At 59.9% G+C, this 115,343-nt stretch carries 85 protein-coding genes (2 of these 85 cut by a window edge); 49 read left to right on the plus strand and 36 right to left on the minus strand.

The genetic code is table 11. From position 1 onward, the window contains the following. From AAEO81_RS12405 to AAEO81_RS12415, 3 genes are all read left to right on the plus strand, one after another. A protein-coding gene (locus tag AAEO81_RS12405; RefSeq protein ID WP_341963902.1) for a lipoprotein-releasing ABC transporter permease subunit crosses the window boundary here: on the plus strand, window positions 1-117 show its final stretch. It extends 1,134 nt beyond the left edge of the window; 117 of the gene's 1,251 nt are visible here — the last part of the coding sequence; its start codon lies off the left edge, out of view; its stop codon occupies window positions 115-117. A 7-nt stretch (window positions 118-124) separates the two neighbouring features. Next, complete coding sequence (gene lolD, locus AAEO81_RS12410; RefSeq protein WP_166595144.1) at window positions 125-808, plus strand: lipoprotein-releasing ABC transporter ATP-binding protein LolD; 684 nt, start codon at window positions 125-127, stop codon at window positions 806-808. A gap of 65 nt (window positions 809-873) precedes the next feature. After that, entirely contained in the window at window positions 874-2,118 is a 1,245-nt protein-coding gene (locus AAEO81_RS12415) for a lipoprotein-releasing ABC transporter permease subunit (RefSeq protein ID WP_341963903.1), read from the plus strand. Window positions 2,119-2,238: 120 nt separating this feature from the next. Here the strand turns inward: AAEO81_RS12415 and AAEO81_RS12420 are convergent, their stop codons facing one another. Both AAEO81_RS12420 and AAEO81_RS12425 read right to left on the minus strand, forming a co-directional pair. Beyond that, window positions 2,239-3,597: a heavy metal sensor histidine kinase gene (locus AAEO81_RS12420; RefSeq protein WP_341963904.1), complete on the minus strand. Its 1,359-nt coding sequence runs from the start codon at window positions 3,595-3,597 to the stop codon at window positions 2,239-2,241. Then, window positions 3,597-4,277: a heavy metal response regulator transcription factor gene (locus tag AAEO81_RS12425; protein ID WP_341963905.1), complete on the minus strand. Its 681-nt coding sequence runs from the start codon at window positions 4,275-4,277 to the stop codon at window positions 3,597-3,599. Before AAEO81_RS12425 ends, AAEO81_RS12420 begins: the two co-directional genes overlap by 1 nt. 160 nt (window positions 4,278-4,437) lie before the next feature. Between AAEO81_RS12425 and AAEO81_RS12430 the strand changes: the two genes are divergently transcribed. Both AAEO81_RS12430 and queF read left to right on the plus strand, forming a co-directional pair. Next, the gene (locus AAEO81_RS12430; RefSeq protein WP_341963906.1) at window positions 4,438-4,944 is read left to right on the plus strand and encodes a cupredoxin family protein; all 507 of its coding nucleotides are present in this window, start codon (window positions 4,438-4,440) and stop codon (window positions 4,942-4,944) included. An 85-nt stretch (window positions 4,945-5,029) separates the two neighbouring features. After that, a complete protein-coding gene (gene queF, locus AAEO81_RS12435) occupies window positions 5,030-5,860 on the plus strand; it encodes an NADPH-dependent 7-cyano-7-deazaguanine reductase QueF (RefSeq protein WP_341963907.1) in 831 nt (276 codons plus the stop codon). A gap of 142 nt (window positions 5,861-6,002) precedes the next feature. Here queF and AAEO81_RS12440 read toward each other — a convergent pair whose 3' ends face one another. Then, complete coding sequence (locus AAEO81_RS12440) at window positions 6,003-6,266, minus strand: DUF4404 family protein (RefSeq protein WP_341963908.1); 264 nt, start codon at window positions 6,264-6,266, stop codon at window positions 6,003-6,005. A gap of 108 nt (window positions 6,267-6,374) precedes the next feature. Then, window positions 6,375-7,010 carry an HAD family phosphatase gene (locus AAEO81_RS12445; RefSeq protein ID WP_341963909.1) on the minus strand — a complete coding sequence of 212 codons (636 nt, stop codon included), beginning with the start codon at window positions 7,008-7,010 and terminating at the stop codon, window positions 6,375-6,377. Between the two features lie 204 nt (window positions 7,011-7,214). Here AAEO81_RS12445 and AAEO81_RS12450 point away from each other — a divergent pair, with 204 nt between their 5' ends. Then, window positions 7,215-7,916 carry a VacJ family lipoprotein gene (locus tag AAEO81_RS12450; protein ID WP_341963910.1) on the plus strand — a complete coding sequence of 234 codons (702 nt, stop codon included), beginning with the start codon at window positions 7,215-7,217 and terminating at the stop codon, window positions 7,914-7,916. 111 nt (window positions 7,917-8,027) lie between these two features. Here AAEO81_RS12450 and AAEO81_RS12455 read toward each other — a convergent pair whose 3' ends face one another. Further along, window positions 8,028-8,327 (minus strand): PilZ domain-containing protein, encoded by a 300-nt coding sequence (locus AAEO81_RS12455; RefSeq protein ID WP_166595153.1) that lies wholly within the window; start codon window positions 8,325-8,327, stop codon window positions 8,028-8,030. A 266-nt stretch (window positions 8,328-8,593) separates the two neighbouring features. On the opposite strand from AAEO81_RS12455, the gene rssB reads away from it, so the two are divergent. Both rssB and rssC read left to right on the plus strand, forming a co-directional pair. After that, on the plus strand, window positions 8,594-9,775 hold the full coding sequence (gene rssB, locus AAEO81_RS12460; RefSeq protein WP_166595154.1) for a two-component system response regulator RssB: 1,182 nt from the start codon (window positions 8,594-8,596) through the stop codon (window positions 9,773-9,775). Further along, window positions 9,775-10,257, plus strand: coding sequence for an anti-sigma factor antagonist RssC (gene rssC, locus AAEO81_RS12465; protein ID WP_341963911.1), 483 nt, complete (start codon window positions 9,775-9,777; stop codon window positions 10,255-10,257). Before rssB ends, rssC begins: the two co-directional genes overlap by 1 nt. Before the next feature lie 297 nt (window positions 10,258-10,554). Here rssC and tal read toward each other — a convergent pair whose 3' ends face one another. Together tal and AAEO81_RS12475 are read right to left on the minus strand one after the other, a co-directional pair. Further along, window positions 10,555-11,481 (minus strand): transaldolase, encoded by a 927-nt coding sequence (gene tal / locus AAEO81_RS12470; protein ID WP_166595155.1) that lies wholly within the window; start codon window positions 11,479-11,481, stop codon window positions 10,555-10,557. A gap of 558 nt (window positions 11,482-12,039) precedes the next feature. Next, window positions 12,040-12,294, minus strand: coding sequence for a glutaredoxin domain-containing protein (locus AAEO81_RS12475; protein WP_341963912.1), 255 nt, complete (start codon window positions 12,292-12,294; stop codon window positions 12,040-12,042). A 400-nt stretch (window positions 12,295-12,694) separates the two neighbouring features. On the opposite strand from AAEO81_RS12475, the gene gcvH reads away from it, so the two are divergent. From gcvH to AAEO81_RS12495, 4 genes are all read left to right on the plus strand, one after another. Continuing rightward, a complete protein-coding gene (gene gcvH, locus AAEO81_RS12480) occupies window positions 12,695-13,075 on the plus strand; it encodes a glycine cleavage system protein GcvH (RefSeq protein WP_341963913.1) in 381 nt (126 codons plus the stop codon). Between the two features lie 554 nt (window positions 13,076-13,629). Further along, a complete protein-coding gene (locus tag AAEO81_RS12485) occupies window positions 13,630-15,321 on the plus strand; it encodes a methyl-accepting chemotaxis protein (RefSeq protein WP_341963914.1) in 1,692 nt (563 codons plus the stop codon). A 306-nt stretch (window positions 15,322-15,627) separates the two neighbouring features. Beyond that, complete coding sequence (locus tag AAEO81_RS12490) at window positions 15,628-16,512, plus strand: LysR family transcriptional regulator (RefSeq protein ID WP_341963915.1); 885 nt, start codon at window positions 15,628-15,630, stop codon at window positions 16,510-16,512. 136 nt (window positions 16,513-16,648) lie between these two features. Further along, on the plus strand, window positions 16,649-17,359 hold the full coding sequence (locus AAEO81_RS12495) for an SDR family oxidoreductase (protein ID WP_341963916.1): 711 nt from the start codon (window positions 16,649-16,651) through the stop codon (window positions 17,357-17,359). A 214-nt stretch (window positions 17,360-17,573) separates the two neighbouring features. Here AAEO81_RS12495 and AAEO81_RS12500 read toward each other — a convergent pair whose 3' ends face one another. The 6 genes from AAEO81_RS12500 to AAEO81_RS12525 form a co-directional block, all read right to left on the minus strand. After that, window positions 17,574-17,789 (minus strand): 4-oxalocrotonate tautomerase family protein, encoded by a 216-nt coding sequence (locus tag AAEO81_RS12500; RefSeq protein WP_341963917.1) that lies wholly within the window; start codon window positions 17,787-17,789, stop codon window positions 17,574-17,576. A 260-nt stretch (window positions 17,790-18,049) separates the two neighbouring features. Further along, window positions 18,050-19,129, minus strand: coding sequence for a methylated-DNA--[protein]-cysteine S-methyltransferase (locus AAEO81_RS12505; protein ID WP_341963918.1), 1,080 nt, complete (start codon window positions 19,127-19,129; stop codon window positions 18,050-18,052). Window positions 19,130-19,316: 187 nt separating this feature from the next. Continuing rightward, complete coding sequence (locus AAEO81_RS12510) at window positions 19,317-20,258, minus strand: AraC family transcriptional regulator (protein ID WP_341963919.1); 942 nt, start codon at window positions 20,256-20,258, stop codon at window positions 19,317-19,319. A 427-nt stretch (window positions 20,259-20,685) separates the two neighbouring features. Continuing rightward, on the minus strand, window positions 20,686-21,222 hold the full coding sequence (locus AAEO81_RS12515) for a carboxymuconolactone decarboxylase family protein (protein WP_341963920.1): 537 nt from the start codon (window positions 21,220-21,222) through the stop codon (window positions 20,686-20,688). A gap of 209 nt (window positions 21,223-21,431) precedes the next feature. After that, window positions 21,432-22,142: an antibiotic biosynthesis monooxygenase gene (locus AAEO81_RS12520; RefSeq protein ID WP_341963921.1), complete on the minus strand. Its 711-nt coding sequence runs from the start codon at window positions 22,140-22,142 to the stop codon at window positions 21,432-21,434. A 240-nt stretch (window positions 22,143-22,382) separates the two neighbouring features. Then, entirely contained in the window at window positions 22,383-23,480 is a 1,098-nt protein-coding gene (locus AAEO81_RS12525; protein ID WP_341963922.1) for an alpha/beta hydrolase, read from the minus strand. Window positions 23,481-23,968: 488 nt separating this feature from the next. Between AAEO81_RS12525 and AAEO81_RS12530 the strand changes: the two genes are divergently transcribed. The 4 genes from AAEO81_RS12530 to AAEO81_RS12545 all read left to right on the plus strand — a co-directional run bounded on the left by AAEO81_RS12530 (window position 23,969) and on the right by AAEO81_RS12545 (window position 27,915). Further along, the gene (locus AAEO81_RS12530) at window positions 23,969-25,084 is read left to right on the plus strand and encodes an alkene reductase (protein WP_341963923.1); all 1,116 of its coding nucleotides are present in this window, start codon (window positions 23,969-23,971) and stop codon (window positions 25,082-25,084) included. 118 nt (window positions 25,085-25,202) lie between these two features. After that, window positions 25,203-25,895, plus strand: coding sequence for a peroxiredoxin-like family protein (locus tag AAEO81_RS12535; RefSeq protein WP_341963924.1), 693 nt, complete (start codon window positions 25,203-25,205; stop codon window positions 25,893-25,895). Between the two features lie 115 nt (window positions 25,896-26,010). Continuing rightward, window positions 26,011-26,928: a LysR family transcriptional regulator gene (locus AAEO81_RS12540; protein ID WP_341963925.1), complete on the plus strand. Its 918-nt coding sequence runs from the start codon at window positions 26,011-26,013 to the stop codon at window positions 26,926-26,928. A 264-nt stretch (window positions 26,929-27,192) separates the two neighbouring features. Beyond that, complete coding sequence (locus tag AAEO81_RS12545) at window positions 27,193-27,915, plus strand: SDR family oxidoreductase (RefSeq protein ID WP_341963926.1); 723 nt, start codon at window positions 27,193-27,195, stop codon at window positions 27,913-27,915. Window positions 27,916-28,042: 127 nt separating this feature from the next. On the opposite strand, the gene AAEO81_RS12550 is transcribed toward AAEO81_RS12545, so the two are convergent. Beyond that, window positions 28,043-28,681 carry a glutathione S-transferase family protein gene (locus AAEO81_RS12550; RefSeq protein WP_341963927.1) on the minus strand — a complete coding sequence of 213 codons (639 nt, stop codon included), beginning with the start codon at window positions 28,679-28,681 and terminating at the stop codon, window positions 28,043-28,045. 451 nt (window positions 28,682-29,132) lie between these two features. On the opposite strand from AAEO81_RS12550, the gene AAEO81_RS12555 reads away from it, so the two are divergent. Then, window positions 29,133-30,062 (plus strand): LysR substrate-binding domain-containing protein, encoded by a 930-nt coding sequence (locus AAEO81_RS12555; protein WP_341963928.1) that lies wholly within the window; start codon window positions 29,133-29,135, stop codon window positions 30,060-30,062. 93 nt (window positions 30,063-30,155) lie between these two features. Continuing rightward, window positions 30,156-30,374, plus strand: a complete 219-nt coding sequence (locus tag AAEO81_RS12560) for a hypothetical protein (protein ID WP_341963929.1) — start codon at window positions 30,156-30,158, stop codon at window positions 30,372-30,374. A 64-nt stretch (window positions 30,375-30,438) separates the two neighbouring features. On the opposite strand, the gene AAEO81_RS12565 is transcribed toward AAEO81_RS12560, so the two are convergent. From AAEO81_RS12565 to AAEO81_RS12590, 6 genes are all read right to left on the minus strand, one after another. After that, window positions 30,439-31,002, minus strand: a complete 564-nt coding sequence (locus AAEO81_RS12565; RefSeq protein WP_341963930.1) for a carboxymuconolactone decarboxylase family protein — start codon at window positions 31,000-31,002, stop codon at window positions 30,439-30,441. Between the two features lie 226 nt (window positions 31,003-31,228). Continuing rightward, complete coding sequence (locus AAEO81_RS12570; protein WP_341963931.1) at window positions 31,229-31,861, minus strand: ABATE domain-containing protein; 633 nt, start codon at window positions 31,859-31,861, stop codon at window positions 31,229-31,231. A 151-nt stretch (window positions 31,862-32,012) separates the two neighbouring features. Next, on the minus strand, window positions 32,013-32,927 hold the full coding sequence (locus AAEO81_RS12575) for a LysR family transcriptional regulator (protein ID WP_341963932.1): 915 nt from the start codon (window positions 32,925-32,927) through the stop codon (window positions 32,013-32,015). Between the two features lie 509 nt (window positions 32,928-33,436). Next, the gene (locus AAEO81_RS12580; protein WP_341963933.1) at window positions 33,437-34,339 is read right to left on the minus strand and encodes an alpha/beta hydrolase; all 903 of its coding nucleotides are present in this window, start codon (window positions 34,337-34,339) and stop codon (window positions 33,437-33,439) included. Between the two features lie 189 nt (window positions 34,340-34,528). Beyond that, window positions 34,529-34,948 carry a nuclear transport factor 2 family protein gene (locus AAEO81_RS12585; RefSeq protein WP_341963934.1) on the minus strand — a complete coding sequence of 140 codons (420 nt, stop codon included), beginning with the start codon at window positions 34,946-34,948 and terminating at the stop codon, window positions 34,529-34,531. 78 nt (window positions 34,949-35,026) lie between these two features. After that, the gene (locus AAEO81_RS12590) at window positions 35,027-35,932 is read right to left on the minus strand and encodes an alpha/beta hydrolase (protein WP_341963935.1); all 906 of its coding nucleotides are present in this window, start codon (window positions 35,930-35,932) and stop codon (window positions 35,027-35,029) included. Window positions 35,933-36,251: 319 nt separating this feature from the next. On the opposite strand from AAEO81_RS12590, the gene AAEO81_RS12595 reads away from it, so the two are divergent. Further along, on the plus strand, window positions 36,252-36,971 hold the full coding sequence (locus AAEO81_RS12595) for an ABATE domain-containing protein (protein ID WP_341963936.1): 720 nt from the start codon (window positions 36,252-36,254) through the stop codon (window positions 36,969-36,971). Window position 36,972: 1 nt separating this feature from the next. Here the strand turns inward: AAEO81_RS12595 and AAEO81_RS12600 are convergent, their stop codons facing one another. Together AAEO81_RS12600 and AAEO81_RS12605 are read right to left on the minus strand one after the other, a co-directional pair. Then, window positions 36,973-38,610: a methyl-accepting chemotaxis protein gene (locus AAEO81_RS12600; RefSeq protein WP_341963937.1), complete on the minus strand. Its 1,638-nt coding sequence runs from the start codon at window positions 38,608-38,610 to the stop codon at window positions 36,973-36,975. A 241-nt stretch (window positions 38,611-38,851) separates the two neighbouring features. Then, window positions 38,852-39,367: a DUF417 family protein gene (locus AAEO81_RS12605; protein ID WP_341963938.1), complete on the minus strand. Its 516-nt coding sequence runs from the start codon at window positions 39,365-39,367 to the stop codon at window positions 38,852-38,854. A gap of 181 nt (window positions 39,368-39,548) precedes the next feature. Between AAEO81_RS12605 and AAEO81_RS12610 the strand changes: the two genes are divergently transcribed. After that, complete coding sequence (locus AAEO81_RS12610) at window positions 39,549-40,388, plus strand: AraC family transcriptional regulator (RefSeq protein ID WP_341963939.1); 840 nt, start codon at window positions 39,549-39,551, stop codon at window positions 40,386-40,388. A 16-nt stretch (window positions 40,389-40,404) separates the two neighbouring features. On the opposite strand, the gene AAEO81_RS12615 is transcribed toward AAEO81_RS12610, so the two are convergent. Continuing rightward, window positions 40,405-41,361 carry a cupin domain-containing protein gene (locus AAEO81_RS12615; RefSeq protein ID WP_341963940.1) on the minus strand — a complete coding sequence of 319 codons (957 nt, stop codon included), beginning with the start codon at window positions 41,359-41,361 and terminating at the stop codon, window positions 40,405-40,407. A gap of 122 nt (window positions 41,362-41,483) precedes the next feature. Between AAEO81_RS12615 and AAEO81_RS12620 the strand changes: the two genes are divergently transcribed. Further along, window positions 41,484-42,029 carry a carboxymuconolactone decarboxylase family protein gene (locus AAEO81_RS12620; RefSeq protein WP_341963941.1) on the plus strand — a complete coding sequence of 182 codons (546 nt, stop codon included), beginning with the start codon at window positions 41,484-41,486 and terminating at the stop codon, window positions 42,027-42,029. A 75-nt stretch (window positions 42,030-42,104) separates the two neighbouring features. On the opposite strand, the gene AAEO81_RS12625 is transcribed toward AAEO81_RS12620, so the two are convergent. Then, window positions 42,105-43,583 carry a serine hydrolase gene (locus AAEO81_RS12625; RefSeq protein ID WP_341963942.1) on the minus strand — a complete coding sequence of 493 codons (1,479 nt, stop codon included), beginning with the start codon at window positions 43,581-43,583 and terminating at the stop codon, window positions 42,105-42,107. Between the two features lie 57 nt (window positions 43,584-43,640). Continuing rightward, entirely contained in the window at window positions 43,641-44,558 is a 918-nt protein-coding gene (locus AAEO81_RS12630) for a LysR substrate-binding domain-containing protein (protein ID WP_341963943.1), read from the minus strand. 444 nt (window positions 44,559-45,002) lie between these two features. On the opposite strand from AAEO81_RS12630, the gene AAEO81_RS12635 reads away from it, so the two are divergent. The 10 genes from AAEO81_RS12635 (at window position 45,003) to AAEO81_RS12680 (ending at window position 56,061) form a co-directional block, all read left to right on the plus strand. Beyond that, window positions 45,003-46,565: an ABC transporter substrate-binding protein gene (locus AAEO81_RS12635; protein WP_341963944.1), complete on the plus strand. Its 1,563-nt coding sequence runs from the start codon at window positions 45,003-45,005 to the stop codon at window positions 46,563-46,565. After that, entirely contained in the window at window positions 46,562-47,503 is a 942-nt protein-coding gene (locus AAEO81_RS12640) for an ABC transporter permease (RefSeq protein ID WP_341963945.1), read from the plus strand. Before AAEO81_RS12635 ends, AAEO81_RS12640 begins: the two co-directional genes overlap by 4 nt. Further along, window positions 47,500-48,378 (plus strand): ABC transporter permease, encoded by an 879-nt coding sequence (locus AAEO81_RS12645; RefSeq protein WP_341963946.1) that lies wholly within the window; start codon window positions 47,500-47,502, stop codon window positions 48,376-48,378. The genes AAEO81_RS12640 and AAEO81_RS12645 overlap by 4 nt, the downstream gene beginning before the upstream one ends. Before the next feature lie 2 nt (window positions 48,379-48,380). Beyond that, window positions 48,381-50,024 carry an ABC transporter ATP-binding protein gene (locus AAEO81_RS12650; protein ID WP_341963947.1) on the plus strand — a complete coding sequence of 548 codons (1,644 nt, stop codon included), beginning with the start codon at window positions 48,381-48,383 and terminating at the stop codon, window positions 50,022-50,024. Between the two features lie 115 nt (window positions 50,025-50,139). Then, a complete protein-coding gene (locus tag AAEO81_RS12655) occupies window positions 50,140-51,393 on the plus strand; it encodes an OprD family porin (RefSeq protein WP_341963948.1) in 1,254 nt (417 codons plus the stop codon). Window positions 51,394-51,547: 154 nt separating this feature from the next. Next, window positions 51,548-52,666 (plus strand): succinylglutamate desuccinylase/aspartoacylase family protein, encoded by a 1,119-nt coding sequence (locus AAEO81_RS12660; protein WP_341963949.1) that lies wholly within the window; start codon window positions 51,548-51,550, stop codon window positions 52,664-52,666. A 34-nt stretch (window positions 52,667-52,700) separates the two neighbouring features. Beyond that, window positions 52,701-53,891 (plus strand): ornithine--oxo-acid transaminase, encoded by a 1,191-nt coding sequence (rocD, locus tag AAEO81_RS12665; protein ID WP_341963950.1) that lies wholly within the window; start codon window positions 52,701-52,703, stop codon window positions 53,889-53,891. Window positions 53,892-54,050: 159 nt separating this feature from the next. Beyond that, a complete protein-coding gene (locus tag AAEO81_RS12670; protein WP_341963951.1) occupies window positions 54,051-54,728 on the plus strand; it encodes a DsbA family protein in 678 nt (225 codons plus the stop codon). A gap of 16 nt (window positions 54,729-54,744) precedes the next feature. Further along, entirely contained in the window at window positions 54,745-55,434 is a 690-nt protein-coding gene (locus AAEO81_RS12675; RefSeq protein WP_341963952.1) for an SDR family NAD(P)-dependent oxidoreductase, read from the plus strand. Window positions 55,435-55,491: 57 nt separating this feature from the next. Beyond that, entirely contained in the window at window positions 55,492-56,061 is a 570-nt protein-coding gene (locus tag AAEO81_RS12680; protein WP_341963953.1) for a TetR/AcrR family transcriptional regulator, read from the plus strand. Between the two features lie 89 nt (window positions 56,062-56,150). On the opposite strand, the gene AAEO81_RS12685 is transcribed toward AAEO81_RS12680, so the two are convergent. The 4 genes from AAEO81_RS12685 to AAEO81_RS12700 form a co-directional block, all read right to left on the minus strand. After that, entirely contained in the window at window positions 56,151-56,411 is a 261-nt protein-coding gene (locus AAEO81_RS12685) for a pentapeptide MXKDX repeat protein (RefSeq protein WP_341963954.1), read from the minus strand. A gap of 44 nt (window positions 56,412-56,455) precedes the next feature. After that, window positions 56,456-57,250: a molybdopterin-dependent oxidoreductase gene (locus tag AAEO81_RS12690; protein WP_341963955.1), complete on the minus strand. Its 795-nt coding sequence runs from the start codon at window positions 57,248-57,250 to the stop codon at window positions 56,456-56,458. 2 nt (window positions 57,251-57,252) lie between these two features. Then, a complete protein-coding gene (locus tag AAEO81_RS12695) occupies window positions 57,253-57,861 on the minus strand; it encodes a cytochrome b/b6 domain-containing protein (RefSeq protein WP_341963956.1) in 609 nt (202 codons plus the stop codon). 270 nt (window positions 57,862-58,131) lie between these two features. Then, a complete protein-coding gene (locus AAEO81_RS12700; protein ID WP_341963957.1) occupies window positions 58,132-59,097 on the minus strand; it encodes a phosphoribosyltransferase in 966 nt (321 codons plus the stop codon). A 646-nt stretch (window positions 59,098-59,743) separates the two neighbouring features. Between AAEO81_RS12700 and dusA the strand changes: the two genes are divergently transcribed. After that, window positions 59,744-60,709, plus strand: a complete 966-nt coding sequence (gene dusA / locus AAEO81_RS12705; protein WP_341963958.1) for a tRNA dihydrouridine(20/20a) synthase DusA — start codon at window positions 59,744-59,746, stop codon at window positions 60,707-60,709. Window positions 60,710-60,783: 74 nt separating this feature from the next. On the opposite strand, the gene AAEO81_RS12710 is transcribed toward dusA, so the two are convergent. The 5 genes from AAEO81_RS12710 to xylA all read right to left on the minus strand — a co-directional run bounded on the left by AAEO81_RS12710 (window position 60,784) and on the right by xylA (window position 66,768). Beyond that, complete coding sequence (locus AAEO81_RS12710) at window positions 60,784-61,227, minus strand: hypothetical protein (RefSeq protein WP_341963959.1); 444 nt, start codon at window positions 61,225-61,227, stop codon at window positions 60,784-60,786. Window positions 61,228-61,378: 151 nt separating this feature from the next. Then, window positions 61,379-62,515 carry a sugar ABC transporter permease gene (locus AAEO81_RS12715; protein ID WP_341963960.1) on the minus strand — a complete coding sequence of 379 codons (1,137 nt, stop codon included), beginning with the start codon at window positions 62,513-62,515 and terminating at the stop codon, window positions 61,379-61,381. Further along, window positions 62,512-64,086, minus strand: a complete 1,575-nt coding sequence (gene xylG / locus AAEO81_RS12720; RefSeq protein ID WP_341963961.1) for a D-xylose ABC transporter ATP-binding protein — start codon at window positions 64,084-64,086, stop codon at window positions 62,512-62,514. The genes AAEO81_RS12715 and xylG overlap by 4 nt, the downstream gene beginning before the upstream one ends. 194 nt (window positions 64,087-64,280) lie before the next feature. Then, complete coding sequence (xylF, locus tag AAEO81_RS12725) at window positions 64,281-65,282, minus strand: D-xylose ABC transporter substrate-binding protein (RefSeq protein ID WP_341963962.1); 1,002 nt, start codon at window positions 65,280-65,282, stop codon at window positions 64,281-64,283. A gap of 169 nt (window positions 65,283-65,451) precedes the next feature. Next, entirely contained in the window at window positions 65,452-66,768 is a 1,317-nt protein-coding gene (gene xylA / locus AAEO81_RS12730; RefSeq protein ID WP_341963963.1) for a xylose isomerase, read from the minus strand. Between the two features lie 164 nt (window positions 66,769-66,932). Here xylA and AAEO81_RS12735 point away from each other — a divergent pair, with 164 nt between their 5' ends. Next, entirely contained in the window at window positions 66,933-68,153 is a 1,221-nt protein-coding gene (locus tag AAEO81_RS12735; RefSeq protein WP_341963964.1) for a DNA-binding transcriptional regulator, read from the plus strand. A gap of 25 nt (window positions 68,154-68,178) precedes the next feature. Continuing rightward, window positions 68,179-69,102 carry a Gfo/Idh/MocA family oxidoreductase gene (locus AAEO81_RS12740; RefSeq protein WP_341963965.1) on the plus strand — a complete coding sequence of 308 codons (924 nt, stop codon included), beginning with the start codon at window positions 68,179-68,181 and terminating at the stop codon, window positions 69,100-69,102. Window positions 69,103-69,245: 143 nt separating this feature from the next. Here AAEO81_RS12740 and AAEO81_RS12745 read toward each other — a convergent pair whose 3' ends face one another. Together AAEO81_RS12745 and AAEO81_RS12750 are read right to left on the minus strand one after the other, a co-directional pair. Further along, complete coding sequence (locus AAEO81_RS12745; protein WP_341963966.1) at window positions 69,246-70,202, minus strand: alpha/beta hydrolase; 957 nt, start codon at window positions 70,200-70,202, stop codon at window positions 69,246-69,248. 480 nt (window positions 70,203-70,682) lie between these two features. Continuing rightward, the gene (locus tag AAEO81_RS12750) at window positions 70,683-72,428 is read right to left on the minus strand and encodes an OPT family oligopeptide transporter (protein ID WP_341963967.1); all 1,746 of its coding nucleotides are present in this window, start codon (window positions 72,426-72,428) and stop codon (window positions 70,683-70,685) included. Window positions 72,429-72,876: 448 nt separating this feature from the next. Here AAEO81_RS12750 and AAEO81_RS12755 point away from each other — a divergent pair, with 448 nt between their 5' ends. From AAEO81_RS12755 to AAEO81_RS12825, 15 genes are all read left to right on the plus strand, one after another. Beyond that, window positions 72,877-73,395 (plus strand): sigma-70 family RNA polymerase sigma factor, encoded by a 519-nt coding sequence (locus AAEO81_RS12755; protein ID WP_341963968.1) that lies wholly within the window; start codon window positions 72,877-72,879, stop codon window positions 73,393-73,395. Between the two features lie 50 nt (window positions 73,396-73,445). Beyond that, complete coding sequence (locus AAEO81_RS12760) at window positions 73,446-75,140, plus strand: multidrug ABC transporter permease/ATP-binding protein (protein ID WP_341963969.1); 1,695 nt, start codon at window positions 73,446-73,448, stop codon at window positions 75,138-75,140. Window positions 75,141-75,298: 158 nt separating this feature from the next. After that, complete coding sequence (locus tag AAEO81_RS12765) at window positions 75,299-76,627, plus strand: lysine N(6)-hydroxylase/L-ornithine N(5)-oxygenase family protein (protein ID WP_341963970.1); 1,329 nt, start codon at window positions 75,299-75,301, stop codon at window positions 76,625-76,627. 120 nt (window positions 76,628-76,747) lie between these two features. Beyond that, the gene (locus AAEO81_RS12770) at window positions 76,748-86,479 is read left to right on the plus strand and encodes an amino acid adenylation domain-containing protein (protein WP_341963971.1); all 9,732 of its coding nucleotides are present in this window, start codon (window positions 76,748-76,750) and stop codon (window positions 86,477-86,479) included. Further along, window positions 86,479-102,648 (plus strand): non-ribosomal peptide synthase/polyketide synthase, encoded by a 16,170-nt coding sequence (locus AAEO81_RS12775; RefSeq protein ID WP_341963972.1) that lies wholly within the window; start codon window positions 86,479-86,481, stop codon window positions 102,646-102,648. The genes AAEO81_RS12770 and AAEO81_RS12775 overlap by 1 nt, the downstream gene beginning before the upstream one ends. After that, window positions 102,641-104,050, plus strand: coding sequence for an aspartate aminotransferase family protein (locus tag AAEO81_RS12780; RefSeq protein ID WP_341963973.1), 1,410 nt, complete (start codon window positions 102,641-102,643; stop codon window positions 104,048-104,050). The genes AAEO81_RS12775 and AAEO81_RS12780 overlap by 8 nt, the downstream gene beginning before the upstream one ends. Window positions 104,051-104,217: 167 nt before the next feature. Continuing rightward, window positions 104,218-106,416: a TonB-dependent siderophore receptor gene (locus AAEO81_RS12785; RefSeq protein ID WP_341963974.1), complete on the plus strand. Its 2,199-nt coding sequence runs from the start codon at window positions 104,218-104,220 to the stop codon at window positions 106,414-106,416. Window positions 106,417-107,615: 1,199 nt separating this feature from the next. Further along, entirely contained in the window at window positions 107,616-107,816 is a 201-nt protein-coding gene (locus AAEO81_RS12790; RefSeq protein WP_081569556.1) for an MbtH family NRPS accessory protein, read from the plus strand. A gap of 42 nt (window positions 107,817-107,858) precedes the next feature. Beyond that, window positions 107,859-108,851, plus strand: a complete 993-nt coding sequence (locus AAEO81_RS12795) for a TauD/TfdA family dioxygenase (RefSeq protein ID WP_341963975.1) — start codon at window positions 107,859-107,861, stop codon at window positions 108,849-108,851. 11 nt (window positions 108,852-108,862) lie between these two features. Further along, window positions 108,863-109,696, plus strand: a complete 834-nt coding sequence (locus AAEO81_RS12800; RefSeq protein ID WP_341963976.1) for a formyltransferase family protein — start codon at window positions 108,863-108,865, stop codon at window positions 109,694-109,696. Between the two features lie 42 nt (window positions 109,697-109,738). Continuing rightward, complete coding sequence (gene fhuF, locus AAEO81_RS12805; protein WP_341963977.1) at window positions 109,739-110,569, plus strand: siderophore-iron reductase FhuF; 831 nt, start codon at window positions 109,739-109,741, stop codon at window positions 110,567-110,569. Between the two features lie 65 nt (window positions 110,570-110,634). Beyond that, window positions 110,635-112,317, plus strand: a complete 1,683-nt coding sequence (locus AAEO81_RS12810) for a methyl-accepting chemotaxis protein (protein ID WP_341963978.1) — start codon at window positions 110,635-110,637, stop codon at window positions 112,315-112,317. 204 nt (window positions 112,318-112,521) lie between these two features. After that, entirely contained in the window at window positions 112,522-113,271 is a 750-nt protein-coding gene (locus AAEO81_RS12815; protein ID WP_341963979.1) for a gluconate 2-dehydrogenase subunit 3 family protein, read from the plus strand. A 2-nt stretch (window positions 113,272-113,273) separates the two neighbouring features. Continuing rightward, complete coding sequence (locus AAEO81_RS12820) at window positions 113,274-115,049, plus strand: GMC family oxidoreductase (protein WP_341963980.1); 1,776 nt, start codon at window positions 113,274-113,276, stop codon at window positions 115,047-115,049. A 12-nt stretch (window positions 115,050-115,061) separates the two neighbouring features. Beyond that, on the plus strand, window positions 115,062-115,343 hold the start of the coding sequence (locus tag AAEO81_RS12825; protein ID WP_341963981.1) for a cytochrome c. It continues 1,080 nt past the right edge of the window; only the first 282 of its 1,362 coding nucleotides appear in the window; the start codon lies at window positions 115,062-115,064; its stop codon lies beyond the right edge, outside the window.

A 115,343-nucleotide genomic window follows, 5' to 3' on the forward strand; every position in this document is an offset into this window, starting at 1 on the left:
ACCAGTGACGTGCTGATGGTATGCGGCGCGGCCCTGGTCCTGAGTTTCCTCGCCACCTTGTATCCCGCCTGGCGTGCCGCGCGCACCCAGCCGGCGGAGGCGCTACGTTATGAGTGAGTCGCGCATGAGTGATAAAGCTGTACTGAGTTGCCGCAACCTGGGCAAATCCTACGAGGAAGGCCCGGAATCCGTGGTCGTGCTGTCGGGCCTGCAACTGGAGTTGCACCCTGGCGAACGCGTGGCGATTGTCGGCAGTTCCGGCTCCGGCAAAAGTACCTTGCTCAACCTGTTGGGCGGCCTGGACACGCCGACCGAGGGCAGCGTATGGCTCGCTGGCGAAGAGCTGTCCGCGTTGAATGAAAAGGCCCGTGGCCTGCTGCGCAACCGGGCACTGGGTTTCGTGTATCAGTTTCACCATTTGCTGCCAGAGTTCACCGCGCTGGAGAACGTCTGCATGCCGCTCCTGATCGGCAAGACCCCGATCCCGGAAGCCCGTCAGCGCGCCACCGCGTTGCTGGAGCGGGTAGGGCTCAAGCACCGCCTGGCGCACAAACCGTCCGAGCTGTCCGGTGGCGAACGCCAGCGGGTGGCCATTGCCCGGGCGCTGGTGAATCAGCCGGGTCTGGTGATGCTCGACGAACCGACCGGCAACCTCGATTCCCACACGGCCCAAGGCATTCAGGACCTGATGCTGGAGCTCAGCACCTCGTCGCGCACCGCGTTTCTGGTGGTGACCCACGACCTGTCGCTGGCTCGCCAGATGGACCGCGTGTGGCGTCTGGAAGAAGGCCGTCTCGTCGAGGCGTGATGCATTGAACCCGACGCCCGCTTCATGGCGTCGGGGTGTTCCTATTTAGCTACGGTGCTCCACGAATGTTCAGACCGTTATCCATCTTCATCGGCACGCGATACACGCGGGCCAAGCGGCGCAACCACTTCATCTCGTTCATTTCGATGACCTCGATGATCGGGCTGGCGTTGGGCGTGCTGGCGATGATCGTCGTGCTGTCCGTGATGAACGGCTTTCAGAAGGAAATGAGCTCGCGGATTCTTGGCATGGTGCCCCACGCGGTCATCGACGGGGTCAAGCCGCTGGACGACTGGAAACCCGCTGCCGACGCCGCGTTGAAAAACCCCCAAGTCACGGCGGCCGTGCCGTTCACGCAAATGGACGGCATGCTGTCGTACAAGGGTTCGATGCAGCCGATCGAGATCAACGGCGTGGACCCGGCGCTGGAATCCCAGGTCTCCATCGTCACCCAGCACATCGTTCAGGGCCGCCTGCAGGACTTGAAGGCTGGCGAGTTTGGCGTGGTCATCGGTGAAATCACGGCGCGGCGCTTCCGCCTGAACGTGGGCGACAAAATCACCCTGATCGTCCCGGAAATCAGCAGCGATCCGGGCGGTATCACCCCGCGCCTGCAACGCCTGACCGTGGTCGGCGTGTTCAAGGTCGGCGCCGAGCTTGACGGCTCCATGGCGCTGGTCAACGTGGCCGATGCCGCGGCGATCCAGCGCTGGCAGCCGAACCAGGTGCAGGGCGTTCGTCTGGCGCTGACCGACCTGTACGCGGCGCCGCAGGTCTCGACCGCCATCGCGGGCAGTCTCGGCGCGGACTACAAGGCCGATGACTGGACCCACACACAGGGCAGTCTGTTCAGCGCGATGAAAATGGAAAAGACCATGATCGGTCTGTTGTTGCTGATGATCGTCGCTGTCGCGGCCTTCAACATCATCGCCACGCTGATCATGGTGGTGAACGACAAGGGCGCCGACATCGCAATCCTGCGCACTATTGGCGCGACGCCTCGTCAGATCATGACCATCTTCATGGTGCAAGGCTCGGTGATCGGCGTGATCGGCACGATCATCGGCGGCGTATTGGGCGTGATCGCCGCGATCAACGTCAGTCAGTTGGTGGGCTGGGTCGAGCGCGTGACCGGCCAGCACATTTTCACCTCGGACGTGTACTTCATCAGCAACCTGCCATCGCAACTGGAAGGCAGTGACGTGGTGATGATCTGTGCGGCGGGGTTGATCCTGAGCTTTCTGGCGACGATCTACCCAGCGTATCGCGCCTCGCAGATTCAGCCGGCCCATGCGTTGCGGTATGAATGATCCGTTGAGTCACATTCTGTAGGAGCGCGCTTGCCCGCGATGGCGGTCTGTCTGCACCGATTCTGTGTCTGACAGATGGTAATCGCGGGCAAGCGCGCTCCTACAGGTGGCGTGTCGATTTCAAACAGGCAATTCAATCAAAAACCGCGTCACACCCTCCTGCGATTCACAGCGGATCGTCCCGCCATGGGCCTTGATGATCGACTGGGTGATCGCCAGCCCCAGGCCCGCATGTTCACTGCTGCCCTCATGACGTGCCGGATCAGCGCGATAAAACCGGTCAAAGAGCCGTGGCAGCACCTCGGCCGGAATGGTCGGGCCCGTGTTTTCAATGCCAATTCGCACGCGCTGGACGGACGATTCCAGTTTCACCGACACCCGACCCTGAACAGGGGTGAAGCGCAGTGCATTGTCCAGCAGGTTGGACAGGGCGCGGCGCAGCATGTGGCGATCGCCTTCCACGACGGCCTCGCCCTCACGGCTCAGCGCCACGTGCGCGTCCTCGGCGACGGGCAGGAAAAACTCCAGCAAGGCATCGACGTCTTCACCCAGCGCCAGACGCTCGCGGTTCGGGTTCAATAACCCATGCTCGGCCTTGGCGAGAAACAGCATGTCGTTGACCATCTGCGCCATCCCTTGCAGCTCCTCCAGATTGCCCAGCAACGCTTCGCGGTACTCCGCCACATCGCGGGGGCGGGTGAGGGTGACCTGCGTGTGGGTCAGCAGATTCGACAGAGGCGTACGCAGTTCATGGGCGATGTCGGCGGAAAATGCAGACAGGCGCTGAAACGCATCATCGAGACGACCCAGCATGGCGTTGAAAGCCTGACTCAGTTCGGCCAGCTCGCTGGGCATCTCGGCGTGCGGCAGGCGTGTCGTCAGCGAACTGGCGGACACGCTGGCCGCGACCTCACTCATTCGACGCAAGGGCCGCAAACCGCTGCGTGCCGCCCAGGCGCCCAGCACGGCAGTGGCCAGTGCTGACAGGCCGACGGTCAGCCAGATCAGGTGTTGCATGCGTTCCAGAAAGTGCTGGTGATGGGTGATGTCCAGCAGCAGGGTCAGTTGCGGCGTGCCTGGCTGATCAGGTTGCAGGGGCACGGTGTAAGCGCGGTAAGCCGTGCCGTTGTCGGTCAGGGTGTGCAGACCTTCATGGGCTGCAGGTGTCGGGATTGAAGGGGAAAGGCTGTCGAACCACAGCGCGCCATCAGGGCTGCGAAGCTGCAAGGCCAGGTCCGGCGAGTGGGCCAGCTCCCTCATCAACGTCGGACGGCGCTGGTTCAGTTGCTCCGCGCTGGTTACATCCTTCAAGGCATCGCGCACGGTTGGCAGTTTGCTGTCCAGCAGTTGCTGATCCAGCTCCATGAAATGGCTTTCACTGGCCTGATTGAACAGCACGCCCGCCGTCAACGACACCACCGCCGTGCAGGCGGCGAACAGCAGGGCCAGTCGGCTGCCCAGGGAAATCCGCCCGAACATCACAGGCTGCGCTCTTCGAGGACGTAACCCATGCCGCGCACGGTGTGGATGAGCTTGTTCGGGTAATCGTCATCGACTTTGAGGCGCAGGCGGCGGATGGCGACTTCGATCACGTTGGTGTCGCTGTCGAAGTTCATGTCCCAGACCTGGGAGGCGATCAGCGATTTGGGCAGCACCTCGCCCTGGCGTCGCAGCATCAGCTCCAGCAGGGCGAACTCCTTGGCAGTCAGGTCGATGCGCTGGCCATTGCGCTCGACGCGACGGCGTAACAGGTCCAGTCGCAGGTCGGCCAGCTGCAGGTGGGTTTCCGGGCTGGCGCTGCCGCCCCGACGCAACAGGCTGCGCACCCGGGCCAGCAGTTCGGAGAAGGCGAAAGGCTTGACCAGATAATCATCCGCGCCCAATTCCAGGCCGCGCACCCGGTCCTCGACGGCGTCGCGGGCGGTCAGGAACAGTACCGGCGTGTCGAGGCCCGCGCTGCGCACGGCCTGCAGGATTTGCCAGCCATCCCGCCCCGGCAGCATGACGTCCAGAATCAGCAGCGCGTAGTCCCCGGTCAGCGCCAGATGCTGGCCGCTGGTGCCGTCGGCGACCAGTTCCGTGGTGAACCCGGCTTCGGACAGGCCTTGGCGCAGGTAGTGGCCGGTTTTCGCTTGATCTTCGATGATCAGTAATTTCATGGGTGATCGGTCGCTTCCAGTGACGCTCATTCGTTGCGCTTTATAACGTGAGCGGGGCGAGCAGGGGCCAAGCTTACAAAGTTGTAATCTTGCGGTCAGCTGATTGCCAGTGGCGGGAGCCTACCTTAAGGTCATCGATTGTCGTTTGCTGGAGATTCCCATGTTCGCTCGTTTTGTCGCTGCCGCCGTATTGCTGGGTGTGAGTCTTTCGTCTCAGGCTTCCCCCGGCGAGCACTTTGATTTTGGTCACCCGGCCAAGGCCGATCAGGCGACCCGCACGGTCGAGCTGACGCTGGGCGACATGTATTTCGAACCCAAGGCCCTCGACGTCAAAGAGGGCGAGACCGTGCACTTCGTGCTGGTGAACAAGGGCCAACTGCTGCACGAGTTCAATCTGGGAGACGCCGCCATGCACGCGGCCCATCAGCAGGAAATGCTCAAGATGGTCGCCAGCGGCATGTTGACGTCGACCGGCATGAAGCATGACATGGCCGGGATGGATCACAGTGCGATGAAGCACGACGATGCCAACAGCGTGCTGGTGGAGCCGGGCAAGACGGCCGAGTTGACGTGGACGTTCGCCAAGGCCACCAACCTGGAATTCGCCTGCAATCTGCCGGGTCACTACCAGGCGGGCATGGTCGGCAAGGTATCGATCGCCGAGTAATCGCTGAAAAAGCGGGACAAAACCTATAAACTCGGCGGTCAGGATTTCACTTCCGCCTTCTTTTTATACGTTTTCAGGTCCCGCCATGCATCCCGCAGCCGAACACTCGCCCTTGGGCAAGTCCAGTGAATACATTGCCACCTACACGCCGTCCCTGCTGTTTCCCATTCCGCGCACCGCCAAGTGGGCCGAGCTGGGGCTGACCGCCGAGACGCTGCCATATCAGGGTGTCGATTTCTGGAATTGCTACGAACTGTCGTGGCTGCTGCCGTCGGGCAAGCCGGTGGTGGCGATTGGCGAGTTCAGCATTCCTGCCGATTCGCCGAACATCATCGAATCCAAATCCTTCAAGCTTTACCTCAACTCGCTGAACCAGACGCCGTTCGCGTCGCAGGCCGAGCTGGTCAGTGTGTTAGAGAGAGATTTGTCGGCCGCCGCTGGCAAGCCCGTGGGTGTGCGCATTCGTTCCCTGAAGGACATCGAAGCCGATGGCATCGTGGCGGTGCCGGGCGTCTGCGTCGACGGTCTGGACGTGAGCATCAACAGCTACGACCGCCCGCAGCCTGAGCTGCTGCGTTGCGACGAGTCGCGGGTGATCGAAGAGGCGCTGCACAGCCACCTGCTGAAATCCAACTGCCCAGTTACCAGCCAGCCGGACTGGGGCAGCGTTGCCGTGGCCTATCGCGGTGCAGCGCTGGATCACGCCAGCTTCCTGGCCTACATCGTCAGCTTTCGCCAGCATTCGGACTTCCATGAGCAGTGCGTCGAACGCATCTTCATGGACCTGAAACGACTGCTGAGACCGGAAAAGCTAACGGTCTCCGCGCGTTATGTGCGCCGTGGCGGGCTGGACATCAACCCGTACCGCAGCACTGAGACGCTGACGCTGGACAACGGGCGGTTGGCGCGGCAATAGCCCGATGTCGGGGCGCTGAACAATGTCCGTGTGGGAGCGAATTCATTCGCGAAAAGGGGTACAGGCGATGGAGATGTATGGGCCGTAGCGCCCCTTCGCCAATGAATTCACTTACAGGTGTTCGTGCATCAGTCGATTCGACTTAAATCCCGATGTTCCCCAACGTCAGCACAATGTTGCGCAACGTGCCGGCGATGGTGGGGTGTTCGACTTCGAAGCGTTCGACTGCCAGGTTCACACCATCGGCCAGATTGTTGTCGGGGGTGGCGTTTTCGACGGCGATCTCGGCCTGGATCTGCGCCATCAGCGTATGCAGGTCTTCGCGTTCTTCTTGGGTCAGCGGCGGGTTCTGCTCCAGTTGCTCGCGCAGTGCATTGAGTTGTACTTCCAGTTCGCGGGCGGGCATAGGGTGCTCCCTTTATGAGTAGTCTCTGCATGGACCTCAGCGCGTCGGCAAAGGTCCTTTGTCGGTAAGACTAATCCACACCGGGCCTTTCTGCATGACCCTGATCAATCAGGGCTTTTCGGCCTTCATGCGGCGCAGGGAAATGTCCGCCAGGCAGGATTCCAGATCGGCCAGATGATCGATCACCGAGTGCGCGCCCGTCGCGTACAGCTCCAGGGTGGCGCGGCCTCGTAGGCGCTCACGCTCCAGGTCGCTCAGGGCGTCCCAATGAGCCGGTGACAGCCCGCACAACGGTCCACAGGACGCGAGGCCCACGGTCCACAGCCCCGCATTGAGCCCAGCAGTCAGCAGACGAGGATCGCCGCTGACCAGCACGCAGCCGTCGAGTTGGGCGACATTCAGGCTCATCAAGGCCTGCCAGCAGGCATCCGGCGCAGGCCAGTGGTTGTTCGGGCTTGGGGTGGGGTGCACCAGACCGGCGAGCGGAGACGCCAGCTGCTCGGTGATCGCGGCGGGGTATTCATCGATCCACGCGCAGGGGATGCCTTGCTGCTTGAGGCTTCTCAAGGCCACCATCGCGCCGGGCGTTGGGTGGGAGAAGGGGGTGGCGTCGTGTGAGTCAAACGATTGGCCATCGCGGCTGCGCAAGGTCCGCACCTGCGCGCCGAAATCGACCAGGCAGCCGCTTAGTCCAAAAAGCACGGCGGTGAACGAAGGGGCGGGCACGGCGACCGGGGCAAGCATGAAATTCCCTCTCAAATGCCCAAGACGCTAAGGGAGTTTCATGACAGTGCGATGACCGAAGGGTGACATTGTGAGCGGATGTTTAAAGATCAGCACATTCCGTCAGTGTTCGGCGACGTAAATAGTGACAGAACGCTTTATACTCTCGCCTTTGGTTGGGGGGCGTAGCGCCCGCTTCATCACTTTTGACTGGGAGTCTTTGCTATGCCCGTGACCGGTGCAGGCTTTATCAATCGTCTGGCTCGAACGTGTTTCTGGGCCGGTCTGGCCCTGGTGCCGATGGCCGCTCAGGCCGCTGAAGATGATCCGTGGGAAGGCGTCAACCGTGCGATCTTCCGTTTCAACGACACTGTCGACACTTACGCGCTGAAGCCCATCGCCCAAGGCTATGACTTCATTACGCCGCAGTTTCTCGAAGACGGCATCCATAACATGTTCAAGAACGTCGGTGAGGTGACCAACTTCGCCAACGATGTCCTGCAAGCCAAGCCTCAGGCTGCTGGCGTGGACACTGCCCGCTTGATCATCAACACCACGTTCGGTCTGCTGGGCTTCTTCGACGTCGGCACCAAGATGGGCCTGCAACGCAACGACGAAGACTTCGGCCAGACCCTGGGCCACTGGGGCGTGGGCAGCGGGCCTTTCGTAATGCTGCCGTTCTTCGGTCCGAGCACCGTGCGTGATGCCTTCGCTAAATACCCTGACACCTACACCCAGCCGTACCGCTACATCGACCACGTGCCGACCCGCAACACGGCGTTTGGCGTGAGCGTGGTGGACACCCGTGCCAGCCTGTTGTCGGCTGAAAAACTGGTCAACGGCGACAAATACATCTTCATCCGTAACGCCTACTTGCAAAACCGCGAGTTCAAGGTCAAGGATGGCAAGGTCGTCGACGATTTTTAATCGCGACTGACTGTTGCGCAGATGCAAAAAAGGCGACTTCCGAGTCGCCTTTTTTTTCGTATTTTTTCGTAATTCTTTTTGCCGAATCTGTGAAGCGGTTCCGTTTTGATATCACTTCATGGTCAAAATGGTCAGCCCCAGTTTCTGCTCGTCACCTTCGACGTCGGCGATCCAGACCACCTCGGTGTCGGCTTCCAGGCCTTTGAGCGCGGCGTGTTCGGACTCGATTCGGACGCTGATCCGGTCACCGACCTTGAACGACCGAGGCGCCTGTATCTGCATGCCGGAGCTGGATAAATCCACGCACACGGCGGGGATGATCTGGCCTGCGTAGATCAGGCTGATGTCCGCGTCGACACGCATGCGGATGTAGTCTCGTTTCTCTGCATAGTCGCGATCGATCTGACCCATGGTGCATCCTTCATTTTTGTTGCTGATTTAGGGGTTCTTATAACTCCGGGCGATTTGAGATGTAAAGACGCCGACCGACCACTGGAGCGAGCTTGAAACGCCCGGCGGATGGGAGTACCGTCTGCGCCTTGAAGGGCACCTCTGACGACTGAAGCGTTTGACCAAAAGTCCGCTGCCACCGTACAGAGAGGCTAGAAGCGAATCCAGTAAGCGGCCTGACAGAATCCGACCGCTTACGCCAACCTGATCTGGCGCCGTTTGCCCACATGCAAAAAACCAGTGCCACGCTGCTGATTATCGATGACGACGAAGTGGTGCGCGCGAGCCTCGCGGCCTACTTGGAAGACAGTGGGTTCAGCGTCTTGCAGGCCAGCAATGGCAAGCAAGGTCTGGAATCCTTCGAGAAAAACACGCCTGATCTCGTGATCTGCGATCTGCGCATGCCTCAAGTTGGAGGCCTGGAGCTGATTCGTCAGGTCACCAGCCTGTCGCCGGACACTCCGGTGATCGTGGTCTCCGGCGCGGGTGTCATGAGCGATGCTGTCGAAGCATTGCGTCTTGGCGCGGCCGACTACCTGATCAAACCGCTGGAAGACCTTGCAGTGCTTGAGCACTCCGTCAAGCGGGCACTGGATCGCGCGCGCCTCCTTCAGGAAAACCAGCTCTACCGTCAGAAGCTTGAGACCGCCAACCGCGAACTCGAAGCCAGCCTGCATCTGCTGCAGGAAGACCAGGATGCCGGTCGCCAGGTTCAGATGAACATGCTGCCGACCAACCCGTGGGCGATTGACTCGTTCGAATTCGAACATGAGATCATCCCGTCGCTGTACCTGTCCGGTGACTTCGTCGATTATTTCCGCGTCGATGAGCGCCGCGTCGCATTCTATCTCGCCGACGTGTCGGGCCATGGTGCGTCATCGGCTTTCATCACCGTGTTGCTGAAATTCATGACCACGCGCCTGTTGTTCGAGTCCAAGCGCGGCGGCACGCTGCCCGAGTTCAAGCCTTCCGAGGTGCTGGGCCACATCAACCGGGGTCTGATCAGCTGCAAGCTGGGCAAGCACGTGACGATGGTGGGCGGTGTGATCGACGAGCAAAGCGGTAAATTGACTTACAGCGTTGGCGGACATTTGCCGTTGCCGGTGCTGTATACGCCGACAGAAACCCGCTACCTTGAAGGGCGCGGCCTGCCGGTGGGGTTGTTCAACGAAGCAACGTATTCGGACCATGTGCTGGACCTGCCGGAGTCCTTTAGTCTGACCCTGCTGTCTGATGGCATTCTGGACCTGTTGCCAGGTGATACACTCAAAGAGAAAGAGGCCAACTTGCCTGAATTGGTGAAGTCGGCGGGCGGCAGCCTGGATGGTCTGCGTCGTAAGTTTGGATTGGCCACGCTCGGGGAGATGCCGGATGATATCGCCTTGTTAGTGTTGAGCAGGAACCTTTAATGAGTACCGGTAGAATCCAGTTTGCCGAGCAAGATGGCACCTTCGTCCTGAAGTTCGTGGGAGAAGTGCGCCTGACCCTCTGTTCGGCGTTGGATGCGACGATTGAGCGGATCTTCACCTCGAGGAATTTTTCGACCGTGGTGATCGATCTGACCGAAACGCGCAGCATTGACAGCACGACCCTCGGCCTGTTGGCCAAGTTGTCGATCCTGTCCCGTCAGAAAGCGGGTCTGTTGCCCACCGTCGTGACCACTCACGAGGACATTACGCGCCTGTTGCAGTCGATGGGCTTCGATCAGGTGTTCAACATCGTCGGTCGTCCAATTCCCCGTCCCGAAGCGCTGAGCGACTTGCCGTCGCAGGATCAGTGCGAAGATGTGGTGAAAGCCAAGGTGCTGGAAGCGCACAAGATTCTGATGGGCTTGAATGACTCCAATCGCGAAGCCTTTCGTGATCTGGTGAATGCGCTCGAACACCAATAAGCGGTTTCGAATGTTCGCTGAGGCCTAAGCGGCCTCACCTCTGTCACCGTGCTGCTACAGGGTTGCACCCACATCGACCCAAGCATCCGATCTCCCTGTAGGAGCGAATTCATTCGCGAAGGGCCGGTGCAGCCAACACATCCCCATCGCCTGACCCATTTTTCGCGAATGAATTCGCTCCTACAGGGGGGCTGCGGTGAGCCGTCCGGTTTGCTGCTAAAAAAACCATTCCAAACCCCAGGCACAAAAAAAGGCGGCACCCAATGGGCGCCGCCTTTTTTACGAGTGGCCGGTGCTTTACGCCTTGGCGCGCAGCAGTGCCTCAAGCTTTTCCTGGTCACGGGCGAACTGACGAATACCCTCGGCCAGTTTCTCGGTGGCCATGGCGTCTTCGTTGGACGCCCAGCGGAATTGGCTTTCGTTCAGGGTCTGACGCGGTTCGCCGCCATTGCCTGGCTTGAGCTTCTGCGTCAGCGTGCCGTTGTCTTCCGAGAGCTTTTGCAGCAGGTCCGGGCTGATGGTCAGGCGGTCGCAGCCGGCCAGTTCTTCGATCTGGCTCAGGTTGCGGAAGCTGGCGCCCATGACCACGGTCTTGTAGTCATTGGCCTTGTAGTAGTTGTAAATGCGGGTCACGGACTTCACGCCCGGGTCTTCCGCACCGACGTAGTCCTTGCCTTCTGCCTTCTTGTACCAATCGTAGATGCGGCCCACGAACGGTGAAATCAGGAACACACCGGCGTCAGCGCAGGCTTGAGCCTGGGCGAAGGAGAACAGCAGGGTCAGGTTGCACTGAATGCCTTTCTTTTCCAGCTGCTCAGCAGCCTTGATACCTTCCCAGGTTGAGGCCAGCTTGATCAGAATGCGGTCGCGACCAATGCCAAATTCTTCATACAAGCCCACCAGACGTTCAGCACGTGCGATACAGGCTTGAGTGTCGAACGAGATTCGGGCGTCGACTTCGGTCGACACGCGGCCCGGCACGACTTTAAGAATTTCACGGCCAATGGCGACGGCAAAACGGTCGCTGGCCAGATTGATGTCATCGTTGCTGCCGCTGAACGCTTCTTTCAGGCGGTCGGCGTTACTGTCGCTCGAGCCAGCTTTCAGCAGCAGGGAAGGGTTGGTGGTGGCGTCCACCGGTTTGAGCTTTTCAATCGCAGCGAAATCGCCGGTATCGGCAACGACGGTGGTGATTTTTTTGAGTTGTTCCAGCTTGGAAGTCATGAGCGTGCTCTGTCCTGTGGGTTTGATGACATTACCCGAGCGCCGCCGGTCACTCAAGGGCGTAAACCGCAACAAACACGCTGACTTAGAGGCCTGCGTTTGCGCAAACAGCAGGTCTGTACACCAGCCACGAACCGGGTTCTCGCAGACGTTTTTTGGTCTGTAGGGTTCATGTTCGTCGGTTCACGAGGAGGGCGGAGACTCGATCCAGACAGGTTGGAGCACGAAGGGCGGCAGTCGTTCCTTGCGCGGGCCTCGATGGAATGGGCATCAGGCGTTATTCGTCCTGATGCCATAGCGAAAGGCTTACACGCTATCCAGCGAAAACGCCCTTCCAAAGCCACACGCCGAGGATTACATTGGATCCATCAACTCGAGCAAAGGAACCGCTTCGGAGATCAAGGATGATCAGCCATTGCGCGGAGCGCTACCGACAGGATGTTGGAATGGCCATGACCTGAAAACAACCCGCTTCGGCGGGTTTTTTTTGCCTTCGAAAAAGCTCAGGGGCTCGGTGGCGTCGACTCGGGTGGCCATCCGGGATCTGATCACTGTGGTTCAGCGTCCCAACAAGGTGTCGAGGTGGCCGCCCCGGTCCAGTGACGCCATGTCATGAAAATCACCAATGTGATGCATCCCGATGAAAATCTGCGGCACGGTGCGCTGCCCGACCTTCGCCATCAGATCGCGCATCTGCTCAGGATCGTCTTCTACGTTAATTTCAAACGTTCGAATGCCCTTTGAGTTCAGGAGCTGCGTGGACTTATGACATGAAGGGCAGACCGTGCCGGTGTAGATGATGACGTCGTTCATGGTGGCTTCACTCCAGAAGTGGCTAGAACAATCGGGTTGATCTGACGCCGCAGTGACGATGTGCAGGCAGGTTCATGATGCAGCAGGAAACGTCATGAATGGCTGCTTTTAAACCGAAAAATGATGCTGATCGTCTAATTCTCCCTGGCCGAGGAATCAGTAACGGGCCAAACCGTCTGCCTTTGCCTCGGAACAGCTCGGCAGGTGTGAGGGCGTTGATCGGGTGATTCGACCGGCCAGCGGCACAGGAGGTTGATGAGGAAGGGAGCCCAGCGTCGAAGCGCACGTTTCTGGAAGCAGAACCAGCGGGAATGGCTACTGTTGAGCTCGACCGGGTGCGCAGCGAGTTGTGCAGACACCTGAGTCGCCATCGTTTACCACATTGCCCTAAGGACGTTTGATGACCAACATTCCGATCTCGTTACGCTATGCAGAAACTCATGAATGGGCTCGACGAGAGTCCGACGGTACGGTGACCGTCGGGGTTTCAGACCACGCACAAGACAGTTTGGGTGAAATCGTGGTGATTGAATTTCCCCTGGTAGGCCATGAGTACAGGGCGGGGGATCCCGTGGCGGTTGTGGAGTCATCGAAGTCTGCGTCTGATGTACACGCCCCTGTTTCGGGTTTTGTGATAGCCATTAACACTGACCTGATTAATCGACCCTCAGACGTGAATGTGCGCCCCTACGAACATTGGCTTTTCAAAATAAATCCCACCGACCTGGATGAGTATTACTTGTTGCTCACGCCTGAAGACTATGCCGTGAAAACAGGCTAACTGCCTCGCTCGATGCAGGGAATCAAGTGTGATGTTTCGCTCTTGATTCTGAGCGTTATTCTTTTTGACGCGCAAAAAAATGAGAGGTAAGCCAGCAACCCTCTCACAAAATAGATGAGTCTTGGGGGCATAAAGCAGGTGTTCAGTCCCGGCTGCACACACCTCGCGATAGGTTCCTGACGATCATCTCCCCATGTTTAGCAACGCTGGCTTTATGGAGTCTCCACCTCAGTCAAGGAGCCCCTCCATGTTAGCAACGGTGACCGAATCGGAATTTCAGAAATATGCGCTTCTTGATCTAACGTATTCCGGGGTAGCAACGGGATTGCTGAGTGTACTTAATGATCAACCGCGTCCAGTTGCCTGCGGGGAGGGGTTGTATTTTTGCAAGTCGCCTTGCGGAGATAGGGGGATCAGGTATTGGAATAGCTCGCCGATAGGTTGCTTGTACTTTCAACTATTACAAGGCCGGCTCGCCGCACTGTTGTATGCGTCCTCGCCGCTGCCACTCTCCGCCAGCCGACTCTGACGACGGCCTCGCCAGGTGACCTACTATGAGTGTTTTGAAAAATATCAAGTTAAAGACCAAGGTGGTGCTTCTCTCCTTGGGGCCCGCTTTTTTTCTTGCCATTGCGTTCAGTGTCGTTTCGATCGCTGTACTTTACCGAGTGGCTCAAGATGAAATTGAGCAGACCAGAAGCTTGCTCATGAAAGAGCGCTCTGTTTCGCTTGAAAATCATGTACAGATGGCGATCTCTTCGGTGAAGTCCATCTACGACGCCTCGGCACCTGGAGACAATGAGGCGAGAGACCGAGCCATCCAGATCCTGCGCAAGCTCTCGTACGACAAGCAAGGTTATTTCTTTGGTTACGACAGGCATAACATCCGGCTGTTTTGGGCCGACAAAGAGGAAGGGATTGGTAACAGTTACAACGATGTGCAGGATGCGAATGGCGTGTATGCCATCCGGGAGTTGAATATTCTGGCGCATGCCGGCAAGCATTACCTTCGCTATAACTGGCCTGTTCCCGGAAGCGAAAAGCCTGTTCCCAAACTCGGGTATTCGGCGTTGTTCGAGAAGTGGGACATGATGATCGGCACCGCCGTCAATCTGGATGATATAGACACGGAGGTCGCCAATATTGAACAGGCGCAATACGCGCGTATCAAGAGCATCATCACCGCGTTGCTGGTGGCCGACGTTATTCTCCTCATTGTCGTGGGTCTGGTCGCAGGCTTGCTGGGCAAGTCGATTATTCATCCTATTGCCCTTATTCAAGCGAACCTCAATGAGATTGCTTCCGGGGACGGGGATCTGACAAAACGGCTTCCCATCACCAGTCGCGATGAGATCGGGGCACTCGCGAACGCTTTCAACTTGTTTGTGGGCCGTATTCACGATTTGGTAAGGCAGATCGCCGAAGCCACTCAGCAATTGGCGGTCCATTCCAGCAGCATGAACGAACAGGCGCATCAATCTGAACGCGCGATGGATCGTCAGCGTCAGGAAACGGATCAGGTCGCTACGGCAGTCCATGAAATGTCGGCCGCCGCCCATGAGATCGCGCGAAGTGCACAGGCTGCCGCGACCGCCGCGAAAGAGACTGATGATGTCGGCGGTTCGGCGCGCAACGTTGTCAATAACGGGATTTCCAGTATCCACGCACTCATTGATGAAGTGCGGGCAACCAGCGATTCGCTCGACAAGCTTCAGGAAGACGCCAACTCGATCGTCAGCGTGCTGGACGTCATACGGTCGATTGCAGAGCAAACGAACCTTCTGGCCCTCAATGCCGCCATTGAAGCCGCGCGAGCAGGGGATGCAGGCCGGGGCTTCGCGGTCGTTGCAGATGAGGTGCGAGCGTTGGCAAGCCGAACGCAGCACAGCACCCGAGAGATTCAAGAGACGATCAGTAAACTCCAATCAGGTACCGGCGACGCGGTGAGTGCGATGCTCCGTTCCAGTGACAAGGGAAAAGTTTCAGGGGTGCAGGCAAACGAGGCCGGAAAGTCGCTGGACACCATGACGGAGCTGGTCGCTTCCATCAACGCCATGACAGCTCAGATTGCCAGCGCGGCCGAGGAACAGACCGCTGTTGCCGAAGAGATCAACCAGAGCATGACCAAAATCGCCCAGTCAGCGGACTCGGTCGCTCAAGACACCCAGAAGGGGGCCGCCACGGCCCGCAGCGTTGCCGACCTTGGCAATCGTCTGGGAGACCTGATCAAGCAGTTCAAGGTCTGACGGTCAGACCGGATACGGCCGACAACCTCGGCCGTATCCGCCTGCCAAGGCGATGGTGATTGCCATCACGATCTTGTCAGGCGCCGACCGGGACCGATGAATGATCGAATCGCATGTTTCTGATAGAGCGCCGGACCCGCACCCGCTAGCCTGCCGGTGTTGAGCTTTTCCCCAGATGATTCATTTTCCACGGATATCAGATCGCCGTTCAGCGTGCGCGGGAACCTCCCGGTGGAACACACCGGGGGCGTTCCACGTTTGCCACCTGACGTGAGCCAAGGGCGGAACGCAATGGGACCAGACTCATTGAATTGGGACGACTTGAGGGTCTTTCTGCACGTTGCGCGCTTCGAAAATCTTTCACGCGCTGCGAAACAATTGAGAGTTGACACGTCCACGGTCAGTAGACGAATCAGCCAGCTCGAATATACGTTGGGGTTCAGCGTATTCGAGCGCAGTACAGGCGGTGTCAGCCTGAACGAACAGGGCAGGAGGCTGCTCTCTCGGGTGGAGGTCATGGGCGCGGGATTCGCCGATCTGCTCGATGAGCTCGCAGAAGGCACTAACGCGCATTCGGGTCTGGTACGCGTTGGAACGATGGAAGGCCTCGCCTCACTCTACCTGACGCGACACTTGCTGAAGATACAAAAGCGCCACCCCAACATTACCCTGGAGTTAGTGACTTCGACGCAACAACTCCAAGTGACACGGCGCGAAGCAGATATCTTCCTCGGTTTTTTTAAACCGACAGGCGAGGGCTTTGACAGTGAGCGACTCGGTAGCTTCAACGTGCACATGTATGCGTCGGAGCGGTATTTGCTTGAGCGGGATCTGCCGACGCTGGAGACTTTAAACACCCATCATTTCGTCAGCTACATTGATGAGCTGATTCAAATCGATGCCGTTCGGTGGTTAACCGAAGTCCTGAACAACCCGCTTGTGAAATTTCATTCAAACAGCATGATCGCGCAACTGTTCGCGGCAGCGGCGGGCGTTGGCATCGTCATGCTTCCTGAGTTTGTGGAAGCGCAAAAGTTTGGGCTGGTTAGAGTGTTGGAGCAAGAGGTGGTGATCAGTCGAGAACTGTGGTTGAGCGTGCATCGAGAATTGCGATACACCGCACGTATAAAAGCGGTGACAGAGTTTCTTCGTGAGTTGTTCACACGCGGCGGCGCTGTTTATGCCCATTGAGTATCGGCCTTTGGACCTCACGTCGGGCAGGGCTCACCACGCCTGATCAGAGCGTTTCATGTATTCAAGCCCTTTCTGCACAGGTTTCAAACAAAACGTTGATAGCGACTCCACGCTTTATTGTTGAGGAAGAAAAATGAGCAAGGTCAAGAAGGTTGTCGTGGTGACAGGCGGGTCTCAAGGCATAGGGGCGGGCGTGGTTGATGCATTCCGCCAACAAGGTCATCAGGTTATCGCCACATCCCGGTCAATTATGCCGTCTGAAGACGCGGATTTCGTCACCGTGCCGGGCGACATTGCCGATCCCGATACCGCGAAGCGCGTCATTGATAAGGCAATCGCGCACTTTGGGCGAGTCGATACCCTGATCAACAATGCCGGTGTCTTTGTCGCCAAGCCCTTTACGAGCTACACCTACGACGATTTTTCCCGGATGTCCGGAATAAACGTAAACGGTTTTTTTTATATCACTCAGTTGGCAATCGCACAGATGGAAAAGCAGGGAAGTGGGCATGTGGTCAACATCACGACCACGCTGGCCGAACAGGCTGTCCAGGGCGTCCCTTCCGTATTGGCATCACTGACCAAGGGTGGCCTCAATGCCGCAACCAAATCGTTGGCCATCGAATATGCGTCCAGGGGCATTCGCGTCAATGCGGTTTCACCAGGGGTCATAAAAACGCCCATGCACAGTCGGGATAAGTATGAAGCGTTGGGAAAACTGCACCCCGTTGGGCGCATAGGGGAGATTGATGACATCGTCCAGGCCATTCTTTATTTAGATAACGCTCCCTTTGTGACGGGAGAAATTCTCCATGTCGACGGTGGCAGAAGTGCAGGCCATTGATAGACAGCCGTCGCGCCGGTCTTTGATCCCTGTGCGTGTGTACCCAGTGACTTCAATTCGCAGCGTGGTATTTCTACGCACTAACGGCCGTGCTTACACGCATGGCCGTCTTCGTTGGCGATCCGCTTGAGGTGGCCTGGGATGATGCAACCACGGCCACCATGTTAACGGTGATTGATCCGTCGTTGAGCAGTGAGAAACCCCACGTCCCCGCTTACTTGGCCTGTTTGGCTTGCTCTTTTCTTATTTCTGTCATGGTCGTGCCTTGCCATCCCCAGTTATCGGTCTCCACTTCATCAATCACCACGAAGGTAGAAAGTGAGGGTTTGCCGAGGACCCGCTCAAGCAACTCGGTAGTGCCGGCGATCAACGCTTTTTTTTGTTCGGCAGTGACGCCTTCTTTTGTGACCCGGATATTGACGTATGGCATTGTTGTTTTCCTTAGAGAGCAATGTTAGTGATAAACCGCGTGTAATTTATCATGCCGGAACAACGCGTTGATCTATCAGCGGCCGACGTGCCGGTGGTAGTCACACTGAAGTCGTAAAGAGACCGGTGTCCAAGATCAGTTGATCGAAAGGCCTATATAAGTTTGGAATAAGTGGGCGAAAGGTCCTGCCCCGATCGCATCGCTTCAAGGCTTAGGCAGCGTCGCTTTAATCGAGGATAAATACCCTGAATAACAGGAGATCATCGCTTGAGCGAGGCTTCCAGCCTCAGGAGTTCGCTTTTTCGTTCCAGGCCCCACGGGTAGGCCGCGTATCGGCCATCTTTGCGGAGAACTCGATGACAGGGTATGACCACTGCAAGAGGATTCGCACGGCAGGCTTGCTCCACTGCACGAACCGATTTAGGCGCACCTATTGTGTTTGCGAGTTCTATGTAACTGACCGTGGAGCCTGGCGGAACCTGACGCAGCGCGTGCCACACTTTCTTCTGAAAGGCCGTGCCGCGAATATCTAACGCCAGCTCCACTTCGATACCCGGTGCTTCAATGAAGCTCACCACGCAATCAATCAAGTCTTTGGACTCGTCAAAGTTGGCAATCCGTTGTGCGTGTGGGAATTGACGCCGGAAATCACCGAGCACGGCCTGGCAACTGTCTCCCAATGAGATGGCAGTTATACCTTTGGGGCTGCGTGCCACTAATAAAAAACCCAGTGCACAGGCACTCATGGCGAACTGAATGCTGTCGTCGCCCTTATCAAGAGGTGCGTGGCCTGTGGACTGTCCCGATGCGGTCACAACGGCCATCGAGTGCCGCTGATTTGAAGGGGCTCTCAGCAGAGGGTCATCTGGCGTGCTGCTGCATTCTTGCGAGCGGGGCGTTTGAACTCGACGTGCATGACACGCCATTGCAAACGCTCGGGGTGATAATCCCGTCGCAGCCTTGAAGATGCGATGAAAATGAAAGGGGCTGACATTCAGTTGCTGCGCAAGGTTCGTTAGCGTCGTGGTTTCAATGGCGTCTTCAAGAATTCGGCACGCTGTCGCGACTAACTGCGCACGATGCTCGGCGACCATTATTTGATCCGCCGCTCGTTTACCCAGACGATACCCTGCAGCCTCGGCGTCTGCGGGTGAGTCGAAAAATTCGATGTTCTTCAGTAATGGAAGTTTGGAAGGCGTACTGGGCTGGCAGTAGAGGCCAGTGGTTTTTACACCATAAACAAACGAGCCGTCGGCCGATGCGTCTCGGCTGAGTACTGCGATCCATCGCGGGTCTTCCGCCTCTCGGCGGTTATCGACAGGGGAGGGCACTTTGCTCATATCAAATCCTCAGTGATACCGCTATCCATCCTTGGGCAGGACGCTGGCGGGCATGTGGATCATGCTGACGTCAAGCATTACTTAACGTGGAAACAGATTATTCCAAGAAAGTGCGGTTCCTCTTGAAAATAGCCACTGAGGTTCAGGCCTGTTCGTGCCATTTATCGACAGGCGTACACCGCTGTTTTTAAAAATACAGTTCTCGATATTGCCCTGGGGTGATGCCCACACATTGCTTGAAGGCCGTTGTGAAGTGTGATTGTGAGCTGAATCCACATTCATGGGATATCTGGGCCAAACTGGTATTTGTCTCCGCAAGTAAATATTCGGAACGACGCAGCCTTCTTTCAAGTATGTACGTGTGGGGCGATTGACCGGTGCGGGCTTTAAATGTTCGCGTGAAATGAAACTGGCTCTGCGAGGCGATGCTGGCAAGCTCACCCACGTGAAGGGTGGAGGACAGTTTTTGCTCGATGTATCGAGAGACTTTCGCAAAACGGGGCTCGGACAACCTGAGTTTGGGCGACTGTTTATCCAATGCAAAACTCCCAGGCCTGCGTGTCTTCAGCATCATCGCAATGATGAAGCGTGCAATGGCAGGGCAGTGGTAACCGCTTCTCACCAGGCTCGCATGTATCCCGGCGACACTGGCTATTTTCTCGCTAAGTCGATTCGCCAGGCTTACGAAGTCTGCTTCTTGCCCGTAGTGATAAAACAGTGACAACGGGCAAGGTTTGGGTAGGCCCAATGACTCATGGATGGCCAAAAAAAGAGCGTTATCTAATGTGATCTCTATGAAGGTGTTGGCTGCAGACCACGTGGCGCGACGTCGATTGCCAGGGCCGGTCAGGATAAAACTCGTTCCACGCGTAATAGGCACTCGCCTTGTTTCGTTGCACATCTCCAGGCAGAGCTCACCGTATTCGGACAGAAAAATAACCAGTACAGTCTGTCCTTCTCTTTCGTAGTAGCTGCACGCGTTCTCATTATGTACGGTGCGTGCACTCACCACGACATAAGAAGAGTCGCTGGCACGCGGGTTGACCGTACGAGTCTTGGGGCGATAAGCAGGGGGCGCTTTGAACCCGCGGTGAGTGCTCGGCGCTTTGGTAGGGATATAAATGTCCATATCAAGACTGAGCTGGTTGTTTGAGTACGTACGCCAGTGTTATGTAAGGGCGCGGTGCATGGAGGAATGCGCTATCACTGAAGGCCCCATAAGATGGCGGCAAGCCGTTTTCAAGGAGCCAGGAAGTATCATGGGTAATCACTGAAAAAGCGGATGGCGATGTCAAGGTGTGGCGGGTCTGTGATTTCATATTCATCTCCAAGCTGTGCAGTAACCCCCTCGATCCATGATCTTTATGTCAGTCGACTCGTTCCGTTGAGGCGTCAGTTTATGTGCGAGACGAAGATGTACCGAAAAATGATGCCAATAATATTCGGTCATGTGCGTGTCGGCAGAATCACTGATGACGATGCAGACTAGACCAGCACGCGCCATATCGATTACACAATCCTGCGCTCTTTCAGGTTGCGCCATTGAAGAAATCTATTTAATCGGTTTGCGGGTAATCCAATTTCGTATCATTCACCCGGTTGACCAAGTCGATGAAGGTGGTTGACGCGATCGCCAGCATGACCTCAATGATGTTTTGTTCCGAATAGCCTGCCTGTAAGGCCGCATCCAGAATATCTGCCTTGACCAGCCCTTTGGAACTCACCAGATGCCTTACGAATGTAAGCAGCGCGTCCAGTTTTGGAATACCTGTCTCGTGCTCCGCTTTGATTGCCTTCACCGCCGATGTAGACAGGCCCGAAAATTTGGCGAGAAAAGCATGGGCAGTGATGCCGTAGTTGCACCCCGAATTTGTACTAACGACCAGCCGGACCGCCTGTATTTCGGACTTGGTCAAGGTGCTGCATTCCACCACTTCGTCTAGGTTCAGCGCTGCGGCCAACCCGTTTGGGCTATGTGTGCCAATGGTCAAATAGCAATTAGGGATCATGCCGGCAGTCTGTTTAAGTGCGCGAAAAATTTCCGCAGAGTGCCCTGTTGCGTCTGTCGGGTTGATTGTGAACAAGCGAGACATCTAACACCTCATGATGGCGCATTGGCTGCTGATAAAAGAGTGGCGCAGTAGGCCGTCTGTACCGATGTGTCTTAGATCAGGGTTGTCCCTCCATGGGTAATGGTCGCCCATTATTCCATGCCGAACTAGGTGTCGAGGGCGGATAAGATTAATGCGGTCTGTGCATTAATGGGGTTGGGCCTTATTTCGGAGGCAGCCGTTGAACAGTGTTACTGCCGTTTGGGCAAGTCCCATTCAATGGATGAGGGGTCGGAAAGCATCGCGTCTGGAAAGTATTGCGGTGACTCGCGTCGATCAAACTTTCCGTAGTCACGAATTATTCTAACCCGTTGAACTCTGGCTCCCTCAGGCAAAACGGTTTCGTACTCGAATTTCTTTGCGTCAGCTTCATCGCCCCACAGGATGATGAACAGTAGCCTTCCCGGTTCATCCACTGATTCGAATAGCTTCCACTCAACCAATCCGGGTGCGTTGATGTCCAGGCCCATCCAGCCGGCAATTGCGGCAGTGGCATTGCGCACCGTCAGATGAGGAGGAAGGCTCGCATGAATCTGGGTGAACGTAGTTCCTCGGCCTACTTCGGTTTCGTCCAGGCGTTGCTCTTGGATTTTGTAACCCTGTGGAGGTTGTGTATCCCGGGTTATTTGGCCCACACGCACACGGTAGTCATCAAACCAACGCTGGCGTCCTGTTGACTGCGCTGTGAAATGCAGGGGGTGCGTTCTCCACCGGACCAAGGACTTCTCGTCACCCCAGGTCGAAAGAACTAACGTGCCGTTTGTGCTGTTCAGCGCTCGGAAACACGTGTGCCCTATATAGCCCTCGATGTTTCGGAGCGCCACGGATAAACGTTTGATATCGGTCAGGTAAGCCCGTTTATTGAGTTCGTCGGAAAACGTTTCAAACGAAACAGAAAACATCGTGTTCACCGCCAAGTTAAGAGGTTGAGGCTGACAGCGCGGGCACCCGTGAGGATTGTTATTTAACACGGTAGTGCGATCCTCAAGCCGTAGTTGTTTATCCGCGCGTCCGCGCCAGCGTGACTGACGAGCGCAACACTAGCTGATTGACGGCGGGTGCGATTTCAAAAACGTGCGATCCTCCCCGGCTGCCGCGCGGGTCTGGAGCGAATGCTTGAGGTTCGCGCCGACACGCAGCCCTTATTCTTTTCTGGCGTCGAAGAAGAGGTCATTTTTGACGCGTATCGGGCTGGTGTAAGTGGCATCAGCCACTAAAGACCTGTCCATGAAGTCCCTAATAAAGCCTGCCGTTTCTCGGGCGTGCGTTTCCAGCACAAACCGCCCGGTGTCGAGCAGCCTGACTTCAGAGTGAGGCATATTGCGCACATAGGCCTCTACGCCGAAGAGACTGAAGAACGTATCATGACGTCCCCAGATAATAAGCAAAGGGGGCCGCTTATCACTGAGGTACTTTTGCACCGTCGGGTAATCCGTCAGCAGGTTTTTATAGTCCCTTATCAGGTCTAACTGGATGTCCCTCGCCCGGGGTAGCGACAAATAGTAATTATCCAGGTTGTAACCGTCGGGTGGAAGTTGTCCCGATTCGGTGTCCGCGCCGTAATGTTGCTTTCTGATATTTTCCGGCAGTAACGACGTCGCACATACTTCACGGTTATGCGCGGTGGGGCTCTCCCAGTACGCCTGCCAAGGGGATAACGAAGCGCCCAGGCCCTCTTTATAAAGGTTGCCGTTTTGACCGATGAGGGTGTTCACCTTATCGGGGTACATCATGGCCAGTTTAAAAGCGATTGAACAGCCGTAGTCGAAACCATAAATGGACAGTTTGTCGAGTTTCAGCGCGCTGATAAAATCAGCCATGGTATTGACGATGTTTTCATAGCTGTATGTATAGTCGTCGGCACTCAATGGCCGTGAATTACCGAAGCCGGGCAGGTCGGGGGCAATCAGGTGGTACCTCGTGGCGAGGAGTGGAAACAGATTGCGGAACATGTGGCTGGCTGACGGAAATCCGTGCAAAAGCAAAATCGTCGGGCCATTCCGGGGCCCGACCTCCCGATAAAATATATCGACACTGCCGATCCGTCGGGTGCAAAACGCTACCCTGAGTGACTCGTCAAATGGGAGGCGCGGCACCACCGGCACATAATGTTGGTTCAGTTCCCGTGCGGAGGTAAGGCTGTAGCCCGCCGCGCCGACCGCGCACGCCGTTGATGCAATTAAAAAAGTTCGCCGATTGAATGCGCTGGCGTTTCCGTAAGTCGGGCTTTCTTCATTCATTGTGATATCCCACACTTTGGCATGGCAGATAATTAATCGCTAAACCTAAGCCGGCTTGCTGGGGCCGATGAAAAAACGAATAAGGGTGCCGATGCATCCACCTCTCAACTTAGGGTCAAGTCACGGATACGTTGGGAATGGCAGCGCGTTTACTCAGCTGCGCGAAGAGTAGTTTTTTCCCCTGACACGGGTATTGCAAAAACTTGCGATCTCGATTCGAGGACAGGCGCACATTTCTGTAATCCGCTTGCAGGCCGACGGCTCACGTTGGCATTCCTGCACGGAATTTGTCATATCACCCTCAGCCGTCTACTTGGCCGTCCCTCTCCCTGAGAGCATTTCTCCCAACTTCACGAAGCCATCAGGCGCCCCGTCGGAAGGCTTCGCTTGTCCGCGATGGGGTCGCCGGTCTGTTGAACCGCCTGCACGGGTTTTTCAGGCTTCACCCATCTGAATGTATTGATCCTTGCCCACCTTTGGAGATTTCGATGAGCGACATACTGTTCACCAAGACGCACGTTGGCCCTTACGAATTAGAGCATCGAGTGGCGTTGGCACCCTTGACCCGGATGAGATCGGAACCCGGTGATACCCCCGGTGATTTGATGGTCGAATACTATTCCCAGCGTGCCACGGCTGGCGGGTTGATCGTCGCTGAAGCCACATCGGTATCGACGACCGGCATTGCTTATGCCAATGCGCCAGGCGTGTATGCCGATGCGCAAGTCGATGGATGGAGGCGTGTAGTGGATGCGGTGCACGCCAAGGGCGGGCGGATTTTCCTGCAGCTTTGGCACGCCGGGCGGCAGGCACACCCGGACAACACGAAGGGTGTGCATCCGGTCGCGCCCTCCGAGCTGGCATCCGAGGAAAAAGCCGTCACTCGGGACGCCCAAGGTCAGTTCGTCGAGTCGGATTTACTCGTGCCCCGAGCGCTGGAGTTGCACGAGATTCCCTTGATCATTGAAGAGTTTCGACTCGGCGCACTCCGCGCCAAGGCCGCAGGTTTTGATGGGGTTGAGCTGCACGCTGCCAATGGCTATCTGCCTGATCAATTCCTTCAGGACGGTACGAATAAACGTACCGACGAATACGGCGGCTCTATCAGCAATCGTGCGCGTTTCTTGATCGAGGCGGTCGAGGCACTGGTCTCCGTTTGGGGAGGAAACAGAGTGGCGGTCCGCATTTCGCCCAGCGGGCAGTTCGGCACAATGTTCGACAGTGACCCCTCGGCCACTTTCGGTTATGTGGCCGAGCAACTGAATAGATTCAATCTTGCCTATCTTCACGTCATTGAGCCCCGCATCAAGGGGGTGGTGGAAATCGAAGACAATGCCCCGGCGACTGCGTCCAAAAACCTGCGAACTATTTTTCATGGGCCCATCGTTGCCGCCGGTGGTTTTGATCGTGAGTCAGCCATTGCGATTCTGGAGGAAGGTGACGCCGATATTGTTGCGTTTGGACGCCACTACATTTCGAATCCTGATTTGCCCGAACGCCTGCGTCACAACTTTCCGTTGACGCCTTATGACCGCAGCACCTTTTACGGTGGGGACCATAAAGGCTACAGCGACTATCCGGTGTATGCGCATCTGGACAGCTGAGCCGTCGAATGATGTTTCTCAACGGGCTGGCTGGCGCAGAGACCGTCCGCGAATGTCGGCCCCCCATGGTCATTGTCGCTATCAACTACAGTCGGTGAACACTGTGTCATTACAATCAATGTTGGATATTTTCAAACAGGAACTCCAAGCCGGAGAGCCCTCTCCGCGCAGTAAGGCGGACATCACAGCGCTGATCGAAGAAGCCACTAACAGGTTGGTGGCATCAGGGGCGGGCAAGCACGCCTTGAAGGTAGGGGATCGCGCACCCGATTTCGAATTGAGTGATGCCGATTGCAATCCCATCAGGTCGTCGGATTTATTGGCCCGGGGAGCGCTGGTGTTGCAGTTCCATCGAGGGGCATGGTGCCCCTATTGCAATTTCGAGCTTCAGTCTCTCCAGAGCTTCGTGCCCTTGTTCCGAAACCTCAGGGCAAACGTGGTGGCGATTTCGCCACAAACGCCTACCACCAGTCGAAAGTCGATTCAGGAAAACGCGGTGACGTTTCCTATCCTCAGTGACTTGAAAAACGTGGTCGCGGGCCAGTTCGGTTTGAATCAGGCAATCCCCGAGTACCTCCATGAGCTCTACCACATGCTGGATGTCTCACCGTTTGCCGAAGTGGGATCGCACAGCAATGTCCTGCCTATACCCGCGCGCTATGTCATCGCCGAAGACGGTGTGATCGTCCACGCTGACATCAATCCGGGATACACACAGCGGATCGAGTTACTGGACCTGCTGCCAGCTCTGTGTCAGGCGGCCACGCGCTCTCGACTTGCGCCCTGGCAGAATTCCCCCGTTGCCGGTTAGCCTGTTTGAGCTTTCACCCTCTGGGCGGCGAGCATGAAAGCCATCGCGTGATGCTGTCGTGGATGGATAGAATCGCCGCTCATTATTCACCCGACCCGTTTTCCGAGGAGTCAACATGGATCGCATGGCCGCGATGCAGGCGTTCATTTACGTTGTCGAAACAGGTTCGTTTTCTTCCGCTGCCCGTCGCCTTGGGATTGGTCAACCTGCCGTCTCGAAGATCATTGCCCAGTTGGAGCAGAATCTGTCTGTCCGATTGCTGATCCGCTCCACCCGTGGTCTCACACCCACGGAGGCCGGGAGGGCTTTTTACGAAGGGTCCAAGCGATCTGTCGATGAGGCCAATGAGGCAGAAGTTGCGGCGCGGGGGGCCGGGGCTGGCCTCTCGGGCAGACTGAGGGTGTGTGCTGCCGTTACCTTTGCAAGTCTGCACGTCCTGCCGCATTTGGGCACTTTTCTGGAGCAGAACCCGGCGCTCGAAATAGACATTGTTCTGGATGATCGTAACGTTGACCTCGTTGAAGAAGGCATCGATGTCGCGCTTCGCATGGGCGTTCTGGCCGACTCGGCACTCACTGCACGGAAGATTGCAGAAGGCCGCCGTCGCATCATGGCCACGCCGTCTTATCTGCAACGTGTCGGAGTGCCCGAGTCGCCCGCCGAGCTGATACATCACCAGGCGATCGTGTATAGCCAGGCCGGGGGTGGAAGCAGCTGGACGCTGAAGAAAGAGGGTGAAGACCAGGTGATTGACGTGAATGGGCGTGTGCGCGTTTCTGCCGCTCAAGGTGTCAGGGCGGCGGTGCTCGCTGATCTGGGGATCGCAATGGCGTCCGAATGGATGTTTCTTCCTGAATTGGAAAATGGTTCTGTGGTGACTGTGCTCGACGATTGGCGGTTGCCGGACATCGATCTCTGGGCCGTTTTCCCGGCAGGGCGTTTAGTGAGTTCTAAAACACGAGCGTTCGTTGATTTCGTGACCAGCCTGATGCTGGGTCATCCTTCGGCCAATCAGCGTGGGCTCGATGGCTAGCGCAATCGGGCATTGGCCGCCCCGTGGCGTCATTCTGAAAGGGAATATTTCTTATGCTCCCTGCCTCTCTACTCCGTCAGGATGTTTTAGCCGAATCTCTCATTGCGGCAACCACGCTGTGACCCGTTCAAACGAAGCGCGGCATGCCATGCCAGCGCCACTTGAGCCGTTCACATCAAATCTGTTGTTCGCTATCAGCGATTAATGACGTGTGAGGACCGGCATCTGTGTGGCGGTCTTTCTTTCGGAGGCGGTGCGATGTCCATGACCAAACGAACATTTCTTATTACCGGTGCGAGCAAGGGAATCGGTCGCGCGTTATCTGACCGCTTGAGTGCTGCCGGGCATCACGTGGTCGGCATCGCGCGCAGTGCGGATGACCCTTCTTTTCCGGGTGAGCTCGTTGCATTGGATTTAGGCGATCGGGATCGTACCGCTGAAGTCCTCAAACAGTTGACCGAGCGGTATGTGTTCGACGGTTTGGTCAACAATGTGGGGTTGGTGAAGCCACAGCTGCTGGGGGAGGTGGACCTGGACGATTTCAACGACGTGATCGCGCTGAACCTGCGCTCGGCGCTGCAGGCTGTCCAGGCGATTCTGCCGCAGATGAGGGCGAATGGTTGGGGGCGCGTGGTGAACATCGCGAGCCTGACGGTATTGGGGGTCACCCATAGAACGTCCTACGCGGCGGCCAAGGCGGGACTTGTCAGCTTCACGCGGTCCTGGGCTCTGGAGCTGGCGAAAACCGGGATTACAGTCAACTGTGTGGCGCCAGGTCCCACTGAAACGGTGCTGTTTCGAGAAAACAACCCTATCGGCAGTGAGGGCGAGCAACGCTATCTGTCGACCGTGCCCGTGGGGCGTTTCGGTCAGGCGGATGAAATTGCCGCGGCCATCGCCTTCCTGCTGTCTGAGGACAGCGGTTTCATCACCGGGCAGTCGCTCTTTGTCGATGGAGGCGCTTCAATCGGCAAAGCTTCGATGTAAGTGAGGGGAGGCATGCAGGCTGTCTCCCCCGGCGTCGCATCGCGGATCCCCGACACTCCCCATTTCTCGCCGAAACGGGGAGTGTTGCCATGGCTCAACATAATGGGTCAGTTAAGCCTATGCCACTTCACGTTGCGGGGATTAACGCCTCCGCTTTCGCTATCGCTTTTACAATGGCTGGACGCTCTGACAGAGTCTGATACCAGCGGGCGACGTTCGGGCTGCTGCTGAAATCAATCCCGGCGAACTCACGACGCCACAGCCAGCCGAAATGCGCAATGTCTGCGATCGTATACTCCGAGCCAGCAACAAACGGGCTGTTTGCCAGCACGCCTTCCAGAAGGGCCAGGTTACGTTTCGCTTCTGTGTGAAACCGATCAATTGCCACCTGGATCGGCTCACCTGGCAGTCTCAGAAAAAAACCCGATTGACCAAATGCGGGGCCCAAGCCCGATCCGTGAAAGAACAATTGCTCGAACACGCGCGCGCGTTTTTGTGCGTTGAGTGGCAGTAACTGACCTTCTCGCTCTGCCAGGTGCACGAGAATCGCCGCAGACTCGGTGAGGGTGAACGGATGGTGTGGATCGACGGCGTCATCAATCAACACAGGCACCTTTCCATTGGGGTTTATGGAAAGAAAGTCGGCAGATTTCTGTTCCCCTTTCCTGACGTTTACTGATTTCACTTGATACTCAAGACCGAGCTCTTCAAGAGCGATGAGCACCTTGATGCTATTAGGCGTCGCAAAAGCATGAACGATTAACATCGATGATTTCCTGTGAGGTCCGTGAAAGCCTCGACTCTGCCTGACGCCAGGGTGAAGCGGCAGGCCGCTGACCGACATATCTTTTATTCTGATAAGGCATAACGCGAACTTCCCGTCGCTTACACCGCTTCCATTTGCGTGCCTTCGGGTCTTGCATCCAAACGCCCAAAACAGCTGCCCGCTGACCTGAGAATGGGCGTTGCGCTCTACAGTCGCTCGCCGTCCGAACAGCCCGATCAAGCGCGGCTTTTCAAGATCCTGCGCTTCGAAAAAGTAACCAGAATCCTCGACTATAGTAGGGTTAGCCGATGGTCAGGCACGTTGAGTCATGCCTGTTACCCCAAGAATGAAATGCTGGAAAAGCATCATCTCGTGCGTCAAAGGCGTGGGCGACGCGCGGGCATGGGCGACACGAACGCCTGTATTCGGCAATGACGATTGGAGGGGAGAATTGGACAGATTGATCGCGATGCAGACGTTTGTGTGTGTGGTTGAAACAGGTTCTTTTACGGCTGCGGCCCGCCGACTCAAGATTGGGCAACCGGCGGTTTCCAAAGCGGTTGCTCAATTGGAATCACAGATGTCGGTCCGATTGCTGCTGAGGTCCACACGAGGCCTGATGCCCACAGAAGCCGGGGCAGCGTTTTATGAAGGCGCCAGGCGAGCCGTGCAGGAGGCCGACCTCGCCGAGCTGGCTGCGCGAGGTGTGGGTGCAGGCTTCACCGGCCGTCTGCGGGTGTGTGCCGCCGGTACGTTCGCGAGCCTTCATGTCTTGCCGTACATGGGGCCGTTCATGAGGCAGCACCCCGACTTGAAAGTCGAATTCGTGCTGGATGACCGGCACATCGACCTGGTTGAAGAGGGCATCGACGTCGCCCTGAGAATGGGCAGGCTTTGCGACTCCTCGGCAACTGCAAAAAAGATCGGCCAGGCGAGACGCTTGCTGGTGGCGACCCCGCGCTATCTGGACGCGTTCGGGTGCCCGTGGGGGCCTGACGAAGTTGCTTCACATCGTTCGATCGTCTATTCCCAGCCAGGGGGTGGAGATGTCTGGACAGTGCGGCAACGGGGAGTTGAGGCATCCATCGTTCTGAGCGGGCCTTTGTACAGCACTGCTGCTCAGGGTGTCAGGGCCGCCGTTCTTGCACACATGGGCCTGGCCGTTGGGTCAGAGTGGATGTTCGCGCCGGAGCTCGAATCCGGAGAAGTCAGGCAAGTGCTTCAAGACTGGGAGTTGCCTGGCATTGACCTTTGGGCGGTGTTCCCCACGGGGCGGTTGGCGAACGCGAGAACGCGCGCATTTATCGAGTACGCTTCACACCTTCTGGAGCCGCGTAGCCACTGCCGCGAAACACGCTCGTATGAGTTCGCCAGTGCCTGAGGATCGCTGCACTTATGGAGGCGTGCGCCAAGTATTAGTGGGAGGGTGCTTGAAAACAGAGTGACACTCAAAGAAGCCTGTGCGGAGCATGATATGCATAACAAGACAGAGAGTGTGTACAGTCAAACCCTGGTCGCGGTGTTTGAGGCTGCGCTCGCGCTGGGCATCGATACCCAGATGTTGGCACTTCAAACCAAGTTGGAAATCAACGGATATGACGAGTGGCTTCCGTTGGATTTACGTCATAACGCTTCACGCATCATTGATGAGTCTGTCGCCGTGGCGAAAATCCTCTTTGTGAATAAATCCTGATCGAGGGATGATTGGAGCTACCGCGATAAGTCCCTGGGTTGATCAGGGACTTATTCATTTTTCCTTATCGAGTGGCCGCGGGTTTGGTCCACTCATTTCCTGCCATGAAGGCATCCAGTTCGGTATGCACAATATGGTTTGTGTAGTTACTCATGACTTTAGTGGCGACGCCCAGTACAACTTCAAGGACATTTTTGCGCGTGTAACCGGCCGCCAGGAACGCGTCAACCGCCGCATCGCCCGCAAACCCGCGTTCCCGAACCACGAGGGCCGTGAACTGACGCAATGCCTCTAGACGAGCATCCGGGATAGCAGTGCCGGCCCGCAGCGCTTCGATGACTGCGGCTTCCATTCCGATCATCTTCGCGAGGGTGGTATGGCCAGCCATACAGTAGTGGCAGTTATTCTCAAAGTTGGAGGTCAAGTAGACCACTTGTTGTTCCTGAGCGGTCAGTGAACTCTTGGAAAACAAATCCCACAACGCGGAATAGCCCGCCAACAGTTCTGGAGATTCAGCCATGTTCGATTGCAGATTGGGCACGAATCCGAAGGCGCCTTTAACCGCTTTCAAAACAGGTTTCGAGGCGTCCGGTGCGTTATCCAGTGTGTAAGTAGTGAAGGTGGTCATTGCAGTGCCTGCTCAATGTGGTGGGTAAGTGAGGCCATACTGCGCCACATTGATTAGTCAGAGAACGCAGGTGCGAAGCATAGTCGTTATGCCTGGATGGAATAGAGGTGTTGCGCCGCTGCTCACCCGTATGACTGTTCGGCTCCCTGTAACTTCTTACTGCAAAGGCGTGATACGTCGCGCCAATGACTCCTGGCATTAACGGGTTGAGCGGCGTTGGCAGGCGCTATTCGCTCGTAGTGCCTTTTTTGCGCTCACGATGGGCTGCAGCCTTCGCTCGATTACCGCAGACCGCCATGCTGCACCAACGCCTTTTCTTGCCGCGCGTGTGATCGACGAACGTCAGCGTGCAAGCCGCCCCTTCACAATGCTTGATGTCCGTAAAATCTTCAGAACAGATAAAGTTTGCCAGTATTTCAGCGACAGGCAGGAGCAATGCGTTAGGGGTCGGCCAGCGTCTAACCAGTTGAGCCTGGAATGGCTGGGTCGCTTCTGGGGCCAGGCTCACTTGCATGAATTGATCATCTCTTTCGAGCAGACGATTCAGTGCCGTGAGATCGCCGAATGCCTCAGCCCCTAGAGGCTGGCCTCGATATTTCGAGACAAAATCACGAAACCAGTCTCTCAGTGTCCTGGCTTGGGCTGCGATCGTGTCGAGTTCTCCAGGCATCGCCCGAGCCTGGATGTGTGCGAGCACTTTTGGCTCGACCCAGCCCGTTTGGGCAAGCCAGTCGACCCAGCCTGCCCCGTCTTCAAGCCAATCTACATGCCTGCCGCCCGGACTGGCGACGGAATTCAGGAAATCCAGAGCCGGCGCGTCCGCCACGAACATCGCTGGGCCCCGCAGAGAATCGGACATGGATACATCACCCTGGCTTCGAATTTGTCAGCAAGGGTAACCATTCACCTGTACCTTGACAAGTTACGCCTGGAGTAACCTTCTGGCATATATTGGTCGGGTTATGCCGGTTAACGCGTTTTGCTCCAGAGGCGATCCTTGAACAGTCAATCTAATGAGAGGCGTCCAAGTCATGGGCGGTGTGAAATACGTTCTGGGTAATGAAGTGCTCAACGAACGCTTTTGCAGCGGGCTTGGCCGCGGCGCCTCCCGGGAATATTGCGTATACCGTCACGGTTGCCAGCGACCAGTCGCTGAGCACCTCAACGAGTGTTCCGTCCGCCCGCTCTTTCTTGCAGGCCCAGCAACTGGTCATCGCGATCCCCAGGCCATGTATCGCCGCGCTCATCGCTACGTCGTTGATGTTCACTGCAATCTTGGGTTCGATGCGTACCGTCTGCTGGTTGCCGTCTTTTTCAAAACTCCAGGAGCCCGCGGTAAGACCCGGCGGCCCACCGATCATCGTGTGATGCAGCAGGTCGCGGGGAGACTTGGGGAGTCCGTGTGCTTTAACGTAGTCGGGGGAGGCCACTAACATGCGGCGGGCGGCACCCACGACCCGGGTGGTCGCTGTCGAATCGGCCAACGGCCCGCACCGAATCGCGACATCAACACCGTCTTTAATCAAATCCTGTCGTGCATCGTCCAGCACCAGGTTTACGCAAAGAGAAGGGTGTTGCTCTCGAAAATTCGACAACATCGGCACCACTTCGCGCAACGCCATGCCCGAGGTAAGACCGATTCGCAGCGTTCCGCAGAGCTCACCGTTGCCTTTGACCGCTTGATTGGCATCCTCGAACTGCACGATGAGAGGCTCGATACGCTGCAGGTATTCATGACCCGCTTCGGTGAGTTCGACGGCGCGCGTGGTTCGAATAAAAAGCTTGGCGCCGATGTCGTGCTCCAGTGACGCAATGATGCGCGAAACAGATGATTGTGCTAACCCGACTTCTTTGGCAGCCACCGAAAAACTTTTGTGCCGTGCGACACACAAGAAGAGCTTATAGGTGAGTAGGAATGTATTCATGCCACTGACGTCATATCTTGCCGCTCGATTGGACTGATCTATAAGGCTACCGCTGTAGCCTTATAGCACCGTTGTGCCTGCCGGGTGTTTAAGAGCGGCAATATTTATTCCCCTCAGGCATGACTGACGCTCTCAGACTCATACTAAGTTGTCTAAAAGCGAACGGAATTTGCCATATTGTGGCTAACCTGTCAAAAGCATTTCATCGGGTTGTTTTAAATGGTAGAAGTGCATGAATATTTATAATGTAACCCGGTAAGGCTTTTTATTTAGGTTATTCCTGCCGGGGTTGGCAGGTGCGGGCGCCGTCAGGCCTGAATGACTGCATCAGACGGCTTTAATAAGTAGGCTTGGATAAGTAACGGTACGAAGTATCAAGGGCGACACGGTGAGTACGCCTGTCAGCGAAGGCGGCAGAGCATGAAGGCAGCGCCGCGTTAAAGGGCTTGGTCTGACCGGATTGGCCTCTCAACGCAGCGCCGCGAATAAAACAGCGAGAAAAGGATTTATCAGTTAATGAGTAATTCTTCGGGGGCCGCACCAAACACTTCAATAATACGGTTTGCGATGTGCTCGGCATGGGTTTCCAAAGCAAAGTGTCCGGTGTCCAGCAGTTCAACGATTGCGTTTGGATTATCTCGTTTGAATGCCTCTGCTCCCGGAGGGATGAAGAAAGGATCGTTCTTTCCCCAAATGGCAAGGATGGGCAGCTTTGACGTTCTAAAGTATTCCTGGAAGGCAGGGTAGAGCGTCAAGTTATTTGCATAGTCCAGGAAAAGATCGAGCTGGATGTCTTTATTTCCGGGGCGGTCCATCAGTAAGGCATCGAGGGTATAAGACTCAGGCGCGATGGATTCAAGGGCATGGACACCGTGTTCGTACTGCCATTTGGTTCCGGCCAGGTGCAAAATCGCGTCAGCGATAGCGTTCCTGTTCTCGGCAGACGGCGTTTCCCAATACGCCCGGATGGGCGCCCAGGCGTCCCCCAGTCCTTCAAGATAAGCATTGCCGTTTTGTGTGACCAGACCGGTCACCCGTTCCGGATGCTTCAATGCCAGCCTCAGGCCTGTGGGGGCGCCATAGTCGAACACGTACATTGCGTAGCTTTCCAGACCTACTGCATTCACGAACTCGCCGAGGGTATGCGCCAGTGCGTCGAATGTGTAGGTGTAGTTCCTTTCAGCGGGTACCTCGGTGAAACCAAAGCCTGGCAGATCCGGCGCAATAATATGAAAGTTATCCGCCAGCAATGGAATCAAGTTGCGGAACTGGTGGGATGAACTGGGAAAACCGTGAAGCAACAGCAGGGTCGGGAAAGACGGCTCACCCGCTTCCCGATAAAAAACACGCACGCCGTCGGCGTCAGCGAATTTATAGTGAGTGGTGGTGATGTTGCTGCTTGGAAAATGCATGGGTTTTACTCCTTTGACCGTGGGTGGAGTGGGTCCGAACGGGCAGCCTCCAGCGCGCTGGAAAGTTGCCCGTCCATGGTGGGTATATCGTTGATCGTTCCGTCGGGGCGTAAACGTATTGCTCGCACGGGGGCTTGAAACAAATACACTTTCTTCGCCCATCAGGCGCGGTACGTGCCTTGCGAGGTGTTAGTGCATGGCCTCAAGCACCTTCGCGGTATCCGTGTACATCACAAAACTTGAAAGTTTGCCGTCTGTGACGTTCCAAAGATGCGCAAACGGTGCAGACATGTATTTGCCTGTCGCTTTGTAAGTGCCGGAATAAACCCCGAACGACACCACCCGTGATCCCTGCACAATGAAATCGTCGGCGGTGGCTGCAAAGTCTGTCCAGTCGGTGGCCAATCGCTTGAGCAAATTATCCAGTACGGCCTGAGGGCCGACCCACGTTCCGCTGTAATAAGGAAAGCGCTCAGCTTCTGTCCATTGCACCTGGTCATGAAGGAGGCTGAGTACGGCCGGCACATCCCCGCGTCCCAAGGCGTTATAAAAACCACGCACTGTTTCTGAGGGGCTAACGTCGTTATCTGCGCTCTGAATATTTGACATGTCATCCTCCAACTGAAAGGGCTCAATGCCCTGCATCACGTTTATCCCGCGGCTGTCTCCACGCACACCTGTGACGCCTTACTTGAGTGTGCGGTGAAGGAAGTGTTTGACCAGGCGAGAGATTTCTTCAGGGTCGTCCTGGATCGCAAAGTGGCCCGCGTCAAGAATGTGCGCCTCGGCTTTCGGGACGTCACGTTGAAAGGCAGCCACCTCATCCACCTGGAATGAGGGGTCGTACTTGCCCCACAGGATCAAGGTTCGAGGCTGATGTTCCCGCAACCAGGCGCCCCATGCAGGGTAACTGGCGACGTTAGTGCGGTAGTCGTAGAAGAGGTCCGTCTGAATATCGGCCTGCCCTGGTCGTGACAGAAAACCGAACTCGTCCACCCAGCGATCAGGATCGACCGACTCAGGGTTGGGGTTGGAGCCGATATGGCGTTGCTTTGTTGTCGCCAGTGAAAGGAATGCCCCGCGTAGCGCCTGCTCGTTTGCTGCGCGATTGGCCCAGAATTCGCGACGCTTGACCCACAGTGGGCCAAGTCCTTCCTCATGAGACACGGCGTTCTGAACGATGATTGCCTGGACGCGCTCCGGATGAGCGACGGCGAGGCGCATGCCGATTGGACCGCCGTAGTCCTGCATGACAAGCACGTAACGTTTCAGGCCGAGCGTCTCAGTGAAGTGCTCCACGATGGTGGCGAGATGATCGAACGTGTATTGGAAGGCGCTTGCGCTGGGGGCGTCGCTGTGACCGAAGCCTGGGTAATCCGGCGCAATGACGTGGTATTGAGTCGACAGGCTTCTCAATAAAGGCTCGTACATTCGTGACGACGATGGAAATCCATGCAGCATCAGCAGTGTAGGCGCGTTACTTGGACCGGATTCACGGTAAAAGATCGAGAGTCCGTCCACCTGCACCGTGCGGTAGTGGACGGGGTTTGTTTCCGCGTTGGTTGCTGCATGGCTGGAGTCACTGAGGGACATGGCTGCAATCACCCCTAGGGCGCAAAGAAAGGTATGAAAGACAGAGCGGAGCGTGGACCGCTGTCGCGTTGGTTTTGCATGAAACAAGGATAGAACGCGTGGGCTAAACCCATGTGGGCGACGGTGTGAGCGGTACGGTTCACACCCATTCGCAAGGACTGGAACGGAAAGGACAGGATTGGCATGCATCATGGGTTCCTCTTGGCTTGGTAACCTCTAAATTTGTGTCAGTGAGGTTATCTTCTGGTTGAGTAACTTGTCAAATGCATTTGGTGAGGTTATATTTTCCACCCATATGTACAGCATTAAGGGCAGGGTGATGGTTATTCCGCAAAATACGACGACGGACAGCGCAACTGCTGATATCCGTTATGACGGTCCTGTAGAGGTTACGTCTTGGGCCGTGGCCCCCGTGCTTGCGGAGTCCACTGCCCTGGATTTTCTGAACACCTCCCTGTACTCCACCGGGCGGCAGATTGATTGGCTCGGAAGTGGCGCGGCTCTGGTTGACTGGTTGCAACAAGTCCAGTTGTTGAGTGAGCAGGAGGCGCTTGAAGTGCGTCGAATGGCTCGCCTGGAAGAGCTTGATACGGTGGCTGCGGGAGCGAGGCAGCTCAGGGACTGGTTTCGCTCCTTTGTCCTTCGATATCACGGACAAGCTCTGACGGGTGACGCGCTTCATGACTTGGCTCCAATCAATGATCTGTTGCGCGCCGATGCGCTTCATCTTCAGATTCACGTTCGCCCCCCACCCTCAGATGTCGGCTCGACGGTCAGTCCGTTGCACGGTGTCTGGAAACGGCGCGAGATCTCTTCTGGCGCGTTGATGTACGTGTTGGGCGAGGCGGTGGCACATGCCATCGCCTCGCTGAGCTTTGCGAATATCAAGTACTGCCAGGGCCGCAACTGTTCGCTGGTATTCCTCGATAAAACATCTCGCCTTTCTCGACGCTGGTGCAGCATGGCCACGTGCGGCAATCGAGCAAAGCAGGCCTCCCATCGCAAAAAACAGCAAAAAAACCCGCCTCACGCGTCGTGACTCATAACTTGAACTTGCTCACCATGGCGTTGAGATTTGCGGCGATGGTCATGAGTTTTTGGCTCGACGCTGTGGTTTGATTCGCCCCGACGGCGGTTCTTTCCGAGAGCGTCTGGATGTTCACCAGATTACGGTCGACTTCCCGGGCGACTTGCGCCTGTTCTTCTGACGCGGAGGCAATCACCAGATTGCGCTCGTTGATCCTGGAGACACCTTGGGTGATGGCTTCTAAAGCAGATCCGGCAAGGCGGGCCTGATCTTGCGTATTGGCTGCCACGGTCAGGGTTTTGTTCATCGCCTGCACGGCGCTCTCGGCATCGTTTTTTGCCGATCCGATCATGTGTTCGATTTCAACGGTGGAGGCCTGAGTCCGGTGCGCCAACGCTCGGACTTCGTCCGCGACCACCGCGAAGCCGCGGCCCTGTTCCCCGGCGCGCGCCGCCTCGATTGCCGCATTCAGGGCGAGTAAATTGGTCTGCTCGGCGATGCTTCTGATCACGTCCAGCACGGAGCTGATGTCCCGCACACGCTTTGCCAGTTCCGCCACCACCAGGGTGGACGCTTCAATGTCGCTCAACATCGTATTGATACCTGCAACGGTGGATTCGACCTGATTGCGTCCTTCCTCAGCTTTTCCCGTCGCGTCACGGGAAGCATCAGAGGTCGAGACTGCGTTGCGCGCCACTTCCTCAACCGCCGCCGTCATTTGGCTGACCGCAGTAGCGGCCTGTTGAATCTCGCCGTTTTGTCGGGACAGGCTTTGAGTGCTTTCATCGGTGACCAAATTCAGTTCTCCTGCGGCCAGACCGAGCTGTTCTGCCGCCCTGGTGATATCCGTTAACGTGGACTTCAAGCTCGATTGCATATTGCCCAGCGCGTTCAGTAGCTGACCGGCTTCATCCGAACGGTCTGTTTCAATGCGCTGAGCCAGATCACCGGCGGCGATCCTTTCTGCGTTCGAAACCGCCTCTGAAAGGGGGCGAGTGATCATGCGAGTCATCATCAACCCGATACCTATCGCCGCTAAAAAGGCGATGGCGATTCCGACCCCGAGCTGAACATAAACGCTGTTTTTCAACGCAATGGCACGGGCGGATGCATCGCGAATCTCGTCGTTATTTGCGGTGACCAAGCTTCGGAGATTGTCACGCAATCCCCTGTATGCGATCAGGTTGCCCGAGTTGATCTGAGCATCCGACTGGTCGAGGTTATTTGCATCGGCGAGGGCAATGACGTTGTTGGAGGAGGCCACATAGTCTGGCCAGATGATGCGTAACTGGGCCAGCTCCGTTTCCGCCAGGGATTGATTCAGGCGTTGATAGGTGCCGAGTGCGGATTCAGCGCTCGCCAGTGTGTTGGCAAGTTCCGTGTGTATTTTTTCAAGGTCGGTAGAAGGGGCATTGGTTTTTTTTGCCGCCAACAGACGATAAAGCGTTCGGTTATGCGCCGTCACGCTACTGAGTACTTCCGATGCGGAGGCGATGGCAACCAGATTGGTGTTAAAGGCGGTGGACAATGCACGGGCGAGCGTGCCACTTCCGAGTATCCCGATCACCCCGACGGACAGAGTAATGAAGGCGCACAGTAAGAAAGCGCTCAAAAGTTTTACGGAGAATCGGAGGTGTGTAAGAACGAGCATCGGGCATCCTATCGAGTGCTGTTTTCAATGGGCGGTGGGCATAAGTTGTTATCGTGCAGGGCGTCGCTCAAGCGGGTGACCGAAAGTTCGCTGATGGCACTAAGTCCTCTGTCAGGACTTTAGCTGGCTGAGGGGGGAATTTGTTTCGAAAACGTGCGCTCATGGCGAGCGTTGTCGGCCAAAAGGCCCTCTGCGATGTCGAGGGCCCAAGGCGTCGTGGGTGCATCATGCTTCAGGGTCGTTAGCCCCTCTCTTTCTCGAGCGCGGTGAGTGAAGTGCCCGCAACGAAGATAGAGGCGGCCAGCAAACCCAGGTCTTTCAGCAGGAACTGACCAGGCACTACGGAGATGGCAGGGAAGCCCAGCGACGGTTCAAAGACCCCCGGTGTCGTCAGCATGAACGACAACGTTGTGATAAAGAGGCCTGCCGACAAAACTCCGCCAAGGATGGACAGTTTGGGAGAGAGGAGTCGCCCGGCGATCAGTACGCCAACGGAAATCTCCAGCACGCCGAGAAAGTTTGAAAAGCCCTGAATGCTCATGAAACTGTACATCCACGAGAGCAAAGGACTGTTGCTGACAAAACCGTGAATGCCGTTCGCTTCATACCCTGAAAACTTCATGCCGCCAAACCAGAGGTAGATAACGGTCATGGCGAAATAGATCGCGCCTACACCAAATTTTGTCACCTTGTCGCCGAGACCTTTCTTGAAAATACTTTCAGTGTTAAAGCCAGTTCCTGTTGTGGAAGTGTTCATTTTTTCTTCACCTTTAGTTGAGTTAGTTGGCCCGCTCAGCGTAGTCCAGGCGGGCATTACTTCATTTCATAAACGTGCGATGTTTAACGTTGAGTACGGTGCCATAGTGCAACGAAAGTGGTTCGTATCGGAGGCAATGAGTCGATGATATGCTGCAGATCGTCCAAACCGGAGAAAGCCCATGGATCGACTGTCAACGCTGTTAACGTTGTTTGGGGTGCGCGCCAACCTGTTCTACAGCGGCGAGCTATGCGGTGTGAGCGTGTTCGATGGGGCTGACCAACGAGGGCACATTCATCTTCTGCAGGCTGGAGCAATCAGGCTTGCGCTTCCGGGCCGTCCTGATCAGGTGTTCAGTGAGCCCACGCTGATCTTTGTGCCTCGGCCAAGCAAGCATCAATTGGTGAGCGGAGAGGCAGGCGGTGCCGTGCTGCAATGTGCATCACTAGAGTTTGCCGGGGGCGTGAACAACCCCCTGGCCGCGTCGTTACCTGACCTCATTGTTCTGCCGCTGGCGCAACTGCCAATGCTCGCCGATCTCATCAAGTGGCTGTTCAATGAGGCCGCGGCTGATCACTGTGGTAGGCACGCGGCACTGGATCGGCTGTTTGAGCTGGTCGTCATTCAGCTCTTGCGATACCTGCTCGACCATCAAGCGCTCAAGTCAGGAATGATGGCCGGGCTGGCCGACGCACGTCTGGCCAAATCTCTCGTGAAGGTGCATGACCAGCCCCACCACCCCTGGTCCATTTCCGAATTGGCTGCCGAGTCCAACATGTCGCGTGCCAGCTACGCGGCTCACTTCAAAGAGGTCGTGGGTCAGACGCCCGCCGAATACGTGTTGAGCTGGCGTATCAGTCTGGCTCAAAAGCTGCTGCGTGAAGGCCGGCCCATCGCGTTGATTGCCGACCAGGTGGGCTACGAAAGTCCCTCGGCATTGGCAAGGGCTTTCAGGCGCAGAACGGGCCTGAATCCGCGTGACTGGACGAAGGCCTCGACCACCGAGGCGCAGGGCGGCTGAGCCTGCCGGGCGAGGCTCAGGTGAGCGTGGTCTGGTATTTGCGCCATTGTGCTGGGCTCATGCCTACATGCAGTTTGAAGGTTTTTTGAAATGCCGATATCGATTGGTAGCCCACGCGCTCGGCGACTGATTCCGTAGAGTTCGACGGGTTCTTCAGTTCGTTGATCGCCAGGGTCATTCGGACATCTGTGAGCAACTCACTCGTCGTGCAGCCGATGCGCTCTTTAAAGTGTCGGGCCAGTGTTGCGCGAGACATGTTGCACAGCTCGGCCAGGTTTTCGAGCGTCCACGGATGCGCGGGCTCACGCATGATGCCGTTGAGGGCGGGCGCCAGGCGAGGGTGACCTGCCATTGCCAGAAGACCGAACGATGCGTTTTCGTTCTCGCCTGCCAGGCGCAACGCCAAGGTAAAAAGAGCCGCAGACAATGCGCCCAGCATGGCGTGTGCACCCAACGTCGGGCTTGCCGACTCATGACGCATCAAATCAATGAGGTTGGTCAGCTGCCGGGCGGTTGAGGGCGGCTGATCAGGGTCGGCGTCATGGTTTGCCCGCACGATCAATCGTGGGGGAAGGTATGAGCGCAGGAGTCTGTCATAAGGCGGTTTCACGATGAAACGGCCGCATAGCATGTCCAGACGCTCACCCGTTTCGGTGTTCTCGCTGACGACGAAATTCAATTCCTGTTTGAAACTCGCCACCCCCGGAGAGTGGGCGCTGCCATCGTGAAGGACATGCGCCGACCCATCGGCAAAAAGAATGATGTCGCCCTCGTGCAGTCGTTCTGCCGGGGCGTCTCCTTGCGCATCCACAATCGCCGATCCTTTGAGCACGATGTGATACGGCATCTCCCCCGGTGGCGAAGGCTCGTAGGTGATCTGCCAGGGCGCACCGTAAAAGCACCGGGTGTCCAGGCGTCCGGATACAGGAAGCATGGCGAGCAGCTGACTCAGCCAGTCTAAAGGTGGGGACATGGAGGGCATCCGTTGAATGAGACGATAAAGGTCATTAGTGAGCTTATTCGATCTTACGCGTATCGCTAAGTTTTCTTAAAGTAACCCCACACCCATTAACGATCCACCCTTGGAGAAACAACATGAGCCGCATTCAAATCCCTGCAATCGAAACCGCAACTGGCGCAACCGCTGAACTGTACGGCAACATCAAAAAAGCGGTAGGCATGGTTCCGAACACCTACGCTGCAATCGGTGCTCTGGCCCCGGCTGGTCTGGGTGCCATCCTTGGCGCTGACGGCGCGTTGGCTGGCGGTACGCTGAGCAAGCAGGATCAGGAAGTCATCAAACTGCTGGTGAGCAACCTGACAGGTTGTGACTACTGCGAAACCGCACATTTCATGCTCGCCAAAATGACCGGCCTGACCGTTGAGGTTTTGCAAAATGTGCGTGCCGGTCGCCCGACCGGTGATGCGAAGCGTGATGCCCTGATCGCCTTTGTCACCCTGTTGGTGAAAACCTCCGGAACCGTGAGCGAGCAGGCTTTTGCCGCGATCAAAGCCGCCGGTTACACCGATGTTCAGTTGGCGGAAATCAGCCTCGCCATCTCGATCATCATGTTCACCAACCTGTTCAACCGTGTGAACGACACTGCGATTGACTTCCCTGCGATCCCTGCAGCGGTCTGAGTCTTCTCTGCTGTGGACGAGGCGTAAGCTGTCCGTCCACTGTCAACAGAAACGGCGCCTGATGGCGCCGTTTGTCTATCTGCGCTGACGCTTGCCCCGAAGTGCGGGGTGCCGCAACCGTCCACTGTTAACGTTCGTGTTGCGCTCATAGCGAAGCGTGTCTTCCGTGAAGGTGCACACCACGGTGTCGCGAAACGCACAGCCGGGGTATATCCATTGCAGCTGCAAGGTGGCGTCATCCATCCAGCACCCGCCGGCAATCACCTCGGCATTGTCGAGTGCGTATCCATGATGAAGATCCTGGCCGGGCATGCTGGTGGTGCCGTGATGCCATCGATCAATGCCTGCCACGACAACGTGCTCACCCGTGGCGTCATGCACCACGACTTCGATGGTGTCGTTCTCGAATGCAAAGCCGAGGGTTCGGACACCCAGTTCGTTATCGTCGATTTCAAAGTAGAGCGTCGCAGGCGATTGCAGGCGGCCCCTGGCTTGAGAGGTCAGCACCGGCACACGGCCCATGGCTTCCAGCCGACGGGTCAGACGTTGATCGGCCGCAACTGCCGGTTGGCACACTCCGGTCAGGGCTTCGGGAAAGTGACGCTCGATGTGGGGACGGATCTGCGCCGAGTTTTTCATGGCGCCCACCAGCACCAGTGTGGCGCCGTGTTGCGCGTAGACGATCGACATCTGCACGAACACCCCGACCGCGCAGTAGGCATCCTTGGGCTTTATTGCCCAGTGATACCCGTACTGGCTGTCACTGCCACCTTGCGGTTGCGTCGCGCGGTCGATCCAGTCCTCCGGCAGGATGCGCTGTCCTTCCCACATTCCTCGCTGGGCATGAAGCATGCCCAGCTTGAGCATGGCCGAAGGGGGCGCCGTCAGGCCGTTGCCGCCGGGGTTAATCCCGTCCGGCCCGACTTCCCAATGGTCATCATGGATGCCCAACGGCATAAACAGGCGAGGTCGCAGGTATTGATGCAGGGTCAGGCCTGTGAGTCGGGTGATGATCGCCGAGAGCATGTAGCTGGCCGCACTGGTGTAGACATAATGTTCGCCCGGCTCATAAACCAACGGAATCTTGAAAAACTCGGCAATCCAGCTGGTCTGGATCTGACGCCACACGGCCCCGGACGTATTGGACGCGTGACCCGTGCGCATGGTCAGCAGGTGCTCCACCGTCATGCGCGAGAGCCTGTCGTGGACATCGGCGGGCAGATGTTCGGGAAAAAAAGAGACGACCTTGTCGCTCAATTGCATCAGGCCTTCGCTGACCGCAAAGCCGATGGCGCACGCAGTGAAGCTTTTCGCGACCGAGTGCAGGACGCGGGGTTTCTCGGCAGAGTAGGGCCATTTCCACCCTTCGGCGATCACGCTGCCGTGACGTTGCAGTATGAGCCCATGAAGGTCCAGCCCGGCGTCTTCGACGTCGTCCAGAAAACTGACGATCCGGTCGGGGTCGACGCCAAGCTGACTGGGCGAACCGCGTTGCAACGCTTCGAATCTCGACGAAGGAGGGACGGCTGGGGGCGGATCGGCGCAAACAGGCATGGAAGTGTCCGACAAGTGAAGGAATGGGAGGACCACAACGGTAAAAAGGGGAGGGCATCAGGCCGTCGGGCGGTGAATCAGCCGGGAGTATGAGATCAACATACTGGTCAGCTCCTGAGTGATCGGGGTGAACGGCGATGCGCGACGACTGATCAGGCACACGTTCCTAGAGGCCAGCGGTTCGCGGATCGGGATGGCGATCAAGGACGATGAGAACAGTTTCATGCTGGGCAGCATGCGCGGCTCGATGGTCAGATAGTCCGATTCAGAGACAATGTGCAGCGTCTCCAGCAACGAGTCTGCGGTGATGGCGATCTTGGGAGGCGGCAGGCGCTCGGCCTTGAACAGTTCGATCAAGCGGTTTTCCGCACCGCCGACCACGCCTGCGGGCCGGACACTGATCCACTGGCAATCCGTCAGTTCTCGCACGGTACGCGCGTCCGCGTGAGGGTGTCCCTTGCGCGCGATGATGCTGGCCTCGGAGCTGTACAGGCGCTCGATGGCCAGGTCGATGTCGCTCACGTTGGAAGCCAATGGGCACATGGCGAAATCGAGCCGCCCATCCCGAATCTTCTCGATCAGGCCTTTCGCCGCGCCACTGGCGACGTGCACCTGCACCTTGGGAAATCGTTGGGTGAAGCTGCTGAATACCGGCATCAATAATTCCGCCAGCGGCTCTGACGTCACACCTAGCGCGATCTGGCCCTCCGGCTCTCCTTTCCACTGCTGGACGTCTTGCAGGGCGCGGTCGCAGTCGAGGGTAATTGACCGGGCCCGGATCAGAAAGCTATCACCCGCCGGCGTAAGGTTGATGCCTTGGTTGGTGCGAGCGAGCAATGTCACACCCAGCTCTTTTTCCAGGCTTTGAATGGATTGCGTCAACGTGCTCTGCGCCACCCCGAGTTGCCGGGCTGCGGCCCTGAAGCTGCCTTTGTCCACAACGGAACAGAACGCGCGTAGATGTACCAGTGTCATGTGGCTCATTCCTGTCAGACCAGGCTTGGATGGGGAGAGCTTATCTGATCGATTGCGCGAAAAGCCTATCGGTTTAAGTGATCGCGATCGCAATAACCGATCGTAACGATGATGTGCGCTCTTCTGAAACCCTTGATGTAGAGGGGGTGATTCGACGTTTCGTTGTAAAAGGGCTTGAGTGGCCGGAATAACCGAACGCGATCATTCGGTACGTTCTTCTCAACGTCCTCGCGGTGCTCTTAAGATCGGTCAAGGCTGATGTAACGAGCCTGTGACGCTGTGTCGTTCCCAAAGAACGACTCAAGAACAAAAACGACACGACAGCGATGCCTCACTGCGAGATCAGAGGGTTGAGGCACTAAAACAAGAAATCATGATGCGTTCGGACGAACCTCGTCCTTGAGATCTGCCAACGTCCGAACGGTTACCAAAGGGTCTTCGATGATGAACAAAGCGTTATTTCTGGCGAGCGGACTGTCGGCGCTGATGTCCGGCAGTGCCTGGGCGGACAATTCCCTGACCGTTGCCCTGAATGCTGATATTCGCAGTACAGAGCCAGGGGTCAACCGCGACACCAATTCCGATGCCGTCATGCTTCATCTCACGGAAGGGTTGGTGGCGTTTCGCGAGGATGCGACTGTCGGGCCGCTGCTGGCCGAGCGTGTGCAAGTGTCAGAGGATGGTCTTCGTTACACGTTCCATCTGCGCCAAGGTGTGAAGTTTCAGAACGGCGCAACGCTCACGGCGGCAGATGTCGTCTGGACCTGGCGGCGCTATCTTGATCCGAAAACCCAATGGCGCTGTCTCGGGGCTTTCGACGGGCACACGGGCGCTAAAGTCGTGGACATTTCTGCTCCTGATCCTCTCACCGTCACCTTCACGCTGGATCAACCCAACGGTCTGTTCTTGGCGAGCACTGCGCTTCCCGAGTGCGGCGCCAGCGGGATTCTGCACCCCGATTCCGTGGTCGATGGCGTGTGGAAGGCCCCGATCGGTACAGGCCCGTTCAAGCTGGGTGAGTGGAAGCCCGCCCAGTCGATCGAGCTGGTGCGGTTCAACGACTACACGCCGCGCAGTGAGGCCGGTCCTGATGGCTACACGGGAAACAAGACGGCCAGGCTTGATCGGATCAAGCTGATGGTGATCCCGGACCCTGCGGCGGCGAAGGCGGCGCTGCTCTCGCGAAACGTCGACATGCTGATAGACGTCACCCCGATTGACGCTGATGAGTTGGCGCAAGTGAAGGGCGTGAAGATTGCCTCCAGCGGCACGATGTCCGTGAGCGCGCTGTTGTTCCAGACACGTGACCCTTTGCTCAAGGATGTGCGGCTGCGCCAGGCCATCGCCTACTCGCTGGACACCTCCCAGATCGTCGCGGCGCTGACCGAGAACAGGTCCAGGGCGAATCCGTCGATGGTCGCTCTGGGCAGCAAGTACCATCAGGCCGCTGAAGACCAGGGATACGGGTACGACCCCGTCAAGGCCCGACGGCTGTTGGCGGAGGCCGGCTACAAAGGGCAACCGATCAAATTACTCGTCAACAAACGCTACCCCAGCATTTTTGACATGGGCGTATTCGTCCAGGCAATGGCCAGGGAAAGCGGCATTAATCTGGAGCTGGAAACCCTGGAGTGGGGTACGCAGCTGGAGCGCTATCAGAGCGGCAACTACCAGATCATGGCGTTCCCTTACTCCGAGCGCCTGGACCCTGCACTGAGCTTTGATTCCGTGAGCGGAAACAAAGACAAGGAGCCGAGAAAGGTGTGGGATAACCCGCAGGCACTTCAACTGTTGGCCGAGGTCACCCGTGAAGCGGACCCTGACAAACGCCAGGCGCTTTTCGATCAACTCCACGCGCTGATGATCAAAGACGTTCCGCTGATCGCGATGTACAACGGTAATTCGATTGCCGCGCATCGTGATTACGTCCAGGGGGTAAAACCCTGGCCGGTGTCCAAGCCACGGTTCTGGACCGTTGAGCTGCAAGCCGGGAGGCCGGGAGCATGATGCGTTTTGTTATCCAGCGTTTGGCAATGGCCCTGCCCACGCTGTTCCTGATTTCGTTGATGGTGTTTGCCATCATCCGCCTGGTGCCGGGAGACCCTGCGCTGCTGATGCTCGGTGATATGGCTGACGCTCACAGTCTGGCGGTGACCCGCGAAGCGTTGGGCCTCGACCGGCCCATGGCGCTGCAATTCCTGATCTGGCTGAAGGCTGTTCTGAGTGGTGATCTGGGAATGTCCATCACCACCAGTCAACCCGTTCTGCCGCTGATCCTGGACCGCTTCAGTGTGAGCGCCAGTATTGTCCTCGTTTCGGTCCTGGTGGCGGCAATGGTCGCCGTCCCGCTGGGGCTGCTGGCTGCCTGGAAGCAAAATAGCCCGTTGGACTTCGGCGTCGTGGCCGGCGCGACGCTGCTGCTGTCCATCCCCGGTTTCTGGCTGGGATTGCTCCTGCTTTATGCCTTCGGCATCAAGCTGGGCTGGCTGCCGGTGGTGGGGTATGTCTCGTTCAGTGAGGCGCCCTGGCAGGCGCTGAGTTACATCGTGCTCCCCATCGTGACGCTGACGCTGGTGGAATTTGGCGCGATCACGCGCATGGCGAGGGCCAGTGCCATTGAAGTCCTGCGACTGGAATACATCACTCACGCCCGGGCCAAAGGCTTGTCTGAGGGCGCCGTGCTTTGGCGGCATGCCTTGCGAAACGCCTTCGCGCCAACGTTGACCCTGATCGGTTTGATTCTGGGCAACCTGCTCAGCGGTATTGCGGTACTTGAAACCGTTTTCACGCTGCCCGGCATCGGTCGCCTCATGGTCGACGCCATTTATGCACGGGACTATCCCGTTCTGCAGGGATGCCTGTTGCTGGTGACGTTTGTGTATGTGCTCGTCAACCTGCTCGTCGACCTGCTGTATCCGCTCTTCGATCCAAGGGTCAAGCTATGAACAAGCCTCTTACAAAAGACGCGGTGTTGAGGGTTCCGCCCGTTTGCGCCGCTCGACGCAGCCGGCGCCTGCTGCCACTGAACGGCATCATTGGCACCACGTTGCTGGTGCTCCTGTTGATGACCGCGTTGGTGGGGTTGGTGTGGACTCCCTCGGACCCTCTGGCCTTGAACCTGCTGGCGCGTCTGAAGGCGCCATCCGTGCAGCACTGGCTTGGCACGGATGAATACGGCCGTGATGTCCTCAGTCGCCTCATGATCGGTGCGCACACCAGCCTGTGGATCAGCGCCCTCACGGTCACTCTGGCGGTCATCGCGGGAACGTTCCTGGGCCTGATCGCGGGCTTCTTCCGGGGATGGTTCGACCGCATCCTGATGATGATCAACGATGCACTGCTGGCATTCCCCGGAATTCTTCTGGCGCTTGGGATCATGGCGATCATTGGCCCGAGTCTCTACGGAATCGTGTTTGCGCTGAGTCTTGCCTACACCCCGTCCGTGGTGAGGGTGGTGCGTGGCACCGCCTTGTCGCTGCGGGAAAAAGAGTTCGTCGAAGCGTCTCGGGTCATTGGCAACTCGGAGCTGTACACGATGTTCCGTCACGTCGCGCCGAACTGTGTCGCGCCCATCTGCGTGCTGGCGACGAGCATGTTCGGGTGGGCCATCCTCGCCGAAAGCTCTCTCAGTTTTCTGGGGCTTGGCGTGCCGCCTCCGGCTGCGACCTGGGGCAACATGCTCGCGGCCAGTCGTCCCTACATCGCCACGGCGAGCTGGCTCGGGGTGTTTCCGGGGGTGTGCATCGCCTTGTCGCTGTTGGCTTTCAATCTTTCCGGCGATGCGTTGCGCGATCGTCTCGACCCACGGATGAGGAAGTGAGCATGACGTCATCCCATGTTTTGTTGGCAGTGGAAAACCTTCAGATTCGAGTGGGCCTGGATGGACATCTGGCGGTCGATGACCTCAGTTTTACCGTCGCCCCGGGGGAGATCGTCGCCCTGGTGGGAGAGTCCGGCAGTGGCAAGACGATGGCGGCCCGCGCCGCCATTGGCTTGCTGCCACCGCCGTTGGAACAGGTCGGCGGCGCCGTGCGTTTCGAAGGGCGAGACCTTGCGGGACTGCGACCTGAACAGCTTCGCCAGATCAGAGGCGCGAAGATCGGCATGGTGTTCCAGGAACCGATGGTCTCCCTCAATCCGTCGCTGACCATCGGCCAGCAGATGGCTGAAGGCCTGCGATTGCACACCGACCTCAATGAGGAAGACATTCGGCTGCGCAGTCTGAAGATGCTGGAGCACATTGGCATTGCTGACGCCGAGAGATGCCTTCGTGCCTATCCGCATGAGTTCTCGGGTGGTATGCGTCAACGCATCATGCTCGCGTCGGTCATGCTGCTGCGCCCCGCGTTGCTGATCGCCGATGAACCGACGACGGCACTGGACTGCCTCGCGCAGCTTGACGTGCTCAAGTTGATGCTGGGGCTGGCGCGGGAAGAGGGCACCGCCATTTTGTTCATCAGTCATGACCTGTCGCTCGTGGCGCGCTATGCGCACAAAGTCGTGGTGATGCGTAACGGCAAGGCGATCGAGCAGGGCACGACTGAACGGATTCTGTTATCGCCGCAGGCGGAATACACCCGGCAGCTGCTTGAGGCATTGCCGCGGCGCGGTGTGCTGGTGCCACTGCCGCCCAGCGAGCGTCCAGTGCTGGAAGTCGAAGGCGTCAGCATCGAGCACCCCGGACCACGCAGTTTCTGGGGCCGTGCCGCGCACAAACGTGTGGTGCACGGCGCCAGTCTGTCCATCGCCCCTGGCGAAACCCTCGCCTTGGTGGGGGGCAGTGGCTCAGGCAAAACAACGTTGGGGCGGGCTGTGGTCGGCCTCGTCAAACCCCGGGAAGGTGCGATCCGGTTTCAAGGGGTCGATATCCTTCAAGCCGCCAATCGCGAGCATCGTCTTCAGTGCCAGATGATCTTTCAGGACCCTTATTCGTCACTCGACCCACGCATGAAAATCGGCGAGATCCTCGCCGAGCCCTTGCGTCACGAACCGTCACTCGACGCAGCGGAAAAACGCGAGCGGGTGCGCAAGACCCTCATTGATGTGGGCCTGACGGAGCAGTTCGTTGATCGTTTTCCCCATCAGCTCTCTGGCGGTCAGCGGCAGCGAGTGGCCATTGGCAGGGCGCTCGTCAGGCACCCCCGACTGGTCATTGCCGACGAGCCTATTTCTGCCCTGGACATGACCATTCAAAAACAGATTCTGGAACTGTTCGAAAGGCTGCAGGCGCAGTACGGCTTTGCCTGCCTGTTCATCTCCCACGACCTGGCGGCGGTTGAAAGAATCGCTCACCGCGTCGCCGTCATGAGTGAGGGCAAGCTGGTGGAAATGGGGTCCCGAGAAGAGATATTCGATCACCCTCGGCATCCCTACACGCGCAAGCTGCTGGCCGCTGCCAGTCCGCTGGAAAAACTTGAAAGCGGTGGCTACCGCATAAGACCCGGACCTGTCGCCATCGCCCTGTAAGCACACCTGACCGTTTCACCGCTCGCGCGAATCCGACATTTGCGCGAAGGGCGAAGCCATGCCTGAAAAACAAGAAAAACATGTAATCACCCACATTCTGCCAGGAGCTAACAACATGAAAAAATCCCTGACTCGACTCGTGACCGGCGTCGGCGTCGTGGGCACAGGCCTCGTGCCAGCTTTCGCCCAGGCCGAGTTTTTGAAGGACAGTACAGCAACGCTGGACATGAAGAACTACTACTTCAACCGGGACTATCGGGAAGAATCCGCTCAGTCCATGCGCAATGAATGGGCGCAAGGGTTCATCCTGGATGTGAAGTCCGGTTTCACCGAGGGGACGGTGGGTTTCGGGCTCGATGCGGTAGGTATGCTGGGTGTCAAGCTGGACTCCAGCCCTGACCGTTCGGGAACGGGCCTGCTGGATCGGGGCAGCGACAAGCGCGCCGATGACGAGTACTCCAAGCTCGGTGTCACCGGCAAAGTCCGCCTGGCCAAAAGTGAGCTTCGATTGGGGTATCTGGTGCCCGATCTGCCGACGCTGCAACCCAACACCAGCCGGTTGTTCCCTCAGTCATTCAGCGGAACTCAACTGGTCTCCAGCGACATCAAGAACCTGACGTTGACGCTTGGCCAGCTCGATCAGGCCAAAGACCGGGACTCCACCGACTATCAGGACATGCACCTGACCTCACAAAGCAAGGCCTACAAGAGCACCGCGGCCAGCGACCAGTTCCGCTTCGACGGAGGTGACTACAAGCTCACGCCCAACACGACGCTGACCTATCACTATGCGCAGCTGGAAGGCCTCTACAACCAGCAATTCGTCGGTGTGAAAAACAGCTTCGGGCTGGGGCCCGGGGTGGTCAAGACCGACGTCAGGTATTTTGCAGCGGACGAGGACGGCGCAGCGCTGGCGGGCAAAGTCGATAACCGAGCCTTGAGTACGCGAATGATGTGGAACTGGAACGGCCACAGCATCGGCGGCGGCTACCAGAAACAAATGGGCAGCACACCCTTCACGTACGTGGACGGGACCGTGACGTACCTGTTTACCGAGTACCAGTTGGTCAACTTTTCGCAGACCAAGGAACGCGCCTGGCACGGCCGTTATGACTATGACTTCGCGGCCCTGGGTGTGCCCGGCCTGAAGTTCTCCGCACGTTACGCGAAGGGGGATCAGGCAGAAATCATCGGGTTCAACGGCGAAGGGCGTGAATGGGAGCGCGACATGGACATCTCCTACGTGATTCAGGGCGGCCCTTTCAAGAACGTGTCCTTCCGCTGGCGCAACGCTCAGAACAACGGCAACTACTACAACGACACCAATGAGAACCGAGTGATCATCGGGTACACCCTCGCGCTCTGGTAACCCGTGTGCCGCAGGAGGTTGGCGAGGTGGAGATGCACCTTGCCGATCGTTTTGGCCTATCAGGATAGCCGGGGCCGCCCTTACTGCCATTCAGGACGGCTCGCTAAGATTTCTCTCAGCGTCCGTCCTTTTCAAACGTCGAGAATTTTACCTTATGGAACATCGCGCACACCCTTTGGTGATGGCTACTCCGGGCTGCCACAGGCAAATCGACAGCGAGCACTACGGGCCAGTTGGCCAGGGTCGCAAGGTCTACATCCAGGCGGCGCTGCACGCCGATGAAATTCCCGCCATGCTTGTTGCGACACGCTTGCGCAAACACCTCATCGAGCTGGAAAAAGCCAACCGCCTCCAGCATGAAATCGTGCTGGTGGCCGTGGCCAACCCGGCTGGTCTGGGGCAATTCATCATGGGGGCATCGAGCGGTCGTTTCGAGTTGGGAAGTGGTCGGAATTACAACCGAAACTTTCCGGTGCCTCACCGTGAGATTGCTCAGAGCGTCGAAGGCGCTCTGACCCATGACGCATCTGCCAACCTCACCCTCATTCGCAACGCCTGGCTGAAGAGCCTGAGCGAATGGCAGCCGGCTGACGAGTATGCGTCGATCCAGCGCACGCTCATGTTGCTGGCTCACGACGCGGACATCGTGCTGGACCTTCATTGCTCCCGCGAAGCCGCCATGCACCTGTACACCGGCGAGGATGTCTGGGAAGAGGTCGAGCCTCTGTCGCGCTACCTGGGTGCGGAAGTTTCGCTGCTGGCCAATGACTCTCAAGGTTATTCGTTCGACGAGGCTTTGTGCCTGCTCTGGAGTCACTTGCGCAGCCATTTTGGTGCGAGGTTTCCGATCCCCAACGGTAGCGTGGCGGTGACCATCGAGCACCGTGGCCAGCGGGATGTTTCCTATGAAATAGCGGAGCAGGACGCGACTGCGATCCTCGATTACCTCGTGCACCGTGGCGCGATAGCAGGCGTTGCGAACCCCCTCCCACCATTGCGTAATCCCGCGACTCCCTTGGCCGGAAGCGAGCAGTTTTACGCCCCGTCGGCCGGCATTCTGGTGCACCGCGTCCCGGCAGGCAGGCGTGTCCAGGCCGGGGATGAGCTGTTCGACATCGTCGATCCCCTGACGGGAGACGTGCTCACCCTCACCAGCAAAACGTCCGGCGTTCTGTATATGCGCCGGGAGATCAGATTCGTCAGGCCCGGCGATCCGTTGGGGCGGGTATCGGGCGCTGTGCCTATACGCACCGGGAAACTCCTCGGTGCATGAGTGCCTTTCGGGGTCATTTATTCAGGAAATCAAGATGAATGCTGTCACGATGATCGAGCGCGAAAAACGCTTCTGCGCTCACAATTATTCGCCATTGCCGGTTGTGCTTGTCAGAGGGGAAGGGGTGTGGGCAATCGGGAGCGACGGGACGCGCTACCTGGACATGATGTCGGCCTATTCCGCCGTCAGCCACGGGCATGTCCACCCACGTATTCGAAGTGCCGCCGTCGCGCAGATCGACAAGTTGAGCGTGATTTCTCGCGCCTTCTACAGCCAACCGCTGGGCGAATTCCTCGAAGCGCTGTGCCGGATCACCGGATTCGACGGCGCGCTTCCAATGAACAGCGGCGCCGAGGCGGTTGAGACGGCTATCAAGGCCGCGCGCCGCTGGGGCTATCGGGTGAAGGGCATTGCGCCCGATCAGGCCGAGATCGTGGTGGCCGACAGTAACTTTCATGGGCGCACATCCACCATTGTCGGATTCTCCAGCGAGCCTGCATACAGGGCTGATTTCGGGCCTTTCTGTGGGGGCTTCAAGCAGGCGGGCTTCGGTGATATCGAAAGCTTTCGGCAGGTGATCAACGCCAATACCTGCGCCGTATTGATCGAGCCCATTCAAGGCGAAGCGGGTATTCGCGTCCCTCCGGCCGGGTTCCTGCGGGAACTTCGGGCCCTCTGCGATCAGACCGGCACGCTGTTGATCCTCGACGAAATTCAATCGGGTCTGGGGCGTACGGGGAAATGGTTCGCCTTTGAGCACGAGGAGATTCGGCCCGATGCCGTGATCCTGGGCAAGGCACTGGGTGGCGGAATCATGCCGGTCTCCGCCTTCGTCGCAAGGCGTGAGCTGATCGACCAGTTCAATCCGGGCAGCCACGGGTCAACGTTTGGCGGTAACCCGCTGGCCGCCGCCGTTGGCCTGGAGGCACTCAAGGTGCTGGAAGAGGAGGGCCTGATTGAAAACAGCGCACGTCAGGGCGAATACCTTAAACAACGTTTGAACACTTTCAAGTGTCCAGCGATTCGAGAGGTGCGTGGTCGAGGTTTGTGGATCGGTATCGAGTTGGATCGTCCCGCGAAACCTTACTGCGAAGCGCTGCTTCAGGAAGGGGTGCTGACGCGTGAAACCCATGAAAATGTATTGCGGATTGCACCTCCGTTGTCGATCACGCGTGATGAGCTGGAATGGGGGCTGGAGCGAATCATCAAGGTGCTGGGGTCCTGAATCCTGATGTCTCCCGGTTTGCCGGGCTCACGTGAAACAACCCACCGATGTGAATCGTTTTCTGTGCCTTTTTCGGGTCTTCCTGACCTTCATTTTCGCTTCTTTCCAGGAGTCTGCCTCGCTGGGAGGGCCCGCAAATAAGGGAATTCGTCTATCAGGATGCTAATTGACATCCTGATTGCGAGCGGATTAGCATGGCCGCTCAACGTCGATACCTCCCAAAAAAAGGACAGATCCATGCAGGTTCAATTCGTCTTCGATTACAGAAGTCCCTATTCGTATCTGGCTAACGCTCGTTTGACCGAACTTGAGCACGGTGTTGAATACCTCCCGGTCGACGTTCTGGCGGTCATGAAGAAGGTCAATAACCAGCCTTCCCCGGCATGCCCTGTAAAAGCCAAATACGCCATGGAGGATGCGGCGCGATGGGCGAAGGTGTATGACGTGCCGTTGAAACCCAACATGGACCTTTTCAAAGCGCTGCGCACCGCCGATGTGGACGGTTCCCTGTTTTCCAGGGCAGGCCTTGCCGCACTCAAGACCGGTGTGTTTGAAGCGTTTCACACCGGGCTTTTCCACGCGGTGTGGGCGGGAGAGGATGATTTGGTGAGTGTCGAGGGGCGCAGTGCGTTTCTGAAGAAGCTTGGGCTGGACGTTGATGTGTGGTCGGTCGCGGACACCGCTGATATTCGCGAGCAAATCGAAGCGCACAATGAGTCATCAGCTCATCGTGGCGTTTTTGGCGTCCCGTCCTTCGTTTGCGCCGACGAGCTGTTTTTCGGCAATGATCGGCTGAATTTTGTCATCGCCAAGCTCAACGCCGCCAAGGAGGCTTGATATGGGCGATAGAAAAGTGGCAATCGTCACCGGCGTCGGACCTGGCACCGGCACCGCAATCGTTCGCCAGCTCGCTGACGCAGGTTTTCAGGTGGCAATGATCGCCCGCAATGCAGAGCGGTTGAGCGCTCTTGCCCATGAGCGGCCGGACGCTCACGCGTTTCCCGCCGACGTCTCGAATCCTGATGCACTCGATAGCGCACTGGATGCGATACGCGAGCGGCTGGGAGACGCGGACGTTCTCGTCCATAACGCGGTGGGAGGCGCATTCGGCAACTTTTTGGACATTGATCCGGCGGTTTTGCAGCAAAACTTCCAGACCAACGTCATGGCATTGCTGCACTTGGCCAGAAAGCTCGCGCCTGCGATGGTCAAGAAAGGCACGGGGGCGATTGTCGTGACAGGCAATACGTCAGCGATACGCGGCAAGAGTCAGTTTGCGGCCTTCGCGCCGACCAAGGCGGCACAACGCATTCTGGCGGAGTCGATCGCCCGAGAGCTTGGCCCACAGGGTGTTCATGTAGCGTATTTGCTCATTGATGCCGTTATTGATCTTGAGTGGACCCGTAAAATGCAGCCTTCGGCTCCCGATGAGTTTTTCATCAAGCCGGCGGACATCGCGGCTGAGATTCTTCACATCATTCACCAACCACGCAGCGCATGGTCGTTCAATGTCGAACTGCGACCCTTCGGCGAGAAGTGGTGAGATAATGAATGGGCTGGGGCGTGCGCTTCAGCCTATTTCAATGAGGGACTGGTGTTTATGGGGCACTCGCAGGCGGGCAAAAAACTCACTCATGACCGGATCGTGAGCATTGCGGCACGTCGTTTTCGAGAACACGGAATCGATGGGTTGAGTATCAATGATTTGATGAAAGAGGCCGGGCTTACGCACGGTGGTTTTTATAAGCATTTTGAGTCCCGCGAACAACTGGTCGCCGAAGCCCTCGCCGCCGCATTTGCCGGGTACGACAGTCCGGAAAGAGCGTCTCCAGTTACACTGGAGGCGCTCGTCGCCGAATATTTGAGCCCCACGCATCGCGATGCGATCGGCTTTGGCTGCGCGGTGAGTGCGTTGGTCAACGACGTGGGGCGCGTGCAAGGCGAGGCGCGTGATCTTTACACCTCCAAGCTTCGCTCCAATGTCGATCAGATTGCGGCGCTGTTGGTCGCCGACAAGGAATCCGACTCAAAGCGTCGAGATGCAATCGTGGCGTTCAGTACCATGGTGGGCGCACTGGGTCTGGCAAGAGCCGTTTCTGATTCTGATCTTTCGAGCGAAATTCTCGAAGTCGCCCGTGAATCATTGCTTCACACGTTATCCGCGAAGTAACACACCCGGTTGCCTCGCCATACACTTCCAACACTCGGGATGATCAAGACTGCCGGGCGTGAGCGCGGCAGCCAGGATGACATAGCGGATTACTGCTGTTTCTTCATCGCGTCTTTTGATGCGCCATCTTTAGACATCGCGTCCCCACTGGCTCCGTCTTTGCCCATGGCGTCGTGCTGGGCGCCTTGCTTGGACATTGCATCTTTACTCATCGTGTCGTGCGCCATACTGCTTTCTTTCGACGTGCCGTCCTTGCTCATGTTGTCTTTAGACATAGTGTCGGCGGCATACGCACCACCCAGGGCCAGCATCAACGAGCCCGCGAACACAGTTGCAATTAGCTTTTTCATGTTTATCTCTCTTGCGTGGTTGATTACGAGGGTGAAATTGGCGATCAACTGCCGCCAAACCAGTTATAACCCTGGTCTTCCCAGTAGCCGCCCGGGAAAGTATTGGTTATTTCAATGGAAACGATATGTTTGGGGTTTTTGTATCCCAGTTTGGTCGGGATACGCACTTTGATGGGGTAACCATATTCAGGGGGTAGAACCTGATCGTCCCAGCTCAGGGCCAACAGCGTCTGGGGATGTAACGCGGACGCCATATCAATGCTGGTGTAATAGTCATCAGCACATTTGAAGCTGACGTATTGCGCCTTGGTGTCCGCCCCCACCCCTTTGAGGAAGTCGCTGAACCGGACACCTCCCCACCGCCCGATGGCACTCCACCCCTCCACACAGATATGTCGGGTGGTTTGGAACACTTGGGCCATGTTATGAAGTTCTGCGAGTGTCCACGGTTTTTTATTGCTTACCAGGCCCCGGACTTCAAGGCGATAATCATCCCCGCGGACTGCCGGGATACGGTCTTCTCCATAAAAAGCGTTAAACGGAAAGGGACGTGTAATGTCGGACTCGGCATATTCAGGAACCAGTAATTGTCCGTTAAACAGCCAGCCTTGAACACGGTCGTTAAATCTTGAGATTTGCGTCAGCACTTTTTCGGCGACTTCGCTGTCATCCAGGCTGCACCCCGTTAACATTAACGCGCCACCCAGTGTGAGCCCCTGCCTCAAGAAACGTCGGCGTCCTGCATCTCCCAGTTTTCGAGTGAGAAGTTGTTCCGCGTCACTCACCAGTTGTCGGGCATCGCTGTCTGTGATCGCCCGATGTTTGTTGTCCCGAGTCATGATCAGCGTCCTCGTACAATGGTCAGGAAAGTTTTCGGTACAAGCATCACCATGACGAGATGCACGACGATGAATGCCGCGATGAACGCCATCAGATAGAAATGTATGAAGCGCGCGGAGTCGTACCCTCCCAGGAGGCTACGCAAGAAGGGGAACTGAACGGATTTCCACAACACCAACCCTGAAATAATCAGTCCACCCGCCGCCAGCACCATTGAAACGTAGGCGAATTTCTGCACCATGTTGTAATGCCGCGCATCGGTATGCGTCAGCCGACCGTGTAATGCCGCCTTCAAGTCCCGAATAAGATCACCAACTCCCAATGGCAAAAAGCGCACCTTGAATCGGCCGCTGCACAGGTTGATGAGCAAGTAAAGGATTCCGTTCAGCGCAAATACCCACATGGCTGCAAAGTGCCATTGCAACGCGCCACCTAGCCATCCACCCAATGTGATGCTTTTGGGAAAGCTGAAACTGAATAAGGGGGAAGCATCATAAATTCGCCAGCCACTCATGAGCATGACTACGATGGCCAACGCATTAGTCCAGTGGCAGAGGCGCAGCCATAAAGGATGAATGAGCTCTCGCATTAATGGCGATGAAGTCTTCATGTTCACGTCCGTTTATTGTCGTCGGGAAGCGGGAAAGTTTGAGTATGCCGAATCACCCTGTGATCGAATAGCGCTAAAGTTTAAATATTTCGTGACAGTCTCCTTATCAATAAGGCTGATGCTTGAGTTATCCGGAATCGATGCTGTGCATGGCAGGATTTTGAAATAGACACGGTCGATCATGCGGACTGCAAAGTGCCGATAGTGCTGTGCAAAAAATACAGGGTGCCCACCGGCGGAACTTGGCTATAAGTGGTTGGCGTTTGTTATTTATCCCGGTCCATGCAAACTGAATTCCTCACAGTCGCTCGCTCCAATCAGGGTCGCCTGACTCACCGACGCGTCCCACCAGATCACCCGAAGCAAAGGAGCGGCGGATGCGATGTAAACCGCTTGTACCGGATTGCTTTCCACGAAATGCGTGCACGCCATGCGCACCGCAGCGTCAGCTTTATGGCTCGCCACCTGGCTGGGGCTGTCGTCGTGTGCGCTCGGGTCTCTCATGACCAGTTCGATGCCGCCGAACCCATTCTTATCCAGCCATGCCTGCGTGCGTTGACGGTCCATGTGTGGGCGGCCAGTGATGATCGCTTTGACACTCTGCTTCAGCGGAGCCTTTTTGAAGGCGGGGAGCGCGTCGCGCTCATCCAGGGCCCGCTCCAGATCCGCGCGGTAGGCTCCCGGGTCAATGTCCCTGAGAAGGACACCGTCAAGGTCGATGGCATAGGCATCGTACTGATGATCCGGGGCCATTGCCGCCGTGCGACCCCCTCCGGTTTCGTCCCAATGCTTTCGGTAATTCAGCGTGTAAGCCTGGCGTTCCCATGGGAAAACAAGCGTGTAGCCCCGCCCGTCGATGGAGTAATCCGGGGTGATGACACTCTTGTCGTCGAATCCGGCGGTCAGGGTTTTGATTCGCGCGCCCAGAATTTCGAGGTACCCTAAACAATCCGAGAGCGTATGGCCGACGCCCGATATGTCCTCGCACAGCAACACTTTACTACCGGGGGTAGGGACGGGGAGCGCCGAGTCCCACACGGCCAGGCGTTGGCCTCGGTCATACCTCAAGAAGGTCACCGGGATGCCCGCGGCATGGGACACCATGAGTGCCAACGGAGCGCCTCCGCGCAGGATGCCGATAACACAGACGAACTCTTCTTTAATCAGTCTGGATTGGATTGATGCAATCCACCGATCAATGTGTTCATAAGTAAGGGCCAGGACAGGCTTGTCCACATGCATATCTCCGCTTAAACATCGAATGAATCAAAAATGTATTCCCGTGCGTGATTTCGGCGCCGTCGTTAAAGAAGGCGCTGTTTATCCGTTATTTGCATGAGTCAGTGGATGTTCCAATGCCCGGCGCCAATGCACCCAATAAGGGGCGCATCTTCCGGTAAGGCGATAAACAGGATAGGGGTGCTTTCGCGCCGACGCCAAGTATTAATATATATTTTTGAATGCCTGTAACCCGCGCACGTTTGTTGACGAATGATCTATTTACGCAAAAAAACAGGCTGGTTGATTGGGATGAATGTGAAACACCTTGGTTAGGCGCGGGATAACAGTTATTCGTTATCGGTATTAATAAGAGCCGTCATGAAGTCTGAAACAAAGGGATGATCGAATCGCGCTCATAGGCCGATCACGTTTCTTTGCGCTCATACTCTTTTCTCCACATGCTCGATACACGCGTGCTCATGCGGTTCCGACGGCTTGCGGTTACCGTCTGGCCGGACACCGCGCCAGGTTGTATGTCGTTCGCTATTCATCGATATAATGGCCGGCCGTCGAGCGCACAGACCCCGCGATCTCGGCGCCCGACGGTTTAATGCATGGTTCGTTGAGTGGATCACCTCTCAAGCGCTTGAAAAAAGGGTATATGAATAGATTATTTTCCGTGGCGCCGATGATGGACTGGACGGATCGCCATTGCCGGTTCTTCCTGCGTCTGCTCTCCAAAAACGCGCTGCTCTACACCGAGATGGTCACCACCGGCGCGCTGCTGCATGGCGACAGCGAACGTTTCCTGCGCCACGATCAGAGCGAGCATCCGCTGGCGCTGCAACTGGGGGGCAGCAACCCGGCTGATTTGGCGGCTAGTGCGCGTCTGGCCCAGACGGCGGGTTACGACGAGGTGAACCTCAACGTCGGTTGCCCGAGCGACCGGGTGCAGAACAACATGATCGGTGCGGTGTTGATGGGCCATCCGCAACTGGTCGCCGATTGCGTGAAGGCCATGCGCGACGCGGTCTCGATACCGGTGACGGTCAAGCACCGCATCGGCATCAATGGGCGGGACAGCTACGCGCAACTTTGTGAGTTCGTAGGCACTGTGCGCGACGCCGGGTGCACCAGTTTTACTGTCCACGCCCGCATCGCGATTCTCGAAGGCCTGTCGCCCAAGGAAAACCGCGACATCCCGCCGTTGCGCTACGACGTGGTGGCTCAGCTGAAACAGGATTTCCCCGACCTTGAGATCATTCTCAACGGCGGCATCAAAACCCTGGAAGACTGCCGGGAACACCTCAAAACCTTCGACGGCGTGATGCTGGGCCGCGAGGCTTATCACAACCCCTACCTGCTGGCCGAAGTGGACCGCGAGCTGTTTGGCGGTGACGCGCCGCCGATCACCCGCGCCGAAGCCCTGGCGCAACTACGGCCTTACGTCGAAGCCCATTTGCGCGACGGCGGCTCGATGCATCACATCACCCGTCACGTGCTGGGCCTGGGCACCGGCTTCCCCGGCGCGCGCAAATTCCGTCAACTGTTGTCAGTGGACATTCACAAGACCGACGACCCGCTGGGCTTGCTGGACAAGGCCGGGGCGTTGCTGGAAGGGCGCTAGTCGCTCACGCCGAGAATGCCGGTCGGGCCTGTCCATCATCGGACCGACTTTTCCGACCGGCATTGCGCTGAGGGCTATTTCGCCGCCCGGTCCAGATAATCGCAAAAATGCTTCTTCGCCTCATCCTCGGGGGTGTACAGCCCTGCCTGTGTGACAAAGGTCATGGTCACTTTCGAGCCGCTGCCTGACTTTTCCACCAGCGCATTCAGCGGCGCGACCTTGCTGGCCCCGACCTGCTGGTAGACATTGATGATGCCGCTTTCAGGGTTAGAGACTTTCATCTGAAAGCCTTCGGTGGTCAGGATGTTATTGACGTTCTTGAAGGCTCTTTTGTAAGGCGTATCGGGCAGGTAGCCGTAGGTGCTGAAGCTCTTGCCGACGAGGATGTTGCCGTCGGTGCGGAAGTTGTCGAGGCACTGACGGCCTGTCGGGTTGGATGCGCAACCCTGCAAGGCCGCGGCGGCGAGCAGGGTGAGGGTGATGCGTTTTGCCACAATCATGACGAACGGCTGTGTCATGCCATTTGCTCCGTACTTCCTGTCTGGAATGGTCTGCGCCCGAGGTGTCCGAGGCGCACATCAGTGGGGGCCTGTGAGGCGTCTTGCGACACGCATCCTACAAGTTTTCAGGTGCTTGAGCGATGCGTGAAGCCGGTATTCGCGCCCGCCGCTAGCGCCTCCCGGTGCGCGTGCTGACATCGACCCACACCGCCAGTACCAGAATGCTGCCCTTGACGATCATCTGCCAGTAGCTGTCCACGTCGAGCATCGACATGCCGTTGTCCAGGCTGGTGATCACCAGAGCCCCCAGCAGCGCGCCATACACCGTGCCCGATCCGCCACGCATGGAGGTGCCGCCAATGAAGCAGGCGGCGATGGCGTCCAGTTCGCCCATGTTGCCCGCCGACGGTGAGCCTGCGGCCAGTCGCGCCGTGTTGACCAGCCCGGCAAGGGCACACATCACGCCCATGATGCCGAAGATCCACAGCTTCACCGCCTGCACGTTGATGCCGGACAGGCGCGTGGCTTCCATGTTGCTGCCCACCGAATAAATGCGGCGACCGAACACGGTCTGGCTGGTGACGTAGCTGAACACGCCGAGCAATACCAACAGCAGCAGGACCGGGACCGGAATACCGTCGTAGCTGTTGAGGGTGTAGACGAAACCGGCGAGGACCGCGCCAATGGCGAGCACGCGCAGAATGTCTCGCACCAACGCGTGAGCCGCGAGGCCGTGCAGCGCGCGGTTGCGACGCTGGCGCCAGGTGAGGAACAGCGTCAGGGCAAACAGCAAAACGCCCAGCACGACGCCCACTAACGGCGGCAGATAACCCTGGCCGACATACACCAGCTGTGGCGACACCGGAGCAATGGTGGTCCCGCCCGTGATCCCCAGCAAAATCCCGCGAAACGCCAGCATGCCGCCCAGACCGACAATAAAGGACGGGATGCGCAGGTAAGCGGTCATGCAGCCGTTCGCCAGCCCGATGGCCAGGCCGCACAATGCGACGACGCCCAGGTTCAGGATCAGCGGCACGTGATAGACCACGTCGAGAATCGCCGCAACGCCCCCCAGCAAACCCAGCAACGAACCGACCGACAGGTCGATTTCCCCGCTGATGATCACCAGCACCATGCCGCAGGCAAGAATGCCGGTGATGGACATTTGCCGCAGCAGATTGGAGAGGTTGCGCGGGGTTATAAAGCCGCCTTCGGTTTGCCAACTGAAGAACAGCCAGATCACCGCGATGGCGATGACCAGCGCGAGCATCTTGTAGCGGGTGAACAGGTGTTTGAGCTGATTCATGTACGCGTTTCCCTCGCATCACGGGGCTGATCGTTATTGTGATTGGCGCCAGTGGGGTGCAGGGCCGCCGCCAGCACCTGCTCTTGGGTCAGGCCCTGATTGATGAAGTCGCTACGCAACTGGCCTTCGCCGATCACCAGCACGCGGTCCGACACGCCCAGGACTTCAGCCAGCTCCGACGACACCATGATGATCGATACGCCACGGGCGGCCAGGGCGCCCATCAGCTTGTAAATCTCGTACTTGGCGCCGACATCGACGCCTCGGGTGGGCTCGTCGAGGATCAGCACGCGGGGTTGGGTCAGCAGCATTTTCGCCAGCACCGCCTTTTGCTGATTGCCACCGGAGAGGCTGGTGATCGGCAGAAACGGGCTTGCGGTCTTGAGGTGCATGCGCGCGATTTCTTTGTCGATGCTGCCCAGCTCGGCTTCGGCGTCGATGCGGGTCAGGCGCGAAAAGCTGTCGAGTACGGCAAGGGTGATGTTCTGGCCGACCCCCAGGTCGGGAATGATGCCTTGGCGTTTGCGGTCTTCAGGGACCATGCACAGCCCGGCGCGAATGGATTTCAGCGGCGTGCGCGTGTCGACGGGTTTGCCCTCCAGCCAGACCTCTGCTTCGTAGCGACCGGGGTAGGCACCGAACAACGCTGACACGAGCTCGGTCCTGCCTGCACCCACCAGCCCGGCGATGCCGAGGATTTCCCCGCGCCGAAGGGAGAACGAGACGTCGTCGACGCGTTTGCGTTTCGGATTGTCGACGTCGTAACAAGTGACATGGCGTGCTTCGAAAACCACTTCGCCGACGTCGTGGGGCTCGGTGGGGTAGAGGTTGCTCATTTCGCGGCCAACCATCTGAGTGATGATCCTGGCGATGTCCATGTCGGCCATGGCCGTGGTCGCGATGTGTTTGCCGTCGCGAATCACCGAAATGGTGTCACAGACCGCCGCCACCTCATCGAGCTTGTGAGAGATGTAGACGCAAGCCACGCCCTTGGCCTTGAGGTCACGAATGATGTCCAGCAGCACCTCGATTTCCGAGCGGGTCAGGGCTGAAGAGGGCTCGTCGAGGATCAGCAAGCGGGCCTGCTTGTTCAGCGCTTTGGCGATTTCCACCAGTTGCTGATGCCCGCCGCCGTATTGCGACACCGGCAACGAGACGTTCATGTCCGGCACCTTGAGCTCGCGCATCAGCGCTTCCGCGCGGTGGATCATGGCGGGATAGTTCATGCGCCCGCCGGGCAGGGTCAGCTCGTGGCCCATGAAAATGTTTTCCGCCACCGAAAGGTCGGGGACGAGGGTCAGTTCCTGATGGATGATGACGATCCCGGCGGCCTCGGTTTCGCTGATGGACTGCGCTTTCAAGGGCTGGCCGTCCCAGACGATTTCCCCCTCCCAAGTGCCGTAGGGGTAGACCGCTGACAGCACTTTCATCAGCGTCGATTTGCCCGCGCCGTTTTCACCACACAGGCCGACGCATTCACCGGGGCGCACCGTGATGTCGATGCCATTGAGGGCTTTGACACCGCCAAAGGTTTTGACGATGCCGTTCATTTGCAGCAGGTAGTCGGACATTGCGGGGTCTCACACAAAAGCCAGAGGCGGGTGCAACGCTGCCGGTTTGCGCAATACCTTGTGGGACCGAATTCATTCGGGAAGCGTCGTATCAGGCGATACATCCGTGCCGAATGTACCGGCCCCTCCCGAATGAATTCGGTCCCACAGGTTGCGCGTCACGGCAGCCGATCGGGTCTGTTCAACGCGATCCGTTATTTCCCCGCTATCTGATCCTTCGTGTAGAACCCGTCCTTCTCCAGCACGTCGATGTTGTCCTTGGTCAATGGCGTCGGCGTCAGCAGGATGGTGTCGACCTTTTTGGTGCCGTTGTCATATTGCGAACTGAAGGCCGGTTTTTCGTTGCGCGCCAGTTGCACGGAGAGCTTGGCGGCTTCCGAAGCGATGAGTTTGAGCGGCTTGTACACGGTCATGGTCTGGGTGCCGTCGATCACCCGTTTGACGGCCGCCAGGTCGGCGTCCTGGCCAGAGATCGGCACCTTGCCGGCGAGTTTCTGCGCCGCCAGGGCCTGGATCGCGCCACCGGCCGTGGCGTCGTTGGAGGCGACGATGCCGTCGATCTTGTTGCTGTTCTTGGTCAGGGCGTTTTCGACGATGCTCAAGGCTTCGGTCGGGTTCCATTCCTTGACCCACTGCTGGCCGACAATCTTGATGTCGCCCTTGTCGATGGCCGGTTGCAGCACTTTCATCTGGCCTTCGCGCAGCACTTTGGCGTTGTTGTCGGTGGGCGCGCCGCCGAGCAGGAAATAATTGCCTTTGGGCTGCGCCTTCAAGACCCCTGAAGCCTGCATTTCGCCGACTTTTTCGTTATCGAAGGAGATGTAGGCGTCGATGTCGGCGTTGAGAATCAGCCGGTCATACGACACAACCTTGATCCCCGCCTTCTTCGCTTCGGCCACGGCGTTTGTGAGCACGGTGGCATTGAACGGCACGATGACGATCACGTCGACGCCACGAGAGATCAGGTTTTCGATCTGGGAAATCTGCTTCTGCTCGTTGGCGTCCGCCGATTGCACGAACACCTTGGCGTCCATTTTTTCGGCCGCCGCGACGAAGTAGTCACGGTCCCGGGACCAGCGTTCGAGGCGCAGGTCGTCGATGGAAAAGCCGATTTTCGGATGAGCCGCATCCGCCATGACCGGCAGACTGAGCAAGGCGAGCGCAGAGGCGAGCAAGGTGCGTTTCAGGTTCTTCATTGTGGTGCGTCCTTTTATTGTTGTTTAGAGGCACTTCATGAGCGTGTCGCGGAGGAAACTGTAGAGACTTCAGTGGCGACGTGATGCAGAGAATTGTCGCGAGTTTGTCACCACGTTTTGGTTGGAACTCGCCGGCACCTCCCACCGATTCAATTCCCGGTGAATGCCGTCAGCGGTAGATAAACCGGTTCACAACGCCTTCGAGCATCTCCTGTCGGCCGCTGACGGCTTGGGGGTTCAGGTCATGTTCCAGCGCATGTCGGGCGAGGGATTCGAGGCTGAATTCGCCTGTCTGCACGGCGCGACCGAACGGCTGGTCCCACCCGGCATAACGCTGGGTCTTGAACTGCTGCAGGACATCGTTTTCCACCATCGCGGCGGCGCGTTCGAGGGACAGGGCGAGCACATCCATCGCGGCCACATGGCCATAGAACAGGTCAACGTCATCAAGGCTCTGGCGACGCACCTTCGAATCGAAATTGAAGCCGCCATTCTGGAAGCCGCCCGCCTTGAGGATCTCGTAGGTGGCGAGGGTCAGCTCTTCGACGCTGTTGGGGAACTGGTCGGTGTCCCAGCCGTTCTGGGGGTCGCCACGATTGGCGTCGATGCTGCCGAAAATACCGAGGGACGCCGCCGTGGCGATTTCGTGGTGAAAGCTGTGCCCGGCGAGGGTCGCGTGGTTGGCTTCGATGTTGACCTTGATCTCCTTCTCCAGGCCGAACTGCTGCAGAAAACCGAAGACCGTGGCGCTGTCGTAATCGTACTGGTGCTTGGTCGGCTCCTGGGGTTTGGGCTCGATCAGCAAGTCGCCCTTGAAGCCAATGGCGTGCTTGTGCTCGACCACCATGGCCATGAAACGTCCGAGCTGTTCGCGCTCGCGCTTGAGGTCGGTGTTGAGCAGGGTTTCATAGCCTTCGCGACCGCCCCAGAGCACGTAGTTCGAACCGTTGAGGCGCTGCGTGGCGTTCATCGCGTTGAACACTTGGGCGGCAGCGAAGGCGAACACCTCAGGGTCCGGATTGCTCGCAGCGCCTGCTGCAAAGCGCGGATTGCTGAAGCAGTTCGCGGTGCCCCACAGCAGTTTCAGGCCGGTGCGAGCCTGGTGGCGTTCGAGCTCATCGACCATCTGGGCGAAGTTGCGGGTGTATTCCTTGAGGCTCGCGCCTTCGGGGGCGACATCGGTGTCGTGGAAACTGTAGTAGTCGATGCCCAGCTTGGAGAAGAACTCGAACGCCGCGTCGGCCTTGAAGCGCGCTACCTCCATGGCATCCCCCGTCTTGATCCAGGGGCGCTTGAACGTGCCGACGCCGAACATGTCGGCTCCCGGCCAGACGAAGGTGTGCCAGTAACAAGCCGCCATGCGCAGGTGCTCACGCATCGGCTTGCCGAGGACCCGCTTGTTGGCGTCGTAATGGCGAAAGGCAAGGGGGGATTCGCTGTGCGGGCCTTCGTAGCGAATGGTGTCGATTTCGGGGAAGCAGGGCATCGAAGTATTTCCTTATTGTTCTTGGCGTTGCCCCGATACTAGCAACGGCCTTGGGCCTTCCGATTACGAAAATCACCAACTCGGTGTTCGATTTTGAGTATTGAGATTCCCTCTCGGCAGGCCTAGTCTGTGCCGACCTGTTTGGCAGGCCCGGGAGAACAACAATGAAAACCGTCCCGCCCGTGCACCGTATCGCGCTGTTGTTCAACGGCGGCAAAATCTATGATCGCGGCATCATCACCGGCATTGGCGATTACCTCAGCAGCACGCGCGCGTCCTGGGACCTGTTCCTTGAGGAGGATTTCCTCTGCCGTTTGAAAGGCATCGAGCGCTGGCAAGGCGACGGGATCATTGCCGATTTCGACGACCCGCTGATTGGCGAAGCGCTGGCGCACAGCAAGCTGCCGGTGGTGGCGGTGGGTGGCTCCTACGCGGACCCCGACGCCTACCCGAAAAACATTCCTTACGTGGCCACCGACAACGTCGGCCTGATCAAAATGGCGTACGAGCACCTGATCGAAGCGGGGCTGACCCGATTCGCCTGCTTCAGCCTGCCTGAGGCGCAGAGCAATCGCTGGGCCCAGGAGCGGGAAAACGCTTTTCGCAGCCTGCTCAAGCGCGACGGCCTGCGCGGTGAGGTCTATCGCGGCTTGAGCACCAGTGCGCCGTTGTGGGACAGCGCGGTGGAGCAGCAGATCGCCTGGCTGCAACGCCTGCCCAAGCCCATCGGCATCATTGCCGTCAGCGACGCCCGTGCCCGGCAGTTGCTTCAGGCGTGCCTGACCGCGGGCATCGCGGTGCCGGAGCAAGTGGCGCTGATCGGCATCGACAACGACCCACTGACCCGCACCCTGACCCGCGTGCCATTGAGCTCGGTGATTCAGGGCACGCAAAGCATGGGGCGAATGGCGGCGCACATGCTGCACCAGATGCTCCACGGCATGCCGTCCACGACCCATCAGATTCTCGTGCCGCCCGAGGCGATCAACGTCCAGGCATCGAGCCTTCATCAGCCGCTGGGCAATCCGTATGTGATGCAGGCGCTGCATTTCATCCGGCAGTACGCCTGCCAAGGCATCAAGACGGCCCAGGTCTCGGGCTATGTCGGTATCTCCCGGTCGTCACTGGAAGCGCATTTCCGCAAGGAACGCAGCTGCACCGTGCACGACGAGATCCTCGGGTTCAAGCTCGCGGCGGCGGCTTCACGGCTACAGAACAGTGATTCGGCCATTGCCGACATTGCCCAGCACTGCGGCTTCAAATCCGCGCAATACCTGCACACGGTGTTTCGCCGCGAGTTCGGCTGCACGCCTCGGGAATACCAGCAAAGCGCCGTTCATTCATTCGATTCTCATACGCGTTCTGCGGAGCGCGTCTTTACATGACACGTCACGATCACAGGAGTCATCGATGCATCCGATTCGTTTAGGGCTGGTGGGTTACGGCAAGATCGCACAGGACCAGCACGTGCCGGCGATCCGCGCCAACCCGCAATTCGAACTGGTAGCGGTGGCAACGTTGGGGCCGCACTGTCCGGGTGTCGAGAACTTCGGGTCGCTGTCCGAATTGCTGGCCAGCGACGTTCAGGTGGACGCGATTGCCTTCTGCACGCCGCCCCAAGGGCGGTTCGCGCTGGTCGACGAAGCGCTGAAAGCGGGCAAGCATGTGCTGGTGGAAAAGCCGCCGTGCTCGACGTTGGGCGAGGCGTTTGCGCTGATCGACCACGTCGAACGGGCCGGGGTGAGCGGTTTGTTCGCCTGGCATTCACGCTTTGCGCCAGGCGTGGCCACTGCCAAGGCGTGGCTTGCAGGCACGACGCTGAACGAGGTGCGCATCGAGTGGAAAGAGCAGGTGCGCAAATGGCACCCCGGTCAGGCGTGGATCTGGCAGGCGGGCGGGCTGGGCGTCTTCGATCCGGGGATCAACGCCTTGTCCATCGTCACTGACTTGCTGCCGGGGGCGCTGTTCGTCGAGTCCGCCGCGCTGAGCGTGCCGAGCAACTGTCAGTCCCCCATCGCCGCGTCGTTGACTATCCGCGACGGGCACGTGCCGGTGAAGGCGGCGTTCGATTTCGACCACAGCGTGAATGAGCTGTGGCGCATTGAGTTGCACAGCGATGACGGCGTGTTGCGTCTGGATTCGGGCGGGGCTGAGGTCAGCCTCAATGGCGTGGCGCAGGCCGTGTCGGAAGAAGGCGAGTACCCCGCGATGTACCGGCATTTCGCGCAATTGATCGCCGACGGGCGCAGTGACCTCGACCTGCAGCCGTTGCGGATTGTGGCCGACAGTTTCTTTGTGGGCAGCAAGGAGACGGTTGCGGCATTTTATGAGTAAAACCCGCTCGCTTTGACGGCACGGATCACCTCTGTGGGAGCGAATTCATTCGCGAAAAAGGGTTCAGGCGATAGAGATGTATCGCCTCTACGCACGCTTCGCGAATGAATTCGCTCCCACAGGGAGGGCAACGCTGCACGGCCTCAATTCAACACAAAATCATTCTTCATCCGCAGCGTCCGGCTCGGAATGGAGTTGCGGTCAATCCCGCCCTGAAGCGTGTAGGCCAGATCGTCGTACCAGTTCGCGTCTTCCAGGTACCACGAATGTGACACCAGGCCGTCGATCACTTTGAACTTGCGGTTTTTCACAGCGAGATAGCGAGGACCGCAATCGACGTCCAGCGCTTTGTCGTCGGCGGGAGTGTCCTCGGGCATGCCGACCCGGCCGACCCGCGAACGGGTGTCGATGTTTTTGGCATTCGAAACGGCCAGCGCTTCGTCATAACCGCTGAAATAGTTCGTCAGCCGCCCGCAATGGCTGAACGTCGGGATCATGTCCGAGTTGCCCAGCGCGAAGCACGATGAAGAAATGTCGGCGCCAAACAGCACCATCTGGCCGATGCGCCAGTCGTTGGCCAGCCCCGAATCACGCATTTTGTCCACCGACCGAAAGGCTTCGCGCACCACAAACGCACCCATGGAGTGGGCCATCACGTGGACGTTGATCGGGCACTCGGGCAGCGAGAAGGTCATGAACGGCACGATGCCGCGCTTGACCAGCAGCGCGGCGGAGTCTTGCGCCTTGCCGCGATCTGCCAGGTACAGCAGGGTTTTGCTTTCTGATGGCCAATCAAACCCCACCACCATGCACGGGTAGTTGCGGGCGCGCAGCTCGCGTTCGATCAGCCGTTGTCGGGTCAGTGCTTCTTTTGAGGGGGTGTTGTAGCCATGCACGAAGAACACCACGTCCAGCGCCGTGCCTTTTGCAGGGGCGGCCTGTTCGAGAATCGCGGTCATCCACTGCTTGGCCGAATTGATGCTGTGAATGGGCGACGGCTCGGCCGCATCGGGCGGCACTTTCAGGTAGGTGCCTGGGCCAACGTCTGTGCCGAAAGCACCGTTGGCTTTGCTGCGGGTACTCAGAATGAAGCTGTCCATGGAGAAGAGTCCTTGCTGTCCGATTGACGGAGCGATCCGATTGACGGATTGGCCATTCTGAGCAGCGACCGAGGGGCGCCCGCACGAGCGGCGCAGGCCTGGGTTCAGGGCGCGGTAATGCGGATCGGCGAGTGCTCGACAACCCAAGAGGTGTAGCGTTGGATAGACGACTTGTCCAACCCGATCAGGCAGGACGACGGGCAGCGGGCATCACGGGTGCAGGAGGGGCACCGCGTGAAGGGTCAGAAATGACCGACGCCCGCGAGCGCGATGGAGAAGGAAACGATCAGCATCAGCAGAATGGACATGTTGATGGACATGGGTGAAATCCTTGTTCAGTTTGGTCAATGCCGCCATGATCCCGATCTGCGCGCAAAAAATGAACGGCGTTCGTGTGGATGTTCGCTATCGATACAATCAATACTCCGGGGCTTAGAAACGCGGCTTGCGGGTGTCTCAGGTCCGATACATGCCCGGGTTCTACAGGTTTTTGAACATCTCCCAGAACGACGCCCCGACGCCGGTCATGCTCTCGCCCGCGATCAACCCGGCGGCCACGGTGATCGCAAACCGTTCGGTGAGGCTCGGCCAGCGACGGCTCACGGCCCAAGTCAGCACCGCGCCCAGCCCCATCATAAGAGACGTCGAAGCTGGCAGGACGAACGCCAGGCCCAGAGCTGCCGAACTGGGAAGCCAGCGCGCCAGGCGCTGAGGCAGCAGGGTGTCAAACGCGCCCAGCAGCACGCCCACGAACCCGCCGACGAAGATCGCCCAGCGAATCTGCGGCGTCAGCGACCCCAGGCCATGGGTCAGGGTTTCGGCCACGGCTTTCCAGGTGGCGACAGCAGGGGCGGGCCATTGCTCGGTGAGCAGCATGTGCTGGGGATCGGGAATCAGCGCGAGGTACACCAGCACGCCGACCACACTGCCGATGAAGATGCCGATGCATTGGGCGACGACCTGTTTTTTCGGGGTCGCGCCGATGGCCAGGCCCACCTTGAAGTCGTTCATCAAGTCCGTCGATTGCCCGGCCGCGCCCCCCGCCGTGTTGGCGCTCATCAGGTTGATGGGCACCTGGCCCGGCGCCACCAGGCCGAACGTCAATTGCGACAGCTTGCCGATGGCGCCGATGGGTGCGATACCCGTGGCGCCGACCACCCGCGCGGCCACCACGGCCAGACAGATCGCCAGCGGAATGCTCAATAACGCCATCCACACATCAATGCCAAACAGCGCGACTTGCAGACCGACGACCAGCGCAATCGACAGCACCAGGCCAACGGCGGGGCCGGGAGAGAAGGGCGCACGGGCGCTTTTTTCTTTGGGGATTTGGTCCGTTTTGGGGGCAATGAACAGGCGGATGCCCAACGCCGTCAGCGTCGAGCACACCATCAGGCTGACCCCCGGCCACAGCAGCCATTCGACGAGCTTGGCGAACTGCGGACCTGTGGCGTCGGGCGCCAGCATCACCCAGCCGTGATCGATCAGCCATGGCGACAATCCGCCCCAAGCCAGCAACGCGCCAATCAGCAGGCTCACGCCGACGCGAATGCCGATGATCCCGCCGAAACCGATCAGCAGCAGTGAAGGGTCGAGGGTGAAGGTCAACCGCTCCAGTTGCGCAGTGGGCCCCCAGCGCGGAATTGCCCAGACGAAGCCGTCGATCCACTTCACCAGTCCCGACAGTAACGCCGCGCTGAACAACACTTTGATGCGGGTCACCGCCTCCTGCCCGTGACGATAAATGTGCTGCAGGGTTTCCAGCGTCGCCATGCCTTCGGGAAACTTCAGGCCGTTGTCGTTGAGCAGGGTGGGGCGCAAATACCACGCGATCCAGATGCCGAGAAAGCTGACCGAAAACACCCACGCCATCATCGGCACGGGGTCCAGTTGCTGGCCGGTCAGCAGCGTGTAGGCGGGGATCGGCGCCACCAGCCCGCCCGAGATGATCGACGCAGCGGCCGAGGCAACCGTCTGGTTGATGTTGCTCTCATGGAGGGTCCACGGCGGCTGCCGGTGATTGCGACGGGCGAGGCTTTGCCAGATCCCGAAACCTACCAGCAGCGCGATGATCGACATATTGAACGACCAGCCGATTTTCAGTCCGGCGTAAACGTTCGAAGGCGTCAGCAGAATGCCCAATACAGCGCCGGTCAGCACAGCACGCGGGCTCAGCTCGCGCTCGATGCGGAGGGCAGAAGGGGGCGTCGTGGCGTATTGGCCCATGGAACGTCCTGTGGTCGGTGTCAGGACTAGTGAGCGTCGTGGGGTGGGAAAGGTTCAGCGGAGGGGGAATCTGTGATGTATCGACGGTCCGGTTGCTAATGCGACACAGGTCGCAAGTCCACTGTGAAATGTGTCGCCATTGACACATTTTTTGGACCCTACGAAACACGCTGATGCACCCGATCGTCAGTGATCAACAAGCTGCTTCGTCCAGTTAAAACCCTTTAAATCAGAGGGTTACGGAGAGTTTGCCAGTATTTCGCCGCCATTCGTCAGACAACAAAACGACCACATCCTTATAACGAAAGTTTCACCAATCGGTAAAATTTCTTACGTTGCAATGAGAATCGTTTGCGTTATCCTTCGCGTCTCTTTGACACCAGGGATGCCAGACAAGATGGGTTTTCAACCTGCAATGAGCCAGCCCACAAGGCTTCGCTCCTCCTGTGTGGGCCGGTCTTTTGTCCCGATCGATCCTCGTCTCGACGCGCTGATCGGCACCTACAACACCCATCGCGAAGGGCTGTTGCGACTGGCTGCCAAATTCCTCGGTTGCCGCGCCCGCGCTGAAGACGTGGTGCAGGACGCCTTCGTGAAAATGCTCGAAAGCGACCTGTCGTCCATCGAGCCTGCCCGCTACATGTTCCGCGTGGTGCGCAACCTGGCCATCGACCGCCTGCGTCGTCAGCGGCTTGAACGCAACCATGGCGCTGAAACCGAGCTGGACGAGTCTCCACGTTTCGAGGTCTCGCCCGAGCGTGTGCTGGCGGGGCGCGAGTCGCTTAACCAACTGGTCGGCGCCCTCAACGAACTGCCCAAGCGCATGCGCATCGTCTTCAACCTCAGCCAGATTCAGGGCTACACCCAGCGCGATGTGGCCAAGGTGATCGGCACCTCGCCGACGATGGTCAACTTCCTGCTGCGCGACACCCTGTCCCATTGCCGCGCCCGGCTGGGCGAGCTTTAGCCGCCGACGTTTCGCCCTTTGTTTTCTGCTTCCACTGCCCGGAGTCATCCATGAAATTAGTTCGTCTGGTCTTCCAGCAATACCGTTGGCCACTCGCGATGGTGTTGCTGTTGAGCATCAGCAGCGGCCTGTTGAGCGTGGGTGTGATCGCCTTCGTCAACCAGCGCATGATCAGCACCCACGACGGTCTGGGCACCGCGTTGTGGCAGTTCGGCCTGATGCTGGTCTTGCTTTTGGCGCTGGCCTCCGGGGCGTCGCTGTCGCTGACCGCGCTCGGCCATCGCTTCGTCTACGGCCTGCGCCGGGTGATGGTCAAGCGCTTGCTGGACACCAACATCGAGCGCATCGAAGCCATCGGCGGGGCGAAAATCTTCGCCAGCTTGTCCAGCGATATTCGCGCCGTGACCATGGCCTTCGTGCAGTTGCCAGACTTGATCTACGGCACCGTGCTCAGCGTTGCCGCGTTCAGTTACCTGGCCTGGCTGTCGCCGTCGCTGTTCATCACCACGCTGTGCTGGATGGCGTTTACCCTCGGCGTCGGCTGGCTGCTGGTGGGCAAACTCAACGCCCACATCCGCGCGCTGCGTGAGTCCGAAGACAAGCTGTACCAGAGCTATCAAGGCGTGATTGACGGGCGCAAGGAACTGACCCTCAACCGCGACCGCGCGCGTCGTCTGTACGAAGAAACCTTCGACGCCGCCGCCTTGCGCTATCGCGAGCATTTCACCCTCGCGGACCGCTACCACGGCCTGGCCAGCAACTGGGCAAACATCATGGTGCTCGGCACCATCGGCCTGGCGTTTTACCTGGCCAACGACCTGGGCTGGGCGCCGACCGAAGTGGCCGCGACCTACGCGCTGACCGTGCTGTTCATGCGCACGCCGCTGGTGCTGGCCGTCGCCGCGATCCCGGCGCAAATCTCTGGCCGCGTGGCGCTGGACAAGGTCGAATCCCTGGCGCTGGCCGAGCATCACGACAGCTTTGAGGTCGCGCCGAGCCACATTGTCGGCCATTGGCAGACCCTCGAACTGCGCGACGTCGAGTACCACTACCCGGCGCAGGGCGACGAGCCCGGCTTCGATGTGGGGCCGGTCAACCTGACCCTGCGCCGTGGCGAAACGGTGTTCCTGATGGGCGGCAATGGCAGCGGAAAATCCAGCCTGGCGCGTTTACTCAGCGGCCTGTATCGCCCCTCGGCAGGCGCGATTCTGATCGACGGCCAGGTGATCGGCGCGAACGACTGGCTCGCCTATCGGCACCTGTTCGCCAGCGTGTTCACCGACTTTCACCTGTTCTCGCAACTGCTGGGTGCCGACGGCGAAAACGCTGCTGTCGAGCACATCGATCACTGGCTCGACTACCTGCACATGAAGCACAAGGTGCAGATCGGCGACGGCCATCTGCTCGACACGCGCTTCTCCCAGGGGCAGCGCAAACGTCTGGCGCTGCTGCTGGCGGTGCTGGAGAAGCGCGACATTCTCTTGCTCGACGAGTGGGCCGCCGACCAGGACCCGTTGTTCCGCCGCTTCTTCTACCGCGAGCTGTTGCCCATGTTCAAGCAGGCCGGGATCACGGTGTTTGCCATCAGCCACGACGACCAGTATTTCGACCTCGCGGACCGTCTGGTGAAGATGGAATCCGGGCAGCTCAGCGAATTGCAGGGCGATCGCCGTGACAACGCCAGCCGTGACGCCGTGGAAGAAATCGGCGGCGCGTATCCGCTGAAAACCGTAAAGGCTTTGTAAGTTTTTCACCACCGAAGACTAAACAGCCGAAAGGCTCAGGCGTCTTTAATGATAATCAGTCCTATTCATCATTGATGCGCGTGAACTGCCCCCAACTGCTTGTGGCAATACCTTTGCAGCTGGATCTCATCGCGCATCGCGCCTAACGAGAGGGAAGCATGGAACTCGTCTACGACTACATCGGCATTGGTTTCGGCCCGTCGAACCTGGCTTTGGCGATCGCCACCCAGGAGCATGCACTGCGCAACGGTCTGGCGCCCCAGGTGTGTTTCCTCGAAAAGAAGCCCGCGTTCAACTGGCACGAAGGCATGCTGATTGACGGCTCGACGATGCAGATTTCCTTCCTCAAAGACTTGGTGACGCTGCGCAACCCCGCCAGCCGTTTCACCTTCGTCAATTACCTCAAGGAGCGGGGGCGGCTGCAGGATTTCATCAACCTCAAGACGTTCTTTCCAACCCGCGAGGAATACACCGATTACCTGAGCTGGGCGGCCTCGCACTTCAATGAACAGGCTCATTACGGCGAAGAAGTGATCTCGGTCGAGCCGCATTTTCTGGACGGCCGCTTCGTCGCCGTGGACGTGCTGTCCCGTGGGCCGGGCGGTGGCGTTTCCCGCCGTCGCGCACGCAATCTGGTGTTCGGCATCGGCGGCATTCCCCAAGCACCGGCGGCGTTCGACGGCTTGACCGACCCGCGCATCCTGCATTCGGCGGGCTATCGCGGCGGCATCGAAAAACTGCTGACCAACCGCCCTGGCCCTGTGCGCGTGGCCGTGGTCGGCGGCGGTCAGAGTGCGGCAGAAATCTTCGAAGATCTGGCCAGTCGCTTTGACAATGTCGAGGCCAGCCTTGTGATTCGCGGCAGCGCCTTGAAGCCCTCCGACGATAGCCCCTTCGTCAACCAGATCTTCAACCCGTCGTTCACCGACACGATTTTCAACCACAGCGAAGAACGTCGCGACGCGTTGTTCACTGAGTTCCGCAACACCAACTATTCGGTGGTCGACACCGACCTGATCGAGACCATCTTCCAGCGCATGTACCAGCAGAAGGTGCGCGGCGAGCAGCGTCATCGCTTGCTCACCAACCGCGAAGTGGCCCACGCCGAAGTCAGCGCGGCAGGCATCGACCTGTTCCTGCGCGATGCGCCCCATGACCAGATGCACAGCGAATCCTTCGACGTCGTGGTGCTGGCGACCGGTTACCGTCGCGACTATCACCTTGAGCTGCTGGCCGGTGTGCAAGCGTACATCCAGGGCTCGAACGTTGACCGCAATTATCGTCTGCCACTGAGCGCGGGCAGTGAAGCGGGCATCTTCCTGCAAGGTTGCTGCGAAGACAGCCATGGCCTGAGCGACACGCTGTTGTCGGTGCTGGCCGTGCGTTCCCAGGAAGTGGTGGAGTCGATCTTCGCCGACTACGAGCAGCCCTGCTCAGCCCGCCCGGCGCACCCCCACGAGCGGGTGGCGCTGAAGCTGGCGCGCTGATGTAGCGCCCGTCGCCCAACGGTGGCCGTTCGCGGCCACCTCATCCTTTTTCACAACGTTGCGGGAGGCCTGACCGGGCCTTCCGTGGGTTGAGCCTTGCCGAAACAAACAGGTGAAAGCATGACATCCATACGAGATCAGGCCGCGCATTTTCCCGAACTGGTGGGCTTGTATGCGCAGCGCCAGCCGGACCGGATTGCCCTTCGACACATCGTCCATGAAGACCAGGCGCCGCTGCTGACCACCTATGCCGAGCTGGACCGCCAGGCCCGCGCGGTGGCCGGTGTGTTGCAGCATCAGTTGGGGGCGCAGGGCGGTGAACGCTGCGTGCTGATCCTGCCCACCGGCGCCGATTACGCGGCGGCCTTTCTCGGTTGCCTGTACGCGAAAGTCATCGCCGTGCCCGCGTTCGCGCCGGAGTACAACCGCCAGACGCACCTGGACCGGCTGACCGGCATCCTTCAGGACGCGGCGCCGGGCGTGGTTTTGGGCCGTCGTGAAGACCTCGACAAATTCCAACACCTGTTGCAACCGTTCATGCCCGCGGGCGGACGCTTCATCGCCATTGAAGACATCGACGGTGGGCAAGGCACGTTCCAGCCCTCGTTGATCGACACTTCGTCGCTCGCCTTTTTGCAATACACCTCGGGGTCCACCAGCGCACCGAAAGGCGTGATGGTCTCCCACAACAACCTCATGGCCAACGAAGTCGCCATGGCCCGGCACTTCGTCACCGACGCCTCCACCGAAAGCTGGGTGAGCTGGCTGCCGCTCTACCACGACATGGGCCTGATGTGCGGCCTGCTGCTGCCGCTGTACTACGGCGGCACCCTGACGCTGATGTCGCCGAATTATTTCCTTGGCCGTCCGGCGCGCTGGCTGGAAGTGATGAGCGAATACAACGGCACCTTCTCCGGCGGCCCGGATTTCGCGTATCGCTTGTGCGTCGAGCGGGTCAAACCGAGCGCGGTGAAGGGCCTCAAGCTGGATAACTGGAGCCTGGCGTTTTCCGGCTCCGAGCCGATTCGCATCGCCACGCTGGACGCCTTCAGCGAGCACTTCGCGGCCGCCGGTTTCGACCGCCGCGCCCTGACCCCAAGTTATGGCCTCGCCGAAGCGACGTTGTTCGTCAGCGCTGCCCACCGTGCCGTGCCCTTCGGCATCAAGCGGTTCGACGGCAGTCAGCTCGCTGCGGGTGATGCCGACGAAGCGCTGTTCGCCCACCAGAACGCGACGAGTCGTTTGCCCGGTTGCGGCTGGTGCAGCGACGACCATGGGCTGCGCATTGTCGACCCCGCCAGTCAGGCCGTTTTGCCGGAGGGGCAGGTCGGCGAAATCTGGATCGGCGGCCCCAGCGTTGCCGAAGGCTACTGGCAGAACCCCGAGGCCACCGCGCAGACTTTTGTGCAGGAGGGCGGCCAGCGCTGGCTTCGCAGCGGCGACCTTGGCATCGCCAGTGGCGGCGAGCTGTTCATCACCGGTCGTCTCAAGGATCTGATCATCCTCAACGGCCAGAACCTTTACCCGCAGGACATCGAACAGTCACTGGAAAAAAGCGTCGAGCTGCTGCGTCGCGGACGCATCGCCGCGTTCCCGGTCACCGATGAGCAGGGCGCGGAAGGCGTCGGCCTGGCGCTGGAAATCAGCCGCAACGTGCGCCGCCTGATGCAGCCGCAGATGATCTGCGACGCCGTGCGCGATGCCGTGTCGGAACTGTTTCTCGTGGCACCAAAGGTCATCGTGCTGCTGGAACCCGGCGCCTTGCCGCGCACCACCAGCGGCAAATTGCAACGCTCCGCCTGCCGCGTCGGCTGGCAGAACGGCAGCCTCGACAGCTTCGCGGTCTGGCAGGACGGTCGTCTGCTGGACGTCGAGGGCGAGCCGGTGGATGACGTCTCGCTGTTGCCCGAAGTGGTCGCCGCATGGCAGGAAGTGCTGGGCAAGGATGACCTGAAAGCGGCCGACCATTTCTTCGCCCGTGGCGGCGATTCGGTCGGCGTGGTGCAGGTGCTGTCGCGCCTCAACGGCGAGCTGGGCCTGAAGCTGGAGCCCGCGCACCTGTTCGAACACCCGACCCTCGGCGCGTTCAGCGCCCATGTCGCCAGCCAGAACCGCAGCGCCGAACGTGCGCCCGCCGTGCCACGCGTTTCCCGCGATACCGCGCCTGAGCAGTCGTTCGCCCAGCAACGTTTGTGGTTCCTCGCGCAATTGGAACCGGACAGCAGCGCCTATCACCTGTGTGGTCAATTGAGCCTGAGCGGCGCCATCGACGACGTCGCCTTGCAACGCAGTTTCGATGACCTGGTGGCGCGTCACGAAAGCCTGCGCACCACCTTCGCCATCAATGCCAACGAAGTGCTGGTGCAGCGCATCCACGCTGCCCAGCCGGTGGTCATCGAGCCGCACGATTTGAGCCTGCACGCGCAACCCCTCGAAGCCCTGGGCGAACTGGCCAAGGCTGCCGTCGAGCACCCGATGGACTTGCAGACCGGACCGTTGTGGCGCGTGCTCAACGTGCAGCTGGCCCCCGGTCAGCAGCAACTGGTGCTGGTGCTGCATCACATCATCGCTGACGGCTGGTCAGTGCAGGTCATCCTCAAGGACTTCGCAGCGCTCTACAGCGCCCATGCGTCAGGGCAGATTCCAGCGCTGGCGCCGCTGCCGATTCAATACGCCGACTTTGCCGCCTGGCAACGCCAGCGTCTGGCCGGGGGCGAAGGCGAGCGGCAACTGGCCTACTGGCGCGAGCGTCTGGGGGACACCCAGCCGGTGCTCACCTTGCCAGCGGACCGTCCACGCCCTGCGCAACAAAGTCACCGTGGCGCCCGCTATGCCCTCGCGTTCGACAGTGCGCTGAGCCAGGGCTTGCGCGACCTTGCCAGCGCTCACGGCGCGACGCTGTTCATGGTCATGCTCGCGGCCTACAAAAGCCTGTTGCAGCGCTACAGCAGCCAGACCGACCTGCGCGTCGGCGTGCCCGTGGCAGGGCGGACCTGCACCGAAGCCGAGGGCCTGATCGGGCTGTTCGTCAACACGCTGGTGCTGCGCACCGACGTCTCGCCGCTGCACTCGTTCAGCACGTTGATCGACGCAGTCAAACACACCGCGTTGGGTGCCCAGAACCATCAGGATTTGCCGTTCGACCAACTGGTGGAAGCGCTGGGCGTGTCCCGCAGCCTCAGCCACAACCCGCTGTGCCAAGTGAAATTCACCCAGCAATTCCCGCTGCCGCAGAACCTGGAAATGGGCGGCATGCGCATGGACGTCAACCAGCTGGATGACTTCTCCGCGCACTTTGACCTGGGGCTGGACATCACCGACAGCGCCGAGGGTATCCAGGCGGTTTTCACCTACGCCTGCGACCTGTTCGACGAACCGCGCATCGCTGGTTTTGCCGCCGATTTGCTGCGCCTCTGCGCGCAAGTCGTGGCAGACCCCAACGCGCGACTGGCAGACCTGAAGGTTTCTGCTGTGCCGTCGCGGCTGATCGCGGAGTCCGTGTCATTCCCTGCCACCAACGTGCTGACGCTGTGGAATGCCAGTGTCAGCGCGCAGCCTCAAACGCTAGCATTGCAGGGTGAAGATCACGGCATCGATTTCGCCACTGCCGACGCTGACGCCAATCGACTCGCCCAGCACCTGCGCGCTTCCGGTGTGGGCGCGGAAAGTCGCGTCGGCCTGCTGCTGGAACGCTCGGTGGAGTTCGTCGTCGGTGTGCTGGCGATCCTCAAGACCGGCGCCGCCTACGTGCCGCTGGACCCGAAATGGCCGACCGAGCGCCAGGCGTTCGTGTTGGCTGACAGCGGCGCTCGTTGGCTGATCCGCGATGGAGCGCCCCCTGCGGATTTCAGCGGTGAGGTCATCGGCGTTGAGGCGACTGCTGCATGGCGTACACAATCCGCGACGGCGCTGAGTCTGCCGCTGCACCCTGAGCAAGCCGCGTACCTGATCTACACCTCCGGCACCAGCGGAACCCCGAAGGGCGTGGTCATCAGCCACGGCGCGCTGGCCGATTACGTGCAGGGCCTGCTGTCGCGTCTGTCATTGGACGCTGATGCGAGCATGGCCATGGTCTCCACCGTGGGCGCCGACCTCGGTCACACCGTGCTGTTCGGCGCCCTGTGTTCGGCGCGCACGCTGCACTTGATCAGCCCGGAACGCACCACTGACGCCGACCGCTTTGCCGCGTACATGGCGGCCAATAAAGTGGGGGTGCTGAAAATCGTGCCGACCCATTTGAGCGGCCTGCTGCAAGCAGCCAATCCTGCCGACGTGCTGCCGGAGCAGGCGTTGATTCTCGGCGGCGATGCCTTGCCGTGGGAGCTGGTGGCGCAGGTCAAACGCTTGAAACCGGCGTGCCGTGTCATCAACCACTACGGCCCGACTGAAACCACGGTCGGCGTGCTGAGTAACGAACTGGCCGACATCCAGAATACAAGCGACAGCGCCCCCATTGGCCGTCCGCTGCCCAACGCCACTGCGCTGATTCTCAACGAGCATCTAGAACCGGTGGTGCAAGGCGACATCGGCGAGCTGTACGTCGGCGGACCGGGCCTGGCGCGGGGGTATCACGACCGACCGGCCATGACCGCCGCCGTGTTCATTCCCGACCCGAGCGGCCATGGCCGTCGCCTATACCGCAGCGGCGACCGGGCGCGACTGTTGGCCAACGGGCAGATTCAATTCCTCGGGCGCGCCGACGATCAGGTCAAGGTCCGTGGCTACCGCGTGGCCTTGGGTGAAATCGCCCAGCGCCTGCGTCAGCTGGACGGCCTGCGCGATGCCCACGTGCGGGTCAACGACCGGGGCCAATTGATCGCCTATGCCTTGATCGCCAAGGGTGCGCACGTCGACGGCGAAGCCCTGCGTGCTCAGTTGTCCGAATGCTTACCGGATTACATGGTGCCGAGCCACGTGCTGACGCTGGAAGCCTTCCCGATCACGGCCAACGGCAAGCTCGATCACGCCGCGCTGCCTTCGCCGCAGACGGTGTCCCAGACTTTCGAAGCCCCCCACGATGGCGTCGAAGCCACGTTGGCCGCACTGTGGGAAAAAGCGCTCAACGTTGAGGCGGTTGGCCGTCACGATAACTTCTTCACCCTCGGCGGCGACTCGATTCTCAGCCTGCAAATCATCGCCCGCGCCCGCCGCCAGGGCATTCGCCTGACGCCCAAGCAACTGTTCGAAAAACAGACCATCGCCGAGCTGGCCCAAGTGGCGGTGCTGGCCGACGCCAAACCGGTCGCTGCCCCCGTGTCTGCGCCGATAATGCCCCGTGATTTCGCGCTGACCCCGATTCAGGCGCGTTTCTTTGCCTTGCCCGTTGCGCAGCGTTCCCACTGGAACCAGTCACTGTTGCTGAACCTGCCGAACGCACTGGACGTTAGCGTCTTGCAGCAAGCGTTGGCCGTGCTGTTGGTGCACCACGACAGCCTGCGCCTGAGCTTCCATCAGGGCGGCGACGGCCAATGGCAGCAGCGTTATCGCGAGACCGAAACCGCCGAGCGATTGCTATGGACCTGCGAACTGAGCCGCGAAGAAGACCTCGCGTCCCTCAGCGACGAAGCCCAGCGCAGTTTCAACATTGAGACCGGTCCGCTGCTGCGCGTGGTCCATGCGCGCTTGCCGTCGGGTGAGGGGCGGCTGCTGATCGCCATCCATCACCTGGCGGTGGACGGCGTGTCGTGGCGCGTGCTGCTGGAAGACCTGCAACACGCCTACAGCCGCTTGTTGGCGGGGCAATCGGTCGCGCTGGCCGAGAAAACCGCGAGCTTCCAACGCTGGTCGCAGTCCTTGCACGATTTGGCGCGCAGCCCCGAACTGGCCGCGCAATTGCCCCATTGGCAGGGGCTGTCAGCGGCCGACGCCTGCCTGCCGGGCGACACCTCGGTTCACGGCCTGATCGGCGCGGGTGACACGGTCAGTCTGACCCTCGATGCACAGGACACCCGCCGCCTGCTCAGCGAAGCCCCGGCGGCGTATCGCACCCGCATCGACGACCTGCTGTTGGCGGCGCTGTCTCAAGCGTTGTGGCAGTGGAGCGGGCGTCGGCGTCATGTCATCAGCCTCGAAGGCCATGGCCGTGAAGACGTCTTTGAAAACGGCAACGCGCTGGACCTGAGCCGCAGCGTCGGCTGGTTCACCAGCCTGTACCCGGTCGCGCTGGAGGCGGATGACGACGCCATTGCCACGCTCAAATCGGTCAAGGAAGCGGTGCGTGCCGTGCCGGAAAAAGGCCTTGGTTACGGCGTCCTTAAATACCTCGCCGGTGCCGATTTGCCGGAGCTGGTGGGGCAGGGCGTGACCTTCAATTACCTCGGTCGTTTTGACGACAGTTTTGCTGATTCCGGGGACGCGCTGTTCTCGCTGTCGAGCCAAACCCTCCAACACCTGCGCGATCCGCAAGGCCCACTGGCCAACGCTTTGGCCATCGACGGTCAGGTGCGCGGCGGCCAGTTACACCTGGACTGGACCTTCAGTCGCGAGCGTTTCAGTCGCGAAACCATCGAGCAACTGGTGGCGCTGTACCGCGATCAACTGGTGCAACTGATCGCCCATTGCAGCGACGAACACAACGCCGGCCTGACTCCATCGGACTTCCCCTTGGCGGGACTCACCCAGACGCAACTGGACACCCTAGCGATTCCAGCGCGAGAGATCGAAGACATCCTGCCACTGGCCCCGATGCAGCAAGGGATTTTGCTGCACAGCCTGTTGGAACGGGGCAACGGCATCTACCTGATGCAAGACCAATACGCCGTCGGCAGCGAGGTGGATTTCGAGGCCTTCAAACACGCGTGGCAGCAGGTGGTGCAGCGCCACCCGGCCTTGCGCACGGCGTTCCACGGGCTGGAAAGCGGCGTGCAGCGTCAGGTAGTGATGCGCCGCGTGCCATCGCCTGCGCAACTGATCGACCTCAGCCATTTGTCCCGCGCTGCCGCCGAGGCCGAGCTGGAAGCGGTGCTGAGCGCCGAGCGCGAACAGGGTTTCGATTTCGCCAAGGCGCCGCTGCTGCGTTTGCGTCTGGTGAAGTTCGGCGCGGCGGATTTCCGCATCGTCCAGAGCCACCACCACGCGCTGATCGATGCCTGGTGCCGGGGTTTGATGCTCACCGAGTTTTTCGCCCACTACCGCGCGTTTCTTGAAGGGCGCCACGTCAGCTTGCCTGCCGCTCGCCCGTATCGGGATTTCCTGGCCTGGCTCGCCGAGCAGGACGAAGCGGTCAGCCGCGATTACTGGCGCGAGGCGCTGGCCGCGTTCACCGACGTTCCGCCACTGCCGTACCGTCACAGTCCTCACGGTGAGCCGCAGATGCGCGACGTGACCTTGGCCCTCGGCAACGCGCAGACCGCCAGACTGGCGGATCAGGCCCGCCAGCATCGCCTGACCGCCAACACCTTCGTGCAGGCCGCGTGGGCTTTGCTGCTGATGCGTCACAGTGACCGCGACGAGGTGGTGTTCGGCGTCACCGTGGCCGGACGTCCGACCGACCTGGAAGGTATCGAAGGCGCGCTGGGGCTGTTCATCAACACGTTGCCATTGCGCATTCGGCGTCCGGGTCTGGGCGCCTCGGCGCTGGACCTGCTCAACGCGTTGCAGGCGCAAAACGCCGAGATGCGTCAACACGAACATTTGTCGCTGGCCGACATTCAGTTGCTGGCGGACACCCCTCGCGGCCAGCCGTTGTTCGACAGCCTGTTCGTCTTTGAAAACGTTCCGTTGGGCGCCGAGGTTCAGCAGGCCGTGAACGAATACCGCATCCAACCGCTCGCCAACCGCACTCACACCAACTACCCGTTGACCGTGGTGCTGTTGCCCGGCGAGTCCCTGCAATTGCAGCTGACTTACGACACTCGCCACTTCAACGATGGCGACATGAACACGCTGGTCGGCCACTTCCGTCGCCTGCTCGCACAGCTGATCGACAACCCGCAACAGACCCTCAGCCAATTGCAGGTGCTGGAACAGGCCGAGCGCGAGCAACTGCTGGAACAGGGCCAAGGCGCGGTGCAAAAACATTGGTACGGCATCAGCTACCTGGAGCGTTTCGAGTCGCGGGTTCAGGCCCATCCGACCCGGGAAGTGGCGCGCTGCGAAGGCGAGAGCCTGAGCTACGACGCGCTCAATCGCAGCGCCAACCGCATCGGTCACGGCCTGATCGCAGCGGGTGTGCAGGGCGATGATGTGGTGGCGCTGTTCGCCCCCCGTGGCCTGCCGTTGCTCAGCATGATCATCGGCGCGTTCAAGGCCGGTGGCGCGTACCTGGCACTGGACGATCGTCATCCGGCCGGACGCAGTGCGCGCATGCTGGTGAGCAGCGCCGCGCCGGTGTTGCTGACGCCCCGTGACTGTCTGACTCAGGTCGAGGCGATGCTGGGGCTGATGGAAACCCCGCCACGCCTGCTGATCCTCGAAGACCTGCTGGCCAACGACCGCGACGACAATCCCGGCCGCTACGCCAGCGCCGAGCAGCTCGCCTACGTGATCTACACCTCCGGCTCCACCGGCGAGCCGAAAGGGGTGATGGTCAACCAGCGCGGCATGCTCAACAACCAGATGTCGAAGTTGCCGTACCTGCGTCTGGGCGAGGGCGATGTGATTGCTCAAACCGCTGCCACCGGGTTCGACATTTCGGTCTGGCAATTCCTCACCGCGCCGCTGTTCGGCGGTCGCGTGGAAATCCTGCCGGACGCCGTGGTGCATGACCCGCAACGGCTGCTGGAAGAAGTGGTGGCCAATCAAGTCAGCGTGTTGGAGTGCGTGCCTGCGGTGATCGACGGCATGCTCGCCGTTGCGCCGCACAAGCTTGACGCCTTGCGTTGGCTGATCCCCACCGGCGAGGCGCTGACCGTGGACCTGGCGACCCGCTGGTTCAATCGCTACCCGAACGTGCCGCTGGTCAACGCCTATGGCCCGGCCGAATGCGCCGACGACGTGGCGCTGCACACCCTCACCGGCGCGCCTGCTGCCAAGGCCAACATGCCCATCGGTCGCCCCACCGACAACAACCGCTTGTATGTGCTGGATTCCAGTCTGCAACTGGCGGCACCGGGCGTGGTGGGCGAGCTGTACATCGGCGGTGTCGGCGTCGGTCGCGGTTATGCGGCGCGCCCTGGCCTCACCGCCGAGCGCTTTCTGCCCGATCCGTTTGGTGAACCGGGGGCGCGTCTGTACCGCAGCGGCGACCTGGCGCGCTGGAACGCCGAGGGCGCGCTGGAATACGTGGGTCGTGCCGACTTCCAGGTGAAGATTCGCGGCCAGCGCATTGAGCTGGGGGAAATCGAAAACGTCCTGTTGGCCCAGCCGTCGGTGCGCGACGCCGTGGTCAGCGCGCAACCCACGCCCCACGGCCCGCAACTGGTGGCCTACGTGGTCGCCGAAGCCGAGCAGGCATTGTCCGCCGACGTGCTGAAAACCGCGCTGGCGCAAGCGCTGCCCGCGTTTATGGTCCCGGCCCACGTGATGCTGCTGGCGCGTCTGCCGCGCAACGCCAACGGCAAGCTCGACCGCAAGGCCCTGCCAGCGCCGACCGTGCAGGAACGCCATTTCGAAGCGCCACAAGGCGAGCGCGAGGAAGTCCTCGCCGAACTCTGGCAGGGCTTGCTGAAAATCGAGCGGGTGGGGCGCGACGACAACTTCTTTGAATTGGGTGGGCACTCGCTGCTGGCAACGCGTCTGTTGTCACGCATCCGCGAGCGCCTCGGGGTGAGCATTCCGCTGGCGCAGGCCTTCGAAGCCACCACCGTCGCCGCGCAGGCGGCCCTGATTGACACCTTGCAGGGGCAGACCCTGACGCTCGACCGGCTCGATGCCCTGGACGAGTTCATGAATGAGCTGGAGGAAAGCAACTGATGTCGCAACCGAGCATGACTTCGCAAAGCAAGCTGCTGGCCCTCGCCACCCGCTTTCTCAGCCTCAACGCCGCGCAGCGTCGGGTGTTTCTCAGCAAGCTGCGCGAGCAGGGGCTGGATGCGTCGGCCTTGCCGATTCCGGCGGGCGTGGCGGGGGAGCGCAGCCCGACGTCGTTCTCCCAGCAGCGGTTGTGGTTCCTCGAACAGCTGGAACCCGGCAACAGCACCTATCACTTGCCGGGTGCCTTGCGCCTGAAAGGCACGCTGAACGTGGCCGCCGTGCAGTCCGCGTTTGCCCGCGTGGCCCAGCGGCATGCCAGCCTGCGCACGGTGTTCGGCACCGCTGAAGACGGCACGCCGGAACAGGTAGTTCAGGCGTCCCAGCCGATGCCGTTCGAACAGCTTCACGCCGCCGATGAGGGTGAACTGCAAACGCTGGCCGATGCCTTCGCCCGGCGCCCGTTCGACCTCACCGAAGGCCCGTTGTGGCGGGTGGCGCTGGTCACGTTGAGCGATGACGAACACGTGCTGCTGGTCTGCCTGCACCACATCATCGCTGACGGCGGGTCGATTCAGGTGTTGCTGCTGGACTTCGTTCAGGCCTACCGCGCGTCTCTCGAAGGTGACGACAACGCCCTTGAGCCGTTGCCCTTGAGCTATGCCGACGTCGCGCTGTGGCAGCGCGCCTGCCTGGACGCGGGCGAGGCGGATCGTCAGCTCGATTACTGGAAACAGCAGCTCGGCGATGAGCCTCCGGTGCTGGAACTGCCCGCCGACCGCCCGCGTCCGGCGCGCCAGAGCTTTCGCGGCGCACGCCTGCCGCTCAGCTTTGACGCAGCGCTCTCGGCACGGATGCGCGAAGTGGCGAAACAGCGCGGCGTGACCCTGTTCACCGTGATGCTCGCCGCGTATCAGGTCCTGCTGCACCGCTTGAGCGGGCAGAACGATCTGCGCATCGGCGTGCCGATTGCCGGGCGTCAGCGCGCTGAAACCGAGGGGCTGATCGGCTTCTTCGTCAACACCCAGATCCTCCGTGGCGAGGTCACGGCCGACGCCACGTTCAACCAGATCATCGACAACGTTCGCCTGGCCTCCCAAGGCGCGCAGGCCAATCAGGACTTGCCATTCGAACAACTCGTGGACGCGCTGGCGCCCGAGCGCAGCCTGAGCCACAACCCGCTGTTTCAGGTGCTGTACAACCATCAGCAACGCCAGGACGACGCGCTGCAGTTGATGCCCGGCCTGAACGCAACCTTGATGCCGCTGGACAGCGGCAGCGCGCAGTTCGACCTGGCGTTGCACACGTGGGAAAACGCGGCGGGTGAGCTGGCGGGTAACTGGAATTACGCGACGGATCTGTTTGATCACGGCAGTGTCGAGCGACTGCATCAGCGGTTTGTGCAGCTGCTAGAGGCGTTGCTGGAGCGGCCTGAGGCGGCGATTGGTGATGTTGAACTGCTGGATGCTCAGGACCGTGCGCAGCTGACTGCGGTGAACGATACGGCGCGGGATTGGGGTGTTGAATCGTGGATCGTGCATCGTCAGTTCGAGCGTTTGGCGCGGTTGCATCCTGAGCGTGAAGCGTTGCGCTGTGGGGAGCAGGTACTGACGTATCAGCAGCTGGATCAGCGCGCCAATCAGCTTGCCCATTACCTGCGCGGGCAGGGCGTAGGGCGTGAATCGCTGGTCGGCGTGGCGGCGTTGCGTTCGGTGGAAATGGATGTTGCGCTGTATGCGGTGGTGAAGGCGGGCGCTGCCTATGTGCCGCTGGACCCTGAGTACCCGGTGGATCGCCTGCGTTACATGCTGGAAGACGCCGGGATTGGCTTGTTGCTGAGCCACGATGCGGTGATCGATAACCTGCCTGCCGTGGAAGGTTTGCAGGTGCTGAATCTGAATCGTCTGGCTCTCGACCATCAACCAGTAACAGCGCCTGTTGTGGAGATTCACCCCGAGCAACTCGCCTACATGATTTACACCTCCGGCTCGACCGGAAAGCCGAAGGGCGCGGGCAACACCCATGCCGCGCTGTTCAATCGTCTGGCGTGGATGCAGGACGCCTACGGTTTGGACGCCTCCGACGCCGTGCTGCAAAAAACACCCTTCAGCTTCGACGTCTCGGTGTGGGAGTTCTTCTGGCCGCTGATGGTCGGTGCGCGGCTGGTCATGGCGCAACCCGGCGATCATCGCGACCCTGCGCTGCTCACTGCTTTGATCGAAAAGCAAAACATCACAACACTGCACTTCGTCCCGTCGATGCTAGCCGCGTTCATGGCCCAGGACGATCTATCGGGTTGCGCTTCGCTGAAACGCATCGTTTGTTCCGGCGAAGCCCTGCCTGCCGATCTGGCGCGGGAAACTCTTCAACGCCTGCCCAATGCGGGCCTGTTCAACCTCTACGGCCCAACCGAAGCGGCCATCGACGTGACGCACTGGACTTGCGTGAACGAGCCGGGCGCTTCGGTGCCGATTGGCCGTCCGATTGCCAACTTGCAAATCCACATCCTCGACAGCCGCCTCAACCCGCAACCCATCGGCGTGCCGGGCGAGCTGTATATCGGCGGCGCTGGCCTGGCTCGCGGCTATCACCAACGCCCTGGCCTGACCGCCGAGCGTTTCGTCGCCAGCCCGTTCGGCGACGGCGAGCGTCTTTACCGCACCGGCGACCTGGCGCGCTGGCGTGCGGACGGGGCTGTCGAGTATCTGGGCCGTCTCGACCACCAGATCAAACTGCGTGGCCTGCGGGTCGAGATTGGCGAGATTGAAGCCGCGTTGCTGGACCATCCGGCGATCAGCGAAGCGGTCGTCGTGGCCCGCCAGTTCGCCACCGGTACGCAACTCGTGGGCTACCTCGTTGCACAAGCGTTCGATGAAGAACACCTGCGCACCCAACTGAAAAAACGCCTGCCGGACTACATGGTCCCGGCGCACCTTGTCACGCTGGAAAAATTCCCGCTCTCGGCCAACGGCAAACTGGACCGAAAGGCCCTGCCCGAACCGCAACTGCAACAACGAACCTTCGAAGCCCCACTGGAAGGCGTCGAAAGCGAACTGGCGGCGCTGTGGCAGGACCTGCTCGGCGTTCAGCAGGTCGGCCGTCAGGACAATTTCTTTGCCTTGGGCGGCGATTCGATCCTCAGCCTGCAAATCATCTCCCGCGCCAAGAAGCGCGGCATTCAGCTGTCGCCCCGGCAGATGTTTGAGCGCCAGACCATCGCCGAACTGGCCCAGGTCGCGCAGGTGGTGAATCGTGATGAGGCCGCCGCGTTGGCGCGCATCGCGTACAACCGCGACATTCCGCTCACGCCGATCCAGCATTGGTTTTTCGAGCAACCAATGCGCCAGCGCAGCCACTGGAACCAGTCGCTGCTGCTGACCCCGACCGAAGCGCTGGAGACCCCGGCGCTGGCCCAGGCCCTGCAAGCACTGATCAGTCATCACGACGCCCTGCGCATGAGCTTCACGCAACAGGACAACGGCCACTGGCAGCAACGCTATCGCGTTGAAGAGAACGCTGAGGGCCTGCTGTGGCAGCGCGAAGTCAGCGCTGATCAACTGACTCACGCCTGTGACGAAGCCCAGGCCAGCCTCAACCTCAAGGACGGCCCACTGCTGCGCGCCGTGCATTTCAAACTGGCCGAAGGCGGCGAGCGCCTGCTGCTGGTGGTGCATCACCTGGTGGTGGACGGGGTGTCCTGGCGCCTGCTGCTGGAAGACTTGGACAACTCCTACACCCAGGCCCAGGCGGGGTTGGACATCGATCTGGGGGAGAAGGGCCTGCCGTTCCAGCGCTGGGCCAACCGCTTGCTGGACTTTGCCTACAGCGACGCCGTGCTGGCCGAGGCCGACTATTGGCGCAACCTGCCACCGGCGCCGCCACTGCCGTGCGCCAACCCTCAAGGCAAGGCGCAGCAAAGCGTCGTGCAGCAGCAACACTTGCAACTGGACGCCGCCCGAACCCACGCGCTGCTCAATGAAGCGCCAGCGGCCTATCGCACGCAGATCAACGACCTGCTGCTGACCGCACTGACCCGCGCCCTGCAACGCTGGAGCGGCGAACCCCGTGCCTTGATCGCGCTGGAAGGCCACGGCCGCGAAGACCTGTTCGAGGGCGTCGATCCCTCGCGCACCGTGGGTTGGTTCACCAGCCTGTACCCGGTCAGCCTGCACGCCCACGACAGCCTCGATGCGGCGCTGAAACACACCAAGGAAACCCTGCGTGCCGTGCCCCACGGCGGCCTCGGCTACGGCCTGCTGCGTCACCTGCGTGGTGAAGCGTTGCCGTCGCTGGAAGGCTGCGTGCTGTTCAACTACATGGGTCGCGTGCAAAACAGCAGCGGCCTGTTCACTCTGGCCCACGAAAGCAGCGGCGCCCAACGGGCCGCCGACGCGCCGTCGGCCTGCGAGCTGTCCCTCGACGCGCAAGTGCGCGACGGCCAGTTCAGCCTGACGTGCAGCTACAGCGGCGAACGTCACGACAGCGCCTCGATTCAGCGCCTGCTCGACGCCTACGCCGTGACGTTGAACGAAGTGATCGAGCACTGCCGCGCTCACTCGGCCGTGACCCCGTCGGACTTCCCGGCGCTGGCGTTGGTGTTGACCCAGGCGCAGCTGGACGCACTACCGGTCGCACCCCGCGACATCGAACAGCTGTACCCGCTGACGCCGATGCAGCAGGGCCTGTTGTTTCACAGCGAACTCAGTGCCGTGCAGTCCGGCGACGATGCGCGAGACCTGTACATCAACCAAGTGGCGCTGGACGTCGATCACCTGCCGCTGGCCCGCTTCACATCGGCATGGGCGGCGGCGGTGCAGCGTCACCCGATCCTGCGCGCCTCGTTCCTGCGCCTGAGTGGCAGCCAGCAACCGGTCCAGCTGATTCGTCGCGACGCCGTGCTGGCAGTGCGTGAACTTGACCTGCGCCGCAGCCCCGGATCGCTGTCCGATGTACTGGCCGCCGAGCGTGAAACCCCGTTCGACCTGCACCAAGCGCCGTTGATGCGCGTGCTGCTGGTGCGCCAGAGCGACACGCTGTGGAAACTGGTGTGGACGTTCCACCACATTCTGCTCGATGGCTGGAGCAGCGCGGCAGTGCTGGGCGAGGTGATTCAAGCGGCGATGTCCGACACCTCGCCCCTGCCGGCCGGGCATTACGGCGATTACGTCGAGTGGCTGCTGAGCCGCGACGCCGAGCGTAGCGCGCAATTCTGGCAGACCCATCTGACTGGTTTCGAACAACCGACCCTGATGGCGACGGCCCTGACCGCGCCGACGTCGGCCAACGGGGAACCGCTGCCGACCCAGGTGCGGGTCACGTCGATGGACCTGAACAGCGAGCTGCTCAACAGCGCCGCACGCCGTCAGCGCGTCACCGCCAACACCCTGATTCAAGCGGTTTGGGTGCTGCTGTTGCAGCGCTACACCGGGCAGAAGCGCGTGGCCTTCGGCGCCACCGTATCAGGGCGTTCGGCCCAGGTCCCGGGTATCGAGCGCATGCTGGGTCTGTTCATCAACACCCTGCCGCTGGTGCAGGCGCCGGAGGCACAGCAGAAGGTTGGCGACTGGCTCAACGACCTGCAAGCGCACAACCTTGAGCTGCGCGAACACGAACACACGCCGCTGTTCGAGGCCCAGCGCTTCGCCGGGCATGCCGGGCGCGACCTGTTCGACAGCCTGGTGGTGTTCGAGAACTACCCGGTGGACGCCGTGCTGCGCGGCAAGCAGGCAGGCGGCGTGAACATTGGGACCGTCGAACTCAGCGACAAAACCCACTACCCGCTGAGCCTCGCGGTGGTGGCGGGCGAGCGTGCGCACATTCACGTCAACTACCACAGCAACGTGTTCAGCGCCGAACAGATCGACCGCCTGTGCGGCCACTTCCAGGCGCTGCTGGACGGCATCTGTCGCTTCCCCGAGGCGCGCATCGGCGACCTGTCGATGCTCACCGAGCGCGATGTCAGCGAAATGCACGCCTGGAACACGCCGCCGTTCTCGCCGTATGTGGATCGCCCGATTCATGAGCTGATCGCCGACCACGCCCGCTTGCGTCCTGACAGCATCGCGCTGGTCCACGGCGAGCAGCGCCTGACCTTTGCTGAATTCGACCGCCGCGCCAATCAGCTGGCCCACGCCCTGCGCGCTCGCGGCATCGGCACCGAAGTGCGGGTGGCAATTGCCATGGAACGTGGAGTCGATTTGTGGGTGTCATTCATGGCGGTGCTGAAGGCAGGCGGCGCGTACATCCCGCTGGACCCGGATTACCCGACCGAACGCCTGCGCTACATGCTGGAAGACGGCGGCGTGAAGCTGCTGATCTCCCACGATGCGGCACTCAATCGCGTGCCGGTGGGCGACGTACCGTTGCTCAATCTGGATCAACTCGATGTTTCGGCTGAGCCAGAAACGGCGCCAAACATCACGATTCACCCGCAACAATTGGCGTACCTGATTTACACCTCAGGCTCGACCGGCAAACCGAAAGGCGCAGCCATCGCCCACGCCGACATTTCGATGCACATCCAGACCATTGGTGAGCGTTACCGCTTCACCGCCGAGGACCGCAAATTCCACTTCCTGTCGATCAGCTTTGACGGCGCCCACGAAGGCTGGATGATGCCGATGTGTTACGGGGCTCGGGTCGTGTTGCGCGATCAGGAACTGTGGAGCGTCGAACAGACCTACGACACGCTGATTCGCGAAGGCATCACCGTGGCCTCGTTCCCGCCGAGTTATCTGCGTCAACTCTCCGACTGGGCCGGTTTGCAGGGCAAGGGGCCGGGCGTGAAAACCTACTGCTTCGCCGGTGAGGCGTTCAGCCGTGAAATGCTCCACGACGTGATTCGCAATTTGCAGCCGCTGTGGATCATCAACGGCTACGGCCCGACGGAAACCGTGGTTACGCCGACGTTGTGGCTGGCGTCTTCAGAGACCGCCGATTTCACCACGGCCTATGCGCCAATCGGCGACTTGGTCGGTGACCGTCAGGGTTACGTGATGGACGCGGATTTGAACCCGCTGCCCCAAGGCATCGCCGGTGAGCTGTATCTGGGCGGCGCTGTCGCACGGGGGTATCTGGACCGTCCGGGTGCCACGGCTGAACGCTTTCTGCCGCACCCGTTCCGCGCCGGTGAACGCATTTACCGCAGCGGCGACCGCGTGCGTCTGAACAGCGAAGGCCTGCTGGAGTACCTGGGCCGCATCGATCACCAGATCAAGATTCGCGGTTTCCGCATCGAAGCCGGTGAAATCGAAGCCGCGTTGAAGGGCTGCGAGGGTGTGCGTGAGGCGCTGGTCATCGTCCGCGATGGGGCAAGCGGCAAACAGCTGCTCGGCTATGTTGGCGGTGATGTGGCCGGCAACGACCTGAACGACGAGCGGATCAAGCAGCAACTCAAGGTGACCCTGCCTGAGTACATGATTCCGGCGCACATCATCGTCATGGCGCGCCTGCCGCAACTGCCCAACGGCAAGCTCGACCGCAACGCGCTGCCGGACCCGCAGGTCAGTTCCAGCGACTATCAGGCGCCGCAGGGCCCGCTGGAACAGCAGCTCGCCGCGTCCTGGCAATCGCTGCTGGGCCTCGAAGCCGTCGGTCGCAACGATCACTTCTTCGAACTCGGTGGCCACTCACTGCTGGCGATGCAGCTGATTTCGCGCCTGCGTCATGAACACGACCTGAGTGTGCCGCTGCGGGCGTTGTTCGACGCGCCGCGTCTGGCGGATTTCGCCCTGCGCATCGCGCAACGGGAACAGCCGGACACGCAATTGGCGCTGACCTCGCGTCATGCGACCCGTGCCGTGCAGTCCTTCTCGCAACAGCGGCTGTGGTTCCTCGACCAACTGCAACCGGGCGGCCACGCCTACAACCTGCCGGGGGCCGTGCGCCTGCGTGGCGACCTGAACGAGGACGCATTGCAGTCGGCGTTCGATGGGCTGGCGGCACGTCATGAAGTGCTGCGCACCCGGTTCGTCGCGGGCGACGGCGTGCCGCTGCAGCAGATCGAACCGGCGAGTGCGGTGCAGATCGAACGTCTGGACATCCGCCACGAGGCCGATGTCGAAACCGCATTCAACAAACTGGCGCAGACCTTCGTCAAACGCCCCTTTGACCTTTCGCACAGCCCGGTCTGGCGTCTGGCGCTGGTGCGGGTCGCCGCGGATGAACAGCGTCTGCTGCTGTGCCTGCACCACATGATCTCTGACGGTTGGTCGGTTCGCGTGCTGTTGCAGGAATTCAGCGAGCTGTACCGTGCTGCGCTGGAAAACCGTTCGCCAGATCTGGCGCCGTTGCCCGTGCAATACGCCGACTTTGCGGTCTGGCAACGCGAGTGGCTGGCAGCGGGTGAGGGCGAGCGCCAACTGGCGTACTGGACACAGCAGCTGGGTGACGAGCACCCGGTGCTGGAATTGCCCACCGACCGGCCGCGTCCGGCGCAGCAAAGTTATCAGGGTGATCGCCTGCTGTTCGGCTTCGATGCCGCGTTCAGCCAGCGACTGCGCACGTTCGCCAAGGCTGAGGGCGTCACGCCGTTCATGGCGATTCTGTCGGCCTATCAAGTGCTGTTGCACCGTCTGAGCGGGCAGAACGACCTGCGCATCGGCGTACCGATTGCCGGGCGTTCGCGGCTGGAGGTGGAAGGGATGATCGGCTTCTTCGTCAGCACCCAGGTGCTGCGTGCCGAAGTGTCTGCCGAACTGACGTTCCACGACGTGCTGGCGCAGGCCAAGGCGACGACCCTCGACGCCCAGGCCCATCAGGACCTGCCGTTCGAGCAACTGGTGGAAGCGCTGCAACCGGACCGCAGCCTGAGCCACAACCCGCTGTTCCAGGTCGCGTACGACCATCAGCAACGGGACTTCGAACTGCTCGCCGGCCTGCCGGGGCTGTCCGCCGAGGTGCTGCCGCTGGACGATGGCAGCAGCCAGTTCGACCTGGCGCTGAACACCTGGGAGGACGTGGACGGTTCGTTGGGTGGGTCGTGGAATTACGCAACGGACCTGTTTGATCACGGCAGCGTCGAGCGTTTGCATCAGCGTTTTGTGCAGCTGTTTGAGGGGTTGCTGGAGCGGCCTGAGGCGGCGATTGGCGACTTTGGATTGCTGGATGCGCATGACCGTACGCAGCTGATTCAGGCCAATGACACGGCGCGGGATTGGGCTGACGAATCGTGGGTTGTGCATCGTGAATTCGAGCGTTTGGCGCAGTTGCACCCTGAACGTGAAGCGTTGCGGTGTGGGGACCAGGTGTTGACCTACGCACAGCTAGATCAGCGCGCCAACCAGCTTGCCCATTACCTGCGCGGGCAGGGCGTAGGGCGGGAATCGCTGGTGGGCGTGGCAGCGTTGCGCTCGGTGGAAATGGTGGTCGCGTTGTACGCGGTGGTGAAGGCGGGCGCTGCGTATGTGCCGCTGGACCCTGAGTACCCGGTGGATCGTTTGCGTTACATGCTGGAAGACGCCGGGATTGGCTTGTTGCTGAGCCATGATCTTGTGATTGATGACCTGCCGGTTGTTGACGGTTTGCAGGTGCTGAATCTGGATCAGCTTGATGTGACTCAACAGCCGATCACTGCGCCGGTAGTGGAGATTCACTCCGAGCAGCTGGCGTACATGATTTACACCTCCGGCTCGACCGGAAAGCCGAAGGGCGCGGGCAACACCCATGCCGCGCTGTTCAATCGTCTGGCGTGGATGCAGGACGCATACGGCTTGGACGCCTCCGACGCCGTGTTGCAAAAAACGCCATTCAGCTTTGACGTCTCGGTGTGGGAGTTCTTCTGGCCGCTGATGGTCGGTGCGCGGCTGGTCATGGCGCAACCGGGCGATCATCGTGATCCTGCCTTGCTCACGGCTTTGATCGGAAAACACACGATCACCACGCTGCACTTCGTCCCGTCGATGCTCGCTGCGTTCATGGCCCAAGACGACCTGTCTGGCTGCAAATCACTGAAACGCATCGTCTGTTCCGGCGAAGCCCTGCCTGCCGATCTGGCGCGGGAAACCCTGCAACGTCTGCCGAATGCGGGGCTGTTCAACCTCTATGGCCCGACCGAAGCGGCCATCGACGTGACGCACTGGACTTGCGTGAACGAGCCGGGCGCTTCGGTGCCGATTGGCCGTCCGATTGCCAACCTGCACATTCACATCCTCGACAGCCGCCTGAATCCGCAACCCATCGGCGTGCCGGGCGAGCTGTACATCGGCGGCGCTGGCCTGGCTCGGGGTTATCACCAACGTCCCGGCCTCACCGCCGAACGCTTCGTCGCCAGCCCGTTCGGCAACGGCGAGCGGCTGTACCGCACCGGCGACCTGGCGCGCTGGCGAGCGGACGGCACGGTTGAATACCTCGGCCGTCTCGACCACCAGATCAAACTGCGCGGCCTGCGGGTGGAAATCGGCGAGATCGAAGCGGCGTTGCTGGACCATCCGGCGATCAGCGAAGCCGTCGTCGTCGCCCGTCAACTTGCCACCGGCACGCAGCTTGTGGGCTATCTCGTAGCAGACGTGTTCGACGAAGAACAGCTGCGCACCCAGCTGAAACAACGCCTGCCGGACTACATGGTCCCGGCCCATCTGGTCACGCTGGAAAAATTCCCGCTGTCCGCCAACGGCAAGCTCGACCGCAAGGCCCTGCCCGAACCGCAACGGCAACAACGAACCTTCGAAGCCCCGCTGGACGGCGTCGAAACCGAACTGGCGGCGCTGTGGCAAGACCTCCTCGGCATCCCGCGCATCGGTCGCCAAGACAATTTCTTTGAACTCGGCGGGCATTCATTGCTGGCCATCCAGTTGGTGGCGCAGATCCGGCGCGACCTTAAGCTGGAGCTGCCGTTGCGGGCGCTGTTCGAGTCGCCGGTGCTGGCCGATCTCGCGCAGTTCCTCAACACCCGCGCCGAGCAAGCGGCCATGCCCGCGTTGTTGCCCCGGGTCGAGCGTGAGTTCGCGCCGCAGTCGTTCGCGCAACAGCGGCTGTGGTTCCTCGCGCAACTGGAGCCGGAGAGCGCCGCGTACAACCTGCCGTGCGTGCTCAATCTGAGCGGCACGCTGAAGGTCGACGCCTTGCAACGCAGCTTCAATGGGCTGGCGGCCCGTCACGAAAGCCTGCGCACCTGCTTCGTGCCGGGTGAGCAGGGCGTGCCGCTGCAGCGCATTCTGCCGGTCGGTCCCGTGCAGATCGCCCGCCATGACCTGCGGGACAGCGTGCAACCGGAGGCCGATTTCGCCGAGCTGGCCCAGGCCTTCATGAACCAACCGTTCAATCTCGACGCCGATGTCGCGCCCTGGCGTGTAGGGCTGGCGCGGGTGGCCGACGATCAATGGCGCCTTATGCTGTGCATGCACCACATCATCTCCGATGGCTGGTCGGTCCAGGTCATGCTCGACGACTTCGCGCAGCTGTACCGCGCGTTCTCCGAAGGCGTCGAGGCGCAATTGCCGAGCCTGACGATTCAATACGCCGACTACGCCGCCTGGCAGCGGGACTGCCTGAGCGGTCGTGAGCGTGAGCGGCAATTGAACTGGTGGCGCGAGGCGTTGGGCGACGAGCAGCCGGTGCTGGAATTGCCGTCTGACCGTTCCCGCCCTGTCGAACGCGACGGCAAGGGTGGGCGCCACGCCTTCGTCTTGCCGCAAGACCTGGCCGACCGGCTGCGGCGCACGGCCAAGGCGCAGGACGCCACGCTGTTCATGCTGTTCCTGGCCTCGTTCGACACGTTGTTGTATCGCCTCAGCGGCCAGCGCGACCTGCGCATCGGCGTGCCGGTGGCGGGGCGTGCTGACCTGCAAACCCAAGGCCTGATCGGCTTCTTCGTCAACACCCTGGTGCTGCGAGCGCAGGTCAGCGGCGATCAGCCGTTCACGGAACTGCTTGCCCAAGTGAAAGACAACTTGTTGGGCGCCCATGCCCATCAGGACCTGCCGTTCGAGCAACTGGTGGAAGCGCTGCAACCGGCGCGCAGCCTGAGCGTCAACCCGCTGTTTCAGGTGAGCTACAACCACCAGCAACAGCCGGACCTGTCGCGCCTGCAATTCGATGGCCTGAGCATTGAAGCGCAACAGTGGGACATCAAAGGTGCGCAGTTCGACCTGGTGCTCGGCACCTTTGAACATCAGGACGGCCTCATCAGCGGCTATCTCGACTACGCCACCGACCTGTTCGACGCCTCCACCGTGGCGCGTCTTTACGACCAACTGCTGACCGTGCTGAACGCCGTCTGCGCCGCGCCGGGCACCGCCATCGGCGATCTGCCGTTGCTGAGCGAAGCCGACCTCGCGGCGCTGGATCAATGGAACACGCCGCCGTTCTCGCCATACGTGGATCGCCCGATTCATGAGCTGATTTCCGATCACGCCCGCTTGCGTCCTGACAGCATCGCGCTGGTCCACGGCGAACAACGCCTGACCTTTGCTGAATTCGACCGCCGAGCCAACCAGCTCGCACACGCCCTGCGTGCGCGAGGCATTGGCACCGAAGTGCGGTTGGCAATTGCCATGGAGCGTGGGGTCGATTTGTGGGTGTCGTTCATGGCGGTGCTGAAGGCGGGTGGAGCGTACATTCCGCTCGACCCGGATTACCCGACCGAACGGCTGCGTTACATGCTCGAAGACGGTGGCGTGAAACTGCTGATCTCCCACGATGCGGCGCTGGACCGCGTGCCGGTGGGCGACGTGCCGTTGCTCAATCTGGATCAGCTCGATGTTTCGGCTGAGCCAGAAACGGCGCCAGACGTCACGATTCATCCGCAGCAATTGGCGTACCTGATTTACACCTCAGGCTCAACCGGCAAACCGAAGGGCGCGGCCATCGCCCACGCCGACATTTCCATGCACATCCAGACCATCGGCGAGCGCTACCGCTTCACCGCCGAAGACCGGAAATTCCACTTTCTGTCGATCAGCTTCGACGGCGCTCATGAAGGCTGGATGATGCCGATGTGTTACGGCGCTCGTGTTGTCCTGCGCGACCAGGAGTTGTGGAGTGTGGAGCAGACCTACGACACGCTGATCCGAGAAGGCATCACCGTGGCCTCGTTCCCGCCCAGCTACCTGCGTCAGCTGTCGGATTGGGCCGGGCTGCAAGGCAAAGGACCGGGGGTGAAAACCTACTGCTTCGCCGGTGAAGCGTTCAGTCGCGAAATGCTCCATGACGTGATTCGTAACCTCCAGCCGCTGTGGATCATCAACGGCTATGGCCCGACCGAAACGGTGGTCACGCCGACGCTTTGGCTGGCCTCTTCGGAGGCTGCCGATTTCACCACGGCCTACGCGCCAATCGGCGACTTGGTCGGTGACCGTCAGGGTTACGTGATGGACGCAGATTTGAACCCGCTGCCTCAAGGCATTGCGGGCGAGCTGTATCTCGGCGGCGCCGTGGCGCGGGGCTATCTGGACCGTCCGGGCGCCACCGCTGAACGCTTCCTGCCGCACCCGTTCCGCGCCGGTGAACGCATCTACCGCAGCGGCGACCGCGTGCGTCTGAACAGCGAAGGCCTGCTGGAGTATCTGGGCCGCATCGATCACCAGATCAAGATTCGCGGTTTCCGCATCGAAGCCGGTGAAATCGAAGCCGCGTTGAAGGGCTGCGAGGGTGTGCGTGAGGCGCTGGTCATCGTGCGCGATGGCGCGAGTGGCAAACAGCTTTTGGGCTATGTCGGCGGCGATGTGCTCGGCAACGACCTCAGCGAAGACAGCCTCAAGCAGCAACTGGGCCGCACGCTGCCGGAATACATGGTGCCCGCTCACATCGTGATCATGGAACGTCTGCCGCAGCTGCCCAACGGCAAGCTCGACCGCAACGCGCTGCCGAATCCGCAGATCAGCAGCCACGCCTTCGAAGCGCCTCAAGGCGAGCGCGAAACGCAATTGGCGCAGGTCTGGCAGCAGCTGCTGCGCATCGACACCGTCAGCCGTCAGGACAGTTTCTTCGAGTTGGGCGGCGATTCTATTCAGTCGCTGGCGGTGATCACCCGCTTGCGTCGGCTCGGCCTGAAACTGGTGCCCAAGGACGTGTTCAGCCACCCACGGCTGAAAGACCTGGCCCTGCGCCTGACAGCGGTTGAAGTCAGCGCTGAAGTGATCGTCGATGAAACGCCAATCGGTGAACTGCCGTTGACGCCGATTCAGGCGCATTTCTTTGAACAGCCGATGGCCAATCGCGGGCACTTCAATCAGGCGCTGCTGCTGGAGGTTCAGCGCCCGGTGGAGGCGTCGGTGCTGGATCGTGCGTTGGAGGCCGTGCTGCGCCACCATGACGGGCTGAACCTGCGCTTCACGCGGCGCGACGACGGAACCTGGCAACAGGCGTATCGCCAGACCCCGGCCAGCGACAGCCTGTGGGTGCGCGACGTGGCCGATGACGCTGCATTGACGGCGTTGTGTCAGGAGGCGCAACGCAGCCTCGATCTGGAAAACGGACCGCTGTTGCGACTGGTACTGGCGCAAACAGGTCAACGACAACGCCTGTTGCTGGTGGCCCATCACCTGGTGGTCGATGGCGTGTCCTGGCGTGTGCTGCTGGAAGACCTGTCCCGGGCCTACGCGCAGCTGGCGTCGGACACCGCCGTCAATCTCGGTCCGAAATCCAGCAGCTATCAGCGCTGGGCGCAGCATCTGGTGCAGGCGGCGCAGGCCCCTGAACGCCAGGCCGAAGCCGCGTCGTGGGCCGCGCAAACAGAGCAGGGCGAGAGCGCCTGGCCGGTGGACCATGCTGAAGGTCGCGCCACCCAGCAAGACCTTGAACAGACCGAACTGCTATTGGACGCCGAGCTGACCCGTCGCCTGCTGCGCAACGCCCCAGCGGCGCTGGAGGCGCGGGTGGATGAAATCCTGCTGGCCGCATTGGCTCAGGCCCTTGGCGGCTGGACCGGTCAACACGAGCACCTCATCGCGCTGGAAGGCCATGGCCGTGAAGCGCTCAGCGAAGGCCTGGACGTCGGCCGCACCGTGGGTTGGTTCACCAGCCTGTTCCCGGTGCGGGTCGAAGCCGCGAGTGACATTCGGCAGACCGTCGAACAGGTGCGCGCCGTTGTGCGAGGGCTGCCGGACAAAGGCGTCGGTTTCGGTCTGCTGCGTTACCTGGGCAGCGAGCCCGTGCGTCAACGACTGGCCGCGTTGCCGGAGCCGAAGGTGGTGTTCAACTACCTCGGCCAGTTCGATCAGGACCTGGGGGATGGCCGTTTCGCGCCGTCGAAGGTGCCTGCTGGTGACCTGATCGACCCGGCGACGCCGCTCAACCGCGAGCTGGAAATCAACGGTCAGGTCTTCGCCGGGCAGTTGGGGCTGACCTTCCGCTTCAGCAGTCAGCGTTATGAGCGTCAGACCATCGAGCGGCTGCAAGCGGCCTATCGCGCCGCGCTGGTGGAGTTGCTGGAGGGCCTGCCGATCAAAGAGGCCTCGCCAGTCGCTCAGGCCCAGGCGACGAGCAACTCTGGCACGCCGAACCCGCTGATCCGCCTGAGCAGCGGCGCCAGCGACAAGCCCGCCGTGTTCTGCGTGCACCCGGTCAGCGGCACGGTGGTGGGTTATTACGCGCTGGCGCGGCGTCTTTCGGCGCAGTGGGACGTGTGGGGGATTCAGAACCGTCAGGTGCTGGACGGCCAGTGGCGCGACACGGCCATCGAACAAATGGCCCGCGACTACGTCAAGGCGTTGCTGGAGCAGCAGCCCTCCGGGACGTATCGCCTGATCGGCTGGTCCATGGGCGGCACGATGGTGCTGGAAATGGCCCGTCTGCTGACCCGTCTGGGCAAGCGCGTGGAATTCGTCGGCCTGATCGACGGCTACGTGCCGGGCGCCGGGCAGCCGCGTCCACCGCTCCCTGAAACGGCGCCTCAGTCCCTGACTGACGGCGAGGCCGAAGGCGACGAACACTGGCAGCAGTTGCTCGGCGTCGAGCGGCACATGCGCCAGTTGGCCAACCAATGCCGGGACATCCCCGCCCTCCGCGTGCCGGTGTACGCCTGGTGGGCCGAGCGGTCTCCGGAAAACAACGAAAACGCACCGGCTCTTCTGGAGCAGGGCATGGGTGGACGCATGCAGGTTTCGGCCTGGATCGATGCCGACCACCTCTCGATTGTCCGTGATCAGTCGTTCATTACCCAATTGGCCGAGTCCCTCGCGCAGGTCAACGAGCGCCCTCAGTCCCACGATTTCCAGGAGCAGGAATATGCATAGCCCACACAACGTGACGTCCATTGGCGAGCTGAGCCCCGAGGCGGCACTGATTAACGCCGATTATCGGTTCGCGCCCACGCCGCGACTGGAGCGGCAGGCGGCCGTGGAATCCAACGCCCGCAGCTACCCGCGCCGCATTCCGCTGGAGCTCAAGCGCGCCCAGGGCATTCACGTGCAGGACAGCGAAGGGCGCTGGTTCATCGATTGCCTCGCCGGTGCGGGCACCCTCGCATTGGGCCACAACCACCCCGAGGTGGTGCAGTCGATGCGCAACTTGCTCGACGGTCAGCGCCCGCTGCATACCCTCGACCTGATGACCGAGGCCAAGGATGAATTCATCCGCGAGCTGTACGCCTTGCTGCCACCCGAATTCGCCAAGGACGCGCGCATTCAATTCTGCGGCCCGGCAGGCACCGACGCGGTCGAGGCGGCGCTGAAACTGGTGCGCACCGCCACCGGGCGCAGCAACCTGATGGCCTTCCACGGCGCTTACCACGGCATGACCCAGGGCGCGTTGGGCCTGATGGGCAACCTGGGGCCGAAGGCGTATCTGGACGGCATGGCCTCGAACGCGCAGTTCTTGCCGTTCCCCTACGACTACCGCTGCCCGTTCGGCGTGGGCGGTGAGGCGGGGGAACGCATCGGCCTGCATTACATCGAGAACCAGCTGACCGACCCGGAAAGCGGTGTGCTGCCACCGGCCGGGATGATCCTCGAAACCCTGCAAGGGGAGGGTGGGGTGGTGCCGACGTCTGCTCACTGGTTGCGCGAGATTCGCCGCATCACCCACGACGCCGGGGTGCCGCTGATCCTCGACGAAATCCAGTGCGGCGTGGCGCGGACCGGCAAGCCGTTTGCCTTCCAGCACGCCGGCATCGTCCCGGACGTGTTGGTCCTGTCCAAAGCCATCGGCGGCAGTCAACCGATGGCGGTGGTGGTCTACAACAAGGCGCTGGATGTCTGGAAACCGGGCTCTCACGCCGGAACGTTCCGTGGCAACCAGCTGGCCATGGTCGCCGGTTCCACTACCCTGCGCATCGTGCGCGAACAGCAACTGGACCAGCACGCGGCGGCCATGGGCGAACGCTTGAGCAGCCATCTGCGTGCCCTGCAAAAAGACTATCCGCAGATGGGCGACGTGCGCGGCATGGGCCTGATGCTCGGCGTGGAAATGGTCGATACCGCAGGGCGTCCGGACGTGCTCGGGCGTTTCCCCCACAGCGGTGAATTGGCGTCGAAGATTCAGCGCCAGTGCCTGCAACGGGGGCTGATCATCGAAGTCGGCGGCCGTCACTCCAGCGTCATCCGTTTTCTGCCGCCGCTGATCGTCACCGCAACGCAGATCGACCAGATCGCCGACATCTTCAGCGCCGCCGTTTCGGCCGCCGTCCACACCCGTTAGACCCACCCCTGTATCCGCGAAGTGACAAGGGACTGCGCTTCGCATTTGATAATGAATAGCAATGGCAATGAGAACGTTTCTCTGTTACATTTTCACGCTTTTTTGACATATGCAGTCAAAATTTGGGGCCAGAGGCCCCGTGTTTCTTCAAGGGAGGGGGAGTTCGGATGGTCAGCAACAACAAAAATCAATTCAAGGTGAAAGCCTTGGCAGCGCTGGTTGCAACAGTCGCGTGCCACGGTCTGGCATGGGCCGACGATGCCCCTGCGAAACCGGCGAAAGGCTCCACCATTCAACTGCAGAATTCGGTGGTTTCAGGTGAAGCCCCAGTGGCTGAAACCGACGTCGGTTATCAGGCGAAAAACAGCACGGCGGGCACCAAGACCAGCACGCCATTATCGGAAACGCCGCGTTCTGTATCGGTCGTGACACGTCAGCGCATGCAGGATCAGGCGTCCCAAACCCTGACCGACATCCTCGGCTACGTGCCGGGTATTTTTGCGCCACCGTTCGCGGTCGGCGACGGCCTGGCCGGTGACCTGTTCTCGATTCGTGGCTACAACGCCACCGACTACGGCTACGGCCTGCTCAAGGACGGCCTGCGTCTGCAAGGCAACCGCTACGACACCACCACCGAACCGTATGGTCTGGAGCGCACCGAAGTGTTCCGGGGCCCGAGCTCGATCCTCTACGGCGAAAACGCGCCGGGCGGTCTGGTCAACCTGGTCAGCAAGCGCCCGACCGAAGTCGCGCAAGGCGAAGCCAAGTTCACCTACGGCAGCAACAACCGTCGTCAACTCAGCCTGGACGTCTCCGGCCCGCTGACCGACGACAACCGCATTCTGGGCCGTGTGGTCATGCTCGGCCGCAACGCCGACACCCAGGTCGATTCCGTGCCGGACGACCGCATTTACATCGCGCCGTCGATGACCTTCAACTTCGACGAAGACACCGCGCTGACCCTGCTGTCCTCGTACCAGCGCGACCGCACCAAGCTGGAACTGGGCTACCCGGCGGCGGGCACGCTGCTGAACAACCCCAACGGCAAGATCGGCAAGAGCCAATTCAACGGCAACCCGAACTGGGACGATTTCGAGCGTGAAAGCTGGACCCTGGGCTACGAGTTCAGCCACCAGTTGAACGAGAACTGGCAGTTCCGCCAGAACTCGCGCTACATGGAATCGCGCATCGACCGCCACGAGACCTGGCCGAACAACCTGAACAACGGCGGCTTCGGCAGCACGTTGACCAGCACCGCGTATGACCGCGACAACAAATCCATCGCCTACTCGGTCGACAACCAGTTCGAAGGCCACTTCACCTCCGGCGCGCTGGACAACACCGTGCTGCTGGGCGCGAGCTACGACCGCACCTCGTTCAACCAGGATTGGGCGGCGGGCAACGGCGGTACGTTCAACGCCTTCAACCCGGTGTTCCCGGCGGGCAATCCGCGTATGCTCGCGACGATCCAGAACTCGCAGCTCGACCAGCAGATGTACGGTTTGTACAGTCAGTTGCAGAGCAAGTACGACAATTGGATCTTCCTGCTCGGCGGTCGCCAGGACTTCGTGAACAGCAAATACCGCAACCGCGCCGGTACCACCAGCGGTGTGGCGGATCTGGACGGCTGGGATCACCGTTTCAGCTGGCAGACCGGCCTGATGTACCAGTTCGAAAACGGCATCTCGCCGTACGTCAGCTATTCGACGGCCTTCACTCCGGTGCAGCAGTCGTCGCAGCCGAATGGTGATTTGCTGCACCCGATCCTCAGCCATCAGTACGAAGCCGGTGTGAAAATCGAGCCGAAAGGCTGGAACACTACGTTCAGCGCAGCGGTGTTCGAACTCACCAAGACCGACGACGTCGTGGCCGGGTCCAACGGTTTCAGCCAGCAGGTGGGCGAGAGCAAGTCCAAGGGCATCGAGCTGGAAGCCAACAGCGACATCACCCAGAACCTGAGCCTGACGGCGTCGTACACCTACACCGATGCACGGGTGACCAAGGATGCGCCGGGGTCGTTGTTCGAGGATCACCAGTTGACCGGTATTCCGCGTAACCAGGCGTCGGGCTGGGCGACCTATCGCTTCCTCGACGGTCCGCTGAGCGGATTCCGTGTGGGCGGTGGTGTGCGGTATTTCGACAACACCTTCGCGTACACCGCGCCGACGTTGTACGGCAAGTTGAAGACCGGCGATGTGACGCTGGTGGATGCGTTGGTCGGGTATGACATCGACAAGCACTGGTCGGTGGATGTGAACGCGAAGAACCTGTTTGACAAGGAGTATGTCAGCGGGTGTAACAACGCCGGTCGTTGCTATTGGGGCGAAGAGCGCACCGTGTTGGGTACGGTGGCGTTCCGCTGGTAAGGGCAGGGGTTGAAGAGAAGGGCAGGCACGGGTGACGTGACTTGCCCTTTTTTTGTTTCTTGAACTGCGTTCATATCCGTTTCATCGGGTGTGGCTGATATCGGTTCCGCCCTTACGGCGGGTCACTTTCGAAAAGCCGGAGTGCCGGCCCAGACGAAAGTAACCAAAGCGCTCAGGCTCCTGGCTGGGCCCTCGTTCCTCGGGTTCCCTCACTTCGGCGACGCTCCGTGGGCCCGCCGCGAAGGGCCATCCATGGCCCAGCGCGGCTCTCGCGGCATCCATGCCGCTCGACCCACTCCGCATCGCCTGCGTTCGGCCTGCGCCCAAGTCGCGTTCGGCGGTGTCTGAACTGGCGTGGGAGAAGATCAAAAGCGATCTTGCTGGAGCTAACGCTCTTCGCAGTGTGTTGCGTTAAGCGAGGCTTCATCAGGACGCGATTTTGAACTGTAGGAGCGAATTCATTCGCGAAAATGGTCCAGGCGACGGAGATGTGTTGCCTGCACCTGCCTCTCGCGAATGAATTCGCTCCTACAGGGGCTGTGCAGCGCTCCTGAATTCTCAACAATGCAGGTACACCGCGTTCGCTGCCGTCGTAACCTCCGGCGTCTCCCACAGGAACAGCGTCCAGATTCAAGCGCGAAGTTCGCACTCGCTCCTGCTCCTGCTCCTGCTCCTGCTCCTGCTCCTGCTCTTGCTCTTGCTCTTGCTCTTGCTCTTGCTCTTGCTCTTGCTCTTGCTCTTGCTCTTGCTCTTGCTCTTGATCTCGCTCTTGATCTTGATCTTCATACGCAATAGTTCAGACACCGCCGAACGCGACTTGGGTGCAGGCCGAACGCAGGCGGTGCGGAGTGGGTCGAGCGGCATGGATGCCGCGAGAGCGCCGCAAGGACATGGATGTCCGTTCGGCGCGGGCCCACGGAGCATCGCCGGAGTGAGGGAACTTCGACGAAGTCGAAGCCAAACCAGGAGCCTGAGCGCTTTGGTTACTTTCGTCTGGGCCGGCACTCCGGCTTTTCGAAAGTGACCCGCCGGGGGGGCGGAAAGGTGAAGCAGTGTCGCCACCGCAAATGGATATACATGCATAACAACGCACCGCCTTTGACCCGCTTCAAGAAAAAACACTAATCATCCGCCCCCCTCATTCGTCTTCTAGATAAACCCGCATCACACGCGGCCACTCATCACGAAGAGGCAACCCCATGAGCTTTGACGGCGAAAACACCCAATTCCGCGTAGTCATCAACCACGAAGAACAGTACTCCATCTGGCCCGACTACAAAGCCATCCCCGAAGGCTGGAAAAGCGTCGGCGTCGAAGGCGACAAACAGACCTGCCTCAACTACATCGAAACCACCTGGACCGACATGCGGCCCCTGAGCCTGCGCAAGGCCATGGCCTGATCCACCCCCTTTTTTGAACTGCTGCCCTGGAGCGTCTTGCCCATGAACATGAGCATGCTCACGCCACACACCCTCCACGTCGAAACCGGCTTCCCGCTGCGGGTCTATCCCGGCCAGACCGGCGCGACCCTGGCCTCCGAATTCGAATCCCTGCGCGGCGTGGTTGACCGGTTGCTTGAACGCGACGGCGCCATCCTGTTCAGCGGGTTCAACAGTGAAGGCGTCGACGGCTTCCAGCGTTTCGCCGCCGCGTTCGGCCATCCGCTGCTCAACTACGAATTCGGCTCCACCCCCCGCAGTCAGGTCGACGGCAAGGGGGTCTACACCTCCACCGAATACCCGGCGCATCGCTCGATCCCGCTGCACAACGAACAGGCTTACACCAACGAGTGGCCCATGCGCATCTGGTTCTACTGCGCGAAGGCCGCCGCCAGCGGAGGCGAGACGCCAATTGCCGACAGCCGCGAGGTGTTCCGTCGGATCAATCCGGCCCTGCGCAAGCGCTTCGAAGAGAAACGCCTGATGTACGTGCGCAACTACGGCAACGGCCTCGACCTGACCTGGCAACAGGTGTTCAACACCGAGCGCCACAACGAGGTTGAGGACTACTGTCGCAAGCGCGGCATTCAGTGCGACTGGAACGAATACGGCGACCTGCGCACCCGACAGCTCGTGCAAGGCGTCGCCCAACACCCGCGCACGAAGGACTGGGTCTGGTTCAACCAGGCGCACCTGTTTCACCTTTCCAACCTCGACCCCGACATGCAGGAAATCCTGCTGGACACCGTCGGCGAGGAAGGCCTGCCGCGCAACGTCTATTACGGCGACGGCAGCCCGCTGGAAGACGACGCGCTGGCGGAAATTCGCGGCGTGCTCGGTGAGTGCGAAGTGGTCTTTCCCTGGCACACCGGCGACGTGCTGATGCTCGACAACATGCTCACCGCCCACTCGCGCAAGCCCTTCAGCGGTGAACGCAAGGTGGTCGTGGCAATGGCCGAAGGCGTCAATGGCGACGCGCTGCTCAACACCCCATGAGTTCGAAACCCATGCAAAAAACCAAACTGGTGTACGTCTGGTCGCTGCGCAATGGCGCGGCTGACAAGGCCGGTCAATACGTCGATTACCACGGCGAACAACGCTACATGAAGTCGCCGCTGGAGTATCTGGTGCAGGCGCTCAACGACACGCCACTGGGCGATCATTATTCGCTCGAAGGCATCATTTGCGACGACAACCCCGAGTCGGCGCGGGACCGCGAGAACATCAAGGACTACGGCTTCGCGCCGGGGCAGGGGGCGCATTGGTTCTACCCGGCAGACCTCAAGGTGCAGGGCCGTCCGGTCAACGATTTGCTGGAAAACGTTCCCTCGACCTACCGTGCCTTGCCGTTGGGCGACAGCCAGCGTCTGGCGGGGAAATCGGATTTCGAGCGACGCTTGGGCGAGCGTTTGCAGGCGTTGCAAGCCGAGGTCGTGGTCCTCGACGGGCTGCTGGTGATCCTCGACGAACTGGTACGTCCCGGCGCGGATTTCCACCGTCGCATCGTCAATATCCACCCGGGCATCACCCGTCTGGAATCGCCCTATGAACGTCGCGGCGCCTACGCCACCCTTGACGCGCTGTACGGCGCGCAAGGCAAGAAAGTCATTGACTGGCAAACCCGCGAAACCATCGACATTCCGGTGGTGGACATGACCGGCGCCTCGTTCCATTACGTGGACAACGGCATCGATTCGGGGGAGGTGATTTTTGACGTCCTCGACACACCGATTGCGCCAGACGACACCATCCTCGAACTGCGCTGGAACAACTTCAACAACAGCCTGTTCCCGGCGCTGGAACAGGGGTTGTTGGTGTTGGCGCGGCGTCAGCCTCATTAACCTCTCGCTGGAAAAAACGGCGTCGGCCCGGGGATTCGTGCAGTGATCCCTGCGCTGGCGCCGTTGTTCATCGCCGACTTCGCGCACTACCGCGATGTGCTCGTGCTCGACGACGATCCCCGCCCGGGCGTGCCGTTGCGCACCTTCTTCACGTCGGGTGCATTCGACGACACCTTGACCCGTTTCGGCGAGCAATACCCCGCCAGTGACCGCCGTGGGTTGGCGTCGATCTGGACCAAGCATTACTGCGTCAAACTGATCCCGCCGGTGGTGGCGTCCTCGCTGATTCTTGACCACCGGCTGCCGCTGGACTTCGATGACTTGCAGCTGATGCTGGACGGGCAGGGCATGCCCCTGGGGTTCAAACTGCCCGATGCCGGTCGGCGATGGTCACCTGAACCTGCCGATGGAGTTGAGCGTTTCGACGACCTGATCGAGCATCACCTGCGCCCCTTCATCGAGGGCGTGACGAGTCGCATACGCCTGTCGCCCCATGTGCTGTGGAGCAACGCGGGCAATTATTTTGATTGGGTGGTTGGCGTGCTGGCGGGGGCGGTGCCTCACGCCGATTTGCGCCATGGGCATGACGTGCTGAACGCTAAAACCCTGCCCGATGGGCGACGCAATCCGCTGTACCAGCCGGTGCGTTATTTCAAGGTCGAAGGGCAAACCGAATTGAGGCGCCAGCGCCGGGTCTGTTGCTTGCGTTATCGGGTAACAGGGTTGGAGGTGTGTGGAAGTTGTCCGCTGGCCGAGCGCCAACCACGCCAGGTTTCTGGCACGGCACTCAAAAAAAAACATAGCCCAATCCCCCCGCCATCCGGGCGTGTTACACGATCAAGCGGCAATTCTGGCATCAAACCGCCATCCTGATGTTTCAAGTTGTACGATCACCGGCCGATAGTGAATGACCATACGACCAGCAGGTGATTTGTCTCATGAAACTTACCGTGAAGAGCAAACTGCTCTGTTTAGCGATCATTCCCGCGTTGCTGTTCGCCCTGATTCTCAGTGGCGTGGCTTCGTGGATGTTGCAGAGCAGCGCCGATCAGGAAATGAAGGAAACCCGTGAGCAATTGGTGGAGCGCAACCGCCAAGTGTTAAAGAACTACGTCGACGTGGCGCTGACCACGATCAAGCCGCTGCACGATGCTTCCGCTCAGGGCGACATGACCGCGCGGGACAAGGCGCTGGAGCTGCTGAAGCCGATGAAGTATGGCGACGACGGGTACTTCTTCGGCTACGACACCAAGGGCGTGCGGGTCTTCCGTGGCGACAGCCCGGCAGGCGTCGGCAAAAGCTTCTGGGACACCCGCGACCCGGACGGCTCCTACCATTACCAGACCTTTGTCGAGGTCGCCAAAAATGGTAAGCATTACATCGATTACGCCGCGCCCAAACCGGGCGATGAGGCCGTGCAGGTGCCCAAGCTCGGCTACACCGTGTACCTGGAAAAATGGGACATGGTGCTCGGCAGCGCGATCAACATGGACGACATCGACGCCGCCATGGTGCTAGAGCAGCAAGCCGTCACCAGCCGTACTCACAGCATTCTTGTCAGCGTGTTCGTGGTCACCCTGATCCTGCTCCTGGTCACCGCTGCCGCCGGGATCTGGACCGCAAACGGCATCGTTCGCCCGCTGCGCGTTCTCAAGACCAATCTGGATGACATCGCGGCTGGCGACGGCGACCTGACCCACCGTCTGGTGGTGACCAGTCGCGACGAACTGGGCGATCTGGCCACCTCGTTCAACCTCTTCGTCGACAAGATCCACGGCATGGTCCGGCAGATTGCGCAGATGACCACCGACCTTGCAGGCCTCGTCGACCAGGCCACGCAACAGACCTTGCGATCCGAACAAGCCATGCAGCGTCAGCGCGAAGAAACCGATCAGGTGGCCACGGCGATTCACGAGATGTCCGCTGCCGCTCAGGAAGTGGCCCACAGCGCACAACGCGCCGCTGAGGCGGCTTCCGAAACCGATCATCAAGGCCAGGCCGCGCGCAAGGTGGTGGGCAACAGCATCATTGGCATGAGTTCGCTGGTGGACGACATCCGCCTGAGCGGCACCAGCCTCGACAACCTGCAGCAGGACGTGCGCTCCATCGTGTCGGTGCTCGATGTGATTCGTTCGATCGCCGAGCAGACCAACCTGCTGGCCCTCAACGCCGCCATCGAAGCTGCGCGCGCCGGTGAGGCAGGTCGCGGGTTTGCCGTGGTCGCCGATGAAGTGCGGGCGCTGGCCAGCCGTACTCAGCAGAGCACCCAGGAAATCCAGAGCATGATCACGCGCCTTGAAACAGGCACCCATGCCTCTGTCGCAGCGATGCGCCGTTCCACCGAAGCGGGTGAGGGTGCTAACCAGCAGACCAACGAAGTCGGCGTTTCGCTGGATTCCATCTCTGGCCTGATCGGCACCATCAACGCGATGAACGCGCAGATCGCCAGCGCCGCCGAAGAGCAGACGTCAGTGGCCGAAGAGATCAACCGCAGCGTGCACCAGATCGCCGGAGCCGTTGAAAACCTTGCCGAGGAAACCGAGCAGAGCGCCCGCACCATGCGCGACGTGTCTGCACTGGGCGGCAACCTCAGCGCGCTGGTTGGGCAATTCAAGATCTGATGAATCGTTTAACCCTGCAATCAAGGTAGTCCCCGGCAGTGGAAGCTGGTTAAGTAACGTGCAAATGCTTAGCTAGGTAATTATTAGCTGGCAATCGAATCCCGGCGTCCGCCTGTCATTGCAGCAGGCGGCGCACGGCGACCTACAACAAGAAACACCCGAAAAACGAAGCACACCCGTGTTCAGTCTCAGGAGAAATGAAAGATGTTCGATGACGACACCTCCCCGGCGCGTCGCGATTTTCTACGCAAATCGTTGACCCTTATCCCCGTCGTAACCCTGGCCGGTGCCGGCCTTCCTTCCAGTACGTTCGCCCAGACTCCGGCCAGCGACGCAGCGCCCAAGCCCGCTGCAGTCCCTGCATCTTCCACAGGGGATTACACGCCGACGTTCTTCACCCCCGAAGAATGGGCGTTCCTGATTGCCGCTTGTGATCGCCTGATCCCCTCCGACCACGTCGGCCCCGGCGCTGTGGAGTTGGGAGTTCCCGAGTTTCTCGACCGCCACATGCAAACGCCCTACGCCAACGGCGGCATCTGGTACATGCAGGGGCCTTTTCTGGAAGCCGCTCCCGAGTTCGGTTATCAGGGTCGCCTGAACCTGCGTGAGACCCTGCGCATCGGTATCAAGGCCATGAACGCCAACTGCAGGAAGAACTTCTCTGGCAAGGCCTTCGCTGAGCTCTCGTCGGCCCAGCAGGAAGACCTGCTCAAGTCCGCCGAAAGCGGCAAGTTGGCGCTGGACGACATCGCCTCGAAGCTGTTTTTCAGCAACCTGCTCAACGAGGTGCGCAACGGCTATTTCGCCGACCCTTCCCACGGCGGCAACAAGAACATGGGTGCCTGGAAGATGATCGGCTACCCCGGCATGCGCGCCGACTACATGGACTGGATCACGGTGCGCGACAAGCCGTATCCGTTGCCGCCGGTCGATCTGGCCGGGCGGAGGGGCTGAACATGGCGAACGTAAAACCGAAAGTGGACGCCGTCATTGTTGGCATGGGCTGGACCGGTGCGATTCTGGCCAAAGAACTCACCGACGCCGGCTTGAATGTGGTGGTGCTGGAGCGCGGCGCCGATCGCGATACCCAGCCGGATTTCGCCTACCCCAAAGTGGTCGATGAGCTGGAAGGTTCGGTGCATCGGCGCTACCTGCAGAGCCTGGCGCAAGAGACCGTGACCGCACGGCACAACCTGACCTCGAACGCTGTGCCGTATCGGCAGATGGGCTCGTTCAAGCCGGGCACCGGCGTGGGCGGCGCGGGCAGTCACTGGTCGGGCTGTCATTTCCGCGCCCTTCCGGAAGACTTCCAGCTGCGCAGCAACGTCGAGCAGCGTTACGGCGCGAAATTCATTCCCCAGGACATGAGCATTCAGGACTTTCCCGTCACCTACGACGACCTGGAGCCGCACTTCGATCACTTCGAATACGTCTGCGGCACCTCGGGCAAGGCCGGGGTCATCAACGGAGTGAAGCAGATCGGTGGCAACCCCTTCGAAGGCTCTCGCTCTCGGGAGTTTCCGCTAGGCCCGAACCCGAATTACCTCGGCGCGGAAATGTTCTACAAAGGCGCGCGCGAAATGGGCTGGGACCCGTATCCGATCCCCGCATCCAATGCCTCCGGCCCCTATGTCAACCCTTACGGTTGTCAGATGGGCCCGTGCAACGCCTGTGGTTTCTGCAGCGATTACGGCTGCCTGAATTACTCCAAGGCCAGCCCCAACATCAGCATTCTGCCGGTGCTGCGCCAGCGCAAGAACTTCGAACTGCGCACTCACGCCCAAGTGCTCAAGGTCAACCTCGACAGCGACGGCAAGAAAGCCACCGGCGTGACCTACCTCGACGCCCAGGGGCGTGAAGTCGAGCAGCAGGCGGATCTGGTGTTGCTGTGCGCTTTCTCGCTGTACAACGTGCACCTGATGTTGCTGTCCGGCATCGGCAAACCCTACGATCCGCAAACGGGTGAGGGCACGGTCGGGCGTAATTACTCGTACCAGAACCTCAACCGGGTGGTGCTGTTTTTCAACAAGGACGTGCAGGCCAATCAGTTCATCGGCATCGGTGGCGCGGGCACGACCATGGACAACCTCAACGGCAACCAGCTGGACAACGCCAAGGCCGGTTTCGTCGGTGGCGGCATCATCTGGGCGCGGCAGCCGGGGGCAGGGCCCGTGCGCGGGATCAACGTGCCGCCGGGCACGCCGAACTGGGGCACGGCGTGGAAACAGGCCGCCAGCGACGCCTTCCGTCACTCGTTCTATTTTGAAGTGCAGGGCGCCTGCATGTCGTACAAGCAGCATTACCTGAGCCTGGACCCGACCTACAAGGACGGCTTCGGCCGGCCACTGCTGCGCATGACTTTCGACTGGCACGACAACGAGGTCAAGGCTTCGCAGTTCCTGGTGGGCAAGGCTATGGAGATGTCAAAAATCCTCAACCCGACCGCCCTGTCCGGCGACGCTAAAAAGCCGGGCGAGCACTACAACATCACCAAATACCAGAGCACCCACACCTGCGGCGGCGCGATCATGGGCAGCGATCCGAAGACCTCGGCGCTGAACCGTTATCTGCAAAGCTGGGACGTGCACAACGTGTTCGCCATCGGCGCCAACGCCTTCCCGCAGAACAACGGCTACAACCCGACCGGCATGGTGGGTGCACTGGCGTACTGGTCGGCCAAAGCCATTCGCGAGCAATACCTGAAAAACCCCGGCCCGCTGGTTCAGCCCTAAGGAGAGACGACCATGAAAAAGCTTCTCTCAAGCCTGTTCGTCATTGCTGTGGTCGCGTTGGGTGTGGTGCTGGGCGTTGCCTTCTGGCCAACGTCTACCCCAAAACTGGCCGCCGATACGTCCACCGATCAAGCCGCGCTGATCGAGAAAGGCCGCTACCTGGCCGATGCCGGTGATTGCACGGCGTGCCACACGGCCAAAGGCGGCAAGCCATTCGCCGGCGGCCTGCCGATTGCGTCACCGATCGGTACGCTGTACAGCAGCAACATCACCCCCGACAAAGCCTCCGGCATT

This window comes from Pseudomonas sp. RC10 (assembly GCF_038397775.1).
In the GTDB taxonomy this organism is placed as follows: Bacteria; Pseudomonadota; Gammaproteobacteria; order Pseudomonadales; family Pseudomonadaceae; genus Aquipseudomonas; species Aquipseudomonas bambusae.

Bases quoted from the DNA above. Each gene is read 5' to 3' on its own strand.
- AAEO81_RS12420 (WP_341963904.1), bottom strand. From the start codon at position 3,597: ATGTTCGGGCGGATTTCCCTGGGCAGCCGACTGGCCCTGCTGTTCGCC.
- AAEO81_RS12745 (WP_341963966.1), bottom strand. From the start codon at position 70,202: ATGGACAGCTTCATTCTGAGTACCCGCAGCAAAGCCAACGGTGCTTTC.
- AAEO81_RS12600 (WP_341963937.1), bottom strand. From the start codon at position 38,610: ATGCTCGTTCTTACACACCTCCGATTCTCCGTAAAACTTTTGAGCGCT.
- AAEO81_RS12515 (WP_341963920.1), bottom strand. From the start codon at position 21,222: ATGTCTCGCTTGTTCACAATCAACCCGACAGACGCAACAGGGCACTCT.
- AAEO81_RS12655 (WP_341963948.1), top strand. From the start codon at position 50,140: ATGAAAAAATCCCTGACTCGACTCGTGACCGGCGTCGGCGTCGTGGGC.
- AAEO81_RS12535 (WP_341963924.1), top strand. From the start codon at position 25,203: ATGTTGGATATTTTCAAACAGGAACTCCAAGCCGGAGAGCCCTCTCCG.
- AAEO81_RS12425 (WP_341963905.1), bottom strand. From the start codon at position 4,277: ATGAAATTACTGATCATCGAAGATCAAGCGAAAACCGGCCACTACCTG.
- AAEO81_RS12610 (WP_341963939.1), top strand. From the start codon at position 39,549: ATGGATCGACTGTCAACGCTGTTAACGTTGTTTGGGGTGCGCGCCAAC.
- AAEO81_RS12530 (WP_341963923.1), top strand. From the start codon at position 23,969: ATGAGCGACATACTGTTCACCAAGACGCACGTTGGCCCTTACGAATTA.
- AAEO81_RS12595 (WP_341963936.1), top strand. From the start codon at position 36,252: ATGGTTATTCCGCAAAATACGACGACGGACAGCGCAACTGCTGATATC.
- dusA (WP_341963958.1), top strand. From the start codon at position 59,744: ATGAATAGATTATTTTCCGTGGCGCCGATGATGGACTGGACGGATCGC.
- AAEO81_RS12575 (WP_341963932.1), bottom strand. From the start codon at position 32,927: ATGAATACATTCCTACTCACCTATAAGCTCTTCTTGTGTGTCGCACGG.
- AAEO81_RS12545 (WP_341963926.1), top strand. From the start codon at position 27,193: ATGACCAAACGAACATTTCTTATTACCGGTGCGAGCAAGGGAATCGGT.
- lolD (WP_166595144.1), top strand. From the start codon at position 125: ATGAGTGATAAAGCTGTACTGAGTTGCCGCAACCTGGGCAAATCCTAC.
- AAEO81_RS12550 (WP_341963927.1), bottom strand. From the start codon at position 28,681: ATGTTAATCGTTCATGCTTTTGCGACGCCTAATAGCATCAAGGTGCTC.
- AAEO81_RS12765 (WP_341963970.1), top strand. From the start codon at position 75,299: ATGGAACTCGTCTACGACTACATCGGCATTGGTTTCGGCCCGTCGAAC.
- AAEO81_RS12690 (WP_341963955.1), bottom strand. From the start codon at position 57,250: ATGACTCGGGACAACAAACATCGGGCGATCACAGACAGCGATGCCCGA.
- AAEO81_RS12790 (WP_081569556.1), top strand. From the start codon at position 107,616: ATGAGCTTTGACGGCGAAAACACCCAATTCCGCGTAGTCATCAACCAC.
- AAEO81_RS12815 (WP_341963979.1), top strand. From the start codon at position 112,522: ATGTTCGATGACGACACCTCCCCGGCGCGTCGCGATTTTCTACGCAAA.
- AAEO81_RS12685 (WP_341963954.1), bottom strand. From the start codon at position 56,411: ATGAAAAAGCTAATTGCAACTGTGTTCGCGGGCTCGTTGATGCTGGCC.
- AAEO81_RS12500 (WP_341963917.1), bottom strand. From the start codon at position 17,789: ATGCCATACGTCAATATCCGGGTCACAAAAGAAGGCGTCACTGCCGAA.
- AAEO81_RS12645 (WP_341963946.1), top strand. From the start codon at position 47,500: ATGAACAAGCCTCTTACAAAAGACGCGGTGTTGAGGGTTCCGCCCGTT.
- rssC (WP_341963911.1), top strand. From the start codon at position 9,775: ATGAGTACCGGTAGAATCCAGTTTGCCGAGCAAGATGGCACCTTCGTC.
- AAEO81_RS12475 (WP_341963912.1), bottom strand. From the start codon at position 12,294: ATGAACGACGTCATCATCTACACCGGCACGGTCTGCCCTTCATGTCAT.
- AAEO81_RS12455 (WP_166595153.1), bottom strand. From the start codon at position 8,327: ATGGGTCAGATCGATCGCGACTATGCAGAGAAACGAGACTACATCCGC.
- AAEO81_RS12740 (WP_341963965.1), top strand. From the start codon at position 68,179: ATGCATCCGATTCGTTTAGGGCTGGTGGGTTACGGCAAGATCGCACAG.
- AAEO81_RS12760 (WP_341963969.1), top strand. From the start codon at position 73,446: ATGAAATTAGTTCGTCTGGTCTTCCAGCAATACCGTTGGCCACTCGCG.
- xylA (WP_341963963.1), bottom strand. From the start codon at position 66,768: ATGCCCTGCTTCCCCGAAATCGACACCATTCGCTACGAAGGCCCGCAC.
- AAEO81_RS12495 (WP_341963916.1), top strand. From the start codon at position 16,649: ATGAGCAAGGTCAAGAAGGTTGTCGTGGTGACAGGCGGGTCTCAAGGC.
- AAEO81_RS12565 (WP_341963930.1), bottom strand. From the start codon at position 31,002: ATGACCACCTTCACTACTTACACACTGGATAACGCACCGGACGCCTCG.
- AAEO81_RS12780 (WP_341963973.1), top strand. From the start codon at position 102,641: ATGCATAGCCCACACAACGTGACGTCCATTGGCGAGCTGAGCCCCGAG.
- AAEO81_RS12770 (WP_341963971.1), top strand. From the start codon at position 76,748: ATGACATCCATACGAGATCAGGCCGCGCATTTTCCCGAACTGGTGGGC.
- rocD (WP_341963950.1), top strand. From the start codon at position 52,701: ATGAATGCTGTCACGATGATCGAGCGCGAAAAACGCTTCTGCGCTCAC.
- gcvH (WP_341963913.1), top strand. From the start codon at position 12,695: ATGACCAACATTCCGATCTCGTTACGCTATGCAGAAACTCATGAATGG.
- AAEO81_RS12540 (WP_341963925.1), top strand. From the start codon at position 26,011: ATGGATCGCATGGCCGCGATGCAGGCGTTCATTTACGTTGTCGAAACA.
- AAEO81_RS12585 (WP_341963934.1), bottom strand. From the start codon at position 34,948: ATGTCAAATATTCAGAGCGCAGATAACGACGTTAGCCCCTCAGAAACA.
- queF (WP_341963907.1), top strand. From the start codon at position 5,030: ATGCATCCCGCAGCCGAACACTCGCCCTTGGGCAAGTCCAGTGAATAC.
- rssB (WP_166595154.1), top strand. From the start codon at position 8,594: ATGCAAAAAACCAGTGCCACGCTGCTGATTATCGATGACGACGAAGTG.
- AAEO81_RS12505 (WP_341963918.1), bottom strand. From the start codon at position 19,129: ATGAGCAAAGTGCCCTCCCCTGTCGATAACCGCCGAGAGGCGGAAGAC.
- AAEO81_RS12635 (WP_341963944.1), top strand. From the start codon at position 45,003: ATGAACAAAGCGTTATTTCTGGCGAGCGGACTGTCGGCGCTGATGTCC.
- AAEO81_RS12810 (WP_341963978.1), top strand. From the start codon at position 110,635: ATGAAACTTACCGTGAAGAGCAAACTGCTCTGTTTAGCGATCATTCCC.
- AAEO81_RS12660 (WP_341963949.1), top strand. From the start codon at position 51,548: ATGGAACATCGCGCACACCCTTTGGTGATGGCTACTCCGGGCTGCCAC.
- AAEO81_RS12430 (WP_341963906.1), top strand. From the start codon at position 4,438: ATGTTCGCTCGTTTTGTCGCTGCCGCCGTATTGCTGGGTGTGAGTCTT.
- AAEO81_RS12450 (WP_341963910.1), top strand. From the start codon at position 7,215: ATGCCCGTGACCGGTGCAGGCTTTATCAATCGTCTGGCTCGAACGTGT.
- AAEO81_RS12795 (WP_341963975.1), top strand. From the start codon at position 107,859: ATGAACATGAGCATGCTCACGCCACACACCCTCCACGTCGAAACCGGC.
- AAEO81_RS12620 (WP_341963941.1), top strand. From the start codon at position 41,484: ATGAGCCGCATTCAAATCCCTGCAATCGAAACCGCAACTGGCGCAACC.
- AAEO81_RS12715 (WP_341963960.1), bottom strand. From the start codon at position 62,515: ATGAATCAGCTCAAACACCTGTTCACCCGCTACAAGATGCTCGCGCTG.
- AAEO81_RS12590 (WP_341963935.1), bottom strand. From the start codon at position 35,932: ATGTCCCTCAGTGACTCCAGCCATGCAGCAACCAACGCGGAAACAAAC.
- AAEO81_RS12695 (WP_341963956.1), bottom strand. From the start codon at position 57,861: ATGAAGACTTCATCGCCATTAATGCGAGAGCTCATTCATCCTTTATGG.
- AAEO81_RS12630 (WP_341963943.1), bottom strand. From the start codon at position 44,558: ATGACACTGGTACATCTACGCGCGTTCTGTTCCGTTGTGGACAAAGGC.
- AAEO81_RS12485 (WP_341963914.1), top strand. From the start codon at position 13,630: ATGAGTGTTTTGAAAAATATCAAGTTAAAGACCAAGGTGGTGCTTCTC.
- AAEO81_RS12580 (WP_341963933.1), bottom strand. From the start codon at position 34,339: ATGCATTTTCCAAGCAGCAACATCACCACCACTCACTATAAATTCGCT.
- AAEO81_RS12570 (WP_341963931.1), bottom strand. From the start codon at position 31,861: ATGTCCGATTCTCTGCGGGGCCCAGCGATGTTCGTGGCGGACGCGCCG.
- AAEO81_RS12560 (WP_341963929.1), top strand. From the start codon at position 30,156: ATGCATAACAAGACAGAGAGTGTGTACAGTCAAACCCTGGTCGCGGTG.
- AAEO81_RS12800 (WP_341963976.1), top strand. From the start codon at position 108,863: ATGCAAAAAACCAAACTGGTGTACGTCTGGTCGCTGCGCAATGGCGCG.
- AAEO81_RS12440 (WP_341963908.1), bottom strand. From the start codon at position 6,266: ATGCCCGCCCGCGAACTGGAAGTACAACTCAATGCACTGCGCGAGCAA.
- AAEO81_RS12640 (WP_341963945.1), top strand. From the start codon at position 46,562: ATGATGCGTTTTGTTATCCAGCGTTTGGCAATGGCCCTGCCCACGCTG.
- AAEO81_RS12525 (WP_341963922.1), bottom strand. From the start codon at position 23,480: ATGAATGAAGAAAGCCCGACTTACGGAAACGCCAGCGCATTCAATCGG.
- AAEO81_RS12520 (WP_341963921.1), bottom strand. From the start codon at position 22,142: ATGTTTTCTGTTTCGTTTGAAACGTTTTCCGACGAACTCAATAAACGG.
- AAEO81_RS12615 (WP_341963940.1), bottom strand. From the start codon at position 41,361: ATGTCCCCACCTTTAGACTGGCTGAGTCAGCTGCTCGCCATGCTTCCT.
- AAEO81_RS12650 (WP_341963947.1), top strand. From the start codon at position 48,381: ATGACGTCATCCCATGTTTTGTTGGCAGTGGAAAACCTTCAGATTCGA.
- AAEO81_RS12785 (WP_341963974.1), top strand. From the start codon at position 104,218: ATGGTCAGCAACAACAAAAATCAATTCAAGGTGAAAGCCTTGGCAGCG.
- AAEO81_RS12670 (WP_341963951.1), top strand. From the start codon at position 54,051: ATGCTAATTGACATCCTGATTGCGAGCGGATTAGCATGGCCGCTCAAC.
- AAEO81_RS12445 (WP_341963909.1), bottom strand. From the start codon at position 7,010: ATGCTTGCCCCGGTCGCCGTGCCCGCCCCTTCGTTCACCGCCGTGCTT.
- AAEO81_RS12605 (WP_341963938.1), bottom strand. From the start codon at position 39,367: ATGAACACTTCCACAACAGGAACTGGCTTTAACACTGAAAGTATTTTC.
- xylF (WP_341963962.1), bottom strand. From the start codon at position 65,282: ATGAAGAACCTGAAACGCACCTTGCTCGCCTCTGCGCTCGCCTTGCTC.
- tal (WP_166595155.1), bottom strand. From the start codon at position 11,481: ATGACTTCCAAGCTGGAACAACTCAAAAAAATCACCACCGTCGTTGCC.
- AAEO81_RS12680 (WP_341963953.1), top strand. From the start codon at position 55,492: ATGGGGCACTCGCAGGCGGGCAAAAAACTCACTCATGACCGGATCGTG.
- AAEO81_RS12735 (WP_341963964.1), top strand. From the start codon at position 66,933: ATGAAAACCGTCCCGCCCGTGCACCGTATCGCGCTGTTGTTCAACGGC.
- AAEO81_RS12750 (WP_341963967.1), bottom strand. From the start codon at position 72,428: ATGGGCCAATACGCCACGACGCCCCCTTCTGCCCTCCGCATCGAGCGC.
- AAEO81_RS12625 (WP_341963942.1), bottom strand. From the start codon at position 43,583: ATGCCTGTTTGCGCCGATCCGCCCCCAGCCGTCCCTCCTTCGTCGAGA.
- AAEO81_RS12415 (WP_341963903.1), top strand. From the start codon at position 874: ATGTTCAGACCGTTATCCATCTTCATCGGCACGCGATACACGCGGGCC.
- AAEO81_RS12510 (WP_341963919.1), bottom strand. From the start codon at position 20,258: ATGGACATTTATATCCCTACCAAAGCGCCGAGCACTCACCGCGGGTTC.
- AAEO81_RS12710 (WP_341963959.1), bottom strand. From the start codon at position 61,227: ATGACACAGCCGTTCGTCATGATTGTGGCAAAACGCATCACCCTCACC.
- AAEO81_RS12820 (WP_341963980.1), top strand. From the start codon at position 113,274: ATGGCGAACGTAAAACCGAAAGTGGACGCCGTCATTGTTGGCATGGGC.
- xylG (WP_341963961.1), bottom strand. From the start codon at position 64,086: ATGTCCGACTACCTGCTGCAAATGAACGGCATCGTCAAAACCTTTGGC.
- AAEO81_RS12775 (WP_341963972.1), top strand. From the start codon at position 86,479: ATGTCGCAACCGAGCATGACTTCGCAAAGCAAGCTGCTGGCCCTCGCC.